Source organism: Providencia sp. PROV267 (genome assembly GCF_028477825.1).
Taxonomy (GTDB): domain Bacteria; phylum Pseudomonadota; class Gammaproteobacteria; order Enterobacterales; family Enterobacteriaceae; genus Providencia; species Providencia stuartii.
Genome location: NZ_JAMPLX010000005.1, coordinates 1 through 115,343 on the forward strand (window position 1 = coordinate 1; position 115,343 = coordinate 115,343).

General features: G+C 41.2%; 92 protein-coding genes, 1 pseudogene and 1 riboswitch (1 of these 94 running past the window's edge). Of the genes and pseudogenes, 28 read left to right on the plus strand and 65 right to left on the minus strand.

All coding sequences use genetic code 11. From position 1 onward, the window contains the following. From PR709_RS03280 to nadC, 8 genes and pseudogenes are all read right to left on the minus strand, one after another. Window positions 1-248 (minus strand): annotated as a pseudogene (locus tag PR709_RS03280) (fimbrial protein); the annotation flags it as partial. A 1,117-nt stretch (window positions 249-1,365) separates the two neighbouring features. Then, the gene (gene acnB, locus PR709_RS03285; protein WP_004921820.1) at window positions 1,366-3,963 is read right to left on the minus strand and encodes a bifunctional aconitate hydratase 2/2-methylisocitrate dehydratase; all 2,598 of its coding nucleotides are present in this window, start codon (window positions 3,961-3,963) and stop codon (window positions 1,366-1,368) included. Window positions 3,964-4,406: 443 nt separating this feature from the next. Continuing rightward, window positions 4,407-4,757: a VOC family protein gene (locus PR709_RS03290; protein ID WP_004921822.1), complete on the minus strand. Its 351-nt coding sequence runs from the start codon at window positions 4,755-4,757 to the stop codon at window positions 4,407-4,409. A gap of 388 nt (window positions 4,758-5,145) precedes the next feature. Further along, a complete protein-coding gene (gene lpdA / locus PR709_RS03295) occupies window positions 5,146-6,573 on the minus strand; it encodes a dihydrolipoyl dehydrogenase (RefSeq protein WP_014656403.1) in 1,428 nt (475 codons plus the stop codon). Between the two features lie 204 nt (window positions 6,574-6,777). Then, the gene (gene aceF / locus PR709_RS03300; RefSeq protein WP_004921828.1) at window positions 6,778-8,637 is read right to left on the minus strand and encodes a pyruvate dehydrogenase complex dihydrolipoyllysine-residue acetyltransferase; all 1,860 of its coding nucleotides are present in this window, start codon (window positions 8,635-8,637) and stop codon (window positions 6,778-6,780) included. 13 nt (window positions 8,638-8,650) lie between these two features. Then, window positions 8,651-11,317, minus strand: coding sequence for a pyruvate dehydrogenase (acetyl-transferring), homodimeric type (gene aceE / locus PR709_RS03305; RefSeq protein ID WP_004921831.1), 2,667 nt, complete (start codon window positions 11,315-11,317; stop codon window positions 8,651-8,653). A gap of 165 nt (window positions 11,318-11,482) precedes the next feature. Continuing rightward, window positions 11,483-12,253 (minus strand): pyruvate dehydrogenase complex transcriptional repressor PdhR, encoded by a 771-nt coding sequence (pdhR, locus tag PR709_RS03310; protein ID WP_004921841.1) that lies wholly within the window; start codon window positions 12,251-12,253, stop codon window positions 11,483-11,485. A gap of 1,056 nt (window positions 12,254-13,309) precedes the next feature. Continuing rightward, window positions 13,310-14,209, minus strand: a complete 900-nt coding sequence (gene nadC / locus PR709_RS03315; RefSeq protein WP_004921849.1) for a carboxylating nicotinate-nucleotide diphosphorylase — start codon at window positions 14,207-14,209, stop codon at window positions 13,310-13,312. A 259-nt stretch (window positions 14,210-14,468) separates the two neighbouring features. Between nadC and ampD the strand changes: the two genes are divergently transcribed. The 7 genes from ampD (at window position 14,469) to yacG (ending at window position 20,341) form a co-directional block, all read left to right on the plus strand. Continuing rightward, the gene (ampD, locus tag PR709_RS03320; RefSeq protein WP_042116854.1) at window positions 14,469-15,017 is read left to right on the plus strand and encodes a 1,6-anhydro-N-acetylmuramyl-L-alanine amidase AmpD; all 549 of its coding nucleotides are present in this window, start codon (window positions 14,469-14,471) and stop codon (window positions 15,015-15,017) included. Window positions 15,018-15,570: 553 nt separating this feature from the next. Further along, window positions 15,571-15,996, plus strand: a complete 426-nt coding sequence (ppdD, locus tag PR709_RS03325) for a prepilin peptidase-dependent pilin (RefSeq protein WP_004921858.1) — start codon at window positions 15,571-15,573, stop codon at window positions 15,994-15,996. Between the two features lie 14 nt (window positions 15,997-16,010). Further along, window positions 16,011-17,411 carry an ATPase, T2SS/T4P/T4SS family gene (locus PR709_RS03330; RefSeq protein WP_004921861.1) on the plus strand — a complete coding sequence of 467 codons (1,401 nt, stop codon included), beginning with the start codon at window positions 16,011-16,013 and terminating at the stop codon, window positions 17,409-17,411. Beyond that, window positions 17,411-18,598, plus strand: coding sequence for a type II secretion system F family protein (locus PR709_RS03335; RefSeq protein WP_004921863.1), 1,188 nt, complete (start codon window positions 17,411-17,413; stop codon window positions 18,596-18,598). The genes PR709_RS03330 and PR709_RS03335 overlap by 1 nt, the downstream gene beginning before the upstream one ends. A gap of 155 nt (window positions 18,599-18,753) precedes the next feature. Beyond that, a complete protein-coding gene (gene coaE / locus PR709_RS03340; RefSeq protein WP_014656411.1) occupies window positions 18,754-19,359 on the plus strand; it encodes a dephospho-CoA kinase in 606 nt (201 codons plus the stop codon). Window positions 19,360-19,368: 9 nt separating this feature from the next. Next, window positions 19,369-20,127: a cell division protein ZapD gene (gene zapD, locus PR709_RS03345; RefSeq protein ID WP_004921870.1), complete on the plus strand. Its 759-nt coding sequence runs from the start codon at window positions 19,369-19,371 to the stop codon at window positions 20,125-20,127. Window positions 20,128-20,143: 16 nt separating this feature from the next. Then, window positions 20,144-20,341 (plus strand): DNA gyrase inhibitor YacG, encoded by a 198-nt coding sequence (gene yacG / locus PR709_RS03350; RefSeq protein ID WP_004921873.1) that lies wholly within the window; start codon window positions 20,144-20,146, stop codon window positions 20,339-20,341. Window positions 20,342-20,530: 189 nt separating this feature from the next. On the opposite strand, the gene mutT is transcribed toward yacG, so the two are convergent. The 3 genes from mutT to secM form a co-directional block, all read right to left on the minus strand. Beyond that, window positions 20,531-20,935 carry an 8-oxo-dGTP diphosphatase MutT gene (mutT, locus tag PR709_RS03355; protein ID WP_040133346.1) on the minus strand — a complete coding sequence of 135 codons (405 nt, stop codon included), beginning with the start codon at window positions 20,933-20,935 and terminating at the stop codon, window positions 20,531-20,533. A gap of 53 nt (window positions 20,936-20,988) precedes the next feature. Beyond that, window positions 20,989-23,700 carry a preprotein translocase subunit SecA gene (gene secA, locus PR709_RS03360; protein ID WP_004921881.1) on the minus strand — a complete coding sequence of 904 codons (2,712 nt, stop codon included), beginning with the start codon at window positions 23,698-23,700 and terminating at the stop codon, window positions 20,989-20,991. 103 nt (window positions 23,701-23,803) lie between these two features. After that, a complete protein-coding gene (gene secM / locus PR709_RS03365) occupies window positions 23,804-24,328 on the minus strand; it encodes a secA translation cis-regulator SecM (protein WP_004921885.1) in 525 nt (174 codons plus the stop codon). A gap of 211 nt (window positions 24,329-24,539) precedes the next feature. On the opposite strand from secM, the gene PR709_RS03370 reads away from it, so the two are divergent. Then, window positions 24,540-25,061 carry a DUF721 domain-containing protein gene (locus PR709_RS03370; RefSeq protein ID WP_004921887.1) on the plus strand — a complete coding sequence of 174 codons (522 nt, stop codon included), beginning with the start codon at window positions 24,540-24,542 and terminating at the stop codon, window positions 25,059-25,061. 63 nt (window positions 25,062-25,124) lie between these two features. Here the strand turns inward: PR709_RS03370 and lpxC are convergent, their stop codons facing one another. The 21 genes from lpxC to leuO form a co-directional block, all read right to left on the minus strand. Continuing rightward, window positions 25,125-26,042, minus strand: coding sequence for a UDP-3-O-acyl-N-acetylglucosamine deacetylase (lpxC, locus tag PR709_RS03375; RefSeq protein ID WP_004921892.1), 918 nt, complete (start codon window positions 26,040-26,042; stop codon window positions 25,125-25,127). A gap of 100 nt (window positions 26,043-26,142) precedes the next feature. Beyond that, window positions 26,143-27,303, minus strand: a complete 1,161-nt coding sequence (gene ftsZ / locus PR709_RS03380) for a cell division protein FtsZ (protein ID WP_014656415.1) — start codon at window positions 27,301-27,303, stop codon at window positions 26,143-26,145. A gap of 57 nt (window positions 27,304-27,360) precedes the next feature. After that, window positions 27,361-28,617: a cell division protein FtsA gene (gene ftsA, locus PR709_RS03385; protein WP_004921898.1), complete on the minus strand. Its 1,257-nt coding sequence runs from the start codon at window positions 28,615-28,617 to the stop codon at window positions 27,361-27,363. A 36-nt stretch (window positions 28,618-28,653) separates the two neighbouring features. Next, entirely contained in the window at window positions 28,654-29,463 is an 810-nt protein-coding gene (gene ftsQ / locus PR709_RS03390; protein WP_004921902.1) for a cell division protein FtsQ, read from the minus strand. Window position 29,464: 1 nt separating this feature from the next. Beyond that, window positions 29,465-30,385 carry a D-alanine--D-alanine ligase gene (locus tag PR709_RS03395; protein ID WP_004921904.1) on the minus strand — a complete coding sequence of 307 codons (921 nt, stop codon included), beginning with the start codon at window positions 30,383-30,385 and terminating at the stop codon, window positions 29,465-29,467. A gap of 3 nt (window positions 30,386-30,388) precedes the next feature. Continuing rightward, window positions 30,389-31,852, minus strand: a complete 1,464-nt coding sequence (murC, locus tag PR709_RS03400; protein ID WP_036941184.1) for a UDP-N-acetylmuramate--L-alanine ligase — start codon at window positions 31,850-31,852, stop codon at window positions 30,389-30,391. A 57-nt stretch (window positions 31,853-31,909) separates the two neighbouring features. Further along, window positions 31,910-32,983 carry an undecaprenyldiphospho-muramoylpentapeptide beta-N-acetylglucosaminyltransferase gene (murG, locus tag PR709_RS03405; protein WP_004921911.1) on the minus strand — a complete coding sequence of 358 codons (1,074 nt, stop codon included), beginning with the start codon at window positions 32,981-32,983 and terminating at the stop codon, window positions 31,910-31,912. Then, window positions 32,980-34,173, minus strand: a complete 1,194-nt coding sequence (gene ftsW, locus PR709_RS03410; RefSeq protein ID WP_004921913.1) for a cell division protein FtsW — start codon at window positions 34,171-34,173, stop codon at window positions 32,980-32,982. Before ftsW ends, murG begins: the two co-directional genes overlap by 4 nt. Further along, complete coding sequence (murD, locus tag PR709_RS03415; protein WP_004921917.1) at window positions 34,173-35,498, minus strand: UDP-N-acetylmuramoyl-L-alanine--D-glutamate ligase; 1,326 nt, start codon at window positions 35,496-35,498, stop codon at window positions 34,173-34,175. The genes ftsW and murD overlap by 1 nt, the downstream gene beginning before the upstream one ends. A gap of 2 nt (window positions 35,499-35,500) precedes the next feature. Next, on the minus strand, window positions 35,501-36,583 hold the full coding sequence (gene mraY / locus PR709_RS03420) for a phospho-N-acetylmuramoyl-pentapeptide-transferase (protein WP_004921918.1): 1,083 nt from the start codon (window positions 36,581-36,583) through the stop codon (window positions 35,501-35,503). Next, window positions 36,577-37,950, minus strand: a complete 1,374-nt coding sequence (gene murF / locus PR709_RS03425; protein WP_004921921.1) for a UDP-N-acetylmuramoyl-tripeptide--D-alanyl-D-alanine ligase — start codon at window positions 37,948-37,950, stop codon at window positions 36,577-36,579. Before murF ends, mraY begins: the two co-directional genes overlap by 7 nt. Continuing rightward, window positions 37,947-39,434 (minus strand): UDP-N-acetylmuramoyl-L-alanyl-D-glutamate--2,6-diaminopimelate ligase, encoded by a 1,488-nt coding sequence (gene murE / locus PR709_RS03430; RefSeq protein ID WP_213537389.1) that lies wholly within the window; start codon window positions 39,432-39,434, stop codon window positions 37,947-37,949. The genes murF and murE overlap by 4 nt, the downstream gene beginning before the upstream one ends. After that, window positions 39,421-41,187 (minus strand): peptidoglycan glycosyltransferase FtsI, encoded by a 1,767-nt coding sequence (ftsI, locus tag PR709_RS03435; RefSeq protein ID WP_004921927.1) that lies wholly within the window; start codon window positions 41,185-41,187, stop codon window positions 39,421-39,423. Before ftsI ends, murE begins: the two co-directional genes overlap by 14 nt. A 12-nt stretch (window positions 41,188-41,199) precedes the next feature. Further along, complete coding sequence (gene ftsL, locus PR709_RS03440; protein ID WP_004921932.1) at window positions 41,200-41,520, minus strand: cell division protein FtsL; 321 nt, start codon at window positions 41,518-41,520, stop codon at window positions 41,200-41,202. A 2-nt stretch (window positions 41,521-41,522) separates the two neighbouring features. Beyond that, on the minus strand, window positions 41,523-42,473 hold the full coding sequence (gene rsmH / locus PR709_RS03445; protein ID WP_004921934.1) for a 16S rRNA (cytosine(1402)-N(4))-methyltransferase RsmH: 951 nt from the start codon (window positions 42,471-42,473) through the stop codon (window positions 41,523-41,525). Between the two features lie 2 nt (window positions 42,474-42,475). Beyond that, window positions 42,476-42,934 carry a division/cell wall cluster transcriptional repressor MraZ gene (gene mraZ / locus PR709_RS03450; protein ID WP_004921936.1) on the minus strand — a complete coding sequence of 153 codons (459 nt, stop codon included), beginning with the start codon at window positions 42,932-42,934 and terminating at the stop codon, window positions 42,476-42,478. A gap of 698 nt (window positions 42,935-43,632) precedes the next feature. After that, complete coding sequence (gene cra, locus PR709_RS03455; RefSeq protein WP_004921942.1) at window positions 43,633-44,643, minus strand: catabolite repressor/activator; 1,011 nt, start codon at window positions 44,641-44,643, stop codon at window positions 43,633-43,635. Window positions 44,644-44,807: 164 nt separating this feature from the next. Beyond that, on the minus strand, window positions 44,808-45,299 hold the full coding sequence (gene ilvN, locus PR709_RS03460) for an acetolactate synthase small subunit (RefSeq protein ID WP_004921945.1): 492 nt from the start codon (window positions 45,297-45,299) through the stop codon (window positions 44,808-44,810). A 2-nt stretch (window positions 45,300-45,301) separates the two neighbouring features. Further along, complete coding sequence (ilvI, locus tag PR709_RS03465; protein ID WP_004921947.1) at window positions 45,302-47,029, minus strand: acetolactate synthase 3 large subunit; 1,728 nt, start codon at window positions 47,027-47,029, stop codon at window positions 45,302-45,304. A 296-nt stretch (window positions 47,030-47,325) separates the two neighbouring features. After that, the gene (locus tag PR709_RS03470) at window positions 47,326-49,107 is read right to left on the minus strand and encodes an AMP-dependent synthetase/ligase (RefSeq protein WP_036943978.1); all 1,782 of its coding nucleotides are present in this window, start codon (window positions 49,105-49,107) and stop codon (window positions 47,326-47,328) included. Window positions 49,108-49,395: 288 nt separating this feature from the next. Continuing rightward, complete coding sequence (leuO, locus tag PR709_RS03475) at window positions 49,396-50,349, minus strand: transcriptional regulator LeuO (protein ID WP_004921954.1); 954 nt, start codon at window positions 50,347-50,349, stop codon at window positions 49,396-49,398. Between the two features lie 886 nt (window positions 50,350-51,235). Here leuO and leuA point away from each other — a divergent pair. From leuA to mutH, 6 genes are all read left to right on the plus strand, one after another. Then, window positions 51,236-52,816: a 2-isopropylmalate synthase gene (gene leuA / locus PR709_RS03480; RefSeq protein WP_004921957.1), complete on the plus strand. Its 1,581-nt coding sequence runs from the start codon at window positions 51,236-51,238 to the stop codon at window positions 52,814-52,816. A gap of 2 nt (window positions 52,817-52,818) precedes the next feature. Continuing rightward, window positions 52,819-53,910 carry a 3-isopropylmalate dehydrogenase gene (leuB, locus tag PR709_RS03485; protein ID WP_004921959.1) on the plus strand — a complete coding sequence of 364 codons (1,092 nt, stop codon included), beginning with the start codon at window positions 52,819-52,821 and terminating at the stop codon, window positions 53,908-53,910. Window position 53,911: 1 nt separating this feature from the next. Then, window positions 53,912-55,315 carry a 3-isopropylmalate dehydratase large subunit gene (gene leuC, locus PR709_RS03490; protein WP_004921962.1) on the plus strand — a complete coding sequence of 468 codons (1,404 nt, stop codon included), beginning with the start codon at window positions 53,912-53,914 and terminating at the stop codon, window positions 55,313-55,315. A 12-nt stretch (window positions 55,316-55,327) separates the two neighbouring features. Further along, a complete protein-coding gene (gene leuD / locus PR709_RS03495) occupies window positions 55,328-55,930 on the plus strand; it encodes a 3-isopropylmalate dehydratase small subunit (RefSeq protein ID WP_272570719.1) in 603 nt (200 codons plus the stop codon). Window positions 55,931-56,245: 315 nt separating this feature from the next. Then, window positions 56,246-57,925, plus strand: a complete 1,680-nt coding sequence (gene sgrR / locus PR709_RS03500) for an HTH-type transcriptional regulator SgrR (protein ID WP_014656422.1) — start codon at window positions 56,246-56,248, stop codon at window positions 57,923-57,925. Window positions 57,926-58,475: 550 nt separating this feature from the next. After that, window positions 58,476-59,159, plus strand: coding sequence for a DNA mismatch repair endonuclease MutH (mutH, locus tag PR709_RS03505; RefSeq protein ID WP_004921972.1), 684 nt, complete (start codon window positions 58,476-58,478; stop codon window positions 59,157-59,159). Here mutH and PR709_RS03510 read toward each other — a convergent pair. Beyond that, complete coding sequence (locus PR709_RS03510) at window positions 59,146-59,478, minus strand: hypothetical protein (RefSeq protein WP_223854819.1); 333 nt, start codon at window positions 59,476-59,478, stop codon at window positions 59,146-59,148. The genes mutH and PR709_RS03510 overlap by 14 nt on opposite strands. Window positions 59,479-59,651: 173 nt before the next feature. Further along, the gene (locus PR709_RS03515; protein WP_060560864.1) at window positions 59,652-59,891 is read right to left on the minus strand and encodes a hypothetical protein; all 240 of its coding nucleotides are present in this window, start codon (window positions 59,889-59,891) and stop codon (window positions 59,652-59,654) included. A gap of 178 nt (window positions 59,892-60,069) precedes the next feature. On the opposite strand from PR709_RS03515, the gene PR709_RS03520 reads away from it, so the two are divergent. Next, window positions 60,070-60,939, plus strand: coding sequence for an alpha/beta fold hydrolase (locus PR709_RS03520; protein ID WP_004921981.1), 870 nt, complete (start codon window positions 60,070-60,072; stop codon window positions 60,937-60,939). 37 nt (window positions 60,940-60,976) lie between these two features. Here the strand turns inward: PR709_RS03520 and PR709_RS03525 are convergent, their stop codons facing one another. The 4 genes from PR709_RS03525 to speA form a co-directional block, all read right to left on the minus strand. Further along, window positions 60,977-61,882, minus strand: a complete 906-nt coding sequence (locus PR709_RS03525) for a sphingomyelin phosphodiesterase (RefSeq protein ID WP_004921983.1) — start codon at window positions 61,880-61,882, stop codon at window positions 60,977-60,979. A gap of 335 nt (window positions 61,883-62,217) precedes the next feature. Beyond that, on the minus strand, window positions 62,218-62,997 hold the full coding sequence (locus PR709_RS03530; RefSeq protein ID WP_004921987.1) for an acetoin reductase: 780 nt from the start codon (window positions 62,995-62,997) through the stop codon (window positions 62,218-62,220). Between the two features lie 326 nt (window positions 62,998-63,323). Continuing rightward, window positions 63,324-64,244, minus strand: coding sequence for an agmatinase (gene speB / locus PR709_RS03535; protein WP_040133350.1), 921 nt, complete (start codon window positions 64,242-64,244; stop codon window positions 63,324-63,326). Between the two features lie 104 nt (window positions 64,245-64,348). Beyond that, window positions 64,349-66,253, minus strand: a complete 1,905-nt coding sequence (gene speA / locus PR709_RS03540; protein ID WP_004921992.1) for a biosynthetic arginine decarboxylase — start codon at window positions 66,251-66,253, stop codon at window positions 64,349-64,351. A gap of 644 nt (window positions 66,254-66,897) precedes the next feature. On the opposite strand from speA, the gene metK reads away from it, so the two are divergent. Beyond that, window positions 66,898-68,052: a methionine adenosyltransferase gene (gene metK / locus PR709_RS03545; protein WP_272570721.1), complete on the plus strand. Its 1,155-nt coding sequence runs from the start codon at window positions 66,898-66,900 to the stop codon at window positions 68,050-68,052. A 449-nt stretch (window positions 68,053-68,501) separates the two neighbouring features. Here metK and PR709_RS03550 read toward each other — a convergent pair whose 3' ends face one another. The 6 genes from PR709_RS03550 to PR709_RS03575 form a co-directional block, all read right to left on the minus strand. Further along, on the minus strand, window positions 68,502-69,416 hold the full coding sequence (locus PR709_RS03550) for a LysR family transcriptional regulator (RefSeq protein WP_004922001.1): 915 nt from the start codon (window positions 69,414-69,416) through the stop codon (window positions 68,502-68,504). A 307-nt stretch (window positions 69,417-69,723) separates the two neighbouring features. Beyond that, the gene (locus PR709_RS03555; protein WP_004922004.1) at window positions 69,724-71,403 is read right to left on the minus strand and encodes a glycosyl hydrolase family 18 protein; all 1,680 of its coding nucleotides are present in this window, start codon (window positions 71,401-71,403) and stop codon (window positions 69,724-69,726) included. A 67-nt stretch (window positions 71,404-71,470) separates the two neighbouring features. After that, the gene (locus tag PR709_RS03560; RefSeq protein WP_004922007.1) at window positions 71,471-72,082 is read right to left on the minus strand and encodes a lytic polysaccharide monooxygenase; all 612 of its coding nucleotides are present in this window, start codon (window positions 72,080-72,082) and stop codon (window positions 71,471-71,473) included. A 268-nt stretch (window positions 72,083-72,350) separates the two neighbouring features. Then, the gene (locus tag PR709_RS03565; protein ID WP_272570722.1) at window positions 72,351-72,758 is read right to left on the minus strand and encodes a DUF6691 family protein; all 408 of its coding nucleotides are present in this window, start codon (window positions 72,756-72,758) and stop codon (window positions 72,351-72,353) included. Between the two features lie 4 nt (window positions 72,759-72,762). Then, window positions 72,763-73,200, minus strand: coding sequence for a YeeE/YedE family protein (locus PR709_RS03570; protein ID WP_169342121.1), 438 nt, complete (start codon window positions 73,198-73,200; stop codon window positions 72,763-72,765). A gap of 2 nt (window positions 73,201-73,202) precedes the next feature. Then, window positions 73,203-73,529: an ArsR/SmtB family transcription factor gene (locus PR709_RS03575; protein ID WP_272570723.1), complete on the minus strand. Its 327-nt coding sequence runs from the start codon at window positions 73,527-73,529 to the stop codon at window positions 73,203-73,205. Between the two features lie 106 nt (window positions 73,530-73,635). Between PR709_RS03575 and PR709_RS03580 the strand changes: the two genes are divergently transcribed. Then, a complete protein-coding gene (locus PR709_RS03580) occupies window positions 73,636-74,169 on the plus strand; it encodes a SprT family zinc-dependent metalloprotease (RefSeq protein WP_141173165.1) in 534 nt (177 codons plus the stop codon). A 29-nt stretch (window positions 74,170-74,198) separates the two neighbouring features. Here PR709_RS03580 and PR709_RS03585 read toward each other — a convergent pair whose 3' ends face one another. Next, window positions 74,199-75,269, minus strand: coding sequence for a magnesium transporter (locus PR709_RS03585; protein WP_004922030.1), 1,071 nt, complete (start codon window positions 75,267-75,269; stop codon window positions 74,199-74,201). A 74-nt stretch (window positions 75,270-75,343) separates the two neighbouring features. Beyond that, a riboswitch (M-box (ykoK) riboswitch) is annotated at window positions 75,344-75,515 on the minus strand. 616 nt (window positions 75,516-76,131) lie between these two features. Here PR709_RS03585 and PR709_RS03590 point away from each other — a divergent pair. After that, a complete protein-coding gene (locus PR709_RS03590) occupies window positions 76,132-76,368 on the plus strand; it encodes a HEAT repeat domain-containing protein (protein WP_004922032.1) in 237 nt (78 codons plus the stop codon). Between the two features lie 148 nt (window positions 76,369-76,516). Here PR709_RS03590 and hcr read toward each other — a convergent pair whose 3' ends face one another. After that, window positions 76,517-77,521 carry an NADH oxidoreductase gene (gene hcr, locus PR709_RS03595; protein WP_036941211.1) on the minus strand — a complete coding sequence of 335 codons (1,005 nt, stop codon included), beginning with the start codon at window positions 77,519-77,521 and terminating at the stop codon, window positions 76,517-76,519. 46 nt (window positions 77,522-77,567) lie between these two features. After that, window positions 77,568-79,220, minus strand: a complete 1,653-nt coding sequence (hcp, locus tag PR709_RS03600) for a hydroxylamine reductase (protein ID WP_154625646.1) — start codon at window positions 79,218-79,220, stop codon at window positions 77,568-77,570. Between the two features lie 318 nt (window positions 79,221-79,538). Between hcp and PR709_RS03605 the strand changes: the two genes are divergently transcribed. Together PR709_RS03605 and clcA are read left to right on the plus strand one after the other, a co-directional pair. Then, window positions 79,539-80,636 carry a porin gene (locus PR709_RS03605; RefSeq protein ID WP_060560860.1) on the plus strand — a complete coding sequence of 366 codons (1,098 nt, stop codon included), beginning with the start codon at window positions 79,539-79,541 and terminating at the stop codon, window positions 80,634-80,636. A 404-nt stretch (window positions 80,637-81,040) separates the two neighbouring features. Continuing rightward, window positions 81,041-82,441 (plus strand): H(+)/Cl(-) exchange transporter ClcA, encoded by a 1,401-nt coding sequence (gene clcA / locus PR709_RS03610; RefSeq protein WP_036941215.1) that lies wholly within the window; start codon window positions 81,041-81,043, stop codon window positions 82,439-82,441. A 59-nt stretch (window positions 82,442-82,500) separates the two neighbouring features. Here the strand turns inward: clcA and tehB are convergent, their stop codons facing one another. From tehB to PR709_RS03635, 5 genes are all read right to left on the minus strand, one after another. Further along, window positions 82,501-83,388, minus strand: a complete 888-nt coding sequence (tehB, locus tag PR709_RS03615; protein WP_014656432.1) for an SAM-dependent methyltransferase TehB — start codon at window positions 83,386-83,388, stop codon at window positions 82,501-82,503. 113 nt (window positions 83,389-83,501) lie between these two features. Continuing rightward, a complete protein-coding gene (locus PR709_RS03620; protein ID WP_004922053.1) occupies window positions 83,502-84,581 on the minus strand; it encodes a linear amide C-N hydrolase in 1,080 nt (359 codons plus the stop codon). 349 nt (window positions 84,582-84,930) lie between these two features. After that, a complete protein-coding gene (locus PR709_RS03625) occupies window positions 84,931-85,740 on the minus strand; it encodes a hypothetical protein (RefSeq protein ID WP_004922055.1) in 810 nt (269 codons plus the stop codon). Window positions 85,741-85,948: 208 nt separating this feature from the next. Next, complete coding sequence (locus PR709_RS03630; protein ID WP_014656434.1) at window positions 85,949-86,527, minus strand: YceI family protein; 579 nt, start codon at window positions 86,525-86,527, stop codon at window positions 85,949-85,951. A gap of 14 nt (window positions 86,528-86,541) precedes the next feature. Continuing rightward, on the minus strand, window positions 86,542-87,099 hold the full coding sequence (locus tag PR709_RS03635; RefSeq protein ID WP_004922061.1) for a cytochrome b: 558 nt from the start codon (window positions 87,097-87,099) through the stop codon (window positions 86,542-86,544). A gap of 406 nt (window positions 87,100-87,505) precedes the next feature. On the opposite strand from PR709_RS03635, the gene PR709_RS03640 reads away from it, so the two are divergent. After that, window positions 87,506-88,144, plus strand: a complete 639-nt coding sequence (locus PR709_RS03640; protein WP_014656435.1) for a glutathione S-transferase family protein — start codon at window positions 87,506-87,508, stop codon at window positions 88,142-88,144. A gap of 127 nt (window positions 88,145-88,271) precedes the next feature. Here the strand turns inward: PR709_RS03640 and PR709_RS03645 are convergent, their stop codons facing one another. Next, window positions 88,272-88,889, minus strand: coding sequence for a malonate decarboxylase holo-ACP synthase (locus PR709_RS03645; RefSeq protein WP_004922067.1), 618 nt, complete (start codon window positions 88,887-88,889; stop codon window positions 88,272-88,274). A 207-nt stretch (window positions 88,890-89,096) separates the two neighbouring features. Here PR709_RS03645 and PR709_RS03650 point away from each other — a divergent pair, with 207 nt between their 5' ends. Then, on the plus strand, window positions 89,097-90,065 hold the full coding sequence (locus tag PR709_RS03650; RefSeq protein ID WP_004922072.1) for an FUSC family protein: 969 nt from the start codon (window positions 89,097-89,099) through the stop codon (window positions 90,063-90,065). A gap of 213 nt (window positions 90,066-90,278) precedes the next feature. Further along, entirely contained in the window at window positions 90,279-90,920 is a 642-nt protein-coding gene (locus PR709_RS03655) for an NAD(P)-dependent oxidoreductase (RefSeq protein WP_014656436.1), read from the plus strand. Between the two features lie 55 nt (window positions 90,921-90,975). Here the strand turns inward: PR709_RS03655 and PR709_RS03660 are convergent, their stop codons facing one another. From PR709_RS03660 to PR709_RS03710, 11 genes are all read right to left on the minus strand, one after another. Beyond that, on the minus strand, window positions 90,976-92,088 hold the full coding sequence (locus PR709_RS03660) for a class II histone deacetylase (RefSeq protein ID WP_014656437.1): 1,113 nt from the start codon (window positions 92,086-92,088) through the stop codon (window positions 90,976-90,978). 295 nt (window positions 92,089-92,383) lie between these two features. Next, window positions 92,384-93,217 carry a 5-deoxy-glucuronate isomerase gene (iolB, locus tag PR709_RS03665; RefSeq protein ID WP_272570724.1) on the minus strand — a complete coding sequence of 278 codons (834 nt, stop codon included), beginning with the start codon at window positions 93,215-93,217 and terminating at the stop codon, window positions 92,384-92,386. Between the two features lie 143 nt (window positions 93,218-93,360). Further along, the gene (iolE, locus tag PR709_RS03670; RefSeq protein ID WP_004922086.1) at window positions 93,361-94,254 is read right to left on the minus strand and encodes a myo-inosose-2 dehydratase; all 894 of its coding nucleotides are present in this window, start codon (window positions 94,252-94,254) and stop codon (window positions 93,361-93,363) included. Between the two features lie 32 nt (window positions 94,255-94,286). After that, entirely contained in the window at window positions 94,287-96,191 is a 1,905-nt protein-coding gene (locus PR709_RS03675; RefSeq protein ID WP_004922090.1) for a bifunctional 5-dehydro-2-deoxygluconokinase/5-dehydro-2-deoxyphosphogluconate aldolase, read from the minus strand. A 20-nt stretch (window positions 96,192-96,211) separates the two neighbouring features. Continuing rightward, entirely contained in the window at window positions 96,212-97,345 is a 1,134-nt protein-coding gene (locus PR709_RS03680) for a Gfo/Idh/MocA family protein (protein ID WP_014656438.1), read from the minus strand. A 276-nt stretch (window positions 97,346-97,621) separates the two neighbouring features. Then, a complete protein-coding gene (locus PR709_RS03685) occupies window positions 97,622-98,326 on the minus strand; it encodes a 3'-5' exonuclease (RefSeq protein WP_004922098.1) in 705 nt (234 codons plus the stop codon). Then, a complete protein-coding gene (locus tag PR709_RS03690) occupies window positions 98,323-100,194 on the minus strand; it encodes a DUF294 nucleotidyltransferase-like domain-containing protein (protein ID WP_272570726.1) in 1,872 nt (623 codons plus the stop codon). The genes PR709_RS03685 and PR709_RS03690 overlap by 4 nt, the downstream gene beginning before the upstream one ends. Before the next feature lie 16 nt (window positions 100,195-100,210). After that, window positions 100,211-101,899, minus strand: coding sequence for a solute:sodium symporter family transporter (locus PR709_RS03695; protein ID WP_004922104.1), 1,689 nt, complete (start codon window positions 101,897-101,899; stop codon window positions 100,211-100,213). A 119-nt stretch (window positions 101,900-102,018) separates the two neighbouring features. Next, complete coding sequence (gene iolG / locus PR709_RS03700; protein WP_004922108.1) at window positions 102,019-103,005, minus strand: inositol 2-dehydrogenase; 987 nt, start codon at window positions 103,003-103,005, stop codon at window positions 102,019-102,021. Between the two features lie 1,042 nt (window positions 103,006-104,047). Next, window positions 104,048-105,985 carry a 3D-(3,5/4)-trihydroxycyclohexane-1,2-dione acylhydrolase (decyclizing) gene (iolD, locus tag PR709_RS03705; protein WP_014656440.1) on the minus strand — a complete coding sequence of 646 codons (1,938 nt, stop codon included), beginning with the start codon at window positions 105,983-105,985 and terminating at the stop codon, window positions 104,048-104,050. Between the two features lie 12 nt (window positions 105,986-105,997). Then, on the minus strand, window positions 105,998-107,509 hold the full coding sequence (locus tag PR709_RS03710) for a CoA-acylating methylmalonate-semialdehyde dehydrogenase (protein ID WP_004922117.1): 1,512 nt from the start codon (window positions 107,507-107,509) through the stop codon (window positions 105,998-106,000). A gap of 286 nt (window positions 107,510-107,795) precedes the next feature. On the opposite strand from PR709_RS03710, the gene PR709_RS03715 reads away from it, so the two are divergent. Both PR709_RS03715 and PR709_RS03720 read left to right on the plus strand, forming a co-directional pair. Next, the gene (locus PR709_RS03715) at window positions 107,796-108,632 is read left to right on the plus strand and encodes a MurR/RpiR family transcriptional regulator (RefSeq protein ID WP_004922124.1); all 837 of its coding nucleotides are present in this window, start codon (window positions 107,796-107,798) and stop codon (window positions 108,630-108,632) included. 318 nt (window positions 108,633-108,950) lie between these two features. Further along, window positions 108,951-109,943: a hypothetical protein gene (locus PR709_RS03720; protein ID WP_004922126.1), complete on the plus strand. Its 993-nt coding sequence runs from the start codon at window positions 108,951-108,953 to the stop codon at window positions 109,941-109,943. Window positions 109,944-110,212: 269 nt separating this feature from the next. Here PR709_RS03720 and PR709_RS03725 read toward each other — a convergent pair whose 3' ends face one another. Continuing rightward, a complete protein-coding gene (locus tag PR709_RS03725) occupies window positions 110,213-110,467 on the minus strand; it encodes a helix-turn-helix domain-containing protein (RefSeq protein WP_004922128.1) in 255 nt (84 codons plus the stop codon). A 754-nt stretch (window positions 110,468-111,221) separates the two neighbouring features. Here PR709_RS03725 and glgC point away from each other — a divergent pair. The 3 genes from glgC to PR709_RS03740 all read left to right on the plus strand — a co-directional run. Beyond that, window positions 111,222-112,514, plus strand: a complete 1,293-nt coding sequence (gene glgC, locus PR709_RS03730; protein ID WP_004922133.1) for a glucose-1-phosphate adenylyltransferase — start codon at window positions 111,222-111,224, stop codon at window positions 112,512-112,514. Window positions 112,515-112,518: 4 nt separating this feature from the next. Then, a complete protein-coding gene (gene glgP, locus PR709_RS03735) occupies window positions 112,519-114,972 on the plus strand; it encodes a glycogen/starch/alpha-glucan family phosphorylase (protein WP_036941233.1) in 2,454 nt (817 codons plus the stop codon). 201 nt (window positions 114,973-115,173) lie between these two features. After that, on the plus strand, window positions 115,174-115,343 hold the beginning of the coding sequence (locus tag PR709_RS03740; protein WP_004922140.1) for a helix-turn-helix domain-containing protein. The gene runs 718 nt beyond the window's last position; 170 of the gene's 888 nt are visible here — the first part of the coding sequence; it begins with the start codon at window positions 115,174-115,176; the stop codon falls past the right edge of the window.

Sequence of the window (115,343 nt, forward strand, 5' to 3'; positions counted from 1 at the left end):
AAATACGTTGTTGCATCACACACTATCTCAATTTTTTTCGATACTGGCGTTAACGTTAAGTTACCTGATAAAGGGAACATACTTGGCGCTGTATCAAATTTATATTCAACATCCACTTCATTTTGGTTATCGATAGTACATGTTGGTGGCGTAATCGAGCCCGTAACTTTTAAATTAGCAACAGGTGCAGAGAATGCCGCATATGAAACAGAAATTAACGACAGTGCACATAATGTTTTCTTAAACATGATTAACCTTCTATAATAAAAAACAAAATAAAGAAAAATAGAATCCATTACCAATACTTATATTAGTAAATATATAAAAAAATATTTTAATTATTATTATCACTTATCTTAATAAGAGTTATAAAAATATTTTTACTGCCGATATTAATTACCTCTAATTATGATAACACATTCTATTTTTATGCATCTTTAAAACATCTCAACGAAATACTGTTTTTCAGATGTAAGTATTATAGATAACTTTTTTATAATTAACATTACACCTAACTCGAGTAAATTGCACACTCACCAAAGGAGTCATAGATGTAACAATTTATTTCACCATTAAAAACAATAGAATATAGTAATAGTCACTCATACCAATCAAGATTGATAAGAAAATAACTCCAAACAAATCACAATAAGAACTAAAGAAAAGAACAAAATATCTAATTTAATGTAGTTTAATACTTTATAATATAATCTTTCAATTTTAACTCGCAACGCGAGTAATTATTTACATAAATAAAACAACCAAGTTAAAAAAATACCACACCTCTTTGATTATTATGATTTTTTAAAATAAAAACATGATAAATATAGCCTTCAATGCAACGAGTAATATTGTTTCAATATCAAATTAATATCATCAAATTAATATAATCAATAAAAAGATAATCTTTTTTCTTTTTTTAATATTCAAATTAAGAATTTCAAATAATGATAAAATAGTCTTTTTTAGCTAGTCGTTTAAAAAAGTAATCATACCAAGATTGAAATTAATGAATATTAATTAGCCAAAAAGATAACAGTTTAGAGTGATATCGATATAGATCTACAACAAAATATCCGCATACTCTGTCACAATATTGCGTATTCGACGCTTACGATCTAACCGAATTACTCCTCTGTATCACTTAAAACCACTTTTTATGCATTAACTATATAGATTCCCCTTCATCATCCACCAAACGATAAAGGATCTATTGCGCTTCCTATCGAGCGATTAGCGACATTTTTCCTCACTGTTACTATCGCCTATCAAATCGGCTAATCAAGTTACTAACACCCTAATTAGCGACCATAAAAAAAGCCCTGATTAAATTCAGGGCTTTTGATTTGTTGCTAAATCGCTAAATTAAACTGTTGTTTGGAAGATAACACTATCTGCTTTTTCAGTATATTGCTCTAACTGATCAAAGTTCAGATAACGGTAAGTATCCTCAGCAGTTTCATCGACCTTATCCATAAACTGCAAATACTCAGCAGGCGTAGGGAGACGACCGAGCAAAGATGCGACAGCTGCAAGTTCAGCCGAAGCCAAGTATACATTTGCCCCTGTACCAAGACGGTTCGGGAAATTACGTGTTGAGGTTGAAACAACGGTTGCACCATCTGCAACACGTGCTTGGTTACCCATACACAAAGAGCATCCCGGCACTTCAATACGTGCACCGCTCTTACCAAACACACTGTAATAACCTTCTTCAGTCAATTGTGCTGCATCCATCTTAGTTGGTGGAGCAACCCATAGGCGTGTTGGTAGCTGCCCTTTATGCTGATCTAACAGCTTACCTGCCGCACGGAAGTGACCAATGTTTGTCATACAAGAACCGATAAAGACTTCATCGATTTTTTCATTTTGAACATCAGACAGCAAACGTGCATCATCAGGGTCGTTAGGAGCACATAAGATAGGCTCTTTGATCTCATTTAGGTCGATTTCGATCACTGCGGCATATTCTGCATCAGCGTCTGCTTCAAGAAGCTGCGGGTCAGCTAACCAGTTTTCCATTCCTTTGATACGACGCTCGATGGTACGGCGATCACCATACCCTTCTGAGATCATCCATTTCAGCAGAACAATGTTTGACTGGAGATATTCAATAATTGGTGCTTTATCCAGTTTAATCGTACAGCCTGCTGCTGAGCGCTCTGCGGAAGCATCTGCTAATTCAAATGCTTGCTCAACTTTTAGCTCAGGCAACCCTTCAATTTCAAGGATACGACCAGAGAAAATATTCTTCTTACCTTTTTTCTCAACAGTCAGTAAGCCTTCTTTGATTGCATATAAAGGGATAGCATGAACAAGATCACGAAGCGTGATGCCCGGTTGCATTTCTCCTTTAAAGCGCACTAAAACAGATTCAGGCATATCAAGCGGCATTACACCTGTTGCTGCTGCAAATGCCACCAAACCAGAACCTGCTGGGAAAGAGATACCGATTGGGAAACGGGTATGCGAGTCACCACCCGTACCGACAGTATCTGGCAATAACATACGGTTCAACCATGAGTGAATGATGCCATCGCCTGGGCGCAAGGAAACACCACCACGATTCATAATAAAATCAGGTAGTGTATGGTGCGTAGTCACATCAACGGGTTTTGGATATGCCGCAGTATGACAGAATGATTGCATAACTAAATCTGCGGAGAACCCTAGGCAAGCTAAGTCTTTTAGCTCATCGCGTGTCATTGGGCCTGTGGTATCTTGCGAGCCAACAGAAGTCATCTTAGGCTCACAGTATTCACCTGGGCGAATACCTGGGCGGCCACAAGCACGACCAACCATTTTTTGAGCCAAAGAGAAACCACGATTGCTTTGTGCAACAGATTTCGCATGACGGAATACGTTAGTTGGCTCTAAGCCAAGTGATTCGCGCGCTTTAGCCGTTAAACCACGGCCAATAATCAATGGAATACGACCGCCAGCACGGACTTCATCAATCAATACATCCGTTTTCAGTTCAAATGTTGCCAGTAACTCACCCGTTTCATGGTTACGCACTTCACCTTTATATGGGTAGATATCAATAACATCGCCCATATTCAGCTTAGATACGTCCACTTCAATAGGTAACGCGCCGGCATCTTCCATGGTATTGAAGAAAATAGGGGCGATTTTACCACCAAGTACAACACCACCACCACGTTTGTTAGGGACAAACGGAATATCATCCCCCATAAACCATAACACAGAGTTAGTTGCTGATTTACGAGAAGAGCCTGTGCCCACAACGTCGCCAACATAGGCCAACGGGAAACCTTTCTTATTCAAGGCTTCAATCTGTTTAATTGGCCCGACATTACCTGGTTCATCCGGCTCAATACCATCGCGAGCATTCTTCAGCATAGCTAGGGCATGAAGCGGAATATCAGGGCGAGACCATGCATCCGGAGCTGGAGACAGGTCATCTGTGTTAGTTTCACCTGTAACTTTAAATACAGTCACAGTCAGTTTTTCAGCCAGCTCAGGACGCTCGATGAACCATTCAGCATTTGCCCATGATTCAATAACTTGTTTCGCGTACTCATTCCCTGCTTTTGCTTTTTCTTCTACATCATAGAAGTTATCAAACATGAGCAAAGTATGGGAAAGTGCTTTAGCCGCGATTGGTGCTAGCTTAGCATCATCCAAAGCTTCAATTAGCGCATGAATATTGTACCCGCCCTGCATTGTACCGAGCAGTTCAATGGCTTTTTCTGGGCTGATAAGAGGAGAGGTAGTTTCACCTTTCGCGATAGCGGCTAAAAAGCCCGCTTTGACATACGCTGCTTCATCAACACCGGGGGGCACACGGTTGGTCAGCAGGTCTAATAGGAAATCTTCTTCACCTTTAGGTGGATTTTTCAGTAATTCTACTAATGCAGCAACTTGCGCAGCATCTAATGGCTTAGGGACAATCCCTTGAGCGGCACGCTCGGCTACGTGCTTACGGTAATCTTCTAGCACGACGTTCTCCTCGCTTCATTGTAATTTATATACCCGGCTGTCTGCACCATCTTGAAAAAATCATCATCCGGTGCCAGGTCAGAGGAACTTGCTCGCATAATCTCAATGGCAGTAAAATTATGCCCAGCTTCGGGCGTTCAGCATAGCAGAGTTTAAACGAAATGTTAATTCATTCACAAGAAAGCAACATCCCTCTGCTTACTTTAAGCCTTAACCATTAATTTCGGGTTATTTTTTAGCTTAAGATACTATAAAGAGTTATAAAAAGCAGATAAAACCTCACTTTTTATAATGCATTTACGCATTTAACGCACCCTTTTTGATGTGTTTTTACCTCTCATATCACAAATTATATTTTTATCGTAATTTTATTTACGTTACTAATTGATAAGGCAAATCATTACGATTGGCTTTAATTTTTTTAAAGGTTTTAATTGATTTTATTACCCTTTTAATCCAATTAAATTACCAAACGGATCTTCAAGCTGACACATTCGTTTGTTACCTTCTATTAACATCGGCCCTCGATACCGTTTTGCGCCTAATTTAGATAAATGCTCAACCGCTAAATCGAAAGATTCCACCTGCCAATATAATACTGTGCCTCGTTTACCTTCACAGACCTTTGCGTCAGCTTGGACAACCTCGATAGTGAAATTCCCTACGTGTAATACGGTAAAATCAAACTCTGGTAGATATTCGGCAACCGCCTGTGGAAAGGCTTGTTGATACCAAGCTAAGCCGATAGCAACGTCAGGAACATGGATTAAAATGGCAGTCGGTATTAGTTTCATTGAATTAGCTTATTTATGTGAGTACCCATAATCGATAATGATATGTCAGGTTCGTTCACAATTGAAGGTAAGTTACGGAACGTATAAACAATAATCCAATTTGCCATGACTTACGTATTTACGTGTTATCAAATGCACATCCCTTTATTAGATATAAATAAAAACAGAATAAAAAATGAGAATTTAATATTCCATTAGTCATCTAAACATTATTGTTGATAATTTTTTCCTTAAGAATATAAACCCAACTTAAATAAGAGGATAAATATATATGACTCTCTGCTTATATTTGAAAAAGTAAAAAGCCAATGTGTTTCCACATTGGCTTTATGCGCTTTGGTCATAAACAGCCAACTACAGAGGCCGTTTATTAAGGCGACTTAAGAAATTATTTTTTCTTTTTCGCTTTTGCGTTTGGTAAGTCAGTGATGCTACCTTCAAAGACTTCCGCTGCCATACCAATTGATTCATACAGCGTTGGGTGAGCGTGGATAGTCAATGCGATATCTTCTGCGTCACAACCCATTTCAATTGCAAGGCCAATTTCACCCAGAAGTTCACCACCATTAACACCGACAACAGCACCACCGATAATACGGTTAGATTGCTTGTCGAAAATCAGCTTAGTCATACCTTCTGCGCAGTCAGATGCAATCGCACGGCCTGATGCTGCCCATGGGAATGTTGCAACTTCATAGCTGATATTTTTCTCTTTCGCTTCTTTCTCAGTTAAACCAACCCAAGCCACTTCTGGCTCAGTGTAAGCGATTGATGGAATAACTTTTGGATCAAAGTAGTGTTTCAGGCCAGAGATAACTTCAGCCGCTACGTGACCTTCGTGAACACCTTTGTGCGCCAACATTGGCTGACCAACGATGTCACCAATTGCAAAAATGTGAGGTACATTAGTACGCATTTGCTTATCAACATGGATAAAGCCACGGTCATCAACCTCAACACCCGCTTTACCAGCATCAAGGTTTTTACCATTTGGAACACGACCAATCGCGACCAGAACTGCGTCATAACGTTGTGGTTCAGCAGGTGCTTTTTTACCTTCCATTGTGACATAAATACCATCTTCTTTTGCTTCAACGGCAGTCACTTTGGTTTCTAACAGTAAGTTAAATTTCTTGCTGATTTGTTTAGTGAAGACTTTTACCACATCTTTGTCAGCCGCAGGGATGACTTGGTCAAACATCTCAACAACATCAATCTGAGAACCCAGAGCATGATACACAGTACCCATTTCCAGACCGATGATACCACCACCCATAACAAGCAGACGCTCTGGAACTTCTTTTAGCTCTAACGCATCTGTCGAATCCCAAATACGTGGATCTTCATGAGGAATGAATGGTAACTGAATAGGACGTGAACCCGCAGCAATAATCGCATTATCAAAGTTGATAGTTGTGCTACCGTTTTCGCCTTCAACAACCAGTGTGTTAGCACCAGTAAATTTACCAAGACCGTTCACAACGTTTACTTTACGGCCTTTTGCCATACCAGCTAGACCACCAGTCAGCTGGTTAATCACTTTCTCTTTCCACAGGCGAACTTTAGAAATATCGGTTTTTGGCTCACCAAAAACAATACCATGTTCAGCCAACGCTTTAGCTTCTTCAATCACTTTAGCAACGTGCAATAGTGCTTTAGAAGGAATACAACCAACGTTCAAACAAACTCCACCCAGAGTTGAATAACGTTCTACTAAAACAGTATCTAAACCTAAGTCAGCGCAACGGAAAGCCGCAGAATACCCTGCAGGGCCTGCACCAAGTACCACTACTTGGGCTTTAATTTCAGTACTCATCATGACCTCTTTTTGTTTTGTCCAGCGGGGCAGCCGAAAAACGCATTATTCCACCGGAAAATACACACCGCGAGCAGTTTACAGAATTGTTAACATCCTGAAAAGGCTCATTACGTGACGTAACTCGCAACGTTTCGGATGAACAGTAAAAAATTCTGCCCCAGCCTAAATAAAACAGACCGGCTAATAAGCCGGCCTAATTTATTACATCACCAGTCGACGAATGTCGCTCATCAATTGACCTACTAGGGTGATGAAACGAGCACCATCAGCGCCGTCGATCACACGGTGGTCGAATGAAAGAGACATAGGCAACATCAGTCGAGGCACAAACTCACTACCATTCCAAACTGGTTTGATGGAAGAGCGAGATAGACCCATAATTGCAACTTCTGGTGCATTAACAATTGGTGCAAAACCAGTTGTTCCGATGCCACCAAGGCTAGAAATAGTGAAGCATCCACCTTGCATATCAGAAGCTGTTAATTTGCCTGCACGCGCTTTCTTAGAAACTTCCATCAGTTCGCGAGACAGTTCCATAATGCCTTTTTTGTTCACGTCTTTGATAACAGGAACAACTAGGCCATTTGGCGTATCAACCGCGATACCGATGTTGACATATTTCTTCATGAATAGGCGTTGGCCATCTTCAGAAATAGAGCTATTAAAACGAGGCATTTCTTCTAGCGCACGAGCAACAGCCTTCATCACAAACACCAGTGGCGTGATTTTAACACCGAGTTGTTTCTTCTCAGCTTCTTTGTTCTGCTGCTTACGGAAGTCTTCGACATCTGTAGTGTCGACTTCTTCCATCAACGTAACATGAGGGATCATCACCCAGTTACGGCTTAGGTTAGCACCAGAGATTTTTTGGATACGACCCAGTTCAACTTCTTCAACTTCACCGAACTTGCTGTAATCCACTTTTGGCCATGGCAACATGCCCGGTAAACCACCACCCGCAGCGGCTGGTGCTTCGGCACGCTTGATGGCGTCTTTAACGTAAGATTGTACGTCTTCGCGCAGAATACGACCTTTACGACCCGTTCCTTTTACTTTAGCAAGGTTAACACCAAACTCACGCGCTAAACGGCGGATGACTGGCGTTGCATGTACATAAGCGTCGTTTTCAACAAATTCATTTTTGCTATCAGCTGCTTTTGCTGGTGCCTGTGCGGCTGCCGGAGCGGAAGCGGCTGGCGCTGGTGACGCAGTTGGTGCCGATGCTGCTGGTGCTGCACCTGCAACTTCAAACGTCATGATCAGTGAACCTGTTTTCACTTTATCACCAGTGGCGATTTTGATCTCTTTCACGGTACCGGCAAAGGGTGCAGGAACTTCCATTGATGCTTTATCGCCTTCAACCGTAATGATTGATTGCTCAGCTGAAACAGTATCACCAACTTTCACCATAACCTCAGTGACTTCAACTTCATCACCACCGATGTCAGGTACATTAACATCTTTAATTGCCGAGGCTGCTGGCGCTGACGCAGGTGCCGATGCAGGTGCTGCTTCCGCTGCCGGTGCTGATCCTGCAACTTCAAAGACCATGATCAGTGAACCTGTTTTCACTTTATCACCAGTCGCAATCTTGATCTCTTTTACAGTACCAGCAAAGGGGGCAGGAACTTCCATGGAAGCTTTGTCACCTTCAACAGTGATCAGCGATTGCTCTTCTGCAACTGTATCACCTACTTTTACCATGATCTCAGTCACTTCGACTTCATCGCCGCCAATATCAGGAACAGACACTTCTTTCAGAGCTGCTGCTGTTGGGGCAGCGGCTGGTACCGCTGGTGCTTCTGCTGACGCAGCCGGAGCCGCGCCTTCTGCGGATTCAAAGACCATGATCAATTTGCCAGTGGTGACTTTATCACCTACTGCAATTTTAATTTCTTTAACCACACCTGCTTGTGGTGATGGGACTTCCATAGATGCTTTATCGCCTTCAACAGTGATCAGCGATTGCTCTGCTTCTACTTTATCACCAACTTTAACCATAACTTCGGTGACTTCAACTTCATCAGCACCGATATCAGGCACTTGGATTTCAATAGACATTGATTATTACCTCTTATGCCAGACGTGGGTTAACTTTTTCTGGGTTGATGTTGTATTTTTTAATCGCTTCTTCAACGACTTTAACATCAACTTCACCACGTTTAGCCAATTCACCTAACGCCGCAACGATTACATAAGATGTATCCACTTCAAAGTGGTGACGTAGGTTTTCACGGCTGTCAGAACGACCGAAACCATCAGTACCTAATACACGGTAATCGCTTGCTGGTACGTAAGTACGAATTTGTTCTGCAAACAGTTTCATATAGTCAGTTGATGCAACGGCTGGCGCATCATTCATTACCTGAGCAACATAAGGTACACGTGGTGCTTCAGAAGGATGCAGCATGTTCCAACGTTCACAATCTTGACCATCACGAGCCAATTCAGTGAATGAAGTAACGCTATACACATCAGAACCGATGCCATATTCCGCTGACAGAATGTTAGCTGCTTCGCGAACATGACGCATCATAGAACCAGAACCTAACAACTGAACTTTACCTTTGCTGCCTTCGATTGAATCCAGTTTATAAATACCTTTACGGATCCCCTCTTCAGCACCTTCAGGCATTGCAGGCATATGATAGTTTTCATTCAGAGTCGTGATGTAGTAGTACACGTTCTCTTGTTTTTCACCATACATACGCTCTAAACCATCCTGCATAATGACGGCAACTTCATAAGCATAAGCAGGGTCATAAGAGATACAGTTAGGGATAGTCAGTGATTGAATATGGCTATGACCATCTTCGTGTTGTAAGCCTTCACCATTTAAAGTTGTACGGCCTGAAGTACCACCAATCAAGAAACCACGAGCTTGCTGGTCACCCGCTGCCCACATTAGGTCGCCGATACGTTGGAAACCAAACATTGAGTAGTAAATGTAGAATGGGATCATCGGCAGGTTGTTTGTGCTGTATGATGTTGCAGCTGCTAACCATGATGAACCTGCACCTAGCTCGTTAATACCTTCTTGTAGGATCTGACCTTTAGAGTCTTCTTTATAGTAAGCCACTTGCTCACGATCCTGAGGCGTATACTGCTGACCTTTAGGGCTATAAATACCAATTTGACGGAACAAACCTTCCATACCGAAAGTACGAGCTTCGTCAGCAATGATTGGCACTAAACGGTCTTTGATAGAGTTGTTTTTCAACATCACGTTTAACGCACGAACAAATGCGATAGTGGTTGAAATTTCTTTTGATTGCTCTTCTAGCAATTGGCTGAAATCAGATAACGTAGGGATTTCTAATTTCTCATCAAAGTGCGTACGACGTGCTGGTAGATAACCACCTAGAGCTTGACGACGCTCATGCAGATATTTGTATTCTTCTGAATCTTTATCAAAAGTAATAAATGGCAGTTTTTCCAGTTGATCATCAGCCACAGGCACATTGAATTGATCACGGAAGTGACGAACACCGTCCATGTTCATTTTCTTCACTTGGTGAGCAATGTTCTTACCTTCAGCTGTTTCACCCATACCATAACCTTTGATGGTCTGAGCTAAAATAACAGTTGGCTTGCCTTTAGTTTCTGCTGCTTTTTTAAATGCGGCATACACTTTCTTCGGATCATGACCACCACGGTTCAGCGCCCAAATTTCGTCATCAGTCATGTCTTTAACTAATGCAGCAGTCTCTGGGTAACGATTGAAGAAGTGCTCACGAACGTACGCGCCATCACGTGATTTGAATGTTTGATAATCACCATCAAGGGTTTCGTTCATTAATTGAACCAGTTTGCCGCTAGTGTCTTTACGCAACAACTCGTCCCAACGATCGCCCCACATAACTTTGATGACTTGCCAGCCTGCACCATTAAAGATACCTTCCAGCTCGTTGACAATTTTACCGTTACCTGTAACAGGGCCATCTAGACGCTGTAAGTTACAGTTAATCACGAATACAAGGTTATCTAGCTTATCGCGTGTCGCGATAGTGATAGCACCTTTAGATTCTGGCTCATCCATCTCACCATCGCCTAAGAAAGCGTACACTCTTTGAGCTGAAGTGTCTTTCAGGCCACGGTTTTCAAGATATTTCAAGAATTTCGCTTGATAAATAGCATTTAGCGGGCCAAGACCCATTGAAACAGTTGGGAATTGCCAGAAATCAGGCATTAATTTAGGGTGTGGATAAGAAGACAGACCTTTACCACCAATTTCTTGGCGGAAGTTATTCATCTGCTCTTCAGTTAAACGACCTTCCAAGAATGCGCGTGCGTAGATCCCTGGGGAGATATGACCTTGGAAAAAGACCAAGTCACCGCCATCATTGTTGTTATGAGCGCGGAAGAAATGGTTAAAACAGACTTCATATAAAGTTGCAGAAGACTGGTATGATGCCATATGACCACCCAGCTCCAAGTCTTTTTTAGAAGCACGCAGTACAGTCATGACTGCGTTCCAACGAATTGCGGAGCGAATACGGCGCTCCAAATCCATGTTACCAGGGTATGCAGGCTCGTCTTCAACAGCAATAGTGTTGATATAATCAGAACTACCAGATGCACCAGCAGCAATGTTAACACCGCCTTTACGCGCTTCATTCAATACCTGTTCGATAATGAACTGAGCACGATCAACACCTTCTTCACGGATGACCGATTCAATCGCCTGTAGCCAGTCGCGAGTTTCAATCGGATCCACGTCATTTTTCAACATATCTGACATGGTGTATTCCTTATCTGTTATCTATTTTTTAATGTTTATGTGGAGCCTATCTTCGCGCTACTTTCTACAAAATAGCGAGAAGATAGGCCCTGCTGTTGTTGCCGCTAGAACTCTCACAGAGAGTAGTCACAGTAATGCAGACGCAGCAGTCAGTAATCTGCATTACTAATTTAAATCAGGATGTTGCTGCAACCTACGTAGAGAACGCTCCCGCCTTGTTTGTTCACGACTAATATCCAAAAGTAGCTCTTCAATAAAGGCTAAATGGCGATGGGAAGCCTCCCTTGCCTTCTCAGGCTCTCTTGCCATTATAGCGGAGAATATTTGAGCTCGATGTTCACTAACTGCTTTATACATTTCTTTGCGGGTATACAAAAACTCAAAGTTTTGACGAATATTCTGTTCCAACATTGGCACCATACAACGTAGCAAATGCAGTATCACCACATTATGCGCCGCTTCTGTGACAATCAGTTGATATTGCAAAACCGCATTTGATTCCGCATTAATATCGCCACTTTGTTGAGCTTTAATAATTAGCTCATAGCTTTGTCGAATTCGCTCCAAATCCTCATCCGTACCACGCAACGCCGCATAATAAGCAGCTATCCCTTCAAGGGCATGGCGTGTTTCAAGAAGATCAAATTGAGATTCGGGATTCCCCGTAAGAAGTTCAGTTAGTGGGTCGCTAAAACTTTGCCACATCTGTTTTTGAACAAAAGTTCCGCCACCTTGGCGGCGAGATAATAGACCTTTAGCTTCAAGAGTTTGGATAGCTTCACGCACTGATGGCCGAGAAACGTCGAACTGTTTTGCCAGCTCACGTTCAGGAGGCAGCTTTTCGCCGGGGCGCAATGTCCCTTCGAAAATAAGATGCTCGAGGCGCTGCTCAATAACATCTGATAATTTTGGTTGGCGAATTTTACCGTAAGCCATAACCTGCCATGATCGTTAGTGATTAATTATTGATTAGGTATTGCTCAGTGTTAATTGGTAATACCAATTTCTTTACGGATTAATAAAGTAACAAAGTATTCACTAACTGTCCATAAAGACCTTGAGCTAAATCATAAAATCCTGCAAATTTTAACAGATTTTTTTAAATTTTAGCATGTTTTGATAACTAATCCTCCGATTGCCAGCACGGTAATTTAACATTTAAAGCGAATTTCTATGCTATAAACACACTAACTGAATCGATATAGCCAAACCATTAGCGTTTTATTATTCAATAATAACGAATAATAACCATATTAACTCACAGTAACCGTTTCAAATGCAGATCCGCAAGGAGCAACCTTAACAATCTAGTTAAATATTCACGTCATTTGTTATTTTACGCAATGTAAGCGTTGTCTATATTCACCAAGATAGCAAGGCTACACGATATAAAAATCTGTAATCGGCTCATCTATCGATTAATGATGAGGTTACATCTTGATTAGACTCTAACTGCACTGCGTTTTATAGATAAAAATGTCTGGCTAATTAGTTGGAATGAATACACCTAGACTAGAATAGTTCAAAAAACAGCAAAGCGCCCTAGATGATACTACCTATACGAAAAAATAAGCCTGCCTCAACCTAGGAGGCCTACTAGCATGAGACGGCGATGCTCGCTTTCGCGGCCTATCGCTCCAATATTTATTTTCGTTAGCTAGTAATCAACAAGCTAATATCAAGGCCATACTCAAAACCCACCTTTCTGAGTAAAAAGCGTTGGCGTAGCACTCCCTCGTTTTAGCTTTATGCACAGCGTAATAAGGTGGATTTAGTTAAGATAACGGCTCTCAATTTTCATATTTGCTATTACTGCTGCCATACATGAATCAAGGCAAAATGCCCACTGTTGTGACTAAATAAACAGAAAATCTCTTCCCCCTTTCTTGTTATGAGAAAGGGGGAGTTATGATGGTTAATATTTATTCTGTTGTTGCTAAATGCGGCCATCATCGGGCACTAGGTTAGCGATGGGAGTCCTGGCTATATTGCTTATTTTTCTTCAATAAAACGCATTGAAAGATCCATCGCTCTAATATGTTTCGTCAATGCACCAACAGAAATGAAATCAACCCCAGTTTCCGCAAATTCTCTGATAGTATCTAATGTAACATCACCAGACACCTCGAGAGCGGCTTTACCCGCAGTCAGTACAACAGCCTCTTTCATCATCGTGACAGTGAAATTATCAAGCATAATAATGTCTGCATTCGCCTTTAATGCTTGAAGTAATTCAGTTAAATCTTCAACTTCAACCTCAATAGGAACTTCCGGATGAGCTTGCCTCGCTAACGCCACTGCTTGAGCAACAGAGCCTGCCGAAATGATATGGTTTTCTTTAATTAAATAAGCATCTGATAAACCAAGACGATGATTAAAACCCCCACCCATTAGTACCGCATATTTAAGAGCACTTCTTAAGCCGGGGATCGTTTTACGTGTATCTAATAATTTGGTTCTTGTGCCTTCAATTTTCGCCACATACTGAGCAGTTACAGTAGAAACAGAAGACAATGTCTGGATAAAGTTCAATGCCGTTCTTTCTCCAGTGAGTAATACTTGTGAAGGCCCTGACATTTCACAAAGCAGCTGATTTGGCGCAACCTTATCTCCATCATTCACATGCCATACAATGCTAACTTGCCCACCAAGCTGGCTAAAAACTTCTTCTAACCATTTTTGTCCACAAAAAACACCTTCTTCTCGTGTAATAATACGCGCTTTAGCTTGTGAAGTAGGTTGTAAAAGCTGCCCCGTAATATCTTGCTTAAAATCAACTGTTTGCCCAAGATCTTCTTTTAACGCGTGGCTTACTATAAATGGAATATCGCTATTTAACCTTTCAAGCAATAATTCACGTCTTTGTTCTTCGCTATAACGCCTCGTCGCCATCAATCCACTCCAATAAATTTATTGTGCCCATTGCCATCTATACCCATCATGTATCAAGCCTTATGGCGCACGTTATTCATCTTGCTATCGCCCAATCATCTAAGCTATTACAGTACATACAACTCAATGTGCTTGGGTATGAAAATAGAACCACCGCTACAAACATACATCTCGAATAATTTTGTGTATATGCTAATCTTCTCAACTCAAGATAACGAATATAAGCGAGTAATAAAACGGGAATACTATGCTACCAGAGATAAAAATACATAATGGCTGGCTACAAAATGTGACTCATATCCCTTCACCACACCATGATGAGCGCCCTGAGAACATTATCCCTTCCCTGTTAGTTATCCATAATATTAGCTTACCCCCTGGCCAATTTGGTGGGCCTTATATCAACCAGCTTTTTACTGGAACACTCGACCCAATAGAGCATGCCTTTTTTGATGAAATCAAACACCTTCGTGTTTCAGCCCACTGTTTAATTCGCCGTGATGGCGAGATTATTCAATATGTTCCTTTTCATTTAAGAGCTTGGCACGCTGGGCAATCCCTTTATAAGGGTAGAGAAAAATGTAATGATTTTTCAATTGGGATCGAGCTTGAAGGCACGGATTTTGAGCCTTTCACGCCTTTACAATACAATTCGCTAGTAAAACTGACACATGCTCTTATTGAGCTATACCCTGAATTACAAGATAACATCACCGGTCACAGCGACATTGCCCCCGGCCGTAAAACAGATCCCGGCCCTTATTTTGATTGGCAACAATTCAAGGCCCTGTTAAAACATAAAAGATAATATAATTTATAGTGCAACCGACTTAACTGAGTGCCTTATCTCTGTTTAAACCTACTTTAGATGGACTCTTTTAAGTCTCTACAATGACTGCCCCTCGCCATAAACCGCGAAGCTTTCCACTTTTCGGCCCGCAACTGCCGATATGACGGATAAGACTGCTCTTTGTCGGCTGATACGACAAGCTCAGCTATTGCCCCCTATAATTCCCTTATGCCGGATGTGGATTGTCAGTCATGTTCAACGATGGATTACTCTTTAAAGCCCTTTAGTTTTTTCATCTTATATCCCAATCCACACTGCGCGAGGTTTATAGCATTCTCTCTAAAATAGCCCCTACTTCCCCCGCTTCTACTCATTAGTTTTATCATACTTTCTCATTAACTCGATATTTTATTGTCCACCATATTTACCTTTGCGAGTCTTCTCCCAAGAAAATGTAATACGATACATTTTTTATTTTAATTTTTCGTAGGTGCTCGTATGCAGGGTTTGAAGAGATTAAATAATCAAATGGAACAATTTAAGATGCCTCCTCACTCAACAAGGAGGCTATATGAATCAACAAGGATTTTCTTTAATTGAAATAATGGTTGTCATTGCAATAATTTCTATATTAAGTGCTATTGCAATACCGGGATATCAAGGTTATATGCAAAAAGCGGCAATAACCGATGTATTACAAACAGTTTTACCATATAAGAATAATATTGAAATTTGCGCGTTTAATAAAGGCTCATTAACTGGCTGTAATGCAGGAAGTGAAAATATTCCTAATAATATAAAAGGAAAATATATCAAAACAATAGATGTAAAGTCAGGCATTATTAACTTTATAGCCGATAAGAGTCTTGCCAATCTCTCTGTGACTTTAACCCCAATTATCCCTACTGATAGTTCACCATTCCAATGGCAAGTAGCCTGCGAACATGATAGTGACAGTAAATTAAAAGCATTATGTGAAAATACCTTCATCTTTTAATATAAGGTAAGTTTATGAATAGCACCAGGGAAAGAGATTTTATATTTAAAGAATTAAAAAGTATTTGTGATAAACACTATATTATTATTGTTGATTACAATCATAAAAGATTATCTATAGGTGTACCTAAAAAGCCAGATGACAATATACTTGCTACTTTACGTTTTATTGCTAGCGTGCCGGTATGCTATGACATTTGGCCAAAAGAAAAGATTGATCATTACTTCAATAAAAAATATGAGGAGATCCAAGAGCCAGAAACAAACTATCAACCTAATGGTGCCGAGCAGCTAGATACACGTTCACCCGCCGTTGATTTTGTAGAGAATATGCTCAAAACAGCGGTAAGAAAACGCGCATCTGATATTCATATCGAACCATCAAAACAAGGGATAAAAATCCGTTTACGTGTAGATGGCAAGCTCTATTTTATTCCTTCACCACCTCTCGAAATCAATAATGAAATTATTGCTCGAATAAAAATAGTTGCCAAATTGAATATTGCAGAGAAGCGATTACCACAAGATGGGCAAATGAGTTGGCATTTCGAAGGGCATAATTACAGTATTCGCCTGTCAACGATACCAACATTATATGGTGAAAAATTGGTTCTACGGATACTTAGCACCCAGCTAAAGTATTCTATAGAACAAATAGGGATGCACAATAATTTGCTATTAAGTTTAAAAAAAGAGCTATTGCAACCACAGGGCTTAATTCTTGTCACAGGCCCGACTGGCAGTGGGAAAACCGTCACGCTCTATAGTGCATTAGAGTATCTCAATCAATCTTCACGTAACATATCTACCATTGAAGACCCTATTGAGATCCCACTATCTGGAATTAACCAAGTTCAAGTAAACGATAAATATGGCTTGAGTTTCGCTCACATACTAAGAGCCTTACTCCGGCAAGATCCTGATATTATCATGGTAGGAGAAATTCGAGATGAAGAAACGGCACAAATAGCAACCAGAGCCGCACAAACAGGCCATTTAGTCTTATCAACTCTACATACCAATTGCACATTTAGCGCCATTGAAAGGATGGCGCAATTAGGTGTGAGTCAATCCCAATTGAGTTCTTGCTTAAAAATGGTGATTGCACAAAGGCTGGTACGCCGATTATGCCCAAACTGTAAAGTCACACACCCTAAAAATACACAAATTAGCGACAATAAAACGATAAAAGAGTGGTCATCCACGGGATGTGATCTCTGTTTTGCAGGGTTTATGGGGAGAACCGCCATATATGAGTATCTAGGGCAAGATGCACTGACTGAGATTTTTCAGCATGGAAAACAATGTATCACTCATTTTCAAACACTTTTTCAGGATGGATTGAACTTAATTGAAGCAGGTGAAACCACATTACAAGAGCTCTATGCTATTACAGGGACAGGGGAGATTATTTAATGTTTATCTATTCTTATACCGCTTTATCTCATGATAATAATATTGTCCAAGATTTTATTATTTCTAAAAATAAAAAATCAGCCTTTATTGAACTCTTAGAAGCGGAACAAACTCCACTTCATATTCGTTTAAAAGCCATATTCATTCTCAACGCGGCCAATATTAACTACCGAACGCATTTTTTCTATCAACTAAATTCCCTCGTATCATCCGGTATTAATTTACTCCAAAGTCTATATATTTTGCAAAAAAACACACACTCACCATTTTGGCAAAAGATTATCACATCGACGATCACTGACTTAAAGAAAGGCAATCGGTTTTCTGATAGCTTAAGAAAACACCCTAACATCTTCACCCCCACCATAATCAGTTTAATAAGCGTCGCAGAAAAAACCGGAAATTATGAAAATAACTTTAAAATCATTGCAGGTATGCTAAAACACAATGAAGAGACAAAGAAAAAAATCACTAAGTCACTTAGATACCCTATTGTATTAACATTGTTTTCTATCGCATTAATCTTCATTATGTTGGTTTATGTGTTACCACAATTTGAAACTATTTATCAAAGTTTTCAACACGAGCTTCCTTTAATCACAAAAATCATGATCTATTTATCTAATTTGATCACTGATTATTTCCCTTATTTTTTACTTATAACGCTAATTATTTCATTACTGATTTGGAAATTTAAAGCGAATACCGTAAGACTCATTATTACGTTGCTATTTTATGTTCCACCTATCAAAAAATTAATCAAAAATAGTAACTTGAATATCTTTTTCTTAACCTTATCCTCAACACTCCAAGCGGGTTTGCCACTAACAGAATGTTTAAAATGTACAGCGGATACACTGCATAATCCGTTGTATAAAAAAGAAAGCCTTTCTGTATATCATGCTGTTTTAAAAGGGGAGTCATTATCTGCTGCCGTTAAAAACAGCGCTTTCTTTCCAAGTATTGTGCATCAGCTAATCGCTGTTGCAGAAGAGTCTGGTCAGCTTCCTCACTTCTTACAGTATTTATTTACACATTTTTCAACGCAACATACTAGCTTAACTGAAAAGTCATTAAAGAATCTCGAACCTATCTTACTATTGCTAATGGCATTCCTCGTTGGAACTATTATGGTGGCAATGTACCTCCCTATCTTCAATTTAGGAAATGTTATAACAGGGATTTAATGGCTTAATTATAGGATAGCATTTTGCCTATTTATGCTATAAAACTACTTGCGGATGTTAAGATCAGTAAACCTACCGTGCGTATTATCTTGTGAGTGAAGACAAATCAAAAAAATCCGTGTAACCTACTATTTTTCAATAGAATGAAGAAGATTATGAGCTATATTGTTGCATTAACAGGGGGGATCGGTAGCGGTAAAACAACCGTTGCGAATCACTTTGCCAAGCTAGGAATACCGCTAGTTGATGCTGATATTATTGCCAGAAAAGTCGTCGAGCCTGGCTCACCAGCCCTTGAAGCTATCGCCTCTCGTTATGGCGCAGACATTATTCAACCTGATGGCTCTCTCAATCGACAACGTCTTAGGGAAATTATTTTTTCTGATGTCGCCGAGAAACAATGGCTAAATGCCCTACTTCATCCCTTAATTCATCAAGAAACACAACAACAATTACAGCAGGCCGATAGCCCTTATGTGTTATGGGTTGTACCTCTGTTATTTGAAAATAAACTCGCTCATCTTGCCAATCGGGTGCTGGTTATTGATGTCACCCCTGAAGAACAAATTTTACGCACGGTACAAAGAGACAATGTGAGTGAAGAGCATGTAGTGAATATTTTGAAAGCCCAAACCAGCAGAGAAAACCGTTTACTACAAGCTGATGATGTTATTACAAACCATGATGGTGAATTAAACATAGCTGAAAAGGTAGCCACATTGCACGAAAAGTATATGACGTTAGCACAACAGCAAAAATAGGAAATAAATATGAGTGAATCAAACACTGTAAACTTCGTCACTTACGAGTATCCATTGAATGAAAAAATTCGCTCATGGTTAAGGCTCGAAACACTATTACAACAGGTTTATGAGCTTAGTCACATTACATCCTATACCTCTGGTATTGCCTTTTTCCGCTCAGTTTCAGAATTAATTGAAATCCTTGATAGAGGTGAAGTACGCTCTGATCTGATCAAAGAGCTAGAAAAACAGCGTAAGCGTTTAGCTGCATGGGCCGAGGCTCCAAATGCAGACAACCAGTTGATCTCAACACTTCTTGATGATCTTGCGGCTAAGATTACCAATATCACCGCGGCGCCTAGATTTGGTCAACAATTACGAAATGACAAAATTATTAGTATGGTGCGCCAGCGCTTAAGTATCCCTGGTGGATGCTGTAGTTTCGATCTGCCCACATTACAGTTGTGGCTTCATATGCCACAAGAACAAAAAGATCAGGCTATTAGCGAGTGGCTAAAGAGTCTCATGCCACTCAAAGATGCATTAGATACTATCTTGAACTTAATCCGCCACGCAGGCGCTTTTGAGCTAAAAGAGTGCCATAATGGTTTTTATCAAGATAGTGTTGAAGACAAAGAGTTATTAAGAGTGAAGTTATCCAGCGATAAATTAATTTTCCCTCAGATTTCAGGTCATAAAACGCGATTTGCTATCCGTTTTCTTCACATTGACAGTGAAAATGGTATTGTACCCACAACGATGGCCTTTGAATTATCCTGCTGCTAATAAGGGGTAGTAATAAATGACTGAAAAAATTGAAGTTAATTGTCCAACTTGCCAAAAAGTTGTGGTCTGGGGTGAAGAAAGCCCTTATCGGCCCTTTTGCAGTAAACGCTGTCAGCTCATTGACCTAGGTGAATGGGCTGCTGAAGAAAAGCGTATTACCAGCCAAGGGGATATTTCTGACAGCGATAACTGGAGCGAACAACCCGACCAGTAGCAACATGAGTGATGAGCTTTATATCCCAATCATTCCTCTGAGATAGATTGAGATATAAAGCATTTTTGATAAATATCCTGCTGCTATAAGCTAGTAATGATATTTTTCTACACGAACAAGAAAACACTAATATGGCTGTTTACCTTGGGATACGGCCCCGGTTTATCGTCAACAACCCCTAACTTAATCTCAGTGAATATCTTCTGCGTTTAACATATCAATAATCACTCGGTTAGCTGGAGGAAATTCACTTGCGACCAAGTCTTTTTGATCGACCCAACGCCCTTTTTGTCCCTCTTTCCCATAAGGTTCATTTTCCCAATCTGAAACCATAAAGAAGTATAAAGTGACATAACGTTCATCAAATTCGTGTTCGACACAATGAAAAAGCTCACATTCAGTGACGATAATGCCAACTTCTTCTTCTAGTTCACGGATAAGTGCATCTTGCGGTTGTTCGCCGTTTTCCAGTTTTCCCCCGGGAAATTCCCAAAAACCGGCCATATGCGTTCCACTTGGACGCTCTGTAATAAATATTTTTTGCGCGTTATTACGAATAATTCCAGCAGCGATATAAAGGTGTTTTTTTTCCATAATTTCTTCGTTAAAAAGGCGGGTTACCCCGCCTTGTTTGATGTAATAATTAATTATTTTAACCGACCATGACACTGTTTGTATTTTTTACCTGAACCACAAGGACATGGATCATTACGACCAATTTTATGACCTTGTGTTGCTATTTGCGCTTCCGCTTCAGACATCAATGATTCAGCGCCAGCTTCATGGCTTAACTGTTGTCTTCTTGCTAAACGCTCAGCTTCTTCTTTACGTTGTTGCTCTAAAGCTTCAACTTCTTCAGGCAAACGAACTTGTACTTTAGAAAGTGTACTGATTACTTCATATTTTAACGATTCAAGCATATTCGCGAACATGTTGAAAGATTCACGTTTATATTCTTGTTTCGGATCTTTTTGTGCGTAACCACGTAAATGGATACCTTGGCGTAAATAGTCCATCGAAGCTAAGTGTTCTTTCCACAACGTATCTAACGTTTGTAGCATGACACCTTTTTCAAAGTTACGCATCATTTCTGCGCCAACAATCTCTTCTTTCTTCTGATAGACTTCGATGGCTTTTTCCATTATACGCTCACGAAGCGTTTCTTCATGTAACTCTGGTTCTTTATCCAGCCACTCTTTAATGGGTAAATCTAAATCAAAGTCACTCACCAGTCGTTTTTGTAGGCCTTCAATATCCCACATTTCTTCTAGTGATTGTGGTGGAATATAAGTATCGATTGTTGCCGTAAAGACATCTTCACGAATGCTATCCACGGTTTCTTTAATGTCACCACCATCGAGCAATTCGTTACGCTGACTATAAATAGCACGACGTTGGTCACTCGCAACATCATCGTACTCAAGAAGTTGCTTACGAATATCAAAGTTACGGTTTTCTACTTTACGCTGTGCATTAGCAATCGCTTTGGTTACCCATGGATGCTCAATCGCCTCACCAGGTTTCATACCTAATTTACGCATCATGCCTGTGACACGATCAGACGCAAAAATACGCATAAGCGCATCTTCCATTGATAAGTAGAAGCGAGAAGAACCGGCATCCCCTTGACGACCCGCACGACCACGTAACTGGTTATCAATACGGCGGGATTCATGGCGCTCTGTACCAATGATATGCAAACCACCCGCGGCAAGAACGGCATCATGGCGCTCTTTCCAACGTGCTTTAATTTCATCGATTTGCTCTTGAGTTGGCGATTCTAAAGCAGCAACTTCTGTCTGCCAGCTACCACCTAACATAATATCGGTACCACGACCTGCCATGTTAGTCGCGATAGTTACTGCTCCCGCTTGACCCGCGTTTGCAACAATATCTGCTTCTAAGGCGTGGAATTTAGCATTCAATACGTTATGCTCAATTTTTGCTTTTTTAAGCGCGTTAGAAATTAACTCTGACTTTTCAATTGAGATTGTACCGACCAGAACAGGCTGACCATTTTGTGTTCTTTCACGAATATCTTCGATAATAGCCGCAAATTTATCTGTTTCTGTCATATAAACCAGATCAGGTAAATCTTTACGGATCATTGGACGGTTAGTTGGAATAACAATCGTATCGAGTTTATAGATAGAACTAAATTCAAATGCTTCGGTATCCGCTGTACCTGTCATACCAGCAAGTTTTTCGTACAAACGGAAATAGTTTTGGAATGTAATCGATGCCAATGTTTGGTTTTCGTTTTGGATCTCAACACCTTCTTTGGCTTCAACAGCTTGGTGCAAACCATCTGACCAACGACGCCCTTCCATTGTACGACCTGTATGTTCGTCAACAATGATAACTTGACCATCTTTAACGATATAGTCGACATCCAAAGTAAACAGCGCATGCGCACGTAGGCCGGCCATAACATGGTGCATCAACATAATGTTAGATGGCGAATAGAGTGATTCCCCCTCTTCCATTAAGCCTGCTTCTGTCAGCAGCTGCTCAATCAGCACCAAGCCGCGTTCAGTCAGCGTAACTTGACGTGATTTTTCATCAACAGAGAAGTGACCTTCGCCTTGGAAAGTGTCTGAATCTTCTTTTTCTTGACGCACTAGCTTAGGAATTAATTTATCAACTTTTTTATACAGCTCTGAACTGTCTTCAGCAGGGCCTGAAATAATCAGTGGGGTACGAGCTTCGTCGATAAGAATGGAGTCAACCTCATCCACTAACGCATAATGAAGTTTACGCTGTACGCGCTCCTCTGGGCTAAATGCCATGTTATCACGTAGATAGTCGAAACCGAATTCGTTGTTAGTTCCGTAAGTGATGTCAGCCGCATAAGCCTCACGTTTCAGCGCAGCAGGCATACCCGGAAGGTTGATACCAACGGTTAAACCTAAAAATTCAAATAAAGGACGGTTATTTTCGGCGTCACGCTTAGCTAAGTAGTCGTTTACTGTAACAACGTGAACCCCTTTACCCGTTAAGGCATTCAAGTAAGCTGGCAATGTCGCGGTAAGTGTTTTACCTTCACCTGTACGCATCTCAGCGATACAACGTTCATTCAGAACCATACCACCAATCAACTGTACGTCGAAATGGCGCATACCGAAAACACGTTTACTGGCTTCCCGCACTGTCGCAAACGCTTCTGGGATCAAGCTTTCGAGACTTTCATTCTTGCTTAGGCGATCACGAAATTCCTGCGTTTTTGCCTTAAGCTCATCATCGCTCAATTTTTCAAATTCAGGCTCAAGACGATTGATTTTTTCAACCTCTTTACGCAAGCGACGTAGAGTACGATCATTACGACTACCAAAAACCTTGGTTAATAATTTTGTTAACATATTGATATATTCTCAGGTAATTCAGTTAATTACTAAATAGTAAAACCCTGTATTTTGAATAAATACAGTGCATCTCGAACAGATGCTTAAATAAAACTAACAATTAACTGAAAGCAGGGCCCGCGCGGATACCATGTACCTGAGCAACCCAAATAGCGGGTTGGTATGCAACGAAATGAGGGTAAGCATAGTGATCAGTTTGATCGAAACTATCACTCCATTGAAGTGAACGTTGTGCCAACATGGCATACAACGTATCAAGCATGACTTGAGGTGCTAACAGTGGCCCTTTTTTTTCATCTTGTTGATTTGCATCATCATCTTCAGAGATTGAAAAAGCGAATGTTAATTGCCTAATCACATTCCTGACCGCATGCTGCTGCCAGTAATTCACGGAATAAGAAGATGATGAGGAGCGCTGAGGGCTTTGCTGAGCAAATAAATTATCAAACGCATTAACCGCTTGGTTTTGGCGATTAATTGAAGAGGAGTTGAACTGCGTTTGCTGAGCATCAGATAACGCATTTAAAATCCCAGGCATGCCAATGCTCGTAGCCACAACCCCTAGTAAAAGGTGCGGCCAAAAGTATTTTATACCAAATTGTCGCCAAAGATTTAAAATGCCCATCAAAGTCTTATATTATATTTCTAATATACCATTCTTATTCATGATTGCTTAACAGCATGCCAACCATACCCGCTTGCTATAACTCACCAATCTCTATGATTGTGGCCCTTGTTGGCGCGATTTTCTCAAACACCCAACAGCACCTTGCTACAGCCTTGGTAATTTAGAGTATACTTAGATACTAAACCTACCTATTTAGACGGAGCTAACAATGAGAGATAGCCACCCACAAGCTTTGTTCGATGTTCTTGAGGAGTCACTCGCCAAAACGCGCAGCCCCTTGCTCACCATTCAACGTAATGCTATCGCGATTAATAAACTAAACAAAGCCGTTAAAGCACTGCTGCCAAGCGAATTAAAACCCATGTGCCGCGTAGCAAACTACCGTAATTGCATTTTGGTTATCGAAGTTGCTAACGCAAGTTGGATGACGCGACTGAATTACGAAAAACTTCAGCTACTTTCTGCATTACGAAACTCTATTCTACCATCTTTATCTTCTATAGACATCAGAATCAATCCCGTTCTCATGCGAAAAAAGGCTGAAAATAGCTCACTGAATAATCAAACAGCTAAAACTGCTCAGGTTGCGAATAAACGTAAGATCAGTACAGAAACGGCAAAACAACTTTTGCATTTAGCGGAGAATAGCCCGAAGAGATTAAAAGAGAGATTAGAGCGGCTGGCTGCACTGGCCGGAGAGAGTACCAGTACAACCAACAGAAAAGACTAACACATCATTATATATGTGGTAGTAATATCACTGCTTACTCAACACTGACTATTATCAGTGTGATTAGGCGTAAACAGTTGAAGGTGCTTTGAATGCCACCGGCAATTCAGCTTCATCTTCAAATGTGACCAGATCCCAAGCAGATTCTTTTGCTAATACCGCTTGTAGAAGTTTGTTATTCAATGCGTGGCCTGACTTGTATGCAGTAAATGCACCAATAATATTATGTCCACACATGAATAGGTCACCAATAGCGTCGAGAGTTTTGTGACGAACGAATTCATCTTCAAAACGTAGGCCATCTTCGTTGAGTACACGATAGTCATCAACAACGATAGCGCAATCGAAGCTACCACCTAAGCATAAGCCTTGGGATTGCAGATATTCAATATCACGCATAAAACCAAATGTACGCGCACGACTAATTTGGCGCACAAACGCTTCTGCTGAAAAATCCAGCTTATAACGTTGAGTGCTGCTATCAATCGCAGGGTGATTAAAGTCAATGGTAAAATCTAGGCTAAAACCATTGTATGGTGCAAATTCTGCCCATTTATCACCATCTTCTACACGTACTTTCTCTTTTATACGTAAGAATTTTTTCGCACTGTTCAATTCTTCAATACCAGCATCTAGTAATAAGAAAACGAACGGTGCTGCACTGCCATCCATGATCGGGATTTCAGGCGCATTGACTTCAATAACAATGTTATCGATACCTAATCCTGCCAAAGCAGCATTCAGATGCTCTACGGTCGAAATACGCACGTTGTCTTCGTTGACTAAGCAAGTACATAACATGGTATCGCGGACAGACTTAGCATCAGCCGGAAAATCAACCGGAGGATTTAGGTCAGTACGACGGTAGATGACCCCGGTGTTTGCCGCCGCTGGACGCAGAGTAAGCGTGACTTTTTTGCCGGTATGTAAACCAACACCAGTCGCTTCAACTATACGTTTAAGTGTCCTTTGTTTGATCATCGTATTTTTCTCGCAATGTTATCCGTCCTGCTGATTATCTTACTAGATAACCAGCGGGAAAGTTTAGCACAAAAAGCGGAGAATCCAATATTAATTAAAATTAATCGGCCTGTTTACGCAAAAATGCCGGAATATCTAAGTAATCAGGTTCTTTATTCGCTTGCGTATTTTGGTCATTCACCGCTTTCGCAGCAACTGGTTTTTCCTCTGTCAGAGAAGACATGCTATTTTGCATTTGCTGATAACGCTGCTCCATAGACGCTTGCTGTGACATCTTGTTATTCACCAGAGTGATTTCAGGGCGTTTGTCCATACCGATACCGGTAGCCACGACAGTCACGCGCAATTCATCATTCATCTCAGGGTCAAGTGATGTACCAATTACGACGGTTGCATTATCAGATGCGAATGCGCGGATGGTATTACCCACCGTTTCAAACTCATCCAAACGCAGGTCGAAACCAGCGGTAATGTTGACAAGAACACCACGTGCGCCAGACAGATCGATATCTTCCAACAGTGGACTTGAAATTGCCATTTCAGCCGCTTCTTCAGCACGATCTTCACCACGAGCCACACCGGACCCCATCATTGCGTAGCCCATCTCTGACATCACAGTACGTACGTCAGCAAAGTCCACGTTCATCAGACCTGGGCGTGTGATCAGTTCCGCAATACCTTGAACAGCGCCTTTCAGTACATCGTTAGCTGCGCCAAATGCATCAAGTAAAGAGATACCACGACCCAAGACTTTTAATAATTTATCATTTGGAATCGTAATCAATGAGTCAACATGCTTAGATAGCTCAGTGATACCAGATTCCGCAAATGCCATGCGCTTTTTGCCTTCAAAGTTGAATGGCTTAGTCACAACAGCAACTGTTAAGATGCCCAGCTCTTTGGCAACCTCAGCCACAACTGGGGCAGCACCTGTACCTGTACCACCACCCATACCAGCTGCAATAAAGACCATGTCAGCACCTTCAAGTGCATTACGTAAAGCTTCACGATCTTCTTCAGCGGCATTGCGACCAACTTCTGGGTTTGCACCCGCGCCAAGGCCTTTAGTGATACCAGTACCGATCTGGATTGTTTGTCCGACTGCAGTTTTACGCAGTGCCTGTGCATCAGTATTGACGGCGAAGAATTCCACGCCTTCAATACGTTCACGCACCATGTGTTCAACGGCGTTACCGCCGCCGCCACCAACGCCGATGACTTTAATCACCGCATCGTTGGTTAGCTCCATTGGTTCAAACATAATGTCTCTCCGTTTTGTGCTTTACTTCGAAGCTAATAATATGCTTCTGAATAAAAATTAAAATTCTTTTCTCAGCCAGCCTGTGATTTTACTAAACCACCCTTTAACTGAAGCACGTTTTTCCGTTTCGGTATCATCGCCAAGATGGCTCTCTTTACCGTAATGCAGAAGCCCAACCGCAGTTGAATAGTATGGCTCCTGAGCATAATCCGTTAAGCCTGTAATATTGAGCGGAATACCGACCCTAACTTGTGTATGGAAGACTTTTTGAGCACATTCGACGAGGCCGTCGATTTGTGCCGCCCCTCCCGTTAGCACGATACCCGCTGCCAAATGGTGTTTGACACCTTGTTGGCGTAACTGTTCCTGTAAATTTAAAATTTCTTCATTTACAAGGTTTAACAGCTCTGTGTAACGTGGTTCAATGACCTCCGCTAAAGTCTGACGTTGTAGACTTCTTGGAGGACGCCCTCCCACGCTAGGGACTTCAACAGTTTCATCTTTGCTCACTATCGAACCGACAGCGCAGCCATGACGAACTTTGATTGCCTCCGCATCACTCGGTGGAGTACCGAAGGCATAAGCGATATCACTGGTGACGACATTACCTGCATAAGGGATAACTTTGGTATGACGTAGTGCCCCACCGGTGTATACCGCCATATCCATGGTTCCGCCGCCAATATCGACAACACAAACGCCAAGTTCGCGTTCATCTTCGGTCAATACTGAATAGCTCGCCGCAAGACCTGCAAAAATCAGCTGGTCGACTTTTAATCCACAACGCTCAACCGCTTTTACAATATTTTTTGCCATGTCGTTATGACAAGTAATCAAATGTACCTTGGCTTGCATACGTACACCTGACAAACCAACAGGGTTCTTAATACCTTCTTGGTAATCAATCGCGAATTCTTGTGGTATGACATGAAGAATTCGATGCTCATCACGAACCCTAACTGATTTTGCGGTATGAACAACACTGTCAACGTCTTCTTGTGTCACTTCCTCTTCCGAAACGGGCACCATGCCGATTTCGTTTTGGCAGCTAACATGCTTACCTGATAACGCAAGATAAACTGAAGAAATTTGGCAATCCGCCATCAACTCAGCCTGATCAATCGCCCTTTGCACGCATTTAACGACTGATTCCAAGTCATTAACGCCACCTTTGTCCATTCCACGAGATGGACAACTTCCCACCCCGATAATATTCACCATACCATCGGGCAGAATTTCGCCGACAAGGGCCGACACCTTGGAAGTTCCAATTTCAAGGCCTACAACTAATTTTCTGTCCGTCGTTTTGATCATTTGCTTCTGCCTAGTCTGAGTTATTAGCAATATTAATTATTGTAACTCCAGTGGTGCATCCACTAGGAGCGGAGCCCACCCCACCGCAGCACCACTGGTATAACGAAGGTCAACATAGTCGACACGTTTATCTGTGGCTTGCTGCAAAAGCGGATAAAGTTCAAGGAAACGATTTAACCGCTGAAAAACTTCTTTTTTCCCGAGCTCTACTCGGACATCATTATCTAAGATAAGTTGCCAAGCATGGCGTGCCGTCATAGATACTGATTTCAATTTTAAATTGTGTTCTGACAATATTCTTTTAAATTCAATGTACTCTTTTATAACTTCTTTTTGGCTACCTTGGGGGCCATAGAGCATCACATAATTGCCCTTGCTGCTTTCACTCGCAGGGAGGCTAAATACTCGCCCCTCCTGATCAACCATATTTTGGTCATTCCAACGTGCGTAAGGTACGTATTCTACCAGATGTATCTTTAACTCATCAGGCCACTGTTTGCGAACCGTCACCTGACGGATCCAAGGCATCGCACTTATCTGATTTTGGATGGCATTGACATCAACTGTCATAAAAGTACCAGGTTGCCCTAGAGATAATATCGCCTTCCTCACATCATCATTGCTGGTATAGTGGCGCTCTCCGGTTAATACTAACTTTGACATTGGCAGCCTATCTGCATCTTTCATCCAGTTCATGACGGTCCAGCCACTCCAAATGATTGTTCCCACAACCATTAGAAAGAAAATCAACCCGCCGAGAAAAGCACCATTACTTGGGCCTGACCCTGACTCGTTGTTGTCATCATTATGCTTATGATGCCGAACATTCAATGCTGCCTGTGACATATCAGTTAGCCAATTCCAAAATACGTACTACCAACTGCGAAAAATCCATACCTGCTTGGCGCGCTGCCATTGGCACTAAACTGTGACTTGTCATTCCTGGTGAGGTATTCACCTCTAGCAAGTAGAATTGACCGTCACTATCTTGCATTACATCAACTCGCCCCCAACCGCGACACCCAACCGCCTGATAAGCACGCATCGCAAGTTGTGATAACTGCGCTTCTGATCCTGCATCTAAGCCACTTGGGCAAAAATATTGCGTTTCATCAGAAAGATATTTCGCCTCATAATCGTAAAACACCCCAGGAGGCTGAATACGAATTGATGGTAATGTTTGTTCACCAAGCACTGCGACCGTATATTCTGGACCACTTAACCATTTCTCAATCAGTACGGTTTCATCGAAACGAAACGCTAGTGCCAACGCCGCTGATAAATCACCTAAATTATCAACTTTGCTCATCCCTACACTTGACCCTTCAAGGCTCGGTTTGACAATAAGTGGTAATCCTAGATATGCGACTAATTCTTCAATTTTTTCAGTTTTAAGTGAACTAAACTCAAATTTACTCAACGAAACATAAGGCGATACTGCTAGCCCTGCTCCTTCCCAAAGTTGCTTTGTTCTTAATTTATCCATACTCAAGGCGGAGGCCATCACGCCACTACCTGTGTACGGCAAACCTAAAAACTCCAGCATCCCTTGAATTGTACCGTCTTCTCCCCCTCGGCCATGAAGGGCGATAAACACTTTATCAAACCCAGCATCCTTGAGAGTGACCACTGGAAAATCTTTTGTATCAATAGGATGCGCATCAATTCCAGCCTGACGTAAACCAGCAAGCACCGCATTGCCTGATTGAAGAGAAACTTCACGTTCAGCAGATGTTCCGCCAAATAACACCGCGACTTTCTCGGCCATGAATCACTCCTCTACCATGGGTGGCTGTAATTTTGTTTCAGCAAGATTACGCGCTATTTTACCAATATTCCCAGCACCTTGAACTAAAATTAAGTCATTATCTTCAAGTGCTTGAGCTAAAATTTGTGCAACTTGTTCAGGCTCTGCCACATAAATTGGATCAAGCTGACCACGACCGCGTATCGTCCGACATAATGAACGACTATCCGCCCCCGGCACAGGCTTCTCTCCCGCAGGATAAACCTCTAGCATCAGCAATACATCTACTTGGCTGAGGACATGGGCAAAGTCATCATATAGGTCACGAGTACGTGAATAACGGTGTGGCTGAAACACCATCACAATTCGTTTGTCTGGCCATCCGGCTCTTGCCGCTTTTATTGTCGCGTCAACCTCTGTTGGATGGTGACCATAATCATCCACCAACATCACTTCGCCTTCTTTACCATTCACATGACGTAGTGAATAGTTTCCAAGAAAATCAAAACGGCGCCCTGTACCTTGGAACTCAACCAGTGCAGACAAGATATGCTGATCATCAATGCCTTCTTCCGTCGCCACGGCGACAGCCGCTGTTGCATTCAGAGCGTTATGTCGCCCCGGTGCATTCAGCACTACGGTCAGTTCCGGCATATTTTCACGGGCAATAGTAAAGAAGCCTTGATTACCTTTTTGCTCATATTTAACGATGCGTACATCGGCATCTTCACTAAAGCCATACGTCGTCACGTAGCGACTGACTCGCGGTAATAATGAACGGATCACAGGATCATCAATACACATCACCGCACGACCATAAAATGGTAAGTTATGCAGGAAGTTGATGAACGTATCTTTCAAGGTTTCAAAGTTACCTTGGTAAGTATCCATATGGTCCGCTTCAATGTTAGTAACCACTGCAACTAAAGGCTGCAAATGTAAGAAAGAGGCGTCACTTTCATCAGCTTCTGCGATTAAATAACGGCTACTACCTAAACGGGCATGAGTCCCCGCGGATTTCACTAGACCGCCGTTAACAAATGTAGGATCTAAGCCCGCTTGCGCATAGATCCCTGAAATCATCGCTGTTGTCGTAGTTTTACCGTGTGTACCTGCCACTGCAATACCATGACGATAACGCATTAATTCCGCCAACATTTCAGCGCGGCGGATAACAGGAATACGTAATTCATGCGCCGCTTGGATTTCAGGGTTATCCGCTGAAATTGCAGTCGAAACAACGACTACGCTCGCATCTTCAACATTCTCAGGACGGTGATTAAAATAAATAGTTGCACCTAAAGCCGTGAGTTGCTGAGTAACGGCATTTGGCGCTAAATCAGAACCACTAATTTGGTAACCTTCATTTGCCAACACTTCGGCGATACCACCCATGCCAGCACCACCGATACCGACAAAATGGATGTGCCTGACTCTTCTCATTTCTGGCACTGATGTTCTTAATTTCGCCAACTGTTGTGTATTCACTGTATGTCTTCGCTTTTAGTTAATTCTATATCTATGCCATGTTATCGATGGTGATAACTATTTAGCCACTTCACTGATTACTGCCGCTACACGCTCTGTCGCGTCGGTGATAGCACAAGAACGTGCTTTTTTCGCCATCGATAATAATGCTTGCCTATCCCACTGCGCCAATAGGCTAGCAACGTTATCCGCAGTAAATTGTGGTTGCTCAAGGATTTTTGCCGCTCCCGCCTTTTCTAGCGGAAGCGCATTCCAATACTGTTGACGATCTTTATGCTGAAATGGCACAAAAATCGCAGGTAACCCTGCTGCGGCAATTTCACTGACCGTTAACGCTCCAGAACGGCAAACCACAATATCCGCCCATGCATACGCCTGAGCCATATCATCAATAAACTCCGTAACTTTATACTCGGAATTAACTGAATTTTTTAGCCGTTCATTATACAACGCTTCTGTAGTTTCCTTACTGCCTTTTCCCGCTTGATGCCAGATATTTAACTGTTTGCCTACTTTTTCAGCAACCTCTGGCATTACTTGGTTCAAAATACGCGCGCCTTGACTACCACCTACAACCAGTACGCGTATTTTACCGTCGCGATCCGATAATCGCTCCTCGGGCAGTGGCAGCGCTAAGACATCTTTTCGTACTGGATTGCCAACAATTGGCGCATCCGCAAAAGCACCGGGGAACGCTTGAAGTACTCGTTTTGCAATTTTTGACAACCATTTATTCGTTAAACCTGCAATCCCATTTTGTTCATGTAGCACCACAGGTACACCTGATAACCAAGCCGCAATCCCACCAGGCCCTGAAACATATCCGCCCATACCGAGTACAGCGTCAGGTTGATATTGTTTGATAATGGCTTTTGCTTGGCGTATCGCTTTAAAGATCCGCCAAGGCGCGGCAGCCAATGCTAACGCGCCTTTACCTCTAAGCCCTGATATCCGTATAAATTCAATCTCAATACCATGTTGCGGTACTAACGTTGCTTCCATGCGATCGGCTGTGCCTAACCAACGGATTTCCCAGCCTTGAGCCTGCAAATAATGGGCCACAGCTAAACCTGGGAATACATGCCCCCCAGTACCACCAGCCATGACTAATAACCTTTTTGCTTGACTCATTTAACACTCCTTACAAACGCCTGCGCTTTTTGCAGACGTGTTTCAAAATCGACACGTAATAACACGGCAATAGCAGCAGACATAATTAATAGGCTTGAGCCACCATAGCTGATCAATGGCAATGTTAACCCCTTCGTCGGTAACATACCGGCAGCAGCCCCAACATTAACTAATGCTTGGAAGGTAAACCAAATACCTATCGAACACGCTAAATAGCCAGCAAATAATTGGTTAGCTAATAAAGCTCGACGGCCTATCATCATTGCGCGAAATGCCAGCATAAATACCATCAATAACACCAACACAACGCCAATATAGCCAAGCTCCTCAGCTAAAACCGAAAAAATAAAGTCCGTATGCGCTTCTGGTAAATATTCCAGTTTTTGGACTGAGTTCCCTAACCCTTGCCCAACTAACTCACCTCGACCAAATGCCATTAATGATTGGGTAAGCTGATAACCGCTACCAAACGGGTCTTCCCATGGATTCAAAAATGATGTCACTCGGCGCAAACGGTAAGGCTCAAACCAAATCAGTGCTAATACCCCGACAACACACGCCGCAATCCCAATAATAAAGGGGGCCAATCTTGCTCCGGCAAGGAAGAGCAACCCAAGGGTGGTGACGACTAGTACGATAACGGTTCCCAAGTCAGGCTGTAGTAGCAATAATGATGACATCACAATCAAGATACACATTGGTTTTACAAAACCAAGGAAGCGTGTTCTCACTTCCTCTGACTTTCTTACTAAGTAACTGGATACATAGCAAAATAGAGCTAATTTAGATAACTCAGCCGGCTGAATTTTAACAATACCGATATCAATCCAACGCGACGCACCGTTGACAGAGCTCCCTGCAACCAGTACTACCGCTAATAACAGCAGGGAGACCATTAACAATACAAAGCTGTATTTTTCCCAAACTGCCATTGAGATCCGCATCACGCCTAACACTAAAACAAAGGCAATGGCTAAATAAACGGCATCACGCTTGGCAAAATAAAAAGGATCCTCTGTCAATCTTTGCCCCACCGGCATGGATGCCGATGTCACCATAATAAAACCGATTGCAGCGAGGCCAAGTGCCAGCCATACCAAGGTGCGGTCATAGAGTGTTGAGCCAGCAATAACGCCACCCTTTTCACCAAGCACCCAGTTTTTTATACGCACAGCACCTGGTATAGTCATCAGCCTAACTCCTTCGCTAACTGAGCAAAAATCATCCCTCGCTGCTCAAAGTTTTTAAATTGGTCGATACTTGCACAAGCTGGAGACAGTAAAACCATATCGCCTGATTTTAAATGTGGAGCCAAATAACGCATGCTCTGCTCCATCGTTTCCGTCAGCACAGATTTTTCAGGCTCCAATTGGGCTAGAGCTTTACCGTCACGACCAAAGCAGTACACACGCACATTATCTTGGGCAAGATACGGCTTTAAGGGTGAAAAATCGGCAGCTTTACCATCACCACCTAATAGCAGATGCAGTGTTCCATCCACTTTTAAGCCATTTAGTGCGGCTTCCGTGCTACCCACATTGGTCGCTTTAGAGTCGTTAATCCAACGTACTCCGTTGTTCAATAACACCAGTTGGAAACGGTGCATTAATCCAGCGTAATTTTTCAGTACATCCAAGCAAGCCTTACGCTCTATGCCTGCAATATCTGCCAGTGCAAGCGCTGCCAGCGCATTCGTGTAATTGTGTTGCCCAGTCAAATGCATATCGGCAACATCAATGATGGCTTGCCCTTTCGCAACTAATAAACGCTGTTGTGTATCAAAATAATAATCACCACTATCGACCCCAAAGCTGATACACGCTTCATGACGTCTATCTCGTGGTAACGTCAGTGGGTCTTGCGCGTTCACAATGCAATTCGCCGCATTATGATAAATACGTAATTTAGCGTCGCGATACTGCGCTAACCCTAATGGATAGCGATCCATATGGTCTTCTGTCACATTCAGTACGGTTGCCGCTAAGGCTTGTAAACTGGATGTGGTTTCTAATTGGAAGCTTGATAACTCAAGCACATAAAGCTGGTGACCTTGGTTCAGTAGGGATAATGCAGGAATACCAATATTGCCACCCACACCAACAGAGATACCTGCGGCTTTTGCCATTTCCCCGACTAAAGAAGTCACCGTGCTTTTACCGTTAGAACCAGTAATGGCAATGATTGGTGCATCAGCCTCACGACAAAACAGCTCAATATCGCCAACAATCTCAATGCCTTTATTAGCCGCCTGTTGCAACTCAGGTGTCGCTAGAGCAATACCCGGACTTGCGACAATCAAATCAGCTTCTTGTAACCATGAGTTATTTAAACTGCCATGGTGATATTCGACATTGCTAGGTAATTGCTCTACGCCAGGTGGGGCAGAACGAGTATCTATCACACGTGGAATGACACCTTGTGATAAGAAAAAGTGCACACAGGATAGGCCTGTTAGGCCTAACCCGATAATCACCACTTTTTTACCTTGATACTGTTTACCCTGAATACGAGCCATGTTTAACGTACCTTCAATGTTGCTAACCCAATCAGGACTAGCATTAAGGAAATAATCCAAAAACGCACAATTACGCGTGGTTCCGGCCACCCTTTCAACTCATAATGATGATGAATTGGTGCCATACGGAATATACGTTGACCACGTAATTTGAAAGAACCCACTTGTAAGATGACTGATAATGTTTCTACAACAAACACGCCACCCATAATGACTAACAAAAACTCTTGGCGTAGTAGAACTGCGATAGTACCTAGAGCGCCTCCGAGTGCTAAAGAACCTACATCCCCCATAAAGACTTGTGCTGGGTAAGTGTTAAACCATAGGAAACCTAATCCCGCACCAACAATAGCCGTACAGACGATCACTAGTTCACCAGCGTGTGGCAAGAATGGAATATGCAAGTAACTCGCAAAGTTAACGTTACCTGTCGCCCACGCGACCAAAGCAAACCCTGCCGCAACGAATACTGTTGGCATAATTGCTAAACCATCAAGACCGTCAGTTAAGTTAACGGCATTACTGGTTCCAACAATCACAAAGTAAGCCAGCAGAATATAAAGCATTCCCAGTTGAGGCATCACATCTTTAAAGAAAGGTACGACTAATTGTGTCGCTGGCGTCTCGTTACCGACTGCATACATTGAAAAAGCAACAATGAGCGCAATGACGGATTGCCAAAAATATTTCCAGCGAGCAATTAAGCCTCGGCTATTTTTTCTAACCACTTTTAAGTAGTCATCAGCGAAGCCTACAAGGCCATACCCCACCAATACCAACAGGACACACCAAACATAGGGATTATCTAAACGTGCCCACAACAACACCGATATACTGATTGAAAATAGAATCAGTATGCCGCCCATTGTAGGTGTGCCACGTTTACTAAAGTGAGACTCAGGCCCTACATCGCGAACGACTTGACCAATCTGCATTTTTTGTAAATAGGTAATTAAACGTGGCCCCATCCATAACGCGATAGCGAGTGCCGTTAGCAAACCGACAATGGCTCTGAACGTCAGATAAGAAAAGACGTTAAAAACAGAAAAATGATGCACCAATATTTCGGCAAGCCAGACTAACATGCAAAGCACTCCTTTAATGCATTCACGACATCTTCCATCGCGGAGCTACGTGAACCTTTAACTAAAATAGAAACAACTTCATTCTGCTGGACTAGCGGAATCAGTCGGGTTAATAAATCTTTTTTGAATGCAAAGTGCTCACCACATTCACTGAATTGACTGATCATTTCGCTCAGCGTACCCACACTCAGTACTTTATCCAGACCTGCATCTTTTGCCGCAATGCCAACTCGTTGATGACAATCTTGTGCGTAATCGCCAAGCTCGCCCATATCACCTGCAATCAAAATACGATAGCCGGGCATTTTAGCTAAAACATTAATTGCTGCAATCATTGAGCCATCATTCGCGTTATAAGTGTCATCCAATACCACTTTTGTTGGACTCAGTTGTACCGGATATAAACGCCCCGGCACTGCTTTCGTCGTCGCTAACCCATTGCGAATATCTTCCAGCGTTGCGCCAACTGAAATGGCAAGCGCACTTGCCGCAAGGACATTGGCAATGTTATGCATCCCCGGTAAAGGCAATGTGATTGCAATTTGCCCAACTGGCGTATGCAACGTAAAGTTTGTTGAAAGTTGTTTAACTTCAATATCCGATGGATAGAAATCCGCTTTGTCTTGTGGCTTCAGCGAGTAATACCACACGGTTTGCCGCGGTTGAAATTGCCAATGTGGCGAATAACTATCAAGGTTAACAATCGCGGTACCTTCGTCAGGTAGACCTTGGTAAATTTCCCCTTTTGCGCGAGCCACACCTTCAGGTGAACCAAAGCCGGCAAGATGTGCTGCAAATAAATTATTCACCAGTGCACTCTCAGGCTTCACGATATTCGTGGTATAGGCGATTTCATTTGGATGATTCGCCCCCATTTCAATTACGGCATAATCATATTCGTGAGTTAGCCGAAATAGCGTTAATGGCACACCAATATCATTATTTAAGTTACCCGCTGTATACAGGGTTTTGCCACGCTGAGATAAAATGGATGCGGTCATCTCTTTAACAGAGGTTTTCCCCGAGGAGCCTGTTAAACCGACTACTTTCGCTTGGCTTTGCTTGCGCACCCATGCAGCAAGTTGCCCCATAGAAAGACGAGTGTTCGCCACAATAACCTGTGGGCAATCAACATCAAGCTCACGCTCAACCAGTAATGCAACGGCGCCATTTTCAACCACAGAAGGGGCAAAGTCATGGGCATCAAAACGCTCACCTTTTAAGGCGATAAATAAGCAGTCTTGACCAATTTGGCGGCTATCTGTACTCACTTCACTTAATGTCAGTGTAGCGGCATCAATACCTTCAGCATTAAATAAACGCCCAGCCGTCACGGCCGCCAGTTGAGCTAACGTTAAGGGGATCATGCTAACACCCCCAATAGCCTTGCAACGGTTAGGCGATCTGAATAATCTAAACGGCGATGACCGATAATTTGATAATCTTCATGGCCTTTACCTGCGATCACAATCACATCATCCGCATTTGCCTGCATGATTGAGCTGGTAACCGCTTCCGCACGCCCTGGGATCGCAAGAACTCGACTTGAATCGAGGATCCCCGCCATAATGTCATTGATAATATCTAACGGCTCTTCACTGCGCGGGTTATCATCAGTAATAACGACTTTATCCGCCCACTCTTCTGCCGCTGCGCCCATCAAAGGTCGCTTGCCTTTATCACGGTCTCCCCCGCAACCAAAGACACACCATAATTGGCCTTTACAATGTAAGCGTGCTGCCGCCAACGCTTTTTCGAGTGCATCCGGTGTGTGCGCATAATCAACAACCACGGTTGGTTTGTTTGGCGCACTAAACACTTCCATTCGACCACATACTGGTGAAAGAGATGATGATGCCTCTAATAGCTGTTCTAACGAATAATCCATCGTCAGCAGTGTTGCCATAGCTAACAATAAGTTGCTGACGTTAAATGCGCCCATCAATGGGCTTTCTAACGTTCCGTTGCCCCATGATGAGGTAAATTGAATGGTTGCTCCGCGATCATGATATTCAACCGCTGTTGCTTGTAACCATGGCCCTTGCCATTGCTCAGGAATTCGTTGTTCCATAGAAACGGCGCAAGCTTGCGGTAAACGCTGTAACCATTTTAGACCCACATCATCATCAGCATTAATAATTTGCGCTTTGGTTTGATGTGTCGAAAACAGTAACCATTTCGCCGCTTCATAACTTTCCATATCACCATGGTAATCTAAATGGTCACGGCTTAAATTTGTAAATACTGCGGCATCGAAAGATAAGGCAGCTACGCGACCTTGCACAAGGCCGTGAGAGGAGACTTCCATCGCGGTTAATGTAGCCTTCTGCTTCAATAACTGAGTCAACTCAACTTGAATATCCACAGCGGAACCTGTGGTGTTTTCACTCGGCGCAACTTGCCCAAGTAAACCATTCCCTACGGTCCCCATGACAGCACTGGTTTCACCTAATCCTTGTGCCCACTGCGCGATCAGTTGAGTTGTCGTCGTTTTACCATTAGTGCCTGTCACCCCAACCAATTTCATTTTTTCAGCAGGATGTTGATAAAATGCCCCCGCTAATGCTGATAGGCGACTATTCAGATCATTTAGGTAAACAACGGGAACGCCGTGGATATAACGAATTTCACCTTCAGCGGCTTCACCATGCGCTTCTGCAACCACCGCGGCGACCCCTTGGGCGATCGCTTGAGAAATATAGTGTCGACCATCTGATTGATGGCCTTTAATTGCGATAAACAGATCACCGGCAGCCGCCTTACGACTGTCTAATGTCATCTCACGTAACGAGACATTTGCTGTGCTAACGCCAAATGGCGAAAGAAGATCACAAAGATTACGATCTGCCACTTTTAACCTCTTTTCTGTTAAGAACTGTGTCGTTTTTATCGTCTGTTTGTAGTGCATCGGGTTCAACGTTCATCATGCGTAAAACACCGCCCATAATTGAACCAAACACGGGTGCCGATACTGCACCACCATAATATTTACCCGCTTTAGGCTCATTGATAAGAACGACAAGGGCATAGCGTGGGTTACTTGCAGGCGCGACGCCTGCGGTATAAGCAATATATTGATTAATGTAGCGCCCTTCCGGCCCTACTTTTTTCGCAGTACCTGTTTTTATCGCGATACGATAGCCTTTTATTGAGGCTCTTGTTCCCCCACCACCCGGCAAGGCAACACTTTCCATCATGTGCACAACGGTGCGCATTATATGCTCAGGAAAAACGCGTGTTCCCGGCACAGGAGGGTCAACTTTAGTAATCGATAGCGGGCGATAAATCCCGAAACTACCAATTGTTGCATAGGCACGGGCTAACTGTAACGGTGTTACCATTTGCCCATACCCGAAAGAAAAGGTGGCCCTTTCTAAATCAGACCACCGTGTTTTTTTACTTGGAAAGATGCCACTACTTTCCCCGACTAACCCCAGATTAGTCGGCTTGCCAAACCCAAAGCGGCTATACACATCCACCAGCTCTGTGGCAGGCATCGCTAACGCCAGTTTTGAAACACCCACGTTACTCGACTTCTGTAAAATACCTGTAATTGATAATTCAGGATAACGAGCTACGTCTTTGATTTCATGACCATTAACTCGATATGGATAGGTATTCAATACGGTATTTTCTTTGACAATACGGTTATTTAATGCACTCATAACGACGAGCGGCTTGACCGTTGAACCCGGTTCAAAAATATCGGTGATCGCACGGTTACGCATAGCATCCATGGGGGTTCCTGCCAAATTGTTCGGGTTATAGGATGGGCTATTCGCCATCGCTAAAATCTCCCCCGTGTGCACATCCACTAAAATGGCAACACCTGATTCAGCTTTGTTTTCCTGAACACCTTTCGTTAATTCACGATAAACGATAGATTGAATGCGTTCATCAATACTTAGCACTAAGTTATGAGCCGCTTGGCTATCAACGGAAGAAACCGTTTCAATCACACGCCCATTACGGTCTTTACGAACAATACGCTCACCTGGCTCCCCTTTTAACCAGCGCTCAAAGCTCTTCTCGACGCCTTCTATCCCTTCGCCATCAATATTTGTCACACCAATTAAGTGCGCTGCAACAGGCCCTGAGGGGTAGTAACGGCGTGACTCTTTGCGTAAATAGATACCGGGTAATTTTAGTTTCGTGATGTATTCGCCAATAGAAGGGTTGACTTGACGAGCGAGGTATACAAAGCGCCCTTTTGGATTGGCAGAAATTTTAGCGGTGATCTGCTCAAGTGGGATCTCCAATGCATCAGCGAGCGCTTTCCAATGTTCATCATTGTTCACCCCACCTTTTTCAAATACCACTTTTGGGTCAGCCCAAATCGCATTAACAGGCACACTAACAGCCAGTTGCCGCCCTTCCCTATCGCTTATCATGCCACGTGCTGTAGAGACCTCTTGAACACGTAGGGAGCGCATATCCCCTTCTTTAACTAACTTTTCAGGCGAAATGATTTGTAGATAAGCTACACGCACTAAAAGCCCGACTAAAGCCAGTAGAATACCGCCGCACAACAAGGCAAAACGCCAGCTAACAAAGCTGGTATTTTCAGACTGTTTTTTATTCCTAGCTGACTTAGGTGCTTTCATTCGTAACCTTATCTACTGCTTAGAGACAATGATATTTTCTTGAGAAGGTTCAACATGAACCATCTGCAACTTTTCCACCGATAAACGTTCAACTCGGCTATGACTTCCCAATGCGTTTTCTTCCAAGATCAAGTTACGCCATTCAATATCCAGCGCATCTTTCTCTTCATATAACTTGTCTTTTTCTGCCGTTAGCAAACGCGTTTCATGGGCAGTTGTGACCACAAAAATAGCGCTAATAATGATGGCCACTAGCAAAATCAAAGGAATTACCCCATGACGAAAAAGGTCACGACCAATCACTTTCCCAAGACTATGCCTTTCTGGAACCATAATTACAGTGTCCTCTGTGCAAAACGCAGTACAGAACTACGTGCCCTTGGGTTTTCGTCAATTTCAGCGTCTGAAGGCTTCATTTTGCCCACTTCACGCAGCTTAGCGACGCCCAGTTCTCGTATTTGAGCTTCCGTAAGAGGGATGCCAGCAGGAACACTAGGCCCTTTGCTATTTTGACGAATAAACCGCTTCACTAGCCTATCTTCCAATGAATGGAAACTGATCACCGAAAGACGTCCTTCCGGTGCTAATACAGAGACAGCACCTTCAAGCGCCTGCTCTATTTCTTCCAACTCACTGTTAATGTAAATACGTATTGCTTGAAAACTTCGCGTTGCAGGGTGCTTATGACGCTCTTTGATAGGGCTGACTTTAGCGATCAATTCAGCCAACTCACGAGTTCTCGTTAAAGGTGTTTCTTCTGGATTGTGGTTACGCTCAACGATGGCTTTCGCAATGCGTTTTGCAAAACGTTCCTCTCCAAAAGTTTTCAAAACCCATGCGATGTCATCAGCTTGTGCATTCATTAGCCATTGTTGGGCTGACTGCCCTTTCGTTGGATCCATACGCATATCCAACGGCCCATCACGCATAAATGAAAAACCACGCTCAGGATCATCCAGTTGGGGGGATGACACCCCTAAGTCCAGTAATACGCCATCAATTTTGCCAACTAGCCCTTCTTCTTCTACATACTCTGCAATTGCAGAAAATGGGCCATGCTTGATCATAAAGCGAGGGTCATCAATTTCTTGCGCTGCTTTAATCGCCTCTGGATCACGATCGATAGCAATCAGACGCCCTTGCTCGTTTAGCTGGCTTAAAATCAGCCTTGAATGCCCACCACGCCCAAAAGTTCCATCAATATAAATACCGTTTGGTTTAATATTTAGGCCATTTACTGCTTCATCAAGCAGTACTGTTACATGTTTAAATTGTTGCTGTGTCATGTTTATAGTGACAAATCCTGTAAACGGGTTGACAGTGGTTCTTGGGTTTGTCGTTCAGCGGCAATATCCTCTTCCACTTGCTGATACCAAGTCTGTTCATCCCAAAGTTCAAATTTATTTATTTGGCCTACTAGCATGACCTCTTTTGTTAGCCCTGCATGTTGACGTAGCGTGCTGGCTAACAAAAGACGCCCTGAGCTATCCATTTGACATTCACTGGCATGTCCCAACAAAAGTCGTTGGACACGTCTTTCTGCTGGATTCATGGTTGATAGGCGAGAGAGCTTTTCTTCGATGATTTCCCACTCAGGTAAAGTGTAAAGCAGCAGGCATGGCTGGTGGAGGTCGATAGTACAAACCATCTGCCCCTTAGATTCCTCGCTCAACATTCCCCGATATCGGGTAGGCACGGTAAGCCGCCCTTTGCTGTCGAGATTTACCAGTGTTGCCCCACGAAACATACCCAGTAAAACCTCTTTATTTCCTATTTACCCACTTTACCCCACAATTCTCCACTTATAAAGTTTACGAATGGTAGGAAAACGTTGTCAAGCCAGACGCGCCTAGCTTTTGCTTTATTTACAGAACAATTCAGAAAAGATAAGAGTGGGTAAAATCTACTTCGGAGATAAAATGAGGAATAACGGATTGATATAATTCATTTATTTTCAACAAAAGAGCAAATATTACGTAAACTCTATTTTACTGATGAAAAAACACTCAAATGATGATATTTCCTTTATATGTCTCATTTTTAATCAGTATATCGTTAACCGATTCTTTACTTTCAAAATAACCGTGAATGTTTAATAAAGGTAAATATTATCGATAACAGCCTCACAGAAAAATAAAAACCATATATTTCATATAATTAAAATACTGTTTTAATAGCCAGTATTTTACAATAAATAAAATTTTACGTGCTTTCTTTGATTTAAAAATTATTTCTTAAATCAAATTTTTTTATTTTATTTTCTTTACAATGATAAATTAGATTTACCTCGTTAAGAATAGTCCTAAAGTTAAATATTTACTTATTTTTAGCATGAAATAAAAAGCCCCATTTACTTTGGGGCTAACATAATACTTATAAACGTGATCGATATCACTTAATATTCAACCTGACTTTTTGTCTGGTTTTTATTATTTAAATGATATTTTACTGTTTGCGCCCGAGGCTACCGCGTCGGCACAGATCACGACGAATACGAGTAATCCCTGCATCCGGTTTTTGTTTTTCATCTAAACTTGCCAACACCAGTTCTAAAATACGCTCAGCAATATCTCTGTGACGTTGTGCAAGTGATAAAACAGGGCAACCTAAAAAGTCCAGCAACTCACTGTCACCAAACGTTGCAATTACCATATGCTCAGGTAGACGACCATCACGCTTCAATGCAACATCTAACACCCCCTGTAACAGCGAAAATGAGGTTGTAAAGAGTGCATCAGGCATCTGATTGCCTTTATCTAACCAGTCAGCAAAGACCTCCGCCGCTGACGCCCGCTCATAGCTATTTGCATAGAGATACTTGACCTCACGAGCATCACCTTGCCAGCCTTTTCTAAAACCTTGTTCACGAAGGTAGCTCACCGATAATTCTGGCAGAGCGCCAAGATACAAGACTGACTCCGCGGAAAATTGCCTCAACTCCGTAGAGAGCATCAATGCATCTTCTTGGTCATCCCCGACAACGCTAATAAAGTGCTCTTGTTCTAGCGCCCTATCTAACGCAATAATCGGCAAAGAACGGTTGGCCCAACGCTGATAAAAAGGATGTTCAGGTGGCAGCGCCGTTGAAACAATAATCGCATCAACTTGGCGTTGTAGAAGGTGCTCAACGCAACGAATTTCGTTATCGGGCTGATCTTCTGAACAGGCAATCAACAGTTGGTAGCCACGCTGACGTGCTTGACGCTCAAGATAATTAGCAATGCGAGTATAACTTGTGTTTTCGAGATCGGGGATCACTAGCCCAATCGAACGTGTTCTCCCTGCACGTAGCCCTGCTGCTACAGCATTTGGATGGTAATTGTGCTCTCTGACAACAGCCATCACTTTTTCTACAGTTTTATCGCTGACTCGATACTGCTTGGCCTTGCCGTTGATCACATAACTAGCCGTTGTGCGAGATACCCCCGCTAAACGGGCTATTTCATCCAGTTTCACGTTAACCTCTTTGTGTTATCAGATAAAACCAACATATTGATTTTACTATTTATTTTTTACAATCCCTGATAACCGTAGCCAAGCTAAAATAGCCGCCAACGGTTAAAGCCCCGAATCAATCGGGGCTCTATGCAATGGTATTCTACCTTCAGCCGATAAATTTTTCACCGCATAATTTTATCGCCACGTGAAACACCAACAATACCTGAGCGTGCAACTTCAACAATTTCAGCAACGCCACGGACTGCTTCAATGAATGCGTCCAGTTTATCGCTTGTTCCCGCTAGCTGAACGGTATACAGCGTAGGCGTTACATCAACGATTTGACCGCGGAAAATATCGGAGCAACGTTTAATTTCATCGCGGCCATAACCCGATGCTTGCAGTTTAACTAGCATGATCTCACGTTCAACATGTGCTGAAGCCGTTAGTTCACTTACACGTAAGACATCGACTAACTTATGCAGTTGCTTTTCAATCTGCTCAAGCACCTTTGCATCACCTTTTGTTTGAATGGTCATACGTGACAGTGTTGGGTCATCGGTAGGTGCAACCGTTAAACTTTCGATATTATAACCACGTTGAGAAAACAGCCCAATAACACGGGAAAGTGCCCCCGATTCATTTTCTAGTAAGACGGATAAAATACGACGCATGATCAGGTCCTCTCTGTTTTACTCAGCCACATTTCATCCATTGCACCACCACGTATCTGCATTGGGTAAACATGTTCAGTTTCATCAACGTTAATATCCACAAAAACTAAGCGTTGGTTTTCATTCACTTCTACCAGTGCTTGTTTTAATTTTTCTTCGAGTTCATCGGGGGAATGAATCGAAATACCTACATGACCATAAGCTTCTGCAAGTTTGACGAAATCAGGAAGCGATTGCATATAAGATTGAGAATGGCGGCCTTGATAAATCATATCTTGCCACTGCTTAACCATCCCCAAAAACCCATTATTGAGATTCAACACAACCACCGGTAAACCATATTGCATTGCGGTCGACAGTTCTTGGATATTCATTTGAATACTGCCATCGCCAGTAACACAGATAACCGTAGATTGTGGATGTGCTAATTTAACCCCCAAAGCGGCAGGTAAACCAAAGCCCATGGTGCCTAAGCCCCCTGAATTAATCCAATGGCGAGGCTTATCAAATGGGTAATACAGTGCGGCAAACATTTGATGCTGCCCAACATCAGAAGTGACATACGCCTCACCATTTGTCAGGCGGTAAATGGTTTCAATCGCTTGCTGAGGTTTCACTTTTTGGCTATTGGTTTCATAACGGAGGCATTTTCTCTCTCGCCAAGTTTCAATCTCTTTCCACCATGTTTTTAATGCTTGGCTATTTTGTTTGGTGGAAACTTGATCGAGCTGACTCAACATTTGCTGAAGTGTCAGCTTAGCATCCCCTACGATCGGAATATCTGTATTAACGGTTTTAGAAATAGAGGTTGGGTCGACATCAATTTGGATCACGGTTGCATTCGGACAATATTTTTCAAGATTATTCGTTGTCCTATCATCAAAACGCACACCAACAGCAAAAATAACATCAGAATTATGCATCACCTTATTGGCTTCATATGTACCGTGCATACCAAGCATCCCAACTGACTGGTGATGGGTTTCTGGAAATGCCCCTAGCCCCATGAGTGTTGATACAACAGGCAGTTGCAGTTTTTCTGCTAATGCGATGATTTCAGCCGAACAATTTGCGTTGATTGCCCCTCCACCGATATAGAAAACAGGTTTCTGCGCCGCAATCAATTTTGTTAACGCTTTTTTAATCTGCCCTTTGTGCCCTTGAAGGGTTGGGTTATAAGAGCGTAAAGAAACCGCTTCAGGATAGCGGTAAGGGTATTTGTTTGCCGGATTAACCGTATCTTTAGGTAAGTCGATAACCACAGGACCTGGACGACCACTTGCAGCGATATAGAAGGCTTTCTTAATGGTTTCAGGTATGTCTTCGGCTTTTTTAATTAAAAAGCTGTGTTTTACAATTGGGCGAGATATTCCCACCATATCACACTCTTGGAATGCATCATTCCCAATCAAGGAGCTTGCTACTTGTCCTGATAAAACAACCAAAGGAACAGAGTCCATGTATGCCGTCGCAATCCCTGTAATTGCATTTGTCGCACCAGGACCCGAGGTCACTAAAATCACCCCGACTTCTCCTGTTGAGCGTGCATAACCATCCGCCATATGAACCGCGGCTTGTTCATGGCGAACGAGGATGTGATCAATACCGCCTACCGTATGAAGTGCATCATAGATATCTAAAACAGCACCACCTGGATACCCAAATACATGCTTTACACCTTGGTCAATCAAAGACTTGACGACCATTTCTGCTCCCGACAACATCTCCATGAGTTTGCCCCCAGACTATTTTTACAAGTTAACAGAGGTATGACAGTCCTCTACTATGTATTGTCATTTCTGCCGTAGTTATGACTGCTATTAACATATCGTTGTGTCTAAGGTGACGCAAACACCATTTATTAAGCAAACATGACAACTTTGAATATTATCTTTATCTACTCAGATTATTGGTTGAATTAACCAAGAAAAGGAAGAATGGTGGAAAATATCACTATAAAGCGATGAAAAAGAGTACAAAGAGAAGCCGGATATCATGCTATGTGTTATCCGGCTCTATTGAGGAATTATTCGCGGTACATTGATTCAATTTCAGAGTGATAACGCTCTGAAATAATTTTTCTACGCAGCTTTAAGGTTGGTGTGAGCTCCCCTTTTTCCATGGAAAAATTAGCCGGGAGTAACGTAAAACGCTTAACCTGATGGAAATTTTCGATATTTTTCTGTAGCTCTTTTAAGCGATTTTCAAACAGAGCCACAATATTCGAATCTTTTAATAGCTCTAATCGATCACGATATTTTAAATTGATCGAACGCGCATATTCTTCTAATGAATCATAACAAGGTACGATCAGCGCCGAAACGAATTTACGCGCATCCGCGATAACGGCGATATGCTCGATAAACCGGTCTTGGCCTAACACCCCTTCGATCATTTGTGGTGCAATATATTTCCCATTTGAGGTTTTCATTAAATCTTTTAAGCGGTCGGTAATATACAAATTACCTTGAGCATCGATTTCACCTGCATCCCCAGTTTTTAACCAGCCGTCAGGGGTAAATGCATCTTCTGTCTCTTTTTGGCGATGATAATAGCCTTTCATGACCACAGGCCCTTTTACCTGAATCTCATTATTATCGCCAATACGTACCTCAACCGATGACAACGGTGTGCCGATAGAGCCTAATGGGTATTCCCCCTCTTCCCAACATGACACCGTCGCACAAGTTTCTGTCATCCCATAACCATATTTGATGTTCACGCCTACTGCGAGAAAAAAGGCGATAACATCATCATCTAAACGAGCACCGGCGGCAGGCATAAAGCGAATACGTCCACCTAACAGTTGGCGTAGCTTTGTTAACACTAACCTGTCGGCTAAATTAAACAATGACTGATTCAGCGCATTTAGCTGCTTACCTTGTGCCAGCGCTTTAACCCTTTTATTGCCTTGTGCGATTGCCCATTTAAATAACAAACGACGCATAAGTGGTGCTTTAGCAACCTTACTTTGTACAGCGCTATACACTTTTTCATAAAAACGAGGCACCGCACACATCACGGTAGGTTTAACTTGTGTCAATGCATCCCTAACCGCATTAGTATCAGTGAGATAAACATTGCGAGCACCTGTATGCATGACATAGAAGCTCCAAGCGCGCTCAAAAACATGTGATAACGGTAGAAAACTTAATGAAACATCATCGATGTTTAACTTCAAACGCTGGTCATGAAGATAGAGCTGCGCCGCCATATTGTAATAATCCAACATGACCCCTTTAGGCTCCCCTGTCGTACCCGATGTATAGATGATGGTGAAAAGATCACTCAGATGGTGAGCCGCAATACGTTGATTTAGCTCGTCTTGGTATTCAGGCTCTGCTTGCGCGATAAAATTTGATAGGTGAACAGAAACCAGTTCTCCATCGACTAATTCAACATCCTCATTCAGCACCACGATAGTGGTTAATTGAGGACAGCGTGATTTTAGTTGGCATGCAACTTGGTATTGCTCTTGCTCACCAACAAATAGAATACGAATATTTGCATCATTAATAATATAAGCAGCTTGTTCAACACTGCTGGTCGCATATAAAGGTACAGTAACGGCTTTTAACTGTAAGACCGCAAGATCCACCAAAGCCCAATTCATACTGTTATGCGCAAATAACCCAATATTTTCTTGTACTTCAACATTGAGTGCCAAAAGGCGGCGAGCAATGGCAAAAGAGTGCTGTTCAACCTCTTTCCATGTTAGATCACTCTGTTGCCCATTATGCCATTGACTGAAAGCTATCCGAGTCGCTGAATCAGCGGCATTAAACCGGCTGTGCAAGCGATTGACCATATGGTATGGATATAGATTTTCAGTAATCAAAATGTTTTTCCTATAGTACATTTGTTAACTGAAGCCGCTCGGTAAACCCACGAAGCGCTTCACCAGTTAATTATTTCAGCTTACAAGTGTTAGCTGAATGATTTGAGTGTATAGGTGAAAGAGTGTCGTGAAAAGAGATATTATGTAAATATTTTGCAAATGTTAGTCAGGTAACATAACTCATCATAGAGTTTTACCATGATGAGTTAATCATAAACCGTGCAACTGCCGCGATTTCAGCGGATGATTAAGCCAATGCTACATAGGTAATTCAGTGATTAGTTGGCAAAATTGTGACTTCATCCATTGATGCCCTTTATCCCGAGCCGTTGATTCATGCCACGTTAAATAGCAAGGGCGCGTATTTTCTGCCCATGGCAAAGCGGCTGTTCGTAATTGAAGTTTATTTGCTGAGTTTTCAACAAGCCATTTTGGCACAATTGCCACTAAATCAGTTAAAGAAACGATATTTAAAACACTATTTAAATCCGTGCCCTGATAGCTAATTGTATGTGATAACTCTGTATTATGATAATAAGGCTTACTAAAGGACCCCATATTATCCATTGACATCACGGCATGCTTTTCATTAATTAATAATTCTTGCGTAACATTACCGTGAATTCGTGGATGATCATTGGCGACCACGACAACTAACTCATCATTAAATAAAACCTGATGTTGATATTCGCTTTTTTCGAATTGATTATAGCTTACCGAAAAATCTGTCTCTTGGTACTTTAATTTATGCTCAATGTTATTATCTAAGAAACAATGAATACGTACATTAATATTTGGTGATACTTGTTTGAATTTTTCAACGATAACGGCAGCTAAACGAATATCTAATGGAGAACAAATAGAAAGATTAAATACTCGCTCACTTAATTTAGGGTCAAAACCAGCCCCCGGTAACTCATTATGAACGAGTTGTAGAGCTTGCCTAACCGGCCCAAACAACTGTTTAGCGCGGGATGTCGGTTGTATACCGCGTCCATAGCGGACAAAAAGCTCATCATTGAACATTGATTTTAAACGGGATACAGCATTACTCACGGCAGGTTGAGACATGCCTAATACCTGTGCTGCCCTTGTTACGTTTTGCATCTGCATAACCACATCAAAAACGGTGAGTAAGTTGAGATCAACATTTCGCAAATTGATGTCATTATTCTCTTTTTTAGCTGGTGAAGCCGTATCAAAATCAGTCATTATGTACTCCAATAAAGATATTTATCATTTTTAATTAATGAAAATCATCTCCCCTTAAATAAATAAGGTTTTTATAAATTCATTAAATATTATTCTTCAAAAAACTTATCAATGATAAGCTATTTCGCGTTCCCTGCATTTATTAAAACGACGCTTCTATTATATTACCTATCATTTTAGCAACACAATATAGATACGATAATGAAACGAAGGTATTCATCGACATAATAAGTTTTATCAAATCATTTAAAACTATTATTGTTAGCATCAAAATAATAAAACAATTCTAAAAATAAATCATAATAAATATCATCAACAACCACGATACTATCCCATTATCAGATTAATTTTAAATAATTCATTTACTAAATAATTTATTTAATAAAAACTATAATTAAAATTTATTTTTATATCTCATGTTATCGTTTTCCCCCTCACAGAGCAGTTCAAAAAGCAACCAAACCATCAGTTTATGCTATGTTTCAGCCCAGCTCTTTCATAAAAAGAATTTTACCCCTAACTTATCGGTAAAATATAGGGAAAAACATCACTAAAAATATAGAAATTAGTCACAATCACCAAGTATTAGTGATGATTCATCATTCTCCAAAATTGACGAAAAAAACTAAAGTTGACAGCCAAGAAAAGATCACGTATCAATAAATACAGATTGATTAAAACCAAATTTAGAGACTGTGAAAATGACAACTTCTATCCGCCTACTAAGCCTACTACTACTCGCATCCAATGTGCGCGGTATGCTTATGGACGGAAGATAGGAAACTCACAGTCCAGAAACATAAAAACCCGCGCTAGCCGCGGGTTTTTTTATGCCTGCCGGCACCGCAAAAATATAACGACAAATTCTGTATAAGAGGAACACAACATGAGCGATCAAGTCATTATATTCGACACCACGTTACGTGATGGCGAGCAGGCATTACAGGCAAGTTTATCCGTTAAAGAAAAATTGCAAATCGCTTTTGCTTTAGAGCGCCTTGGGGTCGATATCATTGAAGCTGGTTTCCCCGTCTCTTCACCGGGAGACTTTGAGTCAGTACAAACTATCGCTCGTGAAATCAAAAACAGCCGTATTTGTGCATTAGCGCGATGCGTACAAAATGATATTGATGTGGCCGCTGAATCATTGAAAGTTGCCGAAGCATTCCGCATCCACATTTTTTTAGCGACATCAAATTTACACGTCGAAAAGAAATTGAATAAAACATTTGATGGGGTGATGGACATGGCTATCGACTCTATCAAACGCGCAAGACGTTATACTGATGATGTTGAGTTTTCTTGTGAAGATGCGGGCCGTACTGATATTGATAACTTATGCCGCATTGTTGAAGCAGCCATTAAAGCTGGCGCGACAACCATCAATATTCCAGATACTGTCGGTTACACAACCCCTTACCAATTCGGTGGGATCATCACCTCTTTATATGAAAAAGTACCAAATATTGATAAAGCCATCATTTCAGTTCACTGCCATGATGACTTAGGTATGTCTGTTGCCAACTCTATCACTGCCGTCCAAGCGGGGGCTCGCCAAGTTGAGGGAACGATTAATGGGTTAGGTGAACGCGCTGGTAATACCGCCTTAGAAGAAGTGATCATGGCGATTAAATTGCGCGAGCAAATGTTAAACGTCCATACCAACATCAATCACAAAGAGATTTATCGTACCAGCCAATTAGTTAGTCAATTATGCAACACCCCTATTCCAGCCAATAAAGCGGTTGTTGGTAGCAATGCCTTTGCTCACTCATCCGGTATTCACCAAGACGGTGTGCTGAAAAACCGTGAAACCTATGAAATCATGACACCGGAATCCATCGGCTTAAAAGCGATTCAATTGAACTTAACTTCCCGCTCTGGCCGTGCTGCGGTTAAACATCGTATGGAAGAAATGGGGTATCAAGAAGGGAAAGATTTCAACTTGGATGAGTTGTATACCGCCTTCTTAAGTTTAGCGGATAAAAAAGGCCAAGTGTTTGATTACGACTTGGAAGCTCTGGCCTTCTTCGCTAGTCAACAAGATGATACCGACCATTTTTCGATGGATTATTTCAGTACTCAGTCAGGCTCTAGCGTTGTCGCCACAGCTACCGTCAAAATGCGTTGCGGTGAAGAGGTTAAATCAGAAGCGGCAACAGGAAATGGCCCTGTCGATGCTATTTACCAAGCGATTAGCAATATCACCAATTACCCTATTAAATTGGTTTCTTATAAATTGTCAGCGAAAGGCCAAGGGGAAAATGCGTTAGGTCAAGTGGATATTGTCGTGGAATGTTTTAACCGCCGTTTCCACGGAATGGGCTTGGCAACGGATATCGTCGAATCGTCAGCCAAAGCAATGGTGCACGTATTGAATAGTATTTGGCGCTCTGAACAAGTTGAAAAAGAAAAACAAAAAATAAATCAAAAAGAATCACAATCCAATACAAAGGAAGCTGTATAACAATGTCTAAAAGCTATCATATTGCCGTATTGCCTGGAGATGGCATTGGCCCTGAAGTTATGGCCCAAGCCCATAAAGTGTTAGATGCGATCCGCCAGCGCTTTGCATTATCTATCACAACAAAAGAGTATGACGTTGGTGGTATTGCAATTGACCGCCATGGCAAACCGCTGCCAGAAGCAACAGTCGCGGGTTGCGAAAGTGCAGATGCCGTTCTGTTTGGCTCTGTTGGTGGCCCTAAATGGGAAAATTTGCCACCCGATAGTCAACCTGAGCGAGGCGCATTACTGCCATTACGCAAACACTTTAAATTATTTAGTAATCTACGTCCGGCTCGTTTGTACCAGGCATTAGAAGCATTTTGCCCATTAAGAGCTGATATTGCAGCACAAGGCTTTGATATTCTCTGTGTGCGTGAGTTGACTGGCGGTATCTATTTTGGTCAACCAAAAGGTCGTAAAGGCGAAGGTCAAGATGAATATGCTTTTGATACTGAGGTTTACCATCGCTATGAAATAGAGCGGATTGCTCGTATTGCATTTGAATCTGCGCGTAAACGTAACCATAAAGTGACGTCAATTGACAAAGCCAACGTATTACAAAGCTCTGTATTATGGCGTGAAGTCGTGAATCAAATCGCGAAAGAATACCCTGATGTGTCTGTTAGTCATATGTATATTGATAATGCGACGATGCAGATGATCAAAGCACCTTCTCAATTTGATGTCGTGCTGTGTTCAAACCTGTTTGGTGACATCATTTCAGATGAGTGCGCAATGATCACAGGTTCAATGGGAATGCTACCGTCAGCCAGTCTTAATGAAGAAGGCTTTGGCTTATATGAACCTGCTGGTGGCTCTGCCCCAGATATTGCAGGTAAAAATATCGCTAACCCAATCGCCCAAATTTTATCAGCCGCTATGTTATTACGATTCAGTTTGAATCAAAGTGATGCCGCTGATGCCATTGAAAGGGCTGTAAATAAAGCGTTAGAAAATGGTCACCGTACCGCTGACTTAGCGGGAGGGGGCAAATCAGTCAGTACCAGTGAAATGGGTGATATTATCGCCCGTTATATCGCCGAAGGGGTGTAACATGGCCAAAACTTTATATCAGAAATTATATGATGCTCACGTTGTGCGCGAAGTGGATAATGAGATCCCGCTTATCTATATCGATCGCCATCTGGTTCATGAAGTCACCTCACCTCAAGCATTTGATGGACTGAGAACGAAAAACCGTCCGTTGCACCAACCAAGCAAAACATTTGCAACGATGGATCATAACGTTTCCACTCAAACGAAAGATATCAACGCCTGCGGTGATATGGCACGCATTCAAATGCAAGAGTTGATGAAAAACTGCCAAGAATTTGGCGTTACTTTATATGATCTCAACCACCCTTATCAGGGGATTGTGCATGTTATGGGGCCTGAGCAAGGCATTACCTTGCCGGGAATGACTATTGTGTGTGGGGATTCACATACAGCAACACACGGTGCATTCGGTGCATTGGCGTTTGGTATCGGAACCTCTGAAGTTGAGCACGTCATGGCGACACAGACCCTGAAACAGGCTCGAGCCAAAACGATGAAAATTGAAGTTGTTGGTAAAGCACCTGTGGGGATCACCGCAAAAGATATCGTCTTGGCGATTATTGGTAAAACTGGTAGCGCGGGTGGCACAGGTTATATTGTTGAGTTTTGTGGTGAAGCCATTGAAAACCTCAGCATGGAAGGCCGTATGACAGTGTGTAATATGGCCATCGAATTAGGGGCGAAGGCCGGGATCATTGCACCAGATGAAACTACCTTTAATTATATGAAAGGTCGCCAATTTGCCCCTAAAGGCCAAGAGTGGGATGACGCCGTTGCTTACTGGAAAACATTAAAAACCGATGAAGGTGCACAATTCGATAAAATTGTCACCTTGCAAGCCAGCGAAATCGCACCGCAGGTCACTTGGGGAACGAACCCTGGTCAAGTGATTGCCATCAATGAACCGATCCCATCTCCGGACTCTTTTAGTGACCCAGTAGAACGCGCATCGGCAGAAAAAGCATTAGCTTATATGGGGTTAGAATCGGGCATTAAATTGTCTGACGTTAAGATTGATAAAGTGTTTATTGGTTCTTGCACTAACTCACGCATTGAGGATTTGCGTGCAGCCGCCGCTATCGCAAAAGGTAAAAAAGTGGCTTCAGGGGTACAGGCGATTGTTGTTCCAGGCTCTGGACCTGTTAAAGCCCAAGCTGAGCAAGAAGGATTAGATAAGATCTTTATTGATGCAGGTTTTGAATGGCGTTTACCTGGATGCTCCATGTGCCTTGCAATGAACAATGACCGCTTAAACCCCGGCGAACGTTGCGCATCGACCAGTAACCGTAACTTTGAAGGTCGCCAAGGCCGTGCTGGACGCACCCACTTAGTTAGCCCAGCAATGGCGGCAGCGGCAGCAATCAACGGGCATTTCGCGGATGTTCGCGATATCCAAATCTAAAGGAGATCATTCATGGAAAAATTTATCACCCATACTGGCATTGTTGCCCCTTTAGATGTAGCGAATGTCGATACTGATGCCATTATTCCAAAACAGTTTTTACAAAAAGTGACTCGCACAGGGTTCGGGCAACATCTGTTTCATGACTGGCGCTTTCTTGATGATGCAGGCCAACAGCCCAACCCTGATTTTGTGTTAAACAAACCCATTTTTAAGGGGGCGACGATTTTACTTGCGCGTGAAAACTTTGGTTGTGGCTCATCGAGAGAGCATGCTCCATGGGCTTTAACAGACTTTGGCATTCAAGTCGTCATCGCGCCGAGTTTTGCTGATATTTTTTATGGTAACTCTTTCAATAACCAGTTGTTACCGATTAAATTGAGCGAAGCAGAAGTCGACGAAATGTTTAACTATGTGAAGGGCAATGAAGGCTGCCAATTCACTGTTGATTTAGAAAAGCAAACGGTCAAGGCGGGTGAAAAGACTTATCGATTTGATATTGATGGCTTCCGCCGCCACTGCATGATGAACGGCCTTGATAGCATTGGCTTAACGCTGCAACATGCTGATCAAATCCGTCAATATGAGCAAAATATCCCTTCATTTATGCGTTAAGAGCAAAAACGCTGCCCCAAACGCCTGCCAATCGCAGGCGTTTTTTATTGTAAAATAGTGAATAAATTTACCATAGAGGGTTAATCTCTTTTAAAATTATCCCTATTATTAGGTATAATCATTAAAAAATTGCCATCAAAATAAAGGTAATAAAAAAGCCGATAATGATGCTATCGGCTGGTAAATTACCATTACTCAATAATTCGGGGAGTCAGTCTGTCAACTAACAGACCAAACGAGCTACATACTGGTATCTATTATCAACGGATATTAGGAAATAAAAATTGATACAATCGCCAGCGGAGTTCCTCTTTTATGACCAGTTCTCGTTTACAAACACAATTTGTTCGTCTGTGGCAACATTTTCAGGGGCAAGACAGTGAAACCACATTGCAGCATATTGCAGATACCCTGTTTTGTTCTCGACGCCATGTACGTACCTTGCTCAATAGTATGCAGTCTCATGGATGGCTTAGTTGGCAAGCCGAAGCGGGTAGAGGAAAGCGTTCTACCCTTCTGTTTCATGTTAATGGATTAGAGCTACAGCAAGCCCAAGCAGAGCGCCTATTAAAAGAAGAGAGCATAGAAAAATTGGTTGCCTTAGTCGGCGATAAAGAAACTATTCGCCAAATGGTGCTCTCCGAATTAGAAAGAAGCTATCGGCAAGGTAAAAATTTATTACGTATTATCTACTATCGAGACTTCCCCAATTTATTACCGGGAACACCTATGCGGCGTTCAGAAATTCATTTAATGAGCCAAATATTTAATGGCTTAACCCATATAAATGAGGAAAAAGGGGAAGTTGAAAATGGTATCGCACATCATTGGCAGGCGATAAGTGATACTGAATGGCGCTTTTATTTAAGGCCTAGCATCTACTTTCATCATGGTAGAGAAATGTTAGTCGATGACATCATCAGTTCGCTTATGCGTTTACGACATTGTTGGCCTCTGTTTTCACACATCCAATCGGTTACCTCTCCTCTCCCTAATGTCATCGATATTCAATTAAGTGAAGTGGATAAACAACTCCCTTTGCTACTTGGTAGCCCCCATGCAGCAATTATTCCTAAAGAGTGGGAGTCCATTGATAATTTTGACAAAATGCCAATTGGTACCGGCCCTTTTTTCGTTGAGAAAAACCTGCCTCAAAAACTCACTATTACCGCATTTGATCGCTATTTTGGTTATCGAGCACTCCTTGATGAAGTGACCATTTGGGTGGTGCCTGAACTATCTGAGCAGATGGTCTGTACCACGTTGAAAATGGACAGCGATAATAAACCTAATGATTCATTAGAAAGCAGAATGGAAGAAGGATGCTACTTTTTATTAATGGATCAACGCTCTGAGCTTTCCAGACGTAGCGATATACGTAAATGGCTGTGTAGTTTTTTAACACCAATCAATTTATTAGCTCACTGTGAATCCTTCTATCAGCGGCATTGGGCGCCTGCTTACGGATTATTGCTACATTGGCATCATAGCCGAATGCTCACACAGTTACCTAAGCCTGCTGATTTAACGGAACTCACCGTCACTTTCTATCATCAACACCATGAATTTTATTCTATTAGCCAAATCATGAAACGTGTGTTGAAAACTCAAGGCGTTGATCTAAAAATCAACATTGTTGATTATCCTGAGTGGTTTAATGGCACTGTCGAGAGCGATATTTGGCTTGCTACCGCTAACTTCTTTAAACCGCTCGAATTTTCTATTTTTGCCACCTTGTATGAAATGCCACTATTGCGCAAATGTTTAGGCTCTACGCTCTCTGAGGCGTTATCAAAATGGCGTCGGCAGGAGCTGCATGTCGAATCTTGGTGTGAAAGCCTCATTGACACACAAATTTTTCACCCTATTTTTCACCATTGGCTAGAGTTGCAAGGCCAAAAAACCATGCGCGGAGCACGCATGAATACCTTTGGTTGGTTTGATTTTAAATCTGCATGGTTTCAACCTACTGAGGATAATACACAGAAATCATAAAAGTTATAAACACTGAGAGTGAATAATAAGGATGTTATTCACTTTTTCTGTGGATATCCATGTGAACAACCCGCTAGTAATCAGGGTATATCCCTTCCCCTGTTTTTTAACAGAAAACAAGAAAACTAATTAACTTCATTAAAAACAATAGGATGAATCAATCACCCTCTCTTTATACACAGTTTATCTTTTCGACTTTATGCTTTAGGAGTTCAAATGCGCAAAGATCAATCAATGTATGATTTATCCACAAGTAATGTGCTTAACTTGCCCAATTTATGTGATTAAGTTCAAAAAACCACGTAAGTCAAGCCTGTAAATACACACAGTAATTAAAGTTTTTCACAGTTATCCAATAATTCTGTGGATAACCTAGTGAATGATCCTGTGATTATTATGGGATGAACATGAATAACCTATTTTTCTTTGAGGATTATTTTTTAATAGACTGAATTATTTCCTTATATATCAGCAAATTAAATATCTCTTATAAAAAGTGATATACTATTGCTACCCTGTGAATTTTTTCTGGTTACTATTTAATCGTATTATGCCATTTATACCACCATCCCCTCCTGAAAATGAGTCCGTTTTAATGGCTAGGGCACAAGCTCTCGCAGGCTATACTCTTGGTGAATTAGCGGCATACGCTGGCTTACCTATGCCGCCCGATCTTAAACGTGACAAAGGCTGGGTGGGTATGCTGTTAGAATATTTTTTAGGAGCTACCGCTGGCAGTAAACCCGAACAAGATTTCGCCAATATTGGTGTCGAACTAAAAACCATCCCTATTGACCGAAATGGAATGCCCCTTGAAACCACATTTGTGGCGGTCGCACCGCTCACAGGCAATAGTGGGTTAACATGGAAAAATAGCCATGTGTACCGAAAACTCTCTCGTGTTTTATGGTTTCCAATTGAAGGCGAACGACAAATACCACTCGCTCAACGTCGTATCGCAAGCCCATTATTATGGAGCCCTTCTCCTTTGGAAGAGCAATTGCTGCGCCAAGACTGGGAAGAGTTGATGGATCTGATTGTGTTAGGCAAAGTGGAAAGTATCACCGCTCGACATGGACAAGTCCTACAAATACGCCCTAAAGCGGCAAATAGCAAAGCACTAACAGAGGGTATTGGCGAATTTGGGCAAACAATCATGACGCTGCCGAGGGGTTTCTATCTGAAAAAAGACTTTACCGCCCCATTGCTTGCTCGACATTTTAAAATCGATTAATGGTTTTTCCTCCGTTAAAGTCGACCATTAACCCTGCAATACTCGCCTGCTCACACTGTTGTATCGTAACCGGTGCACCAACGACAAAAGCCGCTTGGATTAACTCCAACATTTTTTTGTTTAGCTCATGCTCAATGGTATTTAATACGGCGATTTGTTGCGTCGTTTTTTTGCCATCAACTAACGTTATTGTATAAAAAACACGTTGCTGATTAATCAGTTGCTCACCGAATGTCATTGCGGCAATTCTTTTTGGTATCCCTTTATAGGCTTCACATTGATTCGAAAAAATATTGATACCTTTTGGGCTCGCAGTCATCGCCATAACAGCGAATATAATAATGACTGCCCTAATAGTTTTCTTATACATGATGTTAATAATATTATGATTTAGCTTTAAGCTAACCTTAAAGCAAACCTTTTAGTACTTCATGCAAAAAGAGAGGTTGTTTTTATCAAATTAGATAATGAAACCCTTTTACCGAATCAGGGTTATTTGGTGGCTTGTTTCGCCGCGGCAATTGCCCCTTCTATGGCTTTCTTCGCTTGTGTACTATTTTTCCAGCAACTCGAGCCTGTTAAAGCAGCCCCAGCAATTAAAATGTCTTCATATGATGCTTCACTCAGTTGAGTTAATGTCGAAAATCCCATTTGTTCTAACCGACTTATAACTGTTGGGCCAACACCTTTTACCGCCAGTAGGCACTGCTTATCCGCATCTGAAAACCCCATATCAGCTCCTTATTGAGAGAACAAATAATCTTTTTCGTAATTGGCTTTGCATTATACCTGACGATTATTTTATTATTCGTTTTATGGCTAGCATTATTAAGATTCAATCAAATATACCCTTGCCACTTTCACATTGATTGTGACCATCCCGTGCCCCAAAATAAGTTAGGACTCAGCAATGCAGACAAACACATTCACAAACACGCGCCAAGGTTCACTTCAATTGTCTGATGGCCGCAACTTAAGTTGGTATGAATCAGGCCCAAGAACGGGATTCCCTGTTATTTTTTGTACTGGCGCAGGTATGAGTGGAACGTTAGGCTTTGGCCTTGAGCAACTTGATCCACTTAATATCCGACTCATCGTACCTGAACGTGCTGGGCTAGGCGAATCGTCACAAGATCCACAAAAATCGCTTTCACGTTTTGCGGCAGATATTGACGCGTTATTGCAAGCTCAGCAAATTGAGCAATATTCTGTTATTGGCTTTTCTCAAGGTGCTGTATTTGCCATGGCATTAGCTTTCTATGGCACTCCTAACACTTTATCTATTGTTGCTGGGCAAGATCAATTTGACTATCCCGCGACAAGTGCTTTATTAAAAGCCGATATTATCAATATGCAAGAGCAAGCCAGAAATACACCTGATGCGCTATCTGATTGGTTACAGAAAAACGTGAGTGCACCTTGGTTACTGGCTTTTATACTCAATAGCAGCGCGACGGTTGATCAAAATGTTTACAATCAGCCCTCATTTTTGCAAGCCTATACTGACTGTATGAACCGAGCCTTTCTTCAAGGCAATTTAGGCTATGTGCAAGACTTATTGATCTCATTACAGCCTTGGCCTTTCCAGCCTGAAGAGATCCATTGCCCTGTTTCACTGTGGTATGGTGAGAAAGATGAAAGCACTGTTCATTCACCAGACTTTGGTAAAACCCTCGCAACGCGTTTCCCTAATTGCCAACATTTCGTGTTAGAAGATGATGGTGGTTCACTACTCTGGACACAAGCGGAGCGCATCTTAACCCATTTAGCTCCACAATAAAGGCGCCTTAAAAATATGTGGCTGAAATATCTAATTATCATAACTCAATTTCAGCCACTACAGGATAATGATCGGAATAATCAAAAAAGACTTTATTATTATAGTTATAACCAATTTTGCTTTTGATCACCCGTGTTTGCTGTTTAATTGAACGCATATTTTTGGCAAAAATATAATCCAAATGCCAACTTTGCCTAGTATCGGGATAAGCTTCTCTAATCACGTTATTGGTTGAAAAATCCCATGACGGTCGTGGATTAAAATGGTGAGGCTCTCCCCAACCAATAATATCTAATGCTTGCTCGTACTCTTCCGAACCATAATTAATATTTAAATCTCCCCCTAAGATTGTTATTTGACGATCTTCAGTGATTGAAGTTTCAGCCCAATTAATTAACTGAGTAAGTTGGGCTTTGCGATGGGATGAAGGTGAGGTCATTAGGCAGAAGTTGTCATCCGATTGCAGATGAGTTCCTATGACTTGAAGCATTTTACCTTCTATTTCAATAACGGCTCTCACTCCACCTTTAGCGCTGAAACGGTCAGCACCGCATCCTGCATCATCAAACAGTTGATATTCACGATAAACTATAGGATAACGGGAAACTATCGCGATCCCTGAATTGACCTGCTGAACCATATCCCATTCACCTTTTTTAGCATTCCAACAATGGTTTGAATCACAATAAGAGAGAACAGATTCATTATATTGTGCGGCAACCGGTGTGTGGTAAAAAAAGCCTAAACTCCTCATACCCGAAAAAAGCTTTTGTGCTGAATGAGTATTAAATACCTCTTGTAAAATAACGATATCAACATCATAGAATATATTATCTTTTATCATCGCATTAATGCGAGCATCTTGAGTGGATGCGCCAATACTAAAAAAAGGAATATGCAATAAATAGGTATTAAATGTCATCACTTTAATTTTATGTGGCATAGTTTTTCCTTATTCGTTTTCCATTAATAAATGTATAAATTTCTTTATCCTATCAATACTGTTTTATTGAAAACATTGAGTTCACAATGACGACAAGGAGTATGCTAAACGAGACTAACATGCCTGAACATATTATTAATTAATGCATTACCTAAAGATTTTTGATGGATGATAACAATAAATAAAATAGTTTTATCTACTGTTAATAAAGGTAGGAGAAATATAGTTTCTAATATAATAGCGAATTAATATTTAAATTGTGCCTTGGGCCTATTTTAACTAGCCAAGGCACAATGTTAATTTACAGAAAATGCTCTGCTTAATAAGTGGTTTGATTAACGGTAAACAATACCACCGTCAGTCAAGATCGACTGCCCTGTAATATAGTCTGAATCATCACTTGCTAAAAATGCGACTAAACCAGCAACATCATCTGGAGTTTGAGCACGTCCTAATGCAATGCCTTCAACATATTTTTTATAGGTTTCACCTTTTGGTGCACCTGTAATTTCAGCAAAACGCTCATCAATTTCAACCCACATGTCCGTACCTACAATACCAGGGCAATATGCGTTAACGGTAATGCCAGAACTTGCATACTCTTTAGCAGCGGCTTGGGTCAATGCACGTACAGCGAATTTTGTAGCGGAATAAACACCTAGCATTGCAAAGCCGTCATGCCCTGCAATGGAAGAAGCGTTAATAATTTTCCCTTTTTGTTTACGCTGCTGGAATTTTTCACTCGCCGCTTGAATTCCCCACATCACACCATCGACGTTAATCTTGAAAATCAGATCCATATCTTCTTGGCGTACATCAGCAATAGGCTTAACTTGTGCAATTCCTGCGTTATTGATCATTACATCAAAACCACCGAGTTCAGCTTCTGCATGTGCAACTGCGGCAAAAACTTCCTCACGCTTACTGACATCAGCAGCAAATGTTGTCGCTTTACGGCCTAATGCTTCAATTTCTTTAGCCACATCCGCTAATTTTTCTTTTTTCAGGTCGACAAGTGCAATATTGGCACCTTCTTTCGCTAAACGTAATGCGATACCACGACCAATACCTTGTGCTGCGCCAGTAACTAAAATGACTTTATTATTCAGTGCCATAAGCTTTCTCCCAATAAGGATAGTTAAATGAATGACTCTAACTGATTAATACGTTAGCAAGATTAACAATAAGTTACAAAATCATGATATTAGACTACAACTATGTTCTATAGAGATAAATATGACTGTAATTGAGTGATAATCACTCGCATTTATGAAAGAAATAACTTTTAAAAGGGAAATAGGTAACAAATCGAAGTGGAACTACTCACAAAGAGGTATAGCAAAAAGTGCTATTTCCTCATATTTGTTTAAATAACAATCTATTTTATTGAGAATAAATTAGGCTGCCTAGAAGGCAGCCTAAAAATCAGACAAACTATAGGTTATTTTTTAGATGCTTGTAAGTACAACATATCTAAAGCAATGGTTGCTGCGGCCAATGCAGTGATATCAGATTGATCATAAGCTGGTGCGACTTCAACTAAATCCATACCAACGATATTTAACGGTTGTAAACCACGCAACAGTTTTAATGCACGATCTGAGGTTAATCCACCAATGACAGGTGTTCCGGTTCCCGGCGCAAAAGCAGGATCTAAACAGTCAATATCGAAAGTGAGATAAACAGGCATATCACCCACAATAGATTTAATTTGTTCGATCATCTCATCAACACCGCGATCATTAACTTGTGCGGCATCAATGACTGTAAACCCGTTATCACTTTCATGCTCTGTACGAATACCAATTTGTACAGAACGAGTCGGATCAATTAACCCTTCTTTTGGTGCATGGTAGAACATAGTGCCGTGGTCATACTGGCTACCATTACCATAAGTGTCTGTGTGTGCATCAAAATGGACTAACGCCATTTTACCAAAATACTTTGCATGGGCGCGCAACAGAGGCAAAGTCACAAAATGGTCACCGCCAAATGTTAAGCAGCGCTTGCCCGCCTCCAGCAATTTTTCTGTATGTGCTTGTAGCTTATCGCACATGTCTTGTGCATCACCAAAAGCAAACACCACATCGCCACAATCCACAACATTTAAGCGCTCTGTTAGTTTAAAATTCCATGGCCAACGATGGCTTTCCCACGCTAAGTTGGTAGATACCTGACGAATAGCAGCAGGTCCATGACGGCTGCCCGCACGACCAGAAGTTGCCATATCAAACGGCACCCCCGTTATCACCCACTCAGCATCTGAGTTATAAGGTTGAAAGTTTAATGGGAAACGTAAAAAGCCAAATGCGTTAGAAACCAGTGAATTATCGACCTGATTACCTAATGTGCTATTAATCATCACTCTTCCTCTATCAGTATTTGTAATCTGCAAATACTTTTATTATTTAGACTCATAGGTGGCTCTACACCACCTGTGATTAGCTACCGTTTATTTATCGCCAATTATTCGTCTTCTAAATAAGTATAGCCATAAAGCCCATTCTCAAACTCATCAACGAAATCTTTTTGCAACTGCTCGCTCAACCCAGTGCCTTTAACTTGCTCTGTAAAGCTTTCAAGCAATACTTCTGGTACTAGCTTCACATATTGCAGCATATCAGCGACCGAATCGCCTTCTTCACTTTGCAGATAACGCACGTTGCCTTGGCTATCAACCCAAACATCGATTGCTGCTGTATCGCCAAATAGATTATGCATGTTACCTAGAATTTCCTGATAGGCCCCTATCATAAAGAAGCCGATCATGGGTGGGTTTTCAGGGTCGTATGCAGGCATTGGCATAGTTGTTTCAACACCGTCACCATCGACATAATGGTCAATAATACCATCCGAATCACAAGTGATATCCAATAATACCGCGCGACGGTCAAGAGGCTTATCAAGGCCTTCTATCGGTAAAACGGGGAACACCTGATCAATCCCCCAAGCATCTGGCAACGATTGGAATAACGAGAAATTCACATAGAACTTATCAGCCATCCGCTCTTGCAGCTCATCAATAATTGGACGATGAGCACGGTTACTGGGATCTAAGTCTTGTTGAATACGACGACAAATATTCAAATAAAGCTCCTCAGCCCACGCTCGCTGAGTCAGGTCGAGTACACCATGAGCATACTGCGTATGCGCTTCTTGTAAATCAAACTGACTATCATGGAGCCATTCACGTAACGAACGGCTATTACCTTGGTGCTGCATTGATTCCCAGGTTTCCCACAATGAAATCAATGAACGCGGTGCATCCTCATCGGGAGGAGATGTTTTGGTAAATTCATTTCGCTCCACCCCGATCACATTAGAAACTAAGACCGTATGATGTGCGGTCAATGCACGCCCTGATTCGGTGATCACCGTCGGATGTGGTAAATCAAACTCCTCACACGCATCACCAATCGCCCAAATCACATTATTCGCATATTCATTTAAACCATAGTTTACTGAACAATCTGATTGGGAGCGCGTTCCTTCGTAATCCACACCTAAGCCGCCACCCACATCAAAACATTGAATTTTTACGCCTAAACGGTGCAACTCAACATAAAAACGTGCAGATTCACGGACACCTGTCGCGATATCACGAATATTCGCCATTTGTGAACCAAGATGGAAATGCAGCAACTGTAAACTTTCTAGGCGACCTGCCTGACGTAAAATTTCAACAAGTTGTAAAACCTGTGTTGCCGCTAAACCAAATTTTGATTTCTCGCCACCACTTGCCTGCCATTTGCCTGACCCCTGCGACGCCAAACGAGCACGAACGCCTAAACGAGGTGTCACATTCAAGCTTTCCGCTTCTTTAAGAACAACCTCAATTTCAGACATTTTTTCGATAACAAGGTAAACCTTGTGACCTAATTTTTCCCCGATAAGCGCTAATCGAATATATTCACGATCTTTATAACCATTACAAACAATAACGGTACGAGTACGGCCGGCATTTGCTAGCACAGCCATCAATTCAGCCTTCGACCCTGCCTCTAGTCCAAGCGGTTCACCTGAATTGACTAATGATTCGATGACTCGACGCTGCTGGTTGACCTTAATCGGATAGACCAGAAAATAGTCGCCTGTATAGCCGTACGATTCACGAGCACGCCTAAATGCCGCATTAATTGAGCGCAAACGGTGCTGTAAGATTTGTGGGAAACAGAATAATGCGGGTAAACGCAAGTGCTCCTGCTCCTCTTTAACTTGATTAACAAGTTCGGCTAGATCAATAGACGTGTCTGGGTTATCAGGATTTGGGCAAACACAGACATTTCCGCGCTCATTCACCTGATAGTAACCACCGCCCCAATACGCGATGTTGTACGTCTGGCGCATTTTGCGAGCGATATTATCATTCATAACAAACTCCTTTATGGAGGGGTGAGTGACGCTTTCTCCGGCCAGACAGCGACCCGTCCTAAGACGTGGCTCTGCAAGGCAGTTATGTCGGGGAAACAGCTATTACTCGGATTAATTAAAGTGCTTAGAACATCTAAACGGTGACAAATACAACCATTTGGCTGACAGTTACTGACTGATAGCCAAGGGTGTACTAGGAAGATGATAGTAACTTCGAGAAGAAGTAAATAAAGACAGGAAAGTAAACGCCAAAAACACGCGGCGATCCGCATTTAGCTGCTGATTACTGTTATTCAGTAGATTATGGATCATTACCCATTAACCCCCAATATAACTGTTTAATCTTTATCAATAGCGAGAAAGATAAACACTCCTGATAGATAGCAGGCACATTGTACGCCTACTGGTATATAACGGAACATTTTTAACTAACCGTCACGGTCGCTGTTTATACATTGATTAGGCAGAAATTGCAAAACGTTATTGGCTTAATAGAAATAAAATTTGTAAGGCTCGTCTTTTTACTTATTGTTTTTCTGTCAAACGTAAAAACAGGTAGCACTTTTTTTGTTAAAACATTAAAATAGACGTCTAGATGTTAAAACATCCAATTACAATCAGCGAATTCTTAAGGTATTAATCTCATGGCTACACATCTCTTTACTTCTGAGTCTGTATCGGAAGGGCATCCTGATAAAATTGCCGATCAAATCTCTGATGCGGTTCTTGATGCGATTCTTGAGCAAGATCCAAAAGCTCGCGTTGCTTGCGAGACCTATGTCAAGACAGGTATGGTGATGGTCGGGGGAGAAATCACCACCAGTGCTTGGGTTGATATTGAAGAGATCACACGTAAAACCGTTCGCGAAATTGGTTATACCAGCTCTGACATGGGTTTTGATGCAAACTCGTGTGCGGTTTTAAGTGCGATTGGTAAACAATCACCTGATATCAACCAAGGTGTTGACCGCGCAGACCCATTAGAACAAGGGGCTGGCGACCAAGGTATTATGTTCGGTTATGCGACAAACGAAACTGACGTTCTGATGCCTGCACCAATTACTTATGCTCACCGTCTGGTACAGCGCCAAGCAGAAGTTCGTAAAAATGGCACTCTGCCATGGTTACGTCCAGATGCCAAAAGCCAAATCACTTTCCAATATGACAACAACGAAATTGTTGGCATTGATGCGGTTGTTTTATCCACACAGCACGCAGAAGATATTAAACAGCAAGATTTACATGAAGCTGTAATGGAAGAAATTATTAAACCTGTTCTTCCAGCAGAGTGGTTAATGCCAACAACAAAATATTTTATCAACCCAACAGGTCGCTTTGTTATCGGTGGACCAATGGGCGACTGTGGTTTAACTGGTCGTAAAATCATCGTTGATACCTATGGCGGCATGGCTCGTCACGGTGGCGGTGCATTCTCCGGTAAAGATCCTTCTAAAGTAGACCGTTCAGCGGCTTATGCTGCTCGCTATGTTGCCAAAAACATTGTTGCAGCCGGCTTAGCTGATCGCTGTGAAATCCAAGTCTCCTATGCAATTGGTGTTGCAGAGCCAACTTCAATCATGGTTGAAACATTTGGTACAGGTAAAGTTCCAGAAGCGCAACTGGTTCTGTTAGTGCGTGAATTCTTTGATTTACGCCCATACGGCTTGATTCAAATGCTGGATTTACTACATCCAATTTACCAACAAACGGCTTCTTACGGGCATTTCGGTCGTTCTCAATTCCCTTGGGAAAAAACAGACAAAGCCGCTATTTTACGTGAAGCTGCTGGCCTAAAATAATTAGCCAAACCAATAAGCCCCACACTGTGGGGTTTATTTCTTTATTCATCCTCTATCTTATTTCCTCGCTTAAATTCATTTTTAGAACTCCTTGAGCAAAAGTACAATTCTCCTAAACTAATTGGGCTAAAGAATATAATCATCACGTTTATGCCTTATCATACCTATAGAATAAGTATTGCCATGTAATAATTTTTATATTAGCAATGATTCGCACTTAGAAACGCATATCTCATATTTATTTCATTTCATAGTGGAAAGAGATAAATGGTTATAAAAACCAGTTAAAGGCGGTAGTGTCTATAGAGAAAACGTTTATTTACTATGGAATAATAAACGTAATGAAATCGTAGAAGAAGCCAACCCTAGATATATTAGGTATTTTTATAACTAGGGTAGCTCAGCGTCATCCAAGCCTACAATATGCAAGATATTATGTATGCTTTCTATTATACCGTAGATAAATTTTCAATAAAACTTGATGTATCAATCTTCTTTATTAATCGCTCTTTCCACCAAGAGAAATTACCACCTTGACTTGATGGATGCCAAGCTAGCCAAATAAATTGATCATCTTTAGGGATCTCTACCGGAACAATGACTAATTCTTGGTTCTTTAACTCTTTTTTAATATGTGAAGGACAAATAAACCCATACCCTATTCCTCGCTTAATTAAGACTAATTTACTTTCTAAATCGCAAACCAATATTTGCCTTCCTAATATGACTTCTTTTTCTCTATTAATTGATAGCTCATGGCTACTATCTGCAATTTCAACGTGGATATCGTTTATTAACTGATTTCTCGTTATTATCGTTTTTTGTGAAGCAAATGGATGTGATGGGGAAACACAAAGGGCAAAACTAAGTTTTCCTAGTAGCTGGGTTCTTACCTTTATGTTTTCAGGGATCCCCCCAAGAGCAATAATAAAATCTGCTCTATTTTCTTTTAATGCATCCCAAGCCCCTGTCATTGCTTCTCTTAGGATTGAAATATGAACATCACCATTTGCCTTAATATAATCACGAATATCTTGAACAAAGATATCTAGCGGTAGAAATTTTTCAACCACAATACGAATTTGGTTATCAAATGTTGGAATATTTCTCACTCTATTTTCGAGATCTTGCACTGCATTTAAGATCCATGCCCCCTCCTGTAATAAAAATTCCCCCTCCTTAGTTAAACGAATTACAGGTCCATTACGGTGAAAAAGCTTAACTTTCAATCGACTTTCTATATTTAATACTTGATAGGAAATCGCAGACGGTGTTTTATGCAATACATCTGCCGCTGTTGAAAAAGAACCTGTTTTTTTGATAGTGCTTATTATATTAATTGCATCCACGGATAATCTAGTCATATAAGCTCCTAATTAATTTAAATAGCTAATACAATGATTTCAGCGCATTAATATTTAGTCGACTTCATATATAGAACTATCATAATGTTGTTCATAAACAATCAAGAAACATCCTAATCTACTAACTTAATAGTCATTAATTTTCTTAGTAGATATATAATTAATAAATAGAATTAAAATAAAAGTCATTGGTAATATAAAATAATAGATCTTATAGAAGTATATCTTTATGAAAAACAGCGCTCACTTAACGCTGGATAATTATAGAGGGAAATAGACTCCCTCTATAATAAATATTAATATCAATTTATTTAGCAAGACTATTACCTAAACTCGAATTCATGCTATTTAAAATATCACCATTATCCGCATCAATTTCCCATGCAAATAATCCTCCAAGTTTGTTCTCTAACACATACTTCCCTTTTGCTTGCACTGAACGTTGATCGTCAAAGGTAATCAGATCCCCTGTTGATGCTTTAAATACATAGGGCGCTTCTGCGACTTCATCATAGCTATATACCCATTGTCCGCTCATATACTGATTTTTGATTTGGCGATAATCAACAACTCCATTTTCCCATGTCCCTGCAACTGGGCCTGTCGCTTTCCCTGTAAATGGATTACCGTTGGTATAGCCATTCACCCCCGTCCATCCACGCCCATACATCGCTGCACCTACCACGATTTTCGCGGGATCAACACCTTGATTCAATAAAGCATTTACCCCATTAACCGTTGTATATTCCGTATCTGGACGCCAACTGGAGGCATTAAGTGCGGTTTGGTAGCCAAGTGTATTTAAATCAAATGCACCATAAAAGTCGTAGCTCATCATAAAAAAGTGATCAACCGATTTTTGTACCTCACCAAAATCGACTTTATCTATTTTGGCTTTCGCGGCACTAATAGCTGATGTTAATTGATATTCGCGCCCGGTTTCTTTCTCTAATTCATCCAACATCGCGCGAAGCTCTTGCATCAACAATAAATAAGTTTCACCATCTTTATCTGACGCTAATGTGGTGCTGGCTCCATTTGCACCAGGATATTCCCAATCGATATCAACACCATCGAAGAATTTCCATGTCAACAAAAACTCTTTGACAGACGTTACAAATTTGTCTCGTTTGGTTTTATCCTTCATTGCATAAAATGGATCTGATAATGTCCATCCACCAACAGAAGGTAATATTTTCAAATGGGGATAGGCTTGCTTTATTGCCATTAACTGCCCAAAGTTACCTTTATATGACAATGAAGTTCCTGTTTGAGAGACATTAATTGCAGCCCAAGGATCATGAATAGTCACTTTATAGTCATCCCTACCTGTACATGACTTCTGCAATGACTCAAAGCTACCTTCAATTTGCTTTAAGCTATCATTAATTCCATTTCCGCCGCATATAGGAATAAAAGCATACAAAATATGAGTAAGATTTTGTGCCGGTATTTTATCGGCAGAAAATTTCCGTCCATATATTCCCCATTCAACAAAATATGCAGCAACGACTTTTCCTGAGTCTTGCTTGTAAGCTTGGTTATTTTCTAAAAGTTGCGTTTGCAACGGAGCAAAATGACTTCCATCTGTATCTTGGACTGTAATTTCAACCACATCACTAAAATTACATTCGTCGCCATTGCATAGTGCAACCTTCAATTTATACTTCCCGCCTTTAGATATTGAAAGGCTTGCTTGACCTGAAGAGCTGGTTGAAGGACCACTCCATACCTCTTGGTCATTCAAATACACTTTTGCCGTAGTTCCATAATCTCCATACCATAAATCCCAGGAGACATTAAAAGTTGCCGCCTCTTTTCTCGTCACTAATAATTCATATTTATCCTCATTAGGGTTAATTTCAACAATGCTATAGGTGTTATCCATCCATTGAATTGTGGGCTTTCCGGGCAACGCTGCATATGCAAACTGAGTAGCACAATGACCGATAAGTGCTGCTAGCATTAACTTATTTAGTCTAAACATGTTTTACCCCTTAATGTGTTAAGGAATACGGGATATTTTATTGAGTTCAACAATTAATCGTTCGATATTAATCGCTGATATTGACATCACTAACTTGGTAGAATGCATTTGACGTATCATAAACATCCCACACCGCAAGGATGACATGATAGCCAGAGCGGTCTTTCGGCACATCACACTCGATTTCTGTGACGACTGGTGGTCTAACGCCATTTTCATATTTGACACAGAAAGGCGTTAAATCAAAAGAATCGCGTGTGAGTGGCTGTGATGGGTCCCAATCAGGCTTAGTGATAAAATACCGCCAGCTATCGGTAGAATGCACAACGGTTAAATACCAAGCAAAGGTATTTTTCCCCGTTTTAAGCTCACTTTTTACCCATCGGGTCGGCGACTGTTCATCCATTTCAGAGTGAGCTGCTATCGCAGCACTGGCAATGACTCCATCAGCCGGACCAGCCTCAGGGAATCCTTTTGGTGCTTCAAAACTATGTGGGTCATAAGGTACTTGATTGCCACAGCCCGTATTTTTTAATTCAGTGGTATTACGCACCGAACATAAATAAGCACGACTTGGTGGCTCTGTTGTATAACCATGTGCTAGGGCAAACTGAGAAACGCCTAGTAATAGCGATCCTAAACAGCTTAAGGATATAAGATGCTTAAATTGATTTTTCATAATGCACCTCTTTATTCACTTTATAATAAATGTTTTTTAAACAGTGCGATAAATAGCCATCACACGGTTCATTTATATTATTATCAGTTTAAAAGCGTTTTTTATGAATAAATCAACGAGCTAAATTAAATATTTATCATGATAAGTATTTTTTTAAATATGAATAGATATATTTTTATATGAAAATAGAAAAGCAGAAATGTTATTTAATAGATATCACTAATCTTTAATAAAAAATTCAGCCCCTTTAAATTTGGGGCTGACGCTATTATTTTTTGAATAATTGAAAAACAGACATGCCCGCAATCATGGCTAATGTAAAAATGATCCCTTGTGTTAACCCCATCCCCGTTAATAGCAATACAGGCCCAGGACAAATACCGGCTAATCCCCAGCCAAGTCCAAATAACACACTCCCTATCACTAGAGGCTTATCAATTTTTTGATTGGTCGGGATCTGCATAGGGCATTTTAATACACTAGCTTGACGTTTTTTGGCGAAGGCAAATGCAATTGCACTGATCACCATCGCCACTGCCATAGTGACTAATAAAGAAGGATCCCAATTACCCGTAATATTTAAGAAGCTAAGAATTTTAGCCGGATTTCCCATCCCCGCTAATAATAGCCCCAAGCCAAATAATAAACCTGAGATTAATGCGATAATAACTGGCATAACTTTATCCTCTTAATCCCAATAAATTTATAACCGCTACCGTCGCAAATGCCACTAACATAAAAGTGATAACCGCAACTATCGAACGCCGAGAAAACCTCGCCATACCACAAATTCCGTGACCACTTGTACAGCCACTCCCTAATCGCGTACCAAAGCCGACGAATAAACCGGCGAGGATAAGGATAGGGGTGCTCGTCGTGATCGACACTTCCGGTGAAAAGAAAAAGAGCGTAAATAAAGCAGGAGCCGCCATAATCCCGAGCACAAATGCCACCTTCCAAGCGGTATCCCCTGCAATCGGTTTTAAAACGCCACTTAAAATACCGCTGATACCAGCAATTCTGCCATTAAAAAGAAGTAATAGGGAAACTGCCGCGCCAATTAATAAGCCCCCCATCGCAGCTGACCAAGGGGTAAAATTAGCCCAATCAATAGACATCATTATTTCTCCTGAACCGGACAATAAAGTTGGTAAAGTGTATTCAGTAACGTGAAGAGCTTTTCATCGGCAATCGCATAATAAATTCGTTTACCTTCACGACGTGTCGTCACGAGCCCTTCATGACGCAATACCGTTAGTTGTTGAGAAAGGGTTGGTTGCTGTATGCCCAGCGACGTTTCAAGATCGCTCACACACGCCTCACCTTGCGTTAACTGGCATAACAGAAGTAATCGATCCGGATTACCTAATGTTTTCAGCAATGATGACGTTTGTGTTGCAGACTGCTTCATCGCCAAAAGCAATTGGTTTGTAGAGTCCTCGCTCATAAATCCTCCCAATAAACACATTATCATAAAATATAATATATATTTTTATATAATGATAGCCAATAATGCTTGTTTCCTCATATCGGCTTATATTATGCTTAGTTATATGAAAACCGTTCGAATCCCCATTTATCTTCAACAAAAAGCCATGCGCATGCTGAGGGCAAAACTGAATTTAGCCCAACAAAAGCTGGAACAAATCTTTCCAGAACCAACACTTAACTATAAGCAGCGAGGAACAACAGCAGGGAGTGCCTACTTAAAAGAGTGGGAAATTCGTTTAAATGCTGTCTTACTGATTGAAAATGGTGATAGCTTCATTAATGAGGTGATCCCTCATGAGTTGGCTCATCTATTAGTGTATCAAGTCTTTGGCCGTAAAGGTATTGCTCCCCATGGCAAAGAGTGGAAGTGGATGATGGAACACGTTTTAGACGTTCCCGCAAAACGTACACATCGCTTTGAAGTCACGTCCGTCAAAAGTCGCACTTTTACCTACCATTGTGCGTGTTCCACAACGCACGAATTAACCATTAGAAGGCATAATAAAATTGTCAGAGGGGAGAATCAGTATTTGTGCCGAAAATGTGGGGAGGTTTTAAAACAGAATGAGTGGGTGAATGCGGCAGATGTTGAATAACACTGCCGCATCAAGTCGATGGTGTGTCTTTAGGCGAACTCCGTCATTACCAATTTGGCAATTTCGAAGTAAATAATTAGACCCGTTCCATCAATGAAGGTTGCAATAAACGGCGCAGATACTACTGCGGGGTCAACTTTTAATTTCTTCAATACCATTGGGATAATCGAAGAAACAATTGCACTCCACATGGTGATAGCAACAATAGTTAGACTTACTACAATCGTCACTTCAGCGCCCACACCCAGTATCCATGCCCTAATCAAAGCAGCTGCACCAATAGTCACGGCCACTAAGAAAGAGGTTGATACTTCTTTTTTCAATACCGCGCCCAAATTACGTAGGCTCACTTCCCCTAGCGCCATCGCCCTGACAAGGGTTGAAGTGATTTGCGTTCCACTGTTCCCGCCCGTTCCAATTAATAATGGAATAAAGAAGGCCAGAGAAATCGCAGCTTCTAATTGCTCTTCAAAGGCTTTTAATACTGTACCGGTATAAGCTTCCGCAACAAATAGCATTAATAGCCATACGACACGTTTACGCCATAACGTAATAGGACTGGTTGCTAAATAAGGCTCTTCAAGTGGTGTAGTCGCCCCTTGAAGTTGTGCGTCTAATGTATTCTCATCTTCAATTAATTCAGCAATATCTTGAGGACGTAATACCCCCATCAATTTGCCAAATTGAACAACGGGTATCATATCCAAACCACTATGGTTGATCAGATCATAAACATCATGACGTGATTGATCAGGCGCCACTGAAAAGTAGTTGTGTCTCATAATATCGGATACAAGCAACCCTTCATCCGCCGCTAATAGCGATTTGACTGAAAGAATACCATTTAAATAATTTTCCTGATCAACAACAAATAAATACGTTGGGATCTGCTCACCGTCTAAGTGTTCGATCAAATTCTTTTTCACGCAAGCAACAGAATCCGCAATAGAAACAGGCAAATAAGATTGGCTCATATATGCGCTGACAGTTGCGTCATCAATTTTTGGTTGCTGAGTGTTGTTGTTATTCAGGCGTGCGCCTTTCATTGCGGACTGAGCAATTGCTACAGATCCCGCTTTGTTCTGGGTAGTGAAAGTCATTTTTTTAGTCCCTAGTTACTGTTGTTTACTCAAACAGTACTCACATAGGGGCGAAACCAGATGAGAGAATGCGGTGGCTATCTCTACGTCTCGGTTTTAGCACTATACAACGTATCCAACTTACATTGGAAGTTACATGGGGATATACCTTCGTTCGATATATCCTGTCCTGATCTTGGGCGTCTCTCGACGTCGTCAGATCAGTAACCTGTGTTTGTATAGGAGCCTCGCCTAACGAGATACTGCACTTTTGATGCGACGCGAATTATAACCATAAGATTATTAATTACCACCCCGAAAATAGCGTTAATAACACATGTTGATTATCTTGTTTAGGTTTTGTTTAAGTTGATGTATGACAACAATTCGTCGCGTTACTAAATGTAACCAAGCATGTATTAATATTTTATTCACTGTTCAAAATACGCTGCTTTTGACTTATTTTTTACACGTGAATAAAAAACGTAGTTACCCGATTAATAAATTTATAACGCAATGACAAAAAAGGAAAATTACTTGATTTTATCTAATTTATTTTATCTTTCATCCTAAGGTAAAAGAATAATATTGAATATATTAATTTGCATTATTATAATTTTTTGAATAATCTATACTATATAAAACAAACCCGCCAAACAGGTAAATTATTTTATTTCTGTCACATCTTATTTAATTTTAATCAACCATCATAAAAAAACGTCTTAATAAGAGAATGCACTTAATGCATTATTTAATTCGAAAAAAGTCTCAGCTTATTAGTATTTCAAAATAAAAATACATAATCACATATTAATTTAGTGGTTAATATATTTATTTTTATTTTAAAATACCGCAAGGTTAATTAAAGAGTGAAGTTTTAATTATGGACAGAACCATTGTCGGTATGCTGACAAATCTAACATTTCGAGTGAATGATGAGATAAAAATCGCCGCTATATCAGCGTTAGGAGATTATAAAGCAACTATTGAACACCAAGAAGCTATTGTTCGTATTATCAATCTTTGCCAAGATCCAAATAAAGAGATTGCAGTATCAGCTATCAACACATTAAGTAAATTATCCGTTTATTTTATACCTGAAGGATATACACTTAAATAAACTCGTTTAATGTGTTATATCGATATTCAGTTACCTTTTATTATATAATAACTTACAACCAATTACGTATTTTTGTTTAATAAATAATACATAGGTCACTGTCTCATTACTTAGCCACTATAATGAGACAGTTCATTGATGAGGTCACTTACGCTATTTCTGTATCACCTTGTAATTGGCAGCTACAAGCCAAGACATAACCGGCCGCAATCTCTTCTTCTGTCAATGTCATGGTACTGCTCGTCGTATAATTGCCTGAGAGTACTTTTGTTTTACAGCTACCACAAACACCAGCACGGCAAGCCGCAATGACTGGCTGTTTATTTTGTTCTAAAGCCGACAGCAACGACGTTCCGACAGGGACTTTAAAATCGACCAAACGGTGGCGTATTTTTAATGTCACTACGTCTTCACTTTCAACCGGCTCCGGCTCTAGCGAAAAACGTTCCATAAAGAAATGATCAGCAGGTACACCTAGGCTTTTAGCGAATTGCTGAGCATTCTTCATATAAGGTGTAGGCCCACAAGTCATGACCACTCTAGCGCTAATATCCGGCACCAAGGCAGAAAGTTTCTCAAGGGTTAATCGCCCTTCTGCGACGCCACCATTATCTGGCGTTTCCGCCATAATGCACAGTTGTAATCGAGATGAATATCGCTCAATCAACTGATCCCATTCATCCGCAAAAATGACTTGTTGGCTATCACGCACGTTAAACAAAACTTTGACATCCGCCTGAGGCCGATTAGCCATCAACCAACGCACCATCGACATAATTGGCGTCACACCACAGCCAGCGGCTAACATCAGATATTGGTTACTATTGAGCTCTGCACAGGTAAACTCCCCCTGAGCGTCAGAAAGCCAGAGATAATCACCGGGTTTTACTGCCCCCGTTAACCAGCATGATCCTGTGCCTTGTTCTAAGCGTCTTACCGTAATCGTGATAAAACGGCTTTGCCCAGGTGTCGATGAAATCGTATAAGCTCTCATGATTTCATCGCTGTTTTTAATACTAACAAGTGCATATTGACCGGGTGAATATGTATAAAAGTCGTGATTGATTAAATTAATCGTCCATACATCGGAGGTTTCTTGATGAATAGAATGTATTTGCATTCTATTTGGACATAAACTACTCGGCATTGTCATCCTATCACTCCAATTGGGGGGAAATATCCCCCCTTCACTCTTAATATTAAGCAGGCAGAATTTCAGCTAGATCTTGTTCAACTGTTGTAATGCTACGCATACCGAATTTTTCGTTCAGCACATTTAATAAGTTTTCAGTTAAGAAACCAGGTGCTGTTGGGCCGGTATAAATATTTTTAACGCCCAGCGACAACAGCGTCAGTAAAATAACAATCGCTTTTTGTTCAAACCAAGACAGAATCAAGCTCAATGGTAAATCATTAACGCCACAACCTAATTTTTCGGCTAAGTTCACTGCAAGCATGATTGCTGAATAAGCATCATTACACTGACCCACATCTAGTAGACGAGGTAAGCCTTCCAATGTACCAAAGTCTAATTTATTGAAACGATATTTACCGCATGCCAACGTGAGAATTAAGCAGTCTTCCGGTACACTGCGAGCGAAATCCGTATAATAACTACGCTCACCACGGCTACCATCACAACCCCCTACTAAAAATACGTGACGTAATTTTTTCTGTGAAACTAAATCAATTACGGTATCAGCGGCACTCAATAATGTTTGACGACCAAAACCAACCGTAATTTTGTGTTCAATTTCTGTATATGGGAAGCCATTCATTGATAGAGCTTGATTGATCATTTCAGAAAAATCATCTCCCGTTAAATGTTTCGCTCCAGGCCAACCCACGATACTGCGAGTCCAAATACGATCTTTATACTGACCGACATCAGGGTCGATAATACAGTTTGAAGTCATCAGCACAGGACCCGGGAATTTCGCGAATTCCGTTTGCTGATTTTGCCAACCACTACCATAGTTACCAACAAGGTGTGAATATTTTTTAAGTTCAGGGTAACCGTGAGCAGGTAACATCTCACCGTGAGTATAAATATTAATCCCCGTTCCTTCCGTTTGTTCTAACAACATTTTCAAATCTTTCAGGTCATGGCCTGAAATAAGAATACATTTACCAGCAACAGGGCGAACATTGACCTCTGTTGGCACAGGGTGGCCAAACTCCCCTGTTTCACCTGCATCTAGAATTTCCATGACTTTGAAATTCATTTGGCCAATCGCCATCGCGTTATCAAGCAGTTCATTCATATCCGCTGGTAACGTACCGAGCCACGCCATGATTTGATGATATTGACGATAAATATCATTATCATATTGGCCTAATACATGAGCATGCTCCATATAAGCGGCAGCACCTTTTAGCCCATATAAGCAAAGCATGCGTAAGCCATGAATATCATCACCCACTTGTGCTTTATCAATATCAAGTGCGAACGCTTCGGCTTGTTTTTGCAAGGTCGCAATATCGTTGCCATTTAATTGGATATTAATCAGGGGGTGATTAAACACAATGGCACTATTTTTAGCTTGGCATTGCTTGATTAATTTATCACGCAGATAAATCGCTTCACGTGCATAGCCAATAATACGCTCTGAATCAAAGTTAACGTTTGTCAGTGTTGAGAAAAAAGCTCGAGGAGCAAAGCTATCGACATCGTGGTCAATAATTCCCAATTCACGGGCCGTAACTGCACTCGCCGACAGACTTTGTAGTACAGCCACTAATAAATCTTGCAGGTCAGACGTTTCCGCCGTTTTACCGCACATACCCTGCGCGTATGCACAGCCATTGCCAGCTGGAGTTCTAATTGTTTGTTCACATTGCACACAGTACATGTTCATTGCCTCATAAGTTGCATTTTGAATACAACATTAAGATTAAACCTTTTTCGATAATAAGAAAGCGGATTTAAAGCTTATCTGATGCTTTATTGATCTATATTAATGTTTTTAGTAAATGAGAACTATTTGCATCTATCTCACTAATAAAATAAGGAAAATTAGCCTTATGACAGTATCCTTAAGATAAATAGTTTCATTTTTGCTCGAATTAGTACTTGCTAAATTTGATTTGTTAACTTGATAATACCCGCGCTTAATTTGTTAGGTACAAAAAGATTTCACTTAGTTAGTAAATGGCTTAAAGGATTTTTTATGAAGAAAAAGACTATTCTTGCAGTGACTATCTGCTCATTATTCGCGGCGGGTGTTACCAATGCTGCTGAGGTTTATAACAAAGATGGCAATAAACTGGATGTTTACGGTCAAATTGATGTTCGCCACTATTTTGCCGATGCAAAAAGCGGGGAAGATGGGGATGATTCACGAGTCCGTTTAGGGTTTAAAGGTGACACGCAAATTACAGACCAGTTAATTGGTTTTGGTCGTTTTGAGTGGGAAACGTCGACCAATAAAGCGGAAACCAGTAATGATAACCAAAATCGTTTAGCGTACGCTGGATTAAAATTTGCAGACTACGGCTCACTTGATTACGGTCGTAATTATGGTGTGATTTATGATACCAATGCTTGGACAGACGTATTGCCACTTTGGGGTGCTGATACCATGGATCAAGAAGATACCTTCATGATGGGCCGTAACCGCAATTTACTAACTTATCGTAATAACAATGGTTTTGGTTATATTGATGGTTTAAGCTTCGCTCTACAGTACCAAGGTAAAAATGGCGATCAAAATAAATCAACCGGCTCAAGCGCATTAGATAACAATGGTGATGGCTACGGTTTTTCTACCGCTTATGAATTAGGTTGGGGTCTCTCAATTGGTGGCGGTTATTCAAATTCATCGCGTACGCCAAGCCAGAATAATATTAAAACGGGAGCAACAGGAAAACGCGCCGAAGCTTGGAACGTTGGCAGTAAATTAGAACTTGATGAGTTATATTTAGCCGCGATGTATGGGCAAACACTCAACACAACCCGATTTGGCGATGATGACGCTGAGGCGATTGCCAACAAAACAGAAAATCTTGAACTAGTTGCATTGTATTCGTTCGATTTTGGCCTGACACCCTCCATTGGCTATAACCAATCTAAAGGTAAAAACCTAGGTAATTATGGCAATAAAGACTTAGTGAAGTATATTGCGGTTGGTGCATCCTACGATTTCAACAAGAATATGGCCGCTGTCATTGATTACAAAATCAATTTATTAAAAGATAACCAATTCACCGATGACTATGGTATCAATACAGACAATGTGCTTGGCTTAGGTTTAATTTACCAATTTTAAATCTATTTAAGTAATTCACCCCCATTATGGTTTTCATAGTGGGGTGAATTCCATCATACGCAATTATCCCCAAACGTCCTGTCATTCCCCGACTTAAATATTAACTTACCGATTATTTTATTAACAAATCTAATAAACTTTAGCGCATATCCCTTATTATTTACTTAAACTAGCTTACTTTATACAGATATTATAAATGATTACACATTTATGACTTATTAATTTCACTTTAATTAAATAACGTCATATTCCAATAATTAAAAAAAGTAAAGTCTTACGTTTTATTTGCTTTGTTTATTAAATAAAATACCTGACAATAAAATTGTGGTATGGTTTGACATACTGCTTGTCATACTAAAATTACAATAAGTTGCTATACATCACTAATAGAGAGTCATAAAAAGATGTCTGAACAAAGTTCAATGAGTCAATCCGCAATGAAATATCGTTTCGGAATACTCAGACGATTAAAAGAATCTAATAAGACCCCATTTGGCATATTGCTTTTATCCGCGGTCATTGGTGCATTTGTTGGCTTGGTGGGAACCTTATTTGAACTAGGCACAACATGGGTGAGCAACTATCGAAGCAGTTCTGTTAATGAACTTATTACCGACAAATGGCTACTTATTCCTGCTATGTTTGCAGTATCTGCAATATTAGCGATGATAGGCTATTATCTCGTCAAGAAAATCTCACCAGAGTCAGGGGGATCAGGGATACCTGAAATTGAAGGCGCATTACAAGACCTACGCCCTGTACGATGGTGGCGCGTTATCCCCGTTAAATTTTTTGGTGGATTAGGTGCATTAGGCTCTGGAATGGTGCTAGGCCGCGAAGGCCCAACAGTACAGCTCGGCGCCAATATCAGCCAAATGTTTTATGATATTTTTCGTATTAAAGATAATGAATCACGTCATACGTTATTAGCTGCGGGTGCAGCAGCGGGGCTATCAACGGCGTTCAATGCCCCACTGGCAGGTATCTTATTTATTATTGAAGAGATGCGTCCACAGTTTAAATATAGCTTAATATCCATAAAAGCAGTGTTTATTGGTTCAATTACCTCTACCATTGTCTACCAATTAATCAGTGGTCAAGCCGCCATCTTAAATATTGGACAATTTTCATCTGCTCCCTTAAATACATTATGGCTTTATTTAATTTTAGGAATGCTATTTGGGGTGATTGGTATTTGCTTTAACCGCTTTTTGCTTTATCTACAAACGAAATTCCTCGCATTTTATCAAAATAAAGTTTCTCGTTTTGTATTAATGGGAGGCCTAATCGGTGGATGCTGTGGTGCTATTGGTGTTTATACTCCTGAAGTTGTTGGAGGCGGTTTTTCTGTGATCCACCAAATGGTAGCAGGAAGTTTTACTGTATCGGTCTTAATACTGTTTTTTGCCCTACGCTTCCTCACATCCACTATCAGCTTTAGCTCTGGTGCCCCCGGTGGTATTTTCTCTCCACTACTCGCTTTAGGTACGCTTTTTGGGGGCATTTACGGTTACTGCGTGTTAGAACTTTTTCCGGATTACCACATTGAAGTGGGCACTTTTGCTATTGCGGGTATGGGCGCTTTATTTGCCGCGACAGTCAGAGCGCCGCTAACGGGGTTAGTGTTAGTACTCGAAATGACCAGTAACTACCAACTTATTTTACCTATGATTATTACCTGTCTAGGCGCGACCATGGTAGCGCAATTTTTAGGTGGTAGACCACTTTACTCGGTTTTATTAGAAAGAACATTGCAAAGAAGTGCACAAGAAAAATCAGCAGAGCAAACCAAAGCGGCGAGCTAAGCTTAATCAACCAGCGGGATGTTTTACGCATCCCGCAATTGTCTTAACCTAATCAAACACTACCGCTTTTTGGCAATTAATGTCGCGAAATTAAGTTTTATACGGTTACCTTGCGCATCCGTTCTATGCAGATGACCAGGATTTTCATTATATTTTAAAATCTCCCAGTCTTTGTAATATTCATGCAACTCCCCTGCTTTGAGGAAGCATTTGAATGGGATCAAATCTAAAGGAGCATCTGGCGTTTCAGCAGCACATACGATCACATTAATACCACCCGGTAATGTGTGTGCTTGCATGTTAGCAATAACATCCGCAATACGTTCACGCTGCAAAAACATTAATACAACGGTAGAGATGATTAAATCATAATCGTCTTTGATTTGATGGCTATTAATATCATAAATCGCAGTTTTAATATTTTCTATACCAGCTTGTTTTTTGACAAATTCAATGGCCTGAATATGTTGTGGGTTAATATCTACCGCTGTCACGTCATAACCTTGCAATGCAAGATAGAAGCTATTGCGTCCACGTCCTGATCCTAAATCTAACGTTTTACATGGCTGAGACAGGTTATTTTCACACAAAAATCTCACTTCCGAATGTGGGATAGTTAAGCCATATTCTTTATAGAATTTGATATCGGGATGACATAAAAAGGAGAGTTGGCACTGCATATCATCGCTGCAATCCGAAATTCGATGCCAAACTTGAGGCTCAATAATCGGTGGTTGGTTATTAATATCAAATGTAAATTTTTGCTCGCTACCGTCTTCTGAAAAAATAACAAAATCGAGTGATCCTTTTAGTACTCGAAGTTGTGCATAGGTATCTTCTTTCGTGTTATGGCGCTCTTGAAACATCAGAGGAAGAGAGGCTTTATCCCACACAGGCATAGTCTTATAACAAACTAACTCGCTCATATCATCACCTTTAAGTTGCATATTAAATACATCTTATAACTTTATTAATCGACCTGCAAAGGTTTCATAAGATGATGTTTGGTAGCTTGATCAGAATCAACCTTCTGGAAAACCAGAAGGTTGATAGCGGAAGATTAATAACCCAGTTGTTTTGCTGATAAACCTAAAAACTCAAAAGGCTCACTCTCTACATACTCATTGGTCGCATCGCCAGAAAAAATATGACTCTGCTCAGCACCGAGGGTCAGTTTTTTCACCTTGCCCGTTTCAGCAGAGAAATCAATCTTCTTAAGGTTAGTCCAAAAGATATTTGGGGTTAGAGCGGATTCGAAGAAATAGAGTTGACGTTTATGATCAACTAGAGTCCGCCAGCGAGTCGAGGAAATTTCAGGTGAGTTTTCTGTGGTTAATCCATAAGGAACAGACACATTACGAATAACGCCGAACACACTGGCAACAGCTTTATTTGGTGTTGTCTGTTGTGGGATAGCATTAATATAAAATTGTGCACGTGCAAACCGATCCGCTGAGCGGTTTGTGCCAGGCAACATAACCGTACCACCTATTCCTTGCCAATATTCTTGCATAGCTAATTGCTTTTCATAAATAGGTGAATTTGTCATGACTTGATATTGGCGACTGTGGTGAATAACTTGCTTACCATTAATGTATTCAACAATCGCACTATCACCACTCGCATCTGACAATGATAAATGCAAAGTGGCTAAACGGTCTTGCCCGGGTACGTTATCGGTCATAACCAATAACGGTGTTTTCTCTAATGCTTCTACCGCTTCAGCCACCGTCGCAAAGTTATCAAGCATATATTGGGCCCATAATGAGATAGAGAGCGCTGGCTGCTTATCATTCGCTGGTGGGTATTGTGATTCTGCAAGCCATAATAAATTAGCCACTAAACCTTTTTCATTCACCCCATCGGTCGTTGAAATATCATAGCCTGATGCAATCACACTACCGTATTTTGACGTCCATTTTAGGGAGTTAGGCCCAGCGATACCCTCTCTCTTCATTCCTCGCGGAAATATCCATAAATTAGTCCCAATATCATATTTCCAGTCCATCGTCCTCGCGGTCATGGTTTGCTGATCTTCACCTAAATACACGACGCGCGTACATGCTTGAGTGACAACTGAGGGAACATAAACTGCGGCCGCGGTGAGTAGTGCAACCATGCTTTTCTTAACAAACGACATCTGACCTCCTAGAAACAAAGAGTTACCGCCAATAGACTTTACACATCGTCAAACAGTGATGGACTGAATAAATAAAATGTATCAACTTGGCTCAATTAACATGTTCATATTCATCATAAAATTGAAAATATAATTTGATGATAAAAGTATAGAAGAATTATGAGCTATGCGCAGGACGAATCAACCTTTTGAAACATTCAATAACAATTAAAGGCTATTTAGCTTCAAAAAATACATTCATTAATGTGAGGATATATTCGACTTTGTCTATTAAACCGTCATATTTGGCAGGGAAATAACATGATGAAGCAATATCCCATCATTTTAAGATGGGATATTGCGTCACTGATTATTGATTCGTGCCAGCGAATAGAGAGCGTAAAAAGGCCGCTTTTTTCTGGCTATCTGGCATCGCCAAAATGTGATCGTAAAAACTCATTGTAATACGGCAAGTGACCGCCGGTTGCTGCTTAGCTTTTTCTAAATCCCCTAGTAATGAGGTTTTCTTACCATATTTTGCAGTTAATTTAGCCTGAATATTCGTCAGAATTGTGTTTTTTTCTTCATTCGACAATGTCGGCTGTTTAACGCCAGCTTCACTGGAAATCAGTAATTCATTGGTTGCCTCTAATTGTTTAAGGAGGACCGAATGACTTTTTTGTGGTGGCATAATCGCCGCTGAATCACGCAAATATGGGAACAGTGAATAGAAACAGGTTTTTCCTGACGGGTCTGCTTCCAACAGCACATTTAAATAATCGTTCACTTTGCTGGTAAAATTAATGATGGATTCATCCGAAGCATAAGGGATACGTTCAGTCACGAGCTTCATGACACTACCCACTATCTGATCAAACATATGTCGGCTCAGTAGTTCATTAGAAGGATCGTAATCACGAACAATATTTTCTATGGCTTGATAAACATCAGGATTGATTTTTTTTATCGTTTTAATAACCGGCATATCTTTTTCGATATCAGATAATGCCTCTATCTGAGCAACGCTTAATGGTGCCTCTAAAGAGCTTGATTGAACTTCAGCCTCTGCTTGTGTTGATAATGTATTGTTATCTTTGCCCAACCAATAAAAACCGAGTGCAAACGCGATAAAAATAACAACAACAATTAGTGCTGTTTTACGTGAATTATTTGTCTCCAAGAGCCTATACCTTTATAACAATGCCTGACTAATAAATCGCCTCAACTGACTTATCCTAAATAAGCACTTACGATCAAGCCATTTGATTTTTAATGTATTCTACCCTGTTACAAAGTCATTAAGCTATAGGAAAAAGGGAAATTAAAAATCCAAATATATTGCCCCCAATGCGCGGGTCGCATTGAGGGCATTTTAGGCTAAAGAATCATTACTTCTCTTGCACGCCTTCAACTGAAATTAACAACTCAACTTCTTGAGATTTAGGACCTAAGTCTGATTTGATGTTAAAATCTTTCAGTTTAATATTCCCTTGTGCTTCAAAACCAGCACGGTATCCCCCCCAAGGGTCTTTACCTTCACCCATCAATTTAGCATCTAAAGTGATAGGTTTAGTGACACCATTGAGTGTGAAATCACCTGTAATTTTGTAATTTTCACCCTCTTTTTTCACGTCAGTAGAGACAAATTTCGCTTCTGGGTACTTCGCCGCATTCAAGAAGTCGCCACTACGTAGGTGCTTATCACGTTCAGCATGGTTAGTATCGATGCTACCCGTTTTAATTGTCACCTCGACTTTGTCTTTTGCAGGATCTTTTGCATCGTAGGTAAAGCTACCATCAAAGTCTTTAAAGCTGCCATAAACCCAGCTATAACCCAAATGTTGGATACGGAATTCGATAAATGCGTGTTGACCTTGCTTATCAAATTTATAGGTTTCAGCTAATGCAGAACCTGCTGTTAAAAATAATGCTCCAGTTGCCAGACCAAGAACCGTTTTCTTAAACATATCTTTCTCCACGTTTATTTATCGGGATTAAAACCCAACATTCTTTTTAAAGTAATATCACCATCAAAGAAGTGATGTTTAAATGCTGCAAAGGCATGTAAAAGTGATAGCAAAACAACTGCCCAAGCAAGATAAAGATGAATATCCCCTGCTGTATCTGCTTGTGTTGCTGCACCAGTAAATAAAGCGGGTACTTCAAACCAACCAAAAACACTAATGGGTTGGCCATCAGCAGTTGAGATTAAATAACCACTGATCAAAATACTAAATAAAATCACATAAATTAATATTTGTGCGATCGCTGAACTTATTTTGGTTAAACGACTATAACTCTCAAGCGGTTTAGGTGACGGAGAAATAAACCGCCAAATCACACGAAATGCCATAACAATAAATAATAAAATACCTATACTTTTATGAATTTCGGGTGCTTGATGATACCAGCTATCATAGTAACCAAGGGTCACCATCCATAAACCCAGTGCGAACATTCCATATACAACAATCGCAACTAACCAATGTATGAGCAGTGATATATGCCCATAACGAGTGGCACTATTTTTCCATTGCATGATAAATAGCCTTATAAATTAAAAGGTAATCATTTGTTTTAATAACCTGCCGTAATCATAAGGGGATTTTTAAATTATTCCTATCCCTAACTTAAACAAATATTTTGTTGAACATATTCAAATACTATCAACATTATCGTTTTTTCAATAAATTTCAATTTGTCTAGTGCCAATCATTTAATGTAAATAAAATTATCTTCAGTTTATGTAAATAAAAGAAACCATTTATTTTTATTACTCTTATTGCAACTATAATTTTCGTTATAACTTATATAAAAAAAATATAACCTAATTTTGTATTCTGTCTAATAAATCGTTGTCATTGTCCATAAAACACTTAAATTAAATGGGCTTGTTAGCCACTATCTTCCCTCTCATTATTCTACCGATATAGGGTGGTCATACTATGTACAAACTTTGGATTGCTAATAAAAATTACTCTTCGTGGTCACTACGCCCTTGGGTTTTGCTCAAAACGCTCGGTATCCCTTTCGATGAAAACCTCTGTTATTTTGAAACTGGTAGAGGGAAAAGTAGCCACGATAAGTTTAAAAATTTCTCGCCCACTGGTCTTGTTCCTTGCTTAGTCGATGGGAAGCAAACGATCTGGGATTCGCTGGCGATTTGTGAGTATCTCTATGAAGCGTTCCCTCAAGTATGGCCTGCTGATAAACAAGCACGTGCATGGGCTCGCTGCGCTAGTGCAGAAATGCACTCTGGATTCACGGCGCTTCGCCAAACATGTCCGATGAATCTGACTCACCAAGCTCCATTAGAAAAACTTTCTCGAGAATTACAAGCCGACCTTAATCGGCTTCAACAGTTATGGCAAGAAGGCTTTACGACCTTTGGTGGACCATGGCTAGCAGGGAATCAATTTACGGCGGTGGATGCTTTTTACGCCCCTGTCGCCTTTAGGATCCGTAGTTATCAACTGCCTATGAGTAATGCCGCTCAACAATGGGTTGACCGCATGCTAGCGTTACCGGCAATGCAGGAATGGTATCGAGCAGGGCTTGAAGAGCCAAGCGTTGAACATATCTAATACGATTGGGCTGTTTGCAGCCCAACTTAACCGATTGTTTATAAAAAAATCATCTGTACGAGCATCAAAACTAATTTTTGTTCAATATGGCTAAATCGCCCGCAAATATCGGTTGTAACACCATCAATTACAGGTTTTCATCCCATGGATCTGCTGTCATGACATCGCCATTCGGCGTATGAAGCGTGACTTTTTCGTTTTTAAACCATTCTGCCAAAGAGAAACCACCTTTTGGTGTCTCAACATGTATATCAATGCGGCATAAAGGCGTATTCGCTTTAATGGCAAACTCCGCAAAGTCTTCTTTTTTATGGCGTGTAGGGCAACGGATCAAAACATCCAAATCACAATCTGCGAGCATACTTTGAATATCGGTCACTAATGTATAGGCACAGCTCCCTGTCACCGCCCATTTCCATGGCCAATTATGCTGTGAAAGTAATAATAATACTTGTACTGGCGGTAATGCGATAAACATAGAGCGCTGTAATTCTCGTGAGTTAGAAACGAGAGACTCTACATTCATAATATGAGTAATTGCTGACTTATCTATTTGAGTAATAACACGCTGTCCCGGTTTGATCCCTCGAATACCCACTGAAAGTTTATTTTCATCCGTTGCTTCTCGGCGCACGACCAATGGCAATTGCTTATTCCATTGAGAAATAACCCATTCCGGCAGTGATTCCACGGGTAAATCATCAAGGCTGCTGATCCAGACAAAATCATGGGGATTCACTTGCATTACAGATTCCTTATTTTAATTCTAATGACATGCTCTTAGATTATTATGCAATTTTTAGATGGCAAAAAATACCGTTAGATGGAATTTGGCATTTTGTGTCTATTTTCATTCTAATTGATTGAGTACAGACCTTTGGCTGATATTTATGATAATATAAATTTACTTTAATAAATAATAACTTACACCGCAATTTGTGAGCATCTTTTTATGAGGAAAATACCAGCGATTAATGACGGTCTTATGTTTAGTGGCTGTATGCTATTAAGTGCAGCAGTTGCTTTCGCCATTATGGATGTACAAGCTTCTATGTGGGCCGCTTTCTCAACACTATATGCCTTTAACCTTTTTAACGCTGCTAAAGAGTATAAAAACTATTTCTATACGGCTTTTTGGTTAGCCATGATCATGCTCGCCATTTTTATTGGGGATACCTTACGGTTAGGCACCAGCTTTTATGTTTACCTAGCTATTTTCTCTTTTATTTATTATCAACTCTATGGAACCGATCCCGTTATGGATTTGACGATGAAATTTATGATTATCATGTCAACCATTGGAACGGTTCTACCGGATATATCAAAGAGCCTTGCACTGGGTTTTTTAATTGGGAGCAGCGTCACCCTAATGACCTGTTACCTGCTAAGTAAGAAGATGCATCGCCATATTATCCTTACTGGTAGCCTCGTCGAACAAAATTTATTTACGCTACGCAAATACATTATTCCTCGGTCGATGACTTATGCTATTGGTTTATCACTTTCGTTAGCGATCCCTCGGATGTTGGAGCTCGGCCATTTTTATTGGACGCTACTGACATTTGTGTTTGTTCTACATCCAAAATCACAAAGTATTATTCATATAACGCTACAACGTGTTGCGGGTAGTTTGCTCTCGGTTATTTTACTTTATTTTTTATTCAATACCCCTTTGATGCCTTATATTGGTCTTACCGCTATTGTGGTTTTTGCCTTTTTAATGCCGATGAGTTTCCATCATGGTTATACTTTTATGACCTTTATCGTGACAAGTTTGATCCTTTCCGTGCTTGAACAGGTCATCTATTGGCGACACCCTGCCTATGTACTGCTATTTGATAGGGTATTGGAAACGGCATTAGGTGGCGTTATTGCCATTATCACAAGTATCATCTTAAAACTGTTTAGGGATGCCAAATAACAACCTGTCTAGCTAAGATGCCCTGAGTGTTCAGGGCGTTTCCATTATTTCCCCCGAAAACTGCGCGTAATGTTCAGTAAATGGTTAAGGGAATACCACTATACTTCTCCACATTGAGATATACTCAAATAGAGCGATGTAGGAAATCTGATCCAATTGCAGCTATAAAACTTCACTATAGCTTAATGTTATTAATAACTTGCGGGGAAAATGATGAAAATATCGATTATTGGAGCGACGGGTTTCGTCGGCAAGGTTCTCGTGAATGAAGCCTTATTTCGCCAACATCAAGTGACAGCCATTTCTCGCCATAGTAACCAACTACAGCAACATGCTCATTTAGTCACCGCTTCAGGGGATGTTACTGATATTGCTTGGCTAACAGCACGCCTTAAAGGGCAGGATATTGTAATCAGTGCTTTTAATGGCGGCTGGCAAAACCCAAACCTATATCAAGATACAGTGACAGGCAATCAGGCTATTTTACAGGCCGTCAAACAGTCTGGCGTTAAACGCTTTATTGTCGTAGGGGGTGCTGGGAGTCTTGAAATCGCTCCTGGAGTAGAATTAATCGATTCCCCTGACTTCCCTGCTGAAATCAAACCGGGAGCGCAAGCGGTCAGAGAGTTCAAACAACAACTGCAAAACACCCCCGAGCTAGATTGGACATTTGTCTCTCCTGCCGCGGTGTTAGAATCAGGTGAGCGCACACAAACATTTCGGCTTGCAGGCAACCAATTATTGATGAACGGTAACGTTCCTGCCAAAATTTCAGTTGAAGATCTTGCGGTTGCCATTCTTGATGAAGCAGAAAAGCCGCAATTTATTCGCAAACAATTTACAGCTGCTTATTAAAAAGCAGGGTTTGCTCCTGACTCACATCACGAGGAGCAAACCTAAACTTATTTGGTTATAAGCCAAATTTCTTTTTCAGCTTATCCAGTAACTGTTGCTGAAAATGTTCAAACTCCGCTCTTGGTTGCTGTAACCTAATAAAATCCAATAAGGGGTCAGCCACTTCGGTACGTACACCGCTCATCTCTTCTATAACAGCAAGTCCACAGAAAGGCACATACGCCTCTGAATATCCACCTTCATGAACGATAACTAACTTACCGTCACACAAGCTATCCGCGGCATTCATCACAAGACGAGTCATGTCACGAAAACTCTCACTATGCAGTTGCATTCTGGCTAATGGATCCATGGCATTCGCATCATAACCACTCGCCACAATAATCAATTCAGGCTTAAAACGTGCCAATGCAGGGATCACTATCTGCTCCATCGCATAGATGTAACTGTTGTGCCCTGCTCCCGCGAGTAGCGGAATATTTATGTTATACCCTGTACCATCTCCACCACCAATATCATCTTCCCCACTGTACCCAGGAGGAAAACAACCATCTTGGTGTATTGAAATGGTTAAAACATCTGAGCGATCCCAAAAAATATGTTGAGTTCCATTGCCATGGTGAACATCCCAATCAATGACAGCGATACGCTCAATATTAAATAGTGTCTTAGCACGTTCGATCGCTAATGGGATATTCGCAAGGAAACAAAATCCCATCGATTCATCCGGTAAACAGTGGTGACCCGGTGGACGTGAAAGACTATAAGCATTGTCCAGTTCGCCTTTAAGTACTGCCTCTACAGCAGCACAAGCCAATCCTACAGATAATTTAGCAATCTCATAGCTTCCAGGGCCTAATGGTGCTTCTTTTCCCAACAGCCCTCCCCCATTATCACTCACTTGTTTAAAACGGGTTAAATATTCTTGAGGATGTATTTTAAGTAATGTCTCTTCAGTTGCAGGCTCAGCGGAAGATAAAATCAGAGAGCGGCTTAAACCAGAAACATCCATTAGGCTTTTCAGCCGCCTTTTCGTTTCCGGTGATTCCGCATGTGAAGCTCCAGCGGGAGGCTGTACCCAGCCGCCAACGGGTAACGTTGTGGCATGTAAGCCAGTACTATGCCAAAAACAATGTTCATCGAAGAAAAAACCTGTTTTACGCTTCATTGACACCTCACTCATTATGTTTTTTGTTTACACAAAATTAACACAATGGAAACACACAAACAGGTTAATATATTAATAATGTGACTGATATTACAATTCAATTTTTCACATTTATACTGTTTATTACTGGCAATAATGGCATCGTAAACTTATTAATATCGTAATAAACAAAAAAGCCGGTAATAAATTACCGGCAAACAATAGATAACAGATTTTGGTTTGGTTTTGGTACGTACTCTACAACCTCGGCTGTTTCTCACTAATTCAAGAAACAACCGTCTGTGAGTATTAATAACTACTCTTCATCACGATGTTTAGCGGCATACGTTTCACTATTGATCCAACTATGGTCTTTTTCCCACGTAAAGAGCCACTTACGTGTCGGGCCAGCCATTACATTTAAGTAATAGTTATCGTAACCCGCCATTGTTGCCATTGGATGGTAGCCTTTAGGCACCATGACGACGTCCTTATTATATACCGCCATGCACTCGTCTAATTCACGGTCATCCGTGTAAACACGCTGCATACAAAAACCCTGAGATGGATTCAGACGGTGGTAATAGGTTTCTTCCAAATAAGTTTCTGCGGGTTCATTATCGGTATCATGCTTGTGACTTGGGTAAGAGCTTGTGCACCCTTCATCAGTAAAGACTTCAACCACCAGTAAGCTATCTGCTGATTTATTATCAGGTAGAATGTTATGAACATAACGCTTGTTATTACCATGGCCACGCTGCTCAGCATCAATGTCTTCTGGCCCTATCAAGCGTGTCGGATACGTGCCTTTACCTTTTGCTTGGCATACTGCTAGCTCTAGCGCCGTTTCTGCTTTCACCTCAACCGCTTCTTGTGCTGTCACATAAACTGCATACGGCTTTTTGCGCTCAAAAGGATCCATACGGTCGCCGATATTTTCGAATGTTTGCCCCGGCGTTTTCACCGTTGCTTTACCTGCAACCAACACTAGACAAACTTCATTCTCAGATGCCGGCAAGGAAATAGATTCACCTTGTTTGAGTTCATACACATCAAAGTGCACATATCCCCAGTTGGCGATTTCAGGCGTAATATGCTGAGTACGCTTATGCGCATCTGGAGAATGATACTTTGATAATAATTTAGACATATCGCTTACCTCGGCCTCTAAAAAATACTTTAAGCTGTGGAAGCTCAGTTACCCGAATCATCGATATCACTCGACTCATCGGGCTAACTTCACTCTTCAATTATTAGCAACTCAAATAATTGAGATTTGCTATCCATGGTCATTTAGATAAGACCTGCATCTTTCGCGAATTTATGCAGATTCTTATAGCCCATTGTCGCATAAGTCAGCGGATGAGCGATGGCAGGATCTTGCTCCGCTTCAACCACTAACCAGCCATTTTCATACTGGCTATTTTTCAATACTTTAAATACCGCTGGATAATCAACACAACCATCACCAGGAACCGTAAAGACACCCGCTAAAACAGCATTTAAGAAGCTAGTTTTACGGTTTTTCACGTCTTTTAGCACATCAGGGCGAATATCTTTACAGTGAACGTGGTTGATGCGTTTAGCCCAACGTTTCGCAACCTCGACAGGATCTGCTCCGGCAAACGTTAAGTGGCCTGTATCAAGCAGTAAACCAACTTCATCACCGGTGTGTTTCATCAGGTTATCAACATCTTCCGCTGATTCGATCACGGTTCCCATATGATGGTGATACGCGATTTGTACGCCTTGAGATAAGGTATATTTAGCGAATTCGGTTAATTTTTTACCGTATTCTTCCCATTTATCCGCAGGGAACAAAGGACGCATATGGACAGGTTTGTCTTGGTCGCCATGAATACAGTGAGTGACTTCCGCGAACACCATCACTTTTGCGCCCAAATCGCGTAATAACGCTAAGTGGCCTTGCACTGCTTCAATTTCTTCTTCTACGCTGCGAGTCAGTAGTTCGCCTGAATACCAACCTGAAACTAATTTAAGATCATGCTTTTCTAAAATTGGCCCTAAAATTTCGGCTTTACGTGGAAATTTATTGCCTAATTCAAAACCGGCAAACCCCGCCTGACGACCTTCAGTTAAACATGTTTCTAAAGGCGTTTCTGCGCCCAATGTTGGTAAATCATCATTGGTCCATGTCAAAGGGTTAATTCCGAGTTGGATTGCCATGATGAAGCTCCTGTGTATAGGTAAGAGTAAAATTATTTACGCTGACGCCATAAGGCGATCAGGTTGTGATAATTAGATTTAATGGTCTGCACTAACGCGTCATCATCCAGTTCACCTTTCATCCATGCGAGAGAAGGTTTACCAAATAAGGTGCGACCTACTGCAAACCCTTTTACAATCGATTTCCCAGCAGCAGCATTGAAACCCGCTTCTAGCTCTGATTGTGGCGCATCAAGACCCAGTAACACGACACCACGGCAGTAAGGGTCTCGCTCTTGGATCAATCTATCCACTTCATCCCAATTCTCGGCTTTCAATGGCGGCAGTTTCCACCAATCTGGCTTGATACCAAGGTTATAGAAGCGTTTGATGGCTCTGAGGTATAGTTCGTCATTACGTTCCATATCAGCCGGTAGAATAACTTCAAGCAGTAGTTCATGGCCGGATTGGCAACAAGCGCTATAGACCTCTTGTACCGTTTTTTCCTGCTCAAGGCGTAGTGGATGGTTATCTTCTGGGTGGAAGAAAACTAAGCACTTCACAATATGCTCTTTTGGCCAACTGACTAGCTGTGAGCCAATATTACCGTGCTCTAAACACAGCGGTCTTGAAGCCGGTAGTTCAATTGGACGCCCAATCCACCAACCACGTCCCGTCACATCATTTAGCACGTCTTGACCAAATGTACTGTCACACAGTAGCCCCGCTTTACCTTGTAAGTTTGCTTCCTCCGCGACTTCACGGCTGGCACGGAAAATCAATTTTTTCAGATAAGGAATACATGAAACATCAGCTCCCGCCGCGCGAGCCATATCAACGAACTGAATTCGATGATCAAAAGCCATGACACACAGCTCTTCCCACTGTGTTGCACGAGTCGTAACACGATGTAAGTGATTTAACATCGGATCTAAGTCAGGGCGCGGTACAACCGCCGCACGCTCAAGATAGTTATCTAACTCAAGCTGACTTGGCATCGCCGGTGCACAGCCATGACGAGAAACCACCAGCGCGCCACACGCATTGGCATAAGTACAGGCTTTTTCCCAACCTTCTCCATTGAGATAACCGCGAAGTAAGCCCGACATAAAGGCGTCACCTGCTCCCAATACATTCAGGACTTCAACCCGTACCCCTTTGACAGTAATACCTTCATCCAAGGTGTCTGGGATTGCATCAGTAAATACTGAGCATCCAAGTGCACCTCGTTTACACACCAGTTCAGCGCCGGTCAATTGACGAATATTTTTTAGTGCTTGAATGGTGTCGGTAGAGCCACCTGCAATATGGAACTCTTCTTCTGTTCCGACAATCAGATCAAATAACGATAAAACCTCTTGCAGCTGTTCTGTCACTTTGTCCGATTCAATAAAGCGGGTTTCACCATCCCCTAATGAAGTGAGTCCCCAAAGTACTGGACGGTAATCGATATCAATCGCCGTTTTCACCCCGTTGCGTTTCGCGTATTCTAGGGCTTTTAACACTGCTGCTCGGGTTTTAGGGTGTGATAAATGGGTGCCTGTAATCGCCAGACAACGTGCCGATGCAATGTACTCTTCACTAAAGTCATCTGGCGTGATAGCCATATCTGCACAGTTTTCACGGTAGAAGATCAGAGGGAAAGTATCTTCATCTTTGATCCCCAAGATCACTAACCCAGTTAATCGCTCTTTATCCGTAATTAGATGGCTAGTATCACAACCTACCCGCTGTAATTCTTCACGGATAAAACGTCCCATGTGCTCATCACCAACACGCGCCAACATTGATGACTTCAAGCCTTGTATTGCTGTTCCGTACGCAACGTTCCCTGAAGATCCTCCGAGATACTTAGCAAAGCTACTCATATCTTCTAAGCGTGCACCTATCTGCTGTCCGTAAAGGTCAACGGCGATACGGCCCATGCAGATAACATCTAACTTCTTCTGCTTATCCATTAATTACCCCTTGAACAGAATTAATTGATTTCAGTGACTTTAACCCAACGCTGTTCTTCATAAGAACGTGCGATAGCATCGAGAATACGCGACACTTTCCAGCCCTCTTCAAAATCAGGCCACATATTTTCACCGGTCGCGACACCATCAATTAAATCGCGGACTTCAACTGTTTTTTGGTCATTAAACCCAATACCATGCCCTGCGCCATTACAGAAAGGTGCATAGTCAGGATGCTCTGGACCAACTAAAATTGTTTTAAAACCTTGGCGATTGGAAGGCTCATCATGGCGGTATAGTTTTAGCTCAGCCATTCTCTCTTGGGTGAAGGATAAAGTCCCTTTAGTACCCGTAACCACATAGGTTAACCCCATTTTACGCCCTGCCGCGATCCGTGAAGTTTCGATAACGCCCATCGCTCCACTCGCAAAACGAACCATGGCATGGGCCTGATCTTCGTTTTCCACATCGACCATCACTGACGAGCCGGCCTTTTCTGGACGCTGCTTAATGACAATTTCCATATCACCGCATACCGTTTCAATATCACCGACTAAGAATTGCGCCATGTTGACAATATGGGCTGACAAATCACCTAGAGCACCTAAACCGGCTTTTTCTTTAAAGCAGTGCCAATGGATTGGTGCATTAGGATCTGCCATATAATCTTCATTATGAGTGCCGTAGAAATGAATAACTTCTCCAATCTCACCATTAGCGATGATCTCTTTTGCCAATTGTGCCGTTGGGTTTTTCATGTAATTAAAACCCACTAAGGTTTTCACACCAGCTTTCTCAGCGGCAGCCACCATCTCTTTCGCATCGTCAGAGTTGAGGGCTAATGGTTTTTCGCAATAAACATGTTTGCCATGCTTAATTGCTTCCATCGCCATCTCTTTGTGCAAAAAGTTTGGTGAACAAATATCGACCACATCAATGTTTGGGTCCGCAACTAATTTTCGCCAATCATCCGTTGAGCGATTAAAGCCCAACTCTTTAGCACGTGCTTCGGCTAATTCAGGCGTGACTTCCGCGATCATTTCGCGAACCAATTTACCTTTTAATGGGAAAACAGTCGGCGCTTGCGCATAAGCTATTGCGTGAGCACGACCAATATAGCCAGTACCAATCAGACCAATGCGGATTTCTTTCATTCTGTATTCTCCCTTCGTGCAACTCATCATGTGTAGCGCAAGCTAGCCCGATGTCTGTGCCTGATGTTTTTATTTGATACTGACTTTATACGGAATATTTATTTCATTTTCAACAAAACGAGAAATATTAATTTCATTATGTGATCTAGCCTTAATTTTTTGTGTAATTAGTTAATATATAAAGAAATAAAAATAATATTCTTTATATCTGATCTCACGAATGAAATAAAAAAGGGTTAAAAATGAAATGAAAATTTCAAAAAATCATTATAAATATTATTGTGAGCGCTTATAGAGCTGTTTAATAACAGGATGTTGGGAAGGGTAAATCACTTTAGATTGCGCTAAAAAGAGTTCTGCTGTAGCAATAGCATCAGAGAGCGCATTGTGGGCATCATAATCGGGTAGCTGATAACGGCTTCTTAAGGCTGACAGACTAAAGTCATTACGATTAATATTCTTATGGCTTAGTAACGTTTTTTCAATGTTAAGCGTATCAAACCAGAGCAAAGGGAGTTCTTTGATATTCAATGCCTTAGAAAGAAAAGCATGTTCTATCGCACTACCGTGCGCCAAAATACACTTACCTTTTGCTTCATGTAAAAATGATGCAATGGCGTGAGGCAACGATACCCCATCGCTGAGCTGTTCCGGCGTAATGTGGTTAATCACCGCCGTTTCTGCTTTCACCGGTTCGTTATCATTCACATAATAGTGTTGGGCGCTTTTGAGTAGGATTTTGCTATCTGCAATGGTCACCATCCCAATACTTAAAATTCTATCTTTTTCAGGATCTAACCCTGTAGTTTCTAAATCAATCGACAGAATTTGTTGGGTTTTTAATAAACTATCCTCGCTCGGTATCGGTGATTGTAAGGCTGCCTGCAATAGCTTCGGTAGTTGGGGTGAACGCAATAATTTCGCACGGCGACGTGCTAAACGCGCCAATGGCTGGTGGTAACACAGCATTGAACCTATCATTTCATCACACCTTTAGCATGATAACGTTGTTCCGCCGCTTCTTGCGTGCGAGCTATAATACGAAACGCATCTTTCAAATGATTTCGTTCAAATTGCGTGAGCCGCTGAGGCACAATTAAATTCGATAACGCATCTCCGGCTAACAATGCCCTGCGCTGGCAGCCAAATCGCACCTGATTAATAAACAAATAAGCTTCTGTTAACTCTTGGCAAGACGCTGCACTGATAATGCCTGAATCACGTGCCACTTCAAACCGAGTCAAGGTTGATGGCGTAAAAATACCAGCTTCTAATGCGTAAACTCGTGCAAGCTCCACTAATAAATTAACGGCTTGCTTTTTAATATTAAAGACACTGTGGTTTTCGCCATTTTTAACCAACACAAACTGCCTAAACATACCTAAAGGTGGATTTATGCGCGTTGAATTAGCGACCAACATTGAAAGTAACCGCTTACTTCCTTTTAAATGTGATTCTGCTGAACGCACCAATGAGTTAAACAGCACTTGGCTACCATAAAGAAACCGAATATCTAAAAAAACTGAAATGTTTAATAAGGCCAGTTGCTCAGGCTCTTTGAGCCACTGTTGATAATAGGTCTGCCACTGTGTTAACGGCTTACACCACTTGGGATTGGTCGCCATAATATGCCCAGGACAGAGAGAATAGCCGCACTCGTCTAAACCATAGCAGACATACTCTGCCAGTTGCCTAAACCAGCCCTCCTCCTCCTTAGTCACTTCACGCGCTAAAATGATCCCATTGTCTTGGTCTGAAAGATAATGCATCTCTTGTCGTGCCTGTGAACCTGCGGCAAACCAGCAATAGTCACAGGGAGGCTCTCCTAGCTCTCGTTCCGCCAGCCTTAACAATTGCTTATTAAATGCATCAGCAATTAATGTCATCATTAATTGAATAGTGTGTGATTGAACACCGGATTCAATCAAAGACTCAAACACAGCTTGCCTTTGTATCCCAAGCATTTTTAATTCAGCAAGGCTCTCTTGGCGATAAATGCGGCTAATCAAATACACCGCTTGCATGCTGTTTTTCTGCACTAAGCTCGTTGCAGTTAAAACACCAGTGATACGGTGGTTTATCATCACTGGTAAGCTACGAATGTTATGCTGCATCATCAATTCAATGGCATTAATGATAGGAGCATTGGCTGCAATGGTGATTGGGTTTTCAGTCATCACTTTGCTGACGGGGGTTTTAATATCCAGCCCTAAAGCCACAACCCGCTTCGTCAGATCACGATCGGTAATGATCCCGAGTAATGTCTCCCCATCCATGACTAATGCCGATGAACGGTGCTTTCTCACCATCTCTTGAGCTGCATCTTGAACACTTGTGCCGGGTGTAATCACGACGATATTGCCATTTTCAATGGAGGAGACTGGATTTAAGTACAACAGGCTATCTTCTGTGAGGTTATCGATTTTGGGCCGTGATGCTAATCGCTGCCCTTCCTCACAAGCAAAATGATGGCGAACCGCTTGGTTTTGTTCCATCGCTAACAACAACGAGTCGCGAGGGATGCAATAAAGCAATGTGTTTTCTATAGCGATCACTTGGTATTCACCGGGGGATTCTGGGGTTTTGTTTAACACACTGAACCCAAAAACATCCCCAGACCCCAGCCTTGCTCTTAAGGAGCCATCCTCATAACGTTGTTCCACCGCTCCCGTTCTTACCAGATATAAACCTTGACCAGCAATTTGGTGCGGCTTCAACACATCCCGTTGAGTCAAATAGCTAATTTCAACGCTATTTACTAATTGGTCTATCTGCATATCATCTAAGCGATCAAATGGGTCACGCTGTGAGATAAACTGCTTAACCATCGGGATAAGTGATGGCTCCATAATACGTCACTCTCCTTTATGCATTAACCGACTGAGTTTTACCCACTAACCACGCCTTTGAGAATTTATAAATAATAAAGGTTAAAAGGATAGCGGCAAAAATATAGTAACCAATCATGACATAGCTTGGTGCACCTTGAGCCAAATAGACATACATTGAGATAGCGCCTAGTACAATCAAGCAAGCAACAGGGGTCGCAAAACGCCATGGTGAGATATCAACCTGTTCAGTATAAACATCTTCATAAGGTTTACCCGGGAAGAAGTAACCAATAGTCAGCATAAAGAGGATATTTGCGACAAACAAAATGCCCACTAAATGGAAGAAGTGGATATCTAGATCCAAAATAAAGTTACAAATGATGTAAGCAGACATACCAAACAATAAACCTAATTTTGCAGCAATGGCAGGAACACGCTTAGTCATCAAACCAACTAACACCACACTTAAAATAGGTGCGTTAAAGATACCTTGTAATTGTTGAATTAAATAGAATAAGCCATCAGGAGCATTAGCAACCAAAGGAGCTATAATCATGGTTGCCAGCGCTAAAGCGATCCCCAAATATTTACCGACTTTAACCGTCTGAGCTTCTGTCGCATTCTTATTGATACGATCTTTATAAATATTAACCGTAAATAAAGTGACCGAAGAGTTCAAACCACCACTAAATGTTGAGAAAACTGCACCAACCACCACCGCGGCAAAGAATCCAACTAAGAATTCAGGTAGAACCATGTGTACTAAGACGGGATAAGCGTTATCTGGATTATCAATTTCGCCATTAAGAATATGGAATGCAATAATACCCGGTAAAATAATGATTGATGGGATGATCAACTTAAAGAACGCGCAGAGCATCACCCCTTTTTGCCCTTCCGCTAAGTTTTTAGCACCCAATGATTTTTGGACAATTGACTGGTTAGTACACCAGAAAAACATATTTGAAACAATTAACCCTGTAAATAGAGTCGAGAATGGTACGAGTGAGTCTTCATCACCAATGGAGTTAAATTTCTCTGGATGTGATTGATAGACTTCAGTTAATCCAGCCCAAGCGTTGCCATCTCCCACATAAATCAGGGCAAATATTGTCACTAATAGACCGCCAATAATCAAACCTGCGCCGTTCACAGTATCTGCAATCGCGATCGCCTTAATACCACCAAAAATGGCGTAAATAGCGCCTAAACCACCAACTCCCCATACCATAATCCACAGGGCGGTTGTTTTATCGACATTAAAAACATGTGAAACTTGGAATAAGCTTTCAAGAGCAATAGCTCCCGTATATAACACAATAGGTAGCAATGAAATCACATACATTGCGAGGAATAAAATAGAGGTAATTAATAAGGTGTTTTTATCAAAACGGCGCTCTAAATATTCCGGAATAGTCGAAATACCTAATTTAAGATATTTCGGTAAAAAATAAATAGCGAATAACACAATGGTTAATGCCGCCATAACTTCCCAAGCCATTACAATAAAACCGGTTCGGAAAGATAAACCATTTAGTCCCACAAGGTGTTCAGTAGATAAATTCATCAGTAGCATAGAGCCACCGATATACAGGCCAGTCATGGAACGGCCACCCAAAAAATAGCCCTCGGCAGACGAGGTCAAATGTGCATTTCGGGTTTTATAATAAGCAATCCCAGCAACCAATAAGGTAAAGCCGATAAATGAAAGTAGAGCCAGCATTAGTACCCCCAAGCCTTTCTATTTATAATTAGCGCATAAATTTATGTAAGGTGACTGATAAAGCGGGAATGGCATTCCCGCTTTTTATTTAGTAATCGGTAAACAAGAGGTATTTAAAACTAAAGTTGAATTTCTTTGCCTGTTTTTAGTGATTCTAGGGCTTTGTCTGCTAAGTAAAGCGCCAATTCACCATCTGTACCTGTTGTCTCTGATTCAGCACGGCCTGCAAGGATATCGACAAAATGCTCCCATTCTGCTTTATACGCTTCGTGGTAACGCTGCAAAAAGAAGAATTCAGGTTTTGCGGATAAGCAACCAACATCACTTAAAAACTCAACGCTGTTTTCTTTGATATTCCCTGCTGTTAACAACCCTTTTTCACCATGTAATTCGATACGTTGGTCATAGCCATAACCTGAACGACGGCTATTAGAGATGGTTGCCATGGCTCCTGATGGAAATTTCAAAATAATAAACGCGGTATCAATATCCCCTGCTTGCCCTATTGCAGGATCAACGACATTGCTACCTTGTGCATAGACTGAGCATGGGTTTTCGCCAATCATAAAGCGAGCCATATCAAAGTCATGAATTGTCATATCTCTGAACATACCACCGGAAACCTTAACGTATTCCGCTGGTGGAGGTGATGGATCCCGTGATGTAATAATTAAAGATTCAGCTTTACCAATTGCGCCTTGTTCGAATAAATTTTTCAGGTGGCGAAATTGTGGGTCATAGCGGCGGTTGAAGCCAATAAAGAGAGGTACATTGTGCTCTTTAACGCTTTTTAAGCACGCTTTAACACGCTCAAGATCTAAGTGCACCGGCTTTTCACAAAAAATCACTTTCTTATTTTTTGCAGCAAGTTCAATTAAATCTGCGTGAGTATCCGTTGCAGAAGCAATCAGAACGCCATGAACATTTGGGTCCTGCATCGCTTCTTCTGTAGATTGAACTTTCGCTTGGTACTTCTCAGCCAATGCTTGCGCATTAGGTTGGTAAGGGTCAATCACAGAGTAAAGTGTAGTTTCTTTGTGGCCGGCAATATTGACAGCATGAACCTGCCCGATACGTCCTGCGCCAAATAGTGCTATATTGAACATTGAAATGCTCCTTGAGGCGATAAATCCACTATTAGGATATGATGAAATATAACAAATAAAACATTCATTTCAATTTATAATTAATTGAAAATTATGTTTTTGAGGACTAGATAACAATTGCTATAATAAAGTGGATTTTTAGTGTTATTCTGATCACAAAATAACAATGTAAACTCAATCAATTAGCCTTTAGAGCATGCCGATAGTCACAATTAGAGTAAGGTTAATAACGGGAGATATTCAACTTAACGGATATTTTGGAATGTTCATTTCATTAATTATCATTTCGTCACAGCGACTCCTTTTATTTTGACTGCCTTTTTCCTGATAAAATGAAAGAGTCGACGTGAGTTCCCCCGCTAAAACCATAAATATGGCACAAGATAAGCTCCCAGCGAACTGAACGACCAACGATCAAAGGAACAGCTTTAAGATGTGAAGTGAAAGGAGTTACGCCACTTTATGCCAAAAAAACGACTTTTCGACTTTGAATTGTTGTTGCCATTTCACCAACGAGTACTTCATACCTTCACCAAAATGCGTTTTTTCTCGCACTCGGTAAAACGAGTTAACACTTGCCGTGATACATCAACCTAAATCATATTGCTTTCCCGACAATCTTCGACAATGCCCAGCCCTATTAGAGAAACATTGAGGTGTCTCTTCTTCGCTGATTGATGGTACTTTTTTCATCAATCTCACTTAGTCTTTGCCGACGCTCATCATTTTATTAAATCGCTTTTAACCTTCAATGCCCAAAATGGACAAACAAAAAACCCAGCTTTCGCTGGGTAAAAGAAATAACCTAATGACGTCAACCACTTTAATCGTCAAATAACAACCACTGCATCCATGCAAACTTCCCGATAAATAACCTGATCTTGTCTGATTAGAGCTCATCACCGCTCTCAATATTTCAATGTGCCGATTGGCTAAGGCGGATTATTTCCCCTTATTAAACAAGCATATTTCAACTTATTTTGAGCGATGCAAAGAGATGGCTAAAGCATTTAGCCCATTACCCTCCCTACAGAGTAATGATTTAGTACTGCCGTACTCGGTTAGCAACCATGTCTTTGATTTTGTCTGCTGCGGCAACCACTTCCGGTTTCTTCGCGACCTGCGCTGTTCCGGTACGCCACCACGCTTCATAACCGTTAGTCATCGTTTTAGGGAGTACTTTGATATCAATTAATACACAACCTGAATGCGATTTAGCATCCTCAATTGCGGCGATCAATTGAGCTTCATCATGTACGCGATAACTCTTACACCCATAACTTTCGGCATTTTTAGCAAAATCAACTTTAACTAATGGACCATCCATTTGCCCTGTTTGTGGGTTACGATGACGGTTTTCCGTTCCGAAACTCCCCATGCCTTGACTCATTTGCAGATTATTAATACAACCAAAACCTGCGTTATCGAATAACAGAATGGTGATCTTCACGTTTTCTTGGATAGCCGTTTGTAACTCACTGTGTAGCATCAAATAGGAGCCATCACCGACCATCGCATAAACAGGTTGTTCCGGGGCTGCTATTTTTGCGCCAATGGCAGCAGCAATTTCATACCCCATACATGAATAACCATATTCCAAATGATAAGTATCAGGATGCTTAGGTAACCAAATACGCTGTAAGTCTCCCGGCAATGACCCTGCTGCACCAACAACGATGGCATCATCTTCCATATGGCGCTGCATTAGCCCCAAGACGCGAGTCTGTGCCAACTCTGTACCAAGCGCTTCACGATACTCCTCTAATTTATCATCAAGGTGACCCGCTATTTCTGGCACAAAATTCAATGGGCTATATTGAATCGAGAATAATCTATCTAACTCAGATTGCCACTGTTGCTTAGCTTGTTGAATACGCTCACCCCACTGTGCTTGATAGCCAGTACCTTGTAATAAAGCATCCAGTGCCGTTAGCCCTTCTTTTGCATCTGCAATAATTTTTAAGGCATCGAGCTTATAGGCATCAAACTCAGCAACGTTAATATTCAAAAACTGTACATCAGGGTGACTAAACAGCGACTTTGATGCGGTAGTAAAGTCAGTGAAACGTGTTCCCACACCAATCACTAAATCGGCTTCTTTTGCTAGTAGGTTCGCGGCTAGGCCGCCTGTTGTACCAATACCCCCCACATTTAAAGGGTGGCTTGCCACAATGGCACTTTTACCTGCTTGAGTTTCGCCAAATGGGATTGCATAGTGCTCCGCGAAAGTACGGAAAGCATCATGCGCTTCGGAATAACGTACCCCACCACCGCAGACTAACAGTGGCTTTTTCTTGCTACGAATTAAACTGACCGCTTCTTCTAAACTCACGGTTGTCGCTGGACGACGTTCAATGCGATGAACACGTTTAGCAAAGAAATAGTCCGGATAATCCCAAGCTTCACCTTGAACATCTTGTGGCAAGCAGATTGTTACCGCTCCCGTATCTGCCGGGTCGGTTAAGACACGCATGGCATTGATCATCGCTGACATCAATTGCTCTGGACGAGATACCCGATCCCAATAACGCGAAACAGGCCGGAAACAATCATTCGTACTGATCGTGCCATCACCATATTGCTCAACTTGCTGTAATACTGGATCAGGCTGACGTGTTGCGAAAGTATCACCTGGCAGCAATAAAAGAGGGATGCGATTCGCGGTCGCTGTCGCAGCCGCCGTCACCATATTTGCTGCCCCCGGCCCAACAGAGGATGTCACTGCACAAATTTGCTTGCGTTTTTTCTGTTTCGCAAACCCTGTAGCAATATGCGCCATCCCTTGTTCATTGCATCCTTGATAAACTTGCAGGTGTCCAGGCGCTTCTTCTAGCGCCTGCCCTAAACCTACTACGTTACCATGGCCGAAGATGGTAAATACTCCCTGAATAAACGGATACTGCTCGCCATCAACCTCAACATATTGTTGGTTAAGAAACTTAACTAATGCCTGAGCTGTGGTCATTGTCTGCTTATTCATATGGGGCTCCATTTATTCCATAGTTGGCATTGTGAAACTGCTTTCATGATGTTCCAGACGGACACTTGCAGGCCAACGGCTGGTAACCGTTTTCATGCGTGTATAGAAACGTACGCCATCATTTCCATGAACATTCAGCGGTCCAAAGATAGAACGTTTCCAGCCACCAAAACTGTGGAAAGCCATCGGAACTGGAATTGGTATGTTAATACCCACCATCCCCGCCATCACATTCTCTTGGAATTCACGAGCCGTTTCACCATCACGAGTAAAGATAGCCGTACCGTTGCCATACTCATGTTGATTGATCAGTTTCAGACCTGTTTCAAAATCTGGAACACGCACAATGGCGAGTACTGGACCAAAAATTTCATCTTTATAGATGTCCATGTCTGGAGTGACATTATCAAACAGAGTTGGCCCTACAAAGTAGCCATTTTCAAAACCTGCCACTTTGAAATCACGTCCATCAACTAACAGGCTAGCACCTTGTTTTTCACCGCTGGTGATATAGTCACAAATTTTTGCTTTATGCTGTGCTGAAATCACAGGCCCCATATCATTTTCTTTACCATCAACGATACCCGGACCTACGGTCATTTTAGCGATTTGCTGTTTCAAGTTTGCAATCAGTGTATCTGCGGTCTCATCACCAACAGCAAGCACGACGGATAATGCCATACAACGCTCGCCAGCCGCACCAAACGCCGCCCCCATAATCGCATTTGTCGCTAGGTTCATATCTGCGTCAGGCATTAGGATACAGTGGTTTTTTGCACCACCTAGTGCTTGGCAACGTTTGCCATGCTCTGAGGCTGTTGTGTAAATGTATTCTGCGATTGGTGTTGAACCCACGAAACTGACCGCCTGAACTTCAGGTGCACGAAGCAATACATCAACGGACTCTTTGTCGCCTTGAACAACGTTAAAAACACCATCGGGTAAACCCGCTTCTTTTAATAGTTTTGCTAATTCAATAGCGAGTGATGGATCTTTTTCCGACGGTTTTAGGACAAAGGTGTTGCCCGTTGCCAATGCGACTGGGAACATCCACATAGGCACCATCGCAGGGAAGTTAAATGGCGTAATGCCAGCACATACCCCCAACGGCTGCATTAAGGAGTGGCTATCAACACCGGTTGCCACATTGGCGGAATGTTCACCTTTCTGTAAATGTGGAATGCCACAAGCAAATTCAACGACTTCCAGACCGCGAGTTAATTCACCGACAGCATCTGAAAATACTTTACCGTGCTCTTTCGAGATTAAACGCGCCAAATCATCCATATTCTCTTCAAGCAGCGCTTTAAATTTAAATAGGATACGCGCACGTTTTAGTGGAGACAGTTTTGACCACTTAGGGAAGGCTTTATGGGCAACCTCTATTGCCTGTTTAGTTTCAGCAGCACTGCTCAACACAACTTGAGCTGTTTGTTCACCGGTTGCAGGGTTATATACGGGTGCAAAACGCCCACTTTGGCTGGATACAAGTTCACCGCCAATGAAATTCTGAATCTGTTGCATGTTGCCTCTCTTTAGCTGATAGAGTTACCTTGTTGCTAAAGATATATGAAATATTCATTTCATTTTCAACTAAAACTGAAATAACATTCAATTTATGTGATCCAGACTGAGTTTTTATGAAATTGTCGATTGAAGATAAAGACACTGGTTTCAAAAATCGTTTTAATCAGCCCTCAGATAAAAAGCAATATGAATTGATTATTCCATTTAGTTGGATTAGTTTTTCAAAAAAATTCGACTAACGGCTGAAAATAACTACAATCAATAGCCTAGTCACGGAGGTTTTATGTCAACTGCATCGAATTTAAATGAGTTTCAGGAGCAAGTTCGTTCCCGTTACGATGAACTAAGTAAACGGCTACAGCAAGTAGCACGATATGTTTTAGATAACACAAATAGTGTGGCTTTTGATACAGTTGCTGTCATCGCTAAGGAAGCCAATGTTCCACCATCTACCTTAATCCGTTTCGCTAATGCCTTTAATTTCAGCGGATTTAACGAAATGAAACAGTTATTTCGTATGAATTTAGTGGAAGAAACGGCAAGTTACACCGATCGCGCCCGTTTATTTCGTGAAATGGATAGCGACCAAGAACTGAGTGATGATCCTGCTCAGATTTTAAAAGAGTTTGCTCACTCAAATGCGCAAGCGCTACAACAAATGGCAGCGAGAACCCCCGCTGAAGATCTTGAAAAAGCCGTCACCCTATTAGCCGAAGCAGAAAATGTCTATATCATTGGGTTACGTCGTTCGTTCAGCGTTGCAACCTATCTTAGCTATGCCCTTAGCCACTTAGAGTGCCGTCCACAATTGATCGATGGCCTTGGTGGTATGTTCAAAGAGCAAATCAACCGAATTAACGAAAAAGATGTTGTGGTTTCTATTAGTTTCACACCTTATGCAGAAGAAACCATTATGGTAAGCGAAAAAGCCGCCCAAACTGGCGCAAAGCAGATTGTTATCACAGATAGCCAAATCAGCCCACTCGCTAGTTTTAGTGATGTCTGTTTTGTGATCAAAGAAGCCCAAGTTGATGCCTTCCGTTCCCAGTCAGCAACCTTGTGTCTTGCGCAATCACTCACTGTTGCACTGGCTTATCGCCAAGGCAGTAAGCTAGTTTAATCTTAAGACGGGCTTTGGACACAAATACCTCCGTTGTGACTTAGCCCGGAACATTACAAAGCGGTATCGATTCCCCTTCCCTTTCAATATTCCTCAATTTCGGCAATCTCCAAACTCACTAACCTGTACCTCGTTTCTTGATGCTATTAATCACCACTCATGGATGAAATCTAAGCCTATTACCAGTGTCTTTAAAAATTGTGAGACTCATCAGAAAACATGAATTTCAATAAAAATAATAATGAAATTATTATTTCATACTGTTATGTTGAGATTATGTAAACACCTGAAACTAACCTTTCGGTGAGGAGCTTGGTAATGAATACACATTTTCTCTATTTGTTTGGCCACCTTCGCTTACTTGAAGAGCAGCATGCGCTTGTCTCGTTAAATAAGACAGGTATTGGCCTCATAGGCTCCCCCACGCACAATACATGGTACACAGAAGCGATATTGCATAGCCAACATCATTGTCAACTCAACTCCGTTTGTTCGTTAGATTCACCGATACCTTCAGCTGCATACTTTATTTGCCAAAAAAGAAAAATCGAGCATCTCATCGACAATGATGCGGTTGATACAATTATCGTGACATCCCTATGCAGTGAAGAGCTATTAAAGTTTATTATTCAATCTGCGATTAATTCAGGAAAAAATATTTTACTCAATAATGTTCCAAATTATGGAACCAATGAGTTAGTTAATTTACTCAAATTAGCTAAATACAACGATGTTAATATCTGCCAAAATAGCCTGCTTCGTTTTTCTCACCAGTATGATGAAATGAAATCAATCTTATCAAATAAGAGTACTCGTGATAGTGGTTTATTGCGCTTATCCGCCCACCGTCAAATTGATAAAATGGATTGCCTTTCCAAAGAGACATTACGCTCATTAATTGCAGAAAAAGTATCGCTGCTCCTTAATTTACTGCCTGAATTTAAATTTGATTCCCTCTCAATTCAATATTCTCGTCCATTTTCACACATTGAAAAAGGTGATGTGCTTATGATTAATTTAAAAGACAGCAATGGCTTTTTAGCCTCGCTAGAACTGTTTTTTAATACAGGGAATGTTTCTGATAAATTATCCCTTAAGCAATGCCATCATGATCTCCAATTTGAGAATTTTCTAATGTCTAATAACCAATTCTCAATAATTAACGAAAATTCATTGATTATAAAACAGCTTGACCATTTCATCTTAAATCCACATAAAACAAACAAAATCGTCATAAACTCACAATTAATTGATATCAATAAAATAACTGAATCGATTTTAAATCAATTGGAATTAAATCAGTTTATTTGATAAGTGAATTTATAATCTACCTAAATCAATAATGTATTCAATAATAACCTTGTTGATTATTTTTTGATAATAAAAATCAAACTATTCAGTATAATTACTTAATTAACAATCAAGGCCGGAAGAAATAGAGCCAAAAAAGATAATGACTCTGTCATTCCTTCCGGTCCGATTAACTTTCTCATAGTATCTCTCTATGTTGATATTTGGTGCTTTTGTTGACGGTGTTTACAAGATATTTTATAGCCTTCCCTGAGTGTATCATACGCCTATTAATGAATGGTGCAGCGTGTACCTAGGTTAACGTTAACAACACCATACAGAAACGTCGTTGGCTCCAAGTTAAATAAACAGGCAAATTGGAATAAAGAATCGACATCGATACAGCTTTCACCACTTTCAAAGCGAGTCATCTCATCTTCAGAAACGCCAATTAGTCTAGCCGTTTGTTTTAACGTCATTTTATGACTTTCTCTTTGTTTACGAATTTTGATACCAAGTAGTTTTGCAATATTATCTTTTTGCATAATAACCCCCTAAAAAAATAAATTAAGTAAAGTTAGTTTTGACGATGCGTAAATTAGCATTCTGCTTCCATAAATTAATTGATTTAAATTAAAAAATGACGCCAAAAAACTCATCGAATTATGAATAGTACTAAATGATTAATTTTAGCCATAAAACATAACCCAGTGAATCATAAGAACATTTTTAAAATAGATCTTTTTATCCCTAGATATTTATTGTGACATTAATCACAAAAAATGTGTATCCTAACTTCGTATTATTCAGCATTAAACCGTCTTTTTAAGAATTTTATACATGTAAGTTTTATGTGGTTTTTATGTGTTTTATTATTTTTATTTATTAAATTATATAATCACTCTTTAAAAACATTCATAAGATTATCGCCATATTATTATTAAGATAAATAACTTTATTGTTACTAATTATGACATTTTATGTCAGTTGATTTAGGACTAATTTTATTCCAAAAAAGAAAAACATTTAAAGTCATATTTAAATTTCTAAAGTCTAGTATATTATTGAATGTAAGTAATATAAAAAAATAAAAAAAGTCATCTTTTTTAGATTAAAAGTAATCAATAAACGATTATATTAAGTTTTACTATACTTGAATATTTTGAATAACAGTAGATGGCGAACAAAATAATAGTTAAGTCATTGAGTTCAAAAGAACAAAAACTTGAAATATGAAAGGTATACACCAATAGGGAAATCTTTAAATAACAGTTTGCTTATTTTGGAGAGTTCTAAGGTATGTCTCAAAATGATATGAATAATATGATGATGTTAGCTCGTCATTTGCCTCAAAAGGCTGTTGCTTTGATCCTTGCTGGAGGTAAAGGTACTCGCCTTAAAGGATTAACGAGTAAACGAGCCAAACCTGCTGTTCATTTTGGTGGTAAATTTCGTATTATCGATTTTGCATTATCAAATAGCCTAAATTCGGGTATTAGACGAATTGGTGTTATTACCCAATATCAATCTCATTCATTAGTACAACACATCCAAAGAGGATGGTCGTTTTTTAATGAAGAAATGAATGAGTTTGTCGATTTACTACCTGCACAGCAACGCGAAATTACCGACCATTGGTATAAAGGCACGGCCGATGCGGTCTATCAAAATATGGATATTATCCGTAATTATCGTGCAGAATATATTGTGATCCTTGCGGGTGACCACATCTATAAAATGGATTATTCACGCATGTTGCTCGATCATGTTAACAATGATGCAAAATTTACCGTTGCCTGCATCAAAGTGAAAAAAGAGGAAGCCCATCAATTTGGTGTAATGGAAATTGATGAGAATCGTTGGATAACCCAATTCCATGAAAAACCACAAGACCCGCCGGTACTAAAAGATTCGCCTGATTCATGTTTAGCGAGCATGGGGATCTATATTTTTAACAGTGATTACCTCTACAAAATGTTAGAAGACGATAGCCTTTGCCCGAGTTCCAGTAATGATTTCGGTAAAGATATTATTCCCAAAATAGTGGCCAGAAGAGAAGCTCTCGCTCATCCCTTTGAATATTCATGTGTCACCAGCAATGCCGATGTTCCTCCTTACTGGCGCGATGTCGGAACATTAGAAGCCTATTGGTCAGCAACACTGGATCTTGCCTCGGTAACCCCTGAGTTAGATATGTATGACCGCAACTGGCCTATCCGTACTTATATGGAGCCTTTACCACCTGCAAAATTTGTCCAAGACCGCTCGGGAAGCCATGGCATGACCATGAATTCGCTTGTTGCGGGGGGGTGTATCATTTCAGGATCGATTGTCATACACTCTGTGTTATTCCCTCGCGTGAGAGTCAATTCATTCTGTAATATCGAATCTTCTATTTTACTGCCCGGAGTGAATATTGGGCGCTCATCACGTTTACGCCGCTGTATTATCGATAGAGGCTGCGTCATTCCAGAAAATACCGTTATTGGCGAAAACCCTGAAGAAGATAGCCAACGCTTCTATCGCACAGAACAAGGTATCGTTCTCGTCACAAAAGAGATGTTAGATAATTTACATAACAATAAGGAATAAGATTGTGAGCACTCATTTTGTTTACGAATGTCATTCGCCACTAGTGACACAAGAAGCACTAAAAAGCTCCATTATCTATAAATTAAAATTTGTGATTGGCAAAGAACCTTATATTGCGACACAACGAGAATGGTTAGAAGCCATCATACTGGCGGCTCGCGATCGGATCGTTGACCGATGGATGGCGACGAACCGTGCAACCTATTCACAGCAGCTTAAGCAGGTTTACTATCTATCGATGGAGTTTTTACTCGGTCGATCATTATCTAATACATTAATTTCAATGAATATGTATGAGGATCTAACCCAAGTCGTGGCTGAGCTTGGCTTTGATTTTGAGCAATTGTTAGAGCAAGAGACAGATCCCGGCCTCGGTAATGGCGGCTTAGGCCGCCTTGCCGCATGTTTTCTCGATTCTCTCGCAACCCTGAATCTCCCCGCATGTGGTTATGGTATTCGTTATGAATACGGCATGTTTAAACAAACCATTCGTAATGGACAACAAATCGAATCCCCTGATGATTGGCTGATTCATGGCAACCCTTGGGAGTTTCCTCGAACAGAAAATCGCTACCAAATCCAATTTGAAGGCCATGTGACCGAAGAAGAGGGCCGCTATCAGTGGGTAAAAACGAACGATATTATCGCTGTCGCTTATGACCAAATTATTCCTGGCTATAATACTGAGGCAACAAATACCCTGCGTTTATGGAGTGCCAAAGCTAGCGATGAATTTGATCTGCAAATTTTCAATGATGGCGAATATTATGCCGCGGTTAAGAAAAAAAATGAGTCTGAAAACGTTTCTCGCGTCCTCTACCCAAACGATTCAACCTATTCAGGCAAAGAGCTGCGTTTAAAACAAGAGTTCTTCTTAGTTTCTGCATCTGTGCAAGACATACTTCACCGCCATTGGTTGGTTTACCAACGTTGGGATAACTTAGCTGACAAAGTGGCAATCCATTTAAATGACACCCACCCTGTTCTTGCCATTCCTGAGTTAATTCGTCTATTAGTCGACAAACACCAAGTCAGTTGGCAGGATGCTTTAGCATTAGCACAAAACGTGTTCTCTTATACTAACCACACGCTGATGAGTGAAGCTTTAGAAACTTGGCCTGTCGAGATGATCCGTAAAATTCTGCCGCGCCATCTACAAATCATTTATCAAATTAATGACGAATTTTTGCAACATGTGAGCCAAAAGTTTCCGCAAGATTACGAATTGCCGCGTCGTGTCTCCATCATTAATGAAGAGTATGGGCAGCTTGTGCGAATGGCGTGGCTGGCGGCTATTATCTGCCATAAAGTCAACGGCGTCTCTGAGTTACATAGTCAACTTATGACCGACTCTCTGTTTGCCGACTTTGCCCGAATTTTCCCTAATAAATTCTGCAACATCACCAATGGCGTGACACCGCGACGTTGGCTAGCTATTGCTAACCCAGAGCTGACTTCGGTTATAGAAAGCTATATCGGCCAACAATGGTTAGTTAATTTGCCTCAATTGACTGAATTGAAGCAGTGGATGGATTACCCTCAATTTTTAGATAAGTTGCAACAAGTTAAACACAGTAACAAAATTAAATTAGCGCGTTTTATTGCCCAGACACAACAAATTGTGGTTAGCCCTGAAGCCTTATTTGATGTACAGATCAAGCGTATTCATGAATATAAGCGGCAGCTCTTAAATTTACTGCATGTCATCACTCGTTATAATCGAATATTAGCAGATCCAGAGCACAACTGGGTGCCCCGCGTGGTGATCTTTGCAGGTAAAGCCGCCTCCTCATATAGCGCGGCAAAAAAAATCATCCACCTCATTAATGATGTTGCTGCGGTTATCAACAATGATGCGCGTATCGGTTCGCGCTTGAAAGTGGTGTTTATTCCTGATTATGGAGTAAGCCTAGCTCAGAAAATAATTCCGGCTACCGACCTTTCTGAGCAGATTTCACTTGCAGGTACAGAAGCCTCCGGAACCGGTAATATGAAATTCGCACTAAATGGTGCATTGACCATCGGTACACTCGATGGGGCAAATGTTGAGATACGCGAACATGTTGGCCACGATAATATTTTTATCTTTGGTCATACCATCGATGAAGTAAAACAAATCAAACAGAATTACTACTATCCACGTTGGTATTATGAAAATGATGCTGAACTGAAACAAGTGATAGACCAGATAGCACAGGGTTACTTTAAACCTGACGTTCCTAACTTTTATCAAGATTTAACCTACAGCTTGCTCGATGGCGGTGACCCATATTTATTGTTTGCAGATTATCGTAGTTACATCAATACACAGGAACAAGTCGACAATTTATATCAAGACCCATTATCTTGGCAGTCTAAGGTAGCAAAAAACATCTGTAATATGGGCTTTTTTTCTACTGATAGAACAATCCAAGACTATGCCTCACAAATTTGGAATATTGAATCTATCAATTTATGACCCTATGAATTAGATTAATCTAGGCATTTTGGTTAAGGTCAATTTAACGAGAAACTTACTTAACTTCACAACTATTTAAAAAAATTCTCAGTCGGCATGCTATCCTGATACCGACTGGGATGTATCTGTCTAGTATAAAAGTCCAATTTTTAGCCAGTTATGATTTTATACTTTGGGCAAAGTTAATTTAAAAGGGTCATCATGCTTCAGGAAAGTGTTATTAGAGAAATGATTCTCTGGATCGAAAAAAACTTAGAGTCACGCCTGTCTTTAGATACTGTTGCCGAAAAATCAGGATACACCAAGTGGCATTTTCAGCGCCTATTTAAAAACCAAACAGGACTTGCTCTCGGTTCTTACATTCGTGCTAG

Coding starts and splice junctions, on each gene's coding strand:
- PR709_RS03290 (WP_004921822.1), bottom strand. CDS start 4,757: ATGAAACTAATACCGACTGCCATTTTAATCCATGTTCCTGACGTTGCT.
- lpdA (WP_014656403.1), bottom strand. CDS start 6,573: ATGAGTACTGAAATTAAAGCCCAAGTAGTGGTACTTGGTGCAGGCCCT.
- aceF (WP_004921828.1), bottom strand. CDS start 8,637: ATGTCTATTGAAATCCAAGTGCCTGATATCGGTGCTGATGAAGTTGAA.
- aceE (WP_004921831.1), bottom strand. CDS start 11,317: ATGTCAGATATGTTGAAAAATGACGTGGATCCGATTGAAACTCGCGAC.
- pdhR (WP_004921841.1), bottom strand. CDS start 12,253: ATGGCTTACGGTAAAATTCGCCAACCAAAATTATCAGATGTTATTGAG.
- nadC (WP_004921849.1), bottom strand. CDS start 14,209: ATGGCGACGAGGCGTTATAGCGAAGAACAAAGACGTGAATTATTGCTT.
- ppdD (WP_004921858.1), top strand. CDS start 15,571: ATGAATCAACAAGGATTTTCTTTAATTGAAATAATGGTTGTCATTGCA.
- PR709_RS03330 (WP_004921861.1), top strand. CDS start 16,011: ATGAATAGCACCAGGGAAAGAGATTTTATATTTAAAGAATTAAAAAGT.
- PR709_RS03335 (WP_004921863.1), top strand. CDS start 17,411: ATGTTTATCTATTCTTATACCGCTTTATCTCATGATAATAATATTGTC.
- coaE (WP_014656411.1), top strand. CDS start 18,754: ATGAGCTATATTGTTGCATTAACAGGGGGGATCGGTAGCGGTAAAACA.
- zapD (WP_004921870.1), top strand. CDS start 19,369: ATGAGTGAATCAAACACTGTAAACTTCGTCACTTACGAGTATCCATTG.
- yacG (WP_004921873.1), top strand. CDS start 20,144: ATGACTGAAAAAATTGAAGTTAATTGTCCAACTTGCCAAAAAGTTGTG.
- mutT (WP_040133346.1), bottom strand. CDS start 20,935: ATGGAAAAAAAACACCTTTATATCGCTGCTGGAATTATTCGTAATAAC.
- secA (WP_004921881.1), bottom strand. CDS start 23,700: ATGTTAACAAAATTATTAACCAAGGTTTTTGGTAGTCGTAATGATCGT.
- secM (WP_004921885.1), bottom strand. CDS start 24,328: ATGGGCATTTTAAATCTTTGGCGACAATTTGGTATAAAATACTTTTGG.
- PR709_RS03370 (WP_004921887.1), top strand. CDS start 24,540: ATGAGAGATAGCCACCCACAAGCTTTGTTCGATGTTCTTGAGGAGTCA.
- lpxC (WP_004921892.1), bottom strand. CDS start 26,042: ATGATCAAACAAAGGACACTTAAACGTATAGTTGAAGCGACTGGTGTT.
- ftsZ (WP_014656415.1), bottom strand. CDS start 27,303: ATGTTTGAACCAATGGAGCTAACCAACGATGCGGTGATTAAAGTCATC.
- ftsA (WP_004921898.1), bottom strand. CDS start 28,617: ATGATCAAAACGACGGACAGAAAATTAGTTGTAGGCCTTGAAATTGGA.
- ftsQ (WP_004921902.1), bottom strand. CDS start 29,463: ATGTCACAGGCAGCATTGAATGTTCGGCATCATAAGCATAATGATGAC.
- PR709_RS03395 (WP_004921904.1), bottom strand. CDS start 30,385: ATGGCCGAGAAAGTCGCGGTGTTATTTGGCGGAACATCTGCTGAACGT.
- murG (WP_004921911.1), bottom strand. CDS start 32,983: ATGAGTCAAGCAAAAAGGTTATTAGTCATGGCTGGTGGTACTGGGGGG.
- ftsW (WP_004921913.1), bottom strand. CDS start 34,173: ATGACTATACCAGGTGCTGTGCGTATAAAAAACTGGGTGCTTGGTGAA.
- murD (WP_004921917.1), bottom strand. CDS start 35,498: ATGGCTCGTATTCAGGGTAAACAGTATCAAGGTAAAAAAGTGGTGATT.
- mraY (WP_004921918.1), bottom strand. CDS start 36,583: ATGTTAGTCTGGCTTGCCGAAATATTGGTGCATCATTTTTCTGTTTTT.
- murF (WP_004921921.1), bottom strand. CDS start 37,950: ATGATCCCCTTAACGTTAGCTCAACTGGCGGCCGTGACGGCTGGGCGT.
- ftsI (WP_004921927.1), bottom strand. CDS start 41,187: ATGAAAGCACCTAAGTCAGCTAGGAATAAAAAACAGTCTGAAAATACC.
- ftsL (WP_004921932.1), bottom strand. CDS start 41,520: ATGGTTCCAGAAAGGCATAGTCTTGGGAAAGTGATTGGTCGTGACCTT.
- rsmH (WP_004921934.1), bottom strand. CDS start 42,473: ATGACACAGCAACAATTTAAACATGTAACAGTACTGCTTGATGAAGCA.
- mraZ (WP_004921936.1), bottom strand. CDS start 42,934: ATGTTTCGTGGGGCAACACTGGTAAATCTCGACAGCAAAGGGCGGCTT.
- ilvN (WP_004921945.1), bottom strand. CDS start 45,299: ATGCGTCGTATTTTATCCGTCTTACTAGAAAATGAATCGGGGGCACTT.
- ilvI (WP_004921947.1), bottom strand. CDS start 47,029: ATGGAGATGTTGTCGGGAGCAGAAATGGTCGTCAAGTCTTTGATTGAC.
- PR709_RS03470 (WP_036943978.1), bottom strand. CDS start 49,107: ATGGTCAATCGCTTGCACAGCCGGTTTAATGCCGCTGATTCAGCGACT.
- leuO (WP_004921954.1), bottom strand. CDS start 50,349: ATGACTGATTTTGATACGGCTTCACCAGCTAAAAAAGAGAATAATGAC.
- leuA (WP_004921957.1), top strand. CDS start 51,236: ATGAGCGATCAAGTCATTATATTCGACACCACGTTACGTGATGGCGAG.
- leuB (WP_004921959.1), top strand. CDS start 52,819: ATGTCTAAAAGCTATCATATTGCCGTATTGCCTGGAGATGGCATTGGC.
- leuC (WP_004921962.1), top strand. CDS start 53,912: ATGGCCAAAACTTTATATCAGAAATTATATGATGCTCACGTTGTGCGC.
- leuD (WP_272570719.1), top strand. CDS start 55,328: ATGGAAAAATTTATCACCCATACTGGCATTGTTGCCCCTTTAGATGTA.
- sgrR (WP_014656422.1), top strand. CDS start 56,246: ATGACCAGTTCTCGTTTACAAACACAATTTGTTCGTCTGTGGCAACAT.
- mutH (WP_004921972.1), top strand. CDS start 58,476: ATGCCATTTATACCACCATCCCCTCCTGAAAATGAGTCCGTTTTAATG.
- PR709_RS03510 (WP_223854819.1), bottom strand. CDS start 59,478: ATGACTGCGAGCCCAAAAGGTATCAATATTTTTTCGAATCAATGTGAA.
- PR709_RS03515 (WP_060560864.1), bottom strand. CDS start 59,891: ATGGGGTTTTCAGATGCGGATAAGCAGTGCCTACTGGCGGTAAAAGGT.
- PR709_RS03520 (WP_004921981.1), top strand. CDS start 60,070: ATGCAGACAAACACATTCACAAACACGCGCCAAGGTTCACTTCAATTG.
- PR709_RS03525 (WP_004921983.1), bottom strand. CDS start 61,882: ATGCCACATAAAATTAAAGTGATGACATTTAATACCTATTTATTGCAT.
- PR709_RS03530 (WP_004921987.1), bottom strand. CDS start 62,997: ATGGCACTGAATAATAAAGTCATTTTAGTTACTGGCGCAGCACAAGGT.
- speB (WP_040133350.1), bottom strand. CDS start 64,244: ATGATTAATAGCACATTAGGTAATCAGGTCGATAATTCACTGGTTTCT.
- speA (WP_004921992.1), bottom strand. CDS start 66,253: ATGAATGATAATATCGCTCGCAAAATGCGCCAGACGTACAACATCGCG.
- metK (WP_272570721.1), top strand. CDS start 66,898: ATGGCTACACATCTCTTTACTTCTGAGTCTGTATCGGAAGGGCATCCT.
- PR709_RS03550 (WP_004922001.1), bottom strand. CDS start 69,416: ATGACTAGATTATCCGTGGATGCAATTAATATAATAAGCACTATCAAA.
- PR709_RS03555 (WP_004922004.1), bottom strand. CDS start 71,403: ATGTTTAGACTAAATAAGTTAATGCTAGCAGCACTTATCGGTCATTGT.
- PR709_RS03560 (WP_004922007.1), bottom strand. CDS start 72,082: ATGAAAAATCAATTTAAGCATCTTATATCCTTAAGCTGTTTAGGATCG.
- PR709_RS03565 (WP_272570722.1), bottom strand. CDS start 72,758: ATGCCAGTTATTATCGCATTAATCTCAGGTTTATTATTTGGCTTGGGG.
- PR709_RS03570 (WP_169342121.1), bottom strand. CDS start 73,200: ATGTCTATTGATTGGGCTAATTTTACCCCTTGGTCAGCTGCGATGGGG.
- PR709_RS03575 (WP_272570723.1), bottom strand. CDS start 73,529: ATGAGCGAGGACTCTACAAACCAATTGCTTTTGGCGATGAAGCAGTCT.
- PR709_RS03580 (WP_141173165.1), top strand. CDS start 73,636: ATGAAAACCGTTCGAATCCCCATTTATCTTCAACAAAAAGCCATGCGC.
- PR709_RS03585 (WP_004922030.1), bottom strand. CDS start 75,269: ATGACTTTCACTACCCAGAACAAAGCGGGATCTGTAGCAATTGCTCAG.
- PR709_RS03590 (WP_004922032.1), top strand. CDS start 76,132: ATGGACAGAACCATTGTCGGTATGCTGACAAATCTAACATTTCGAGTG.
- hcr (WP_036941211.1), bottom strand. CDS start 77,521: ATGACAATGCCGAGTAGTTTATGTCCAAATAGAATGCAAATACATTCT.
- hcp (WP_154625646.1), bottom strand. CDS start 79,220: ATGTACTGTGTGCAATGTGAACAAACAATTAGAACTCCAGCTGGCAAT.
- PR709_RS03605 (WP_060560860.1), top strand. CDS start 79,539: ATGAAGAAAAAGACTATTCTTGCAGTGACTATCTGCTCATTATTCGCG.
- clcA (WP_036941215.1), top strand. CDS start 81,041: ATGTCTGAACAAAGTTCAATGAGTCAATCCGCAATGAAATATCGTTTC.
- tehB (WP_014656432.1), bottom strand. CDS start 83,388: ATGCAACTTAAAGGTGATGATATGAGCGAGTTAGTTTGTTATAAGACT.
- PR709_RS03620 (WP_004922053.1), bottom strand. CDS start 84,581: ATGTCGTTTGTTAAGAAAAGCATGGTTGCACTACTCACCGCGGCCGCA.
- PR709_RS03630 (WP_014656434.1), bottom strand. CDS start 86,527: ATGTTTAAGAAAACGGTTCTTGGTCTGGCAACTGGAGCATTATTTTTA.
- PR709_RS03635 (WP_004922061.1), bottom strand. CDS start 87,099: ATGCAATGGAAAAATAGTGCCACTCGTTATGGGCATATATCACTGCTC.
- PR709_RS03640 (WP_014656435.1), top strand. CDS start 87,506: ATGTACAAACTTTGGATTGCTAATAAAAATTACTCTTCGTGGTCACTA.
- PR709_RS03645 (WP_004922067.1), bottom strand. CDS start 88,889: ATGCAAGTGAATCCCCATGATTTTGTCTGGATCAGCAGCCTTGATGAT.
- PR709_RS03650 (WP_004922072.1), top strand. CDS start 89,097: ATGAGGAAAATACCAGCGATTAATGACGGTCTTATGTTTAGTGGCTGT.
- PR709_RS03655 (WP_014656436.1), top strand. CDS start 90,279: ATGAAAATATCGATTATTGGAGCGACGGGTTTCGTCGGCAAGGTTCTC.
- PR709_RS03660 (WP_014656437.1), bottom strand. CDS start 92,088: ATGAAGCGTAAAACAGGTTTTTTCTTCGATGAACATTGTTTTTGGCAT.
- iolB (WP_272570724.1), bottom strand. CDS start 93,217: ATGTCTAAATTATTATCAAAGTATCATTCTCCAGATGCGCATAAGCGT.
- iolE (WP_004922086.1), bottom strand. CDS start 94,254: ATGGCAATCCAACTCGGAATTAACCCTTTGACATGGACCAATGATGAT.
- PR709_RS03675 (WP_004922090.1), bottom strand. CDS start 96,191: ATGGATAAGCAGAAGAAGTTAGATGTTATCTGCATGGGCCGTATCGCC.
- PR709_RS03680 (WP_014656438.1), bottom strand. CDS start 97,345: ATGAAAGAAATCCGCATTGGTCTGATTGGTACTGGCTATATTGGTCGT.
- PR709_RS03685 (WP_004922098.1), bottom strand. CDS start 98,326: ATGATAGGTTCAATGCTGTGTTACCACCAGCCATTGGCGCGTTTAGCA.
- PR709_RS03690 (WP_272570726.1), bottom strand. CDS start 100,194: ATGGAGCCATCACTTATCCCGATGGTTAAGCAGTTTATCTCACAGCGT.
- PR709_RS03695 (WP_004922104.1), bottom strand. CDS start 101,899: ATGCTGGCTCTACTTTCATTTATCGGCTTTACCTTATTGGTTGCTGGG.
- iolG (WP_004922108.1), bottom strand. CDS start 103,005: ATGTTCAATATAGCACTATTTGGCGCAGGACGTATCGGGCAGGTTCAT.
- iolD (WP_014656440.1), bottom strand. CDS start 105,985: ATGAATAAGCAGACAATGACCACAGCTCAGGCATTAGTTAAGTTTCTT.
- PR709_RS03710 (WP_004922117.1), bottom strand. CDS start 107,509: ATGCAACAGATTCAGAATTTCATTGGCGGTGAACTTGTATCCAGCCAA.
- PR709_RS03715 (WP_004922124.1), top strand. CDS start 107,796: ATGTCAACTGCATCGAATTTAAATGAGTTTCAGGAGCAAGTTCGTTCC.
- PR709_RS03720 (WP_004922126.1), top strand. CDS start 108,951: ATGAATACACATTTTCTCTATTTGTTTGGCCACCTTCGCTTACTTGAA.
- PR709_RS03725 (WP_004922128.1), bottom strand. CDS start 110,467: ATGCAAAAAGATAATATTGCAAAACTACTTGGTATCAAAATTCGTAAA.
- glgC (WP_004922133.1), top strand. CDS start 111,222: ATGTCTCAAAATGATATGAATAATATGATGATGTTAGCTCGTCATTTG.